This window comes from Roseinatronobacter sp. NSM, assembly GCF_052379845.1.
GTDB lineage: Bacteria > Pseudomonadota > Alphaproteobacteria > Rhodobacterales > Rhodobacteraceae > Roseinatronobacter.
Map to the genome: position 1 here is coordinate 1 of NZ_JBQTCF010000009.1, position 112,068 is coordinate 112,068.

A 112,068-nucleotide genomic window follows, 5' to 3' on the forward strand; every position below is an offset into this window, starting at 1 on the left:
CACGCTGATCCGCTTCGAATTTCATAGGGGCATGCGGGTCACTGCATGCCCCTTTTCCATGTTCGGAGCTGCTGATGAAACGACTATTTGGCTATTTTGAAGCGCGCATAAACGCCTATCCTGACGATGCGCCGCAGCGCCCGCCTGAAACCCTGCCGGGGTTTGTGCTGCATTACGCGCGCGGCGTGTTGCCATGGCTTTTGTTCATGTCGGGCCTGTCGATCACTTTCGCAGCGATCGAGATTATTTTGCTGGGCTATCTGGGCACGCTTGTCAACCGGATGACCGAACTTGGCCCCGAGCGTTTTCTGGCTGAGGAAGGCGCCCGCCTTATGGGCATGGCCGGGCTGCAATTGGCGGTTTTGCCCGTCATTTCGGTGATTGGCGCGTTGGTCATGTATCAGGTCATCATGGGCAATTTTCCCCAGCGTATTCGCTGGTTGGGCCATCGTTGGTTGTTGGGTCAGTCGATGGGGTATTTTCAGGATGAATTCGCAGGCCGCGTGTCCACAAGGCTGATGCAAACGGCATTGGCCGTGCGCGAAGTTACCATGAAGCTGATGGATGTTGCGGTCTATATTCTGGCCTATTTTCTGGGGTCGCTATGGCTTGCGGCCACACAGGACCTGTGGCTGGCGTTGCCATTCCTGATATGGGCGGCGGCTTATGGGGCGCTATTGTCGGTAATTGTGCCGCGTCTGGGGCGTGTGGCGCAACAGCAGGCGGATGCGCGCGCCGACATGACAGGGCGCATTGTCGACAGCTACACCAATATTGCCACGGTCAAGCTGTTCAGTCACAGCGCGCGCGAAGAAACCTATGCGCGCAACGGGCTGGACGGGTTCTTGCAGACGGTCTATCGCCAGATGCGGCTGGTGGCGGTGCAGGATGTGTCGGTCAATTTGCTGAACGCGCTGCTGACGGGTGCGGTGACGGGACTTGGCATCTGGTTGTGGCTGCAAGGGCAGGTGGAACTTGGGGCGCTGGCCGTGGCCATTCCGTTGGCCTTGCGGTTGGGGAACATGTCGCATTGGATCATGTGGGAATTTGCCGCGCTGTTTGAGAACATCGGCACAGTGCGTGACGGGATTGCCACATTTGCCGCAGCCCGGTCGGTGCAGGATGTGCCGGGCGCCACGCCGTTGGTGGTGCGCAAGGCCGAAATCCGGTTTGACCGGCTGACATTCCGCTATGAAGGGGACATGCCCGCAGGGCGCAAGCCTGCGGTCATTGACGCGATGGACCTGACGATTGCCCCGGGCGAGAAGATCGGCTTGGTGGGGCGGTCGGGTGCAGGAAAATCTACCTTGGTCAATCTGTTGCTGCGGTTTTATGATGTGGGGTCGGGGCGCATTTTGATTGACGGGCAGGATATTTCGCAGGTCACGCAGGACAGTTTGCGTGCGGCCATCGGCATGGTCACGCAAGATACGGCGCTGCTGCACCGTTCTGTGCGCGACAATATCGCCTATGGCCGGCCAGAGGCCAGCGACGCCGAAATCTGGCAGGCCGCGCGCATGGCCGAAGCGGACGGGTTTATTGCCGGTCTTGTAGATGCCAAGGGCCGCCGTGGTCTGGATGCGCATGTGGGCGAACGCGGCGTCAAGCTGTCGGGCGGGCAGCGCCAGCGCATAGCGATTGCGCGTGTCGCGCTGAAAGATGCGCCCATCCTGATTCTGGATGAGGCCACCTCGGCGCTGGATTCCGAAGTCGAGGCCGCGATTCAGGGCCAGCTTCACCAGCTGATGCAAGGCAAGACCGTGATTGCGATTGCGCACCGCCTGTCCACGATTGCCGCGATGGACCGGCTTGTGATCATGGATCAGGGGCGGATTGTCGAACAGGGCACCCATGCGCAATTGCTGGACCAGGGCGGGCTGTATGCGCGGCTTTGGGCGCGGCAATCGGGCGGGTTTCTGGTGGATGAAGGGTAGGGGGCTGGCCTTTGGCGGGGGTGCACCATCATCAGTTTGCGGGGGTGGTGCAATTCCCTCTTGATCTTGGGCGGGCGCTGTCATAACCCTGCGCAACGGAATAGGGGTATAGCTCAGTTGGTAGAGCATCGGTCTCCAAAGCCCGAAATAAACTCCATAAAATCAAAGCAGTAGTTTGCTATCTTTATCAGGACATTGCGGGAACGCAATGTGAACCTGATAACCTACCAATTTACACCTCAAACATGAAAAAACCCGGAGCGCGTGCAGGCGCATCCGGGTCGATAGCTTTGGATATGACCGAAGTCAGGCATACAGAATGCCCGAAACTGGCACACCTTGCAAGTCCGGGGGTGGGGCATGCATGAGCGTATCAACCGCTTCGAATGGCTTAAGGCGGTGCTTCGTGACGAAGCTTTGAATATGACGGCCAAAGCAACCGCCAGCGCCCTCGCAGTGCAATTCTGCTGTGATGAAACAGGGCAGATAAATCCAAAGTCCACGACCCTTGCTGACTATCTTGGGGTTTCGCTTGCCAGTGTCAAACGCGCTGTAACTGACCTGATCAAAGCGGGTTGGCTTTACAGATACGATGGCAGAGGAAACCGGAAACACACCAGATACACCCTGATTTCGCCGGTGAATATAACCCCATTCCGCGCACCAAAAGGCGAGCAGAGACGTCGAAAGGCCGATCCGATTTCTGATGATCAGCTTCACGAAACAGAAGCAAAAAGTGGCTCAGTTGCGAGCCTTCAAAGGTTCAAACCCGACCCTTCTAAAGGCTCAAATGCGAGCCTTCAAAGGTTCAGGAATGAGCCTTTCTATATAGAACAATCTTCAGAACAATCTGTTTTCGAACAATCACCACCAACAATCCACAGAGAGGGAAGGGATAGAGATATGCGCATTCAGGCTGGAAGGCCGGTGGTATTCTCACAAGTTGTCCACCACGGAACGGCACAAGAGGCAGACTGGAACAAATGGTTAACCACCCATGAACTTCCTAGCCTGGCAGCAATTGGCCTAAGGATTTCTGACAATGCAGGAACGGGCTGGGATATGCCTTGGAGATATCCACCTTCAGCAAACGACAGACAGCGCACTGAACAGGCTTTGTCCTTCGCTTGGTGGTTGGTCAATCAAGCAAACGCCAAAGCCAAACGTGATATCCCTTCACCGGCAAACCAGATCGATAAGGTGCGCTATGCTGGTGAATAGGACAGCAATGGACCAAAGGCAGTGCGATCAGCAACCGCCGCGTGACATTCTGACCGATCTTTCAATCAGGGTCAGGCGCTTATGCCCAGGCCATCGTGACCCACACAGGTTCCATGAAGAGAAAAGTGCAATAGCCCATGAGCTGGCCATGTTGGCAGCTGGGGCAGAGTAGGAGCTACAGGATGAACAAGGATCAGATGGCGGCGCAGGCGGATGATGTGGCAGTGTTGATCGACAACTATCTTAAGCGTGTTTGCGATGCCAGAGAGATCAAGCCTGAAGTAGCGCTTGCTGGCGCACATGCGCAGATCATAGCCCTGATGGCCATTACACTTGGTGCAAAGGTCACAGCTGAAGAGCTGCGCCGCGCCGCAACCGAGATGGATTTCTTCGCGAATGAAATCACTCTGGCAACCAGTCGAGCAACAGGCCGGGCGTGACCTTATCGGTCTTCAAAGGTACTTCTTGACCGGTGCCGGTTGGGGGTAATTCGCGCCCCGACAATTCAGGCTTTGCAAATAATTACAAGGGGATGAAATGAGAATACTTGAGGAACTGCCGCTTGGCGACACTAAGGCCAGCCGCTTCCGGATTGGCGGCGCTGACCTTTGCGAGCTGCTTGGCATTTCCCCTGCTGCCCTCTCCAAGCTGAAGGAACGCGGCATTGCAAAGCACCATGGACGTGATTCGTATGATCTGGCCGAAACCATTCGCGCCTACGTTTCCCACCTTCGCGAAACTGCCAGCGGCCGAGGCGGTGAAGACCATGTGAACACCCTGACAGCCGAACGCGCACGGCTAGCGAAGGAACAAGCGGACTCTCAGGCAATCAAGAACGCAAAGCTTCGCGGTGAGTTGGTTGACGCTTCAGAGGTTGAACGCACTTGGGGGGACGTCCTGCGCCAGGTCCGCGCGCGCATTATGGCCGTGCCGTCCAGGTTGCGCGCCGATCGACCGGAAATTGACCGGACTGTCATCGATGACATGGACAAGGCCCTACGCACCGCCCTTATGGAGTTGGGTCATGCTGATTGAAGATGTTGCCCGCAATGCCCTGCGCGGACTGATACCGCCGCCACGCCTGCGCCTGTCCGAGTGGATAGAGTCCAACGTAACGCTGCCCGAAGGGGTGAGTGCGCAGCCCGGAAGGGTGCAACTATGGCAGTTTCAGCGAGAGATTGCGGACGCGATTGGCGACCCCGCACTTGAACGTGTGACTTTGGTCAAACCGGTTCGCGTCGGTTTCACAACACTTCTGACCAGTGCAGTTGCAAGCTTTGTGGCGAATGAACCTGCGCCCATACTGTGCCTCTTGCCGACTGAGGCGGATTGCCGTGACTACATGGTAAGTGATGTCGAACCGATATTTGCCGCTTCGCCGGCTGTCGCGAAGGCGCTGGCAGATGACCGCGAAGACAATGACCGAAATACGCTTATGTCCCGCCGCTTTCCGGGTGGCTCGCTGAAGGTGGTCGCAGCGAAGTCCCCGCGCAACCTGCGCCGGCACAATGTCCGTGTATTGTTCATCGATGAAGCTGACGGCATGGAGAACACTTCAGAAGGTTCACCGATCTTGCTGGCAGAGCGACGCACATTGTCATTTCCTGATCGTAAGATCGTCCTGGGATCAACGCCGGTTCACGAAGACACCAGCCATGTGATTCGCGCCTATGCACAAAGTGACGGCCGAATATTTGAAGTTCCTTGCCCTGAATGTGGAACATTTTCCGAGATACTTTGGGATCAAATCATTTGGGATGAAGGACAGCCGGAAACCGCGCGGTGGCAATGCCCTGAATGCCGTTCGGAAATAGTCGAGGGCCACAAGCCCCAGATGGTTGCGCAAGGTCACTGGCGCGCCACTCGCCCGCACGTGAAGGGCCACGCGGGCTTTGCCCTAAATGCCCTGGTTTCGCTTCATACCAATGCATCCTGGGCACGCCTTGCCGCTGAATTTATCACCGCGAAAGATGATCCGACCACCTTGCAAACATTCGTAAACACCATTCTGGGGCAAGGTTGGCGCGGCGAAGGAGAGGAGCTGGATGACGCCAGCCTTGCGGCGCGTGGGGAGGGTTGGAGCCTTGATACACTGCCCGACGAAGTTCTTGTAATCACCGTAGGCGTTGACGTGCAACATGACCGCCTTGAGTTGACCTATGTGGGGTGGTCTGAAGACGGGATTGCCTTTGTTCTTGGTCACAGAGTGATCTGGGGGCAATGGGATGAAGACACAACCTGGTCCGATCTGGACACCGCACTGCGCGAGCGCTTTGCGCATCCGCTGGGTGGCAAGCTGGCTATCGATGCGGTCGCGATCGACGCGGGCGACGGGACCACAATGAACAAAGTTACGGCCTTCGCTACGCCTAGAACAAACCGCCGTGTACTGGCAATCAAAGGCGCGTCAGGGAATCGCCCCTTGATTGAACGTGCCGGTTCCAAAACCAAAACTGGTGCGCGCCTTTGGATTGTGGGTGTCGATACGGCAAAAACCCAGATTTTTGCGCGCCTTTCCCGTGGTTCTTCTATTCGGATGTCAGGTGAGCTACCACGTGTCTGGTATGAACAGGTTGCAAGCGAAAAGGCCGTTTTGCGCTATCGCAGGGGGCAACCTGTCCGGAACTTCGAGCGCATTCCGGGACGCCGCGCCGAAGCCCTTGACTGCCTTGTCTATGCAATTGCTGCGCGTCAGATTGTCAGGCCAGACTGGGAGGTCCGCCGCACAGAACTTTCCCGCCCTGATGCCCCAATGCGGCGCACCGGACCGGTCCTGAAATCGTCATGGATGAAACGCTAAGAGCTTGGCAGGTTGCGCCACGTATTGCCAGTAAAGCAACCCCGTAACTCGGTGAGTGGGAAAACCCCGAGAATGCGCGGCCCAATGACTCCATCGGGCGCGGCGCATAATTCAATACGGTTCTGGCTCGGGATCTTCATAGTATTCGGAGATTGCCTCAGTTCTTGAGGCTTGCTCTTTCAGTTCCTGATTTTCCCTTATTAGGTTTTCAATCAGCCGAGCGGCTCTGAGCAGATTGTCATGCGCGTCCCATGGCGCGTTTCTATCCGGCGCATACAAGCTATCACCAAGCCTAGCTAGAATTTCGGAATTCATTGATCTGTTGTTCGCAAGTGCAGCGGCTTTGATCTGCTCTCGCATTCCATCTGGTAACCTCAGCATAAATTTGGCGCTGTCGCGACCTGCCGAACCCGCCATTGCGCACCCCCTTCATAACTTTCTGTCACCGTGACACTATTTTTCTCTTGACCTCAATAGCGTCACGGTGACTTATAGTGTCACGGTGACTTAGTGGGGCGATTCATGAAAGATAGAAAACCTATGCAGCTTCGTTTGCCGCGAGACCTGAAAGACTGGCTGAAATCCGAGTCCGAACGGAACGGCTCAAGCCAGAATTCCGAGGTAATCCGCGCTCTGCGTTCCGCTATGACCGCAACGCAGAGCGACAATCAAGCCGCCTGAAATCCGGAAAGGAAAACACTATGCCTAGAAAACCCGCCAGCGGGAACGCTACAGAATTGCCTCTAGATCATAAGCCCTGCTACGACAGCGCCCGCGCAATGCATGAGGCCGCACTTGAACAGTTTGCGCGCCCTTCCTTTCAAGCCGTTCCGATGGACATAGGACCGGAACCGGATCCGCATGTTCTTTGGTTGATGCAATGGCGGGATTCTCGCCTTGCTTGGGCTGATCTTTGTGACGTTTTAGGTGAAGATGACGAAGCTACAGAAGCTGTCTACCAGGAGCGTTGGCGGTTGTTTGACCTGATGACAGGAACAAGCCCGACGACCCTTTCGGGAGTTCTTGCGGTAATCTGTGCAATTTATGAGGATGCAAGGGGTGTGGACTGTCTGAATCCGCCCCATGAAATGGCCTTACAAAACCTCATCTTAGCACTTGGTGGGGAGGTGAAACCGCCTGACTCCTGTTGGGTCTTTTCTTCCGGTCAGGCCAAAATCGTGGGGGAAAACACCCAACATTGACTTTCTTTCCCATTTGGTGTTTCAATCCACCAAAGGGGAAGACTCATGCACATCGAATTCAAGTCAACAGAGAAAGATTTTGGGGCAATGGAAATCGCCAAGTATGCGGGCGTGTCTCAGATGAAACAACGCGACTGGCGTCGGCACGGTTACCTTCCACCGGCCGAGCCGGGACGCCGCGCCCGGTATTCGATTTTGGACCTTTGTGTGATTGCCCTGACCAGCATTCAAACCGAGGCCGGTAAAGAATTGGGCGCTGCAAACTGGATAGCGAAAATGAGTGCTGGCGTGGCAAAATCCCAGATTGAGCTTTGTCCACAGGCAGTGGCATTCGAAGGGCTTGAGCTTAACGAAGATCAGAAACGCGCTGCAATGCGCTACGCCGCAGGCTTGTCAGAAGCCGATATTCCGACCCGTTATCTGTTTTTCCCGAACCACTGGGTTTTACCAAGCAGATTGCTTGTCAATTCGGATGAAGCACCCGCGACCTGCTATCACTTCGCAACACTTGCCGAAATGGAAGGGCGTATAGGTCAAGACTGGATATCAGGTCAGATTTTTGACCTGAAGCTATTTGCCGAAAATCTGGCCCAAATGATTGGTGAACCCTTGATTCACTACCATGTTTCAGGGGTCCGGACATGAAGCTGACCCGCCAGGTTGCGCGCGCCGCGCAGCGTGCCCTTAAAGAGCTGATGAAGCGATCAGGGATCGAAGCAGGAGGCCCCGGAAGGCGTTGGGAAGGTGCCTCAACGCTTCATGCGCCTCAAACCCAAACCCTTGCGGCCAGAGGCCCTGCACAAGTGCGCGCAGCGGCACAGTATGTGAACAACCCCTATGGCCAGCGGATTGTTGAAGCTTGGGTTTCCGCTCTTGTTGGAAGCGGGTGGCAGACCAGGTCGCAGCACCCTGACAAACCCACCGCCCGCGACTTGAATGATGAATTCGAGGCCCTTGTAAACCCTGTTTTGCCGATTGCCGCGCGCGCCTTGGTCCGGGATGGCGAAGCGTTCCTGAGAGTCCAGATTACCGAGGAAGCTGGGATCAGACTAAAGGCCATTCCCGCTGAACAAGTCGACCCCACAGTTCACACCGACCTGGGGAACGGCGCGCGCGTCATTGCCGGGATAGAATTTGATCGAGAAGACCAGATTTCCGCATATCATATCTTACCAGAGGCACCCGGGACCCCGTTTGCCGTCTATGGACAGGCAGTCCGGGTTCCCGCCCGCGACGTGATACACATCTTCAATCCAATGTTTCCGGGACAGGTGCGCGGGCTTTCTTGGCTTTCTCCGATCTTGCTGAAGCTGCGCGACCGTGACGAAGCGTCGGATGCACTGTTGATGCAGCTCAAAACCGCATCCCTGATTACCGGCTTCGTAAAAGATCCAAGTGGAAACTTTGCTGGTTTCGAAGGGCAAGAAACCGGTGCGCAATTGAACGTCGCACTTGAACCAGGTGCAATGCGCATTTTGCCGGGGGAGTCAGAGGTCACCTTCAGCACTCCAGGGCAGGGCTTGGCCCAAGCTGTTGAGTTTCTCCGTGCGCAAGACAGGGAAATTGCGGCAGGCGTAGGGCTGACCTTTGAGGGTATGACCGGTGATCTGACCCAAACCAATTATTCAAGTGCGCGGGTTGGCCTTCTGGAATTCCGCCGCCGCGCTGAAATGCTGCAAAAGCACCTGATAGAGCTACAATTCCTACGCCCGTTCTGGCGGCGCTGGATCGAGATTCAAACGCTTTCAGGCACGATAACCGCCCAAGGCGCGGCGCTGGATGATTTCCGCACTGTCAGGTTTATAGCCCCGGGTTGGCAATGGGTTGACCCTAGAAATGAAGTCGATGCCGCGGTTTCCGCGATCGAGGCCGGTTTGAAATCGCGTGAAGAGGTTGTGGCAGGCCGTGGCCGCGACATTGACGAACTGGATGAAGAGATTGCCCGCGACCGGGCCCAGCAAACCCAGAGGAATGCCGCATGACTCTCCATATTCGTAGCCTGACCCCAAGCCCGAACACAGTGGACCTTGAGGCCCGAACCGTTGAAGCGATCGTCAGCACGGGCGCAGACACGCCCCGCCCGGGATTCGTTGAGCGGCTGGACCTGACCGGCGCCGATCTAAGTGGCCTTGTCGGTGCGCCTCTCTTGGACGCACACCAAACGAGATCGACGCGCGATCAGCTTGGAGTGATTGAGGCCGCAGAGCTGCGCGCTGAGGGCCTTTGGATCCGCGCGAAGTTTCGCAGTAACCCCGCCGCGCTCTCTGTTCTGTCTGACATAGCAGATGGCACGCTGCGCGGGCTATCCATTGGCTACACCGTAGCTGAATGGAAAGAGTCGCGTTCAGGCAATCGCCTTGTTCGCACTGCCACCCGATGGAAACCGATTGAGGTTTCCATTGTCCCTGTCCCGGCTGATCCGGGCGCACACTTTCGAGCAGGAAACCAAAACATGCCAGAAGAAATCCAGACCGCGCCCGAGGCGCAAAACCCGCCTCCAGGTGAAGTAATCACCCGAGCCCAGGTCAATGCACAGATCCGCACAATCGCACAGACAGCCGGATTGACGCGCGCTTGGGCAGATCAACAGATTGATGCCGAGGTTACCCCTGATCAGGCCCGTCAGGCGGCCTTTGACGAAATGCAGCGCCGCAGCGCTGAAACCACCACGCGTACAGCGCGCGCAGTGATTGTCACAGACCACACTGACCCCGCCCAAATTGCCACACGGGCAGGGGAAGCCCTTTATGCGCGTTCACACCCCGAGCACCAGATTTCTGAACCTGCCCGCGCTTATGCTGCCATGACAACCATTGACCTTGCGCGTGATTGTCTGCGCCGATCCGGGGTCGCGATGACGGGCATGTCCGCTGATACTGTCATTACCCGCGCATTGCACACGACTTCCGACTTTTCGCTGATCCTTGGTGATGCCGTCGGCCGTGAGCTGCGCCGATCGTATCAGGCTGCGCCCTCTGGTGTGATGCAGGTTGCACGCCAGACTACGGCACGCGATTTTCGCGCAAAACGTGGCCTGATGTTTGGCGATGGGCCTGACTTGGAGAAGGTAAAAGAAGGCGGTGAATTTTCTCACGGCACTATTGAAGAGTCGGGCGAAAGCTACAGCGTCGAAACCTTTGGCCGCATATTTGCCATATCCCGACAAGCGTTGGTGAACGATGATCTGGGGGCATTTATGCAAGTGCCTGCGCGACTCGGCAATGCCGCGCGCCGCTTTGAGGCTGACGCTCTGGTCAAGAAGCTTCTCGACAACCCTGCAATGAGTGATGAGATTGCGGTTTTTCATTCTGACCGTGGCAATATTGATCCACTGACAGCGCCGGGGCTGACAAGCTTGTCTACAGCTCGCACGGCCATGCGGCACCGCAAGGGGCTTGCCGGAGAGCTTATCAATGCAACCCCACGCTTTGTGCTTGTTCCAGCAGAGCTGGAAACAATGGCGGAGCAGGCGCTTGCTGAAATCGCGGCGACGAAGACGGGCGATCATAACCCCTTCGATAACCTGACCCTTGTCGTTGATCCACGCTTGCCCGGAAACCTCTGGTTTGTCGTTGCAGATCCTGCGCTGATCGACGGCCTTGAATACGCCTATCTTGAAGGCGCACCGGGGCCCCAGATCGAGACAAAGCAGGGCTTCGAGGTGGATGGTGTGCAGATGAAAATTCGCCTTGATTTTGGATGTGGCTGGATGGACTGGCGCAGTTGGCAGCGCATTGGCCCAAATGAGCCGCCCGCAGAACCCGAGAGCTGATTGAATGGCCCTGACTAGCACAGAGCTTGAACAAATGCGCGATGCCCTGATTAGGGCACGCGCCAAGGGCACGCGGGAACTACAGATGAATGGCGAACGTGTGCGCTACGGTTCCGATGCCGAAATGGCCGCAGCTATCGCCGATCTGGAAACCCGGCTGCGCGCCGCAAATCGCCCCAGGGCAAACACAATCCGATTTCACAGCTCGAAAGGGTTTTGAGAGATGACAACCCGCCTGCGCCCGATATTGGCTGATGAGAAGACAGCCGCGTCACTGCTTTCAATTAAGCCGAGTGATTTTCGCGCGCTGGTGGACTCGGGACATCTTCCCCCCGCCCGGAGCCTTGGACAGTTTGAGAGATGGGACGTTGATGAATTGGCGCGAATTGCGAGGGGCGAGGCCATTGAGGGCGGGGATTATACATGGTGAAGCAAGGGGTGGTTGAAAGGACAGGCAAGCGCTGGTTGCACGAGCCTAAACCCGGATTGATTTATGTGCGCAAAGGCGGGCGCTACTTAGGTCAAATCACAGCACCGGAAAACACCGAAGACTTTGATCGTCAGTATTGGGAAATACTCTCAGGGAAGCGCTTTGCCGCCAAAACATCATGGTCAGAGCTGATCAAGTCCTATCGACAGTCGTATAGGTGGACAAAGCTTAAGCACGCCACACGCGTGACATATGAGCACGTGCTAGTCTATTTGGAGACCAAGAACGGATCGAAGGATATGACCAGGTTGCAGCGTCGTGATGTTATCGCCGCGCGTGACGCGAACTTGCACCGTCACAAGTTCGCAAATGATATTCCACGGGTTATGTCTGTACTATGCGAACATGCGATCGATATTGGCTGGATCAAGCAGAACCCAGCAAAGGGTGTTCCAAAAATCCCAACCCCTATAGAAAAACAACAACCTCATATTCCATGGCCTGATGTTGCTGTAGAAAAATTCCGTACCGAGGCTTCACCCAGGGCAAGGCTTATTTTCGAGATAGGCGTGGGCAGCGTCCAAAGGCCCGGCGATTGGGTTGGGTTCACTTGGGGCGATTATGACGGAGACAATTTGCGATTGGCTCAGGGAAAGACTGGTACGAAACTTGTCCTTCCATGCACCGAAGCCCTGAAGGAAGCACTTGACGACGCAAAGGCCCGCCTTGGTGCCGCCCCACACCCGAGCAGGCCAATTTTAACAACGCAAAAGGGGCAGAGGCTCACATACAGCGGCCTTAGTCAGGTTATGCGTAAGGAGCGCCGCAGGCTAGGGCTGAGCGCTTTTGATCTGCATGCGCTGAGATACCGAGGAGTGCAGGAGCTTGCTTGGAAGGGCTGCACTGATGAAGAGATAGCCGCCTATTCCGGACACTTCTCGATCGACATGATCCGCAAATACGCAGGCGAGGCGCGTCAGATAATGCGCGCTCGACAGGCAAGGGAGAAACGCAGGTGAACAGAACATGCACAGAACAAAAACCTGATAACTTCGCTGATAACCGCTTGACGGGGGTTTCAAGAAAACCTAATGAACCCAAAGGACAGGGGTATAGCTCAGTTGGTAGAGCATCGGTCTCCAAAACCGAGGGTCGTGGGTTCGAGTCCCTCTGCCCCTGCCATTCCGGCCAAGGCTTGTCAGTGGTGCGTGGTCCATGCGCACTGACAAGTTGGACATCAACATCCATATCGGTGCGCATAAAACCGCCAGCACGCATTTGCAGCGGCTGTTGCTGCGCAATGCTGCGCGGCTGTCAGCAAAGGGATGCGCCTATTTCGGGCCGAACCGACTGCGCCATGACTTGCGGCTGCCGCCGCTTTGTGTGGACCGCCCGGCCAATGCGCGTGTGATTGCCCCTTTGGTGTCAGAGTTGCGCAATGCGGCGGCGCGCGGCCAGAAGCTGGTGGTGTCCGAGGAAAATATTCTGGGCACCACGCGCGCGGATATCATTGCCCGCGCTGACAGGCTTTATCCTGACGCTGACGGGCAGATTGCGCGGTTCCTGCGGCTTGTGGGGGGGCGGAATGCCACGCTATACATGGCGGTGCGCAGCCCATTATCATTTATCAATTCCGCCTATGTCCAGCAAATCAAGGGCGGAAATCTGTGTGATTTTGACGCTTATGTTGCGGGGTTCGACCCTGCCGCGCTGCGCTGGTCGGACTTGGTGGTGCGGCTTCTTGCCTGTGCGGGGGTGGGGCGGCTGGTGGTGTGGCAATTCGAGGAATATTCGCAGGTCCTGCCGCACCTGTTGGATCACCTGCTGGGCGCGCATGCAGCGGCGGGGTTGCGCGTGTCGCCCACACCCCATCAGGTTGGCAGCTCCGCGCGCGCCATTGAACATGCCCGCGCGCGCCTGCAGACCGACCCCACGCTGAACCCCAAGGACGTGGTGACCCAAGCCGAACAGCTTTATCCGAAATCCGCGCAATGGCCCGGCCCGCAAGCTTTTGCACCCGCCGTGATGGCCGCAGGCCAGCAAAGCTACGCGCATGATTTGCAGACCCTTCGCACCATGGCGCGCGTCACCTTTCTGACGCCCGGTGCCGAACGCAAACCGGACACAAGGGCGAATCATGCTTGAAACTGGCGCTTGTGCTGCGTATGTCAGCCCCTAGACAAGAACAGGTGTGCATTCATGGCCAAGACGAACCCTTTTCAGTTCATGCAGCAGGTGCGGGCGGAAACCGCCAAGGTGACCTGGCCCACACGGCGCGAAGTGACCGTGACCACCGTGATGGTGCTGATCATGGCCGCCTTGACAGCCGTGTTTTTCTTTTTGGTGGACCTGACAATTCGAACTGGTTTGTCGGGCCTTCTGGGCATGTTCAATTAATACGCCAATCCGGCCGCCTTTGGTGCGGGCGGGGCTTGAAATGGCGCGCATTGCGCTGTAACAGCGACCACAAGAAAAAGCGCACCGCACTGGTGCGCTGTTTTGTTTGACTCTATGACGGGGCTGCCACGCTGGCACGGTCCGACACCGGCCGAAAGGCCGCCAGAAACAGGAAGAACATCCATGGCCAAGCGCTGGTATTCGGTAAGCGTTCTGTCGAATTTCGAAAAGAAAGTCGCCGAGGCGATCCGCGTTGCAGTGCAAGAAGGCGGTCTGGAGGACATGATCGAAGAAGTTCTGGTTCCGACCGAAGAAGTCATCGAAGTGCGCCGCGGCAAGAAAGTGACCTCTGAACGCCGCTTCATGCCCGGCTATGTGTTGGTGCGCATGGAAATGACGCCCAAAGGCTACCACCTAATCAACTCAATCAACCGCGTGACTGGTTTTCTTGGCGCACAGGGCAAGCCGATGCCCATGCGCGACGAAGAAGTGAATGCCATTCTGAACCGCGTTGAAGAAGGCGAAGCGGCACCGCGCACACTGATCCATTATGAAATTGGCGAACAGGTCAAAGTGACCGATGGCCCGTTTGAGGGATTCGCCGGTCTGGTGGAAGAGGTCGACGAAGGCGCGAATCGTCTGAAGGTGATGGTATCAATTTTTGGCCGGGCAACCCCGGTCGATCTGGAATTCACGCAGGTTTCCAAGGAAATCTGATGTGAATACACGCGTGGAAGGTCGTCAGGCGCGCCTGATCCGGCCGGACCACTAAACCGCAAGAAGCCCCGCGCAGGCGTGCACAGGGCGAGGTGATAAAAGGAGAGGCCAGATGGCCAAGAAGGTTATAGGGCAGCTGAAGCTGCAAATTCCGGCGGGCAAAGCGAACCCGTCACCGCCCGTAGGCCCTGCATTGGGCCAGCGCGGCCTGAACATCATGATGTTCACCAAGGAATTCAACGCCCGCACAGCGGAACTTGAACCCGGCGCGCCGATTCCCACACTGATTACCTATTATCAGGACAAATCCTTCACGCTGGAACTGAAGACGCCACCTGCGTCATGGTATCTGAAGAAGGCAGCGGGCCTGAAGCCCGTGGGCAAGCGCAACCGCGCCAAAGGGTCAGAAGCACCGGGCCGCGTTGTCGCGGGCAGTGTGACCACCAAACAGATTCGTGAAATCGCAGAAGCGAAGATGAAAGACCTGAACGCCAACAGCATTGAAGGCGCAATGGAAATCATCGCCGGTTCCGCGAAGTCGATCGGTATCGAGGTGAAAGGGTAAGTCATGGCTAAACTAGCAAAACGCGTTAAGGCCGCCCGTGAAGCCTTTGTCGGAAAAGAGAACCTGACCGTTGAAGATGCAGTCGCACTGATCAAGGCGAATGCAACAGCGAAATTCGATGAAACCATCGAAGTGGCGATGAACCTGGGTGTTGACCCGCGCCATGCCGACCAGATGGTGCGCGGCGTTGTGACCCTGCCCAACGGCACCGGCAAAACCGTTCGCGTGGCCGTGTTCGCACGCGGCCCCAAAGCCGATGAAGCCAAAGCCGCCGGTGCAGATATTGTCGGCGCAGAGGACCTGATGGAAACCATCCAGTCCGGCAAGATCGAATTCGACCGTTGCATCGCAACCCCTGACATGATGCCCATCGTGGGCCGTCTGGGTAAGATCCTTGGTCCGCGCAACCTGATGCCGAACCCCAAAGTGGGCACGGTTACCATGGATGTGGCGCAGGCGGTGGAAAGCGCGAAGGGTGGTCAGGTCCAGTTCAAAGCGGAGAAAGCCGGGATCATCCATGCGGGTGTTGGAAAAGTGTCCTTTGATGACGCGAAGCTGGCCGAGAATATCCGGGCCTTTGTAGATGCTGTTGCCAAGGCAAAACCAACAGGTGCCAAAGGCGCGTATCTGCGCAAAGTGTCGCTGAGCTCCACCATGGGGCAGGGCGTGTCGGTTGACGTGACCAGCGCGACACAAGGCTGAAACACTCGAATTTATTGAAAAAGGGCGGCTTTGGGCCGCCCTTTTTGCATGCGTTTGGGTGGGGGGAGTGTGTGTCGCTAGCATTGGCGCGATACGCGCTAGCGCGTGCCCGCGTTTATTCGCATTCACGCGACCCACTCTAATCTTATGGTGTCGCATGTCATGTTGCGCAAAACTGGTTCCCACTTTTGCGCGACACGCGCCAAGGGATAAAAGTTTGAGGGGCGTTGCCCCTCTTGGGCCTGTGGCCCAATTCACCCCAGAGTATTTATGGGCAAGATGAAATCACCATCTGCTTAGGGCAGCTTCGTCTGCGTCTTTCGCCGCAACCCAATCTGCGCCCTGATCAGTGATTTCCTTTTTCCAGAACGGGGCGCGCGATTTCAGGTAATCCATCAGGAAATCGGCTGCGGCAAAGGCGTCTGCCCGGTGGCGCGAGGCGGTGGCGACCATCATGATACGTTCGCCCGGGCGCAGCGCCCCGTAGCGATGGATGACAAGGCCCTCTGTGAGGTTCCAGCGGTCCTGGGCGGTTTGTGCGATCCTGGCAATCGCGCGTTCGGTCATGCCTGGGTAATGTTCAATTTCCATCCTGTGCAGGATGCCTGTGTCCGGGGCGCGCACGATCCCGCAAAATGTCACGACGGCGCCGGTATCCTGTCGGCCAGTGGCGAAGTGGCGGCATTCATCGCCAAAATCGAAATCATCTTGCTGCACGCGAATTTGCATTGCCTTAGCCCCCTGTCATGGGCGGAAAGAAGGCCACTTCGCGGGCGCCGGCAAGGGGGGTGTCCATGTCGCACAGATCCTGATCCACGGCCACGCGCACGGCGTCAATGTCGGAGAAGGCCAGCGCATAGCGGTCTTCGCGGGCGCGCAATTCATCGATGAGTGCTGCGACGGTTTCGGCCTGTGTTTCAACGGTCTCTCTGGGGTGGCCAATACGTTCGCGCAGCCATGCGAAATACAGAATTTCAAGTGTCATGCTGTGTCGTCCTTCAGAAATGGAAGCGCCTTGCGCAGATAGTCCCAGCCCGTGATCAGTGTCAGAACCGCCGCAACCCAGATTAGCGCCAGCCCCAATTGCCAGACCAGATTGCCGCTGAAATTGGCCAGATCGACGACATTCAGCCCATCTGTGCCGATATCGGACAAGGTGGCGATCAGGGCGCTGTTCTGGCGCGCAAGGGCACTTTCGCGCACAAATTCCAGCCCCATGGCCAGAAACAGAATGGCGATTGCGGTCATTTGTGCGGTGGTTTTCCATTTCGCAAGGCGCGTGACCTTCAACAGCCCTGCAGAACTGCCCAGAAATTCGCGCAGGCCGGAAACGAACACTTCCCGAAACAGGATCGCGGTTGCAGGCAGGATCAGCCACGCATCCATGCCCGAATACCCGGTGATGACCAGCAGTGCTATAACCACCATGGCCTTGTCGGCAATCGGGTCCAGCATGGCGCCAATGCGGCTTTCTTGTTGCCATGCGCGCGCAAGATAGCCGTCAAAGAAATCAGTTATTGCGGCAAGCGAAAACAAGGCCAATGCAAACCAGTCAGCCCAGGGGCGATGAAAATACAAGAACATGACTGCCACGCCCGGCGCGGCCAGCAGGCGTAGAACAGTCAGAATATTCGGAAGGTTCCAAGGCATGCGCGCGGGTCCAGACGTAGGCGGGCTTTCACTACTCATCTGTTGTATCCTGAAAGCTGGGGGCGGGAAATGCAAGACGCACTTGGCGTTCATCGCAGGCAGTAGCAGCTGTGCCATTGGGGTTGTGGGTGAAATATTGCATGGTTTTTTTGTCCTTCAACACCCCTAAAACCGGTTGCGCGCATCAACTTGTGCAACCGTATCACTTCGGGACAGGGCTATATATAGGCAGCGCCCAGTTTGCCTGCCAGCCATTGTGCGATCAGATGATGGGCAATCGCGCCCTTTCTGGCGGGAATAAGGGTCGTATCCTCGCCCGACCAGGCGCGCAGGACCTGTTCGCGCGTGACCCAGCGCGCGTCCTCCAGTTCATCATCAAGGGTGATGGCGCGTGTGGTGGCGCGCGCCACGGATCCCAGCATCAGCGAGGCGGGGAACGGCCAGGGTTGGGAGGCGACATAGCGAATATCGGTGGTCTGGATGCCGGTTTCTTCATGGACTTCGCGCCGGACCGCGTTTTCCAGCGTCTCTCCGGGTTCCACAAACCCCGCAAGGGCGGAATACATGCCTTCTGGCCATCCCGGAGAGCGACCAAGAAGCAGATCATTTCCATGTGTCACCAGCATGATCACCACAGGGTCGGTGCGGGGAAAATGCTTGGCGCCGCAGGCGGGGCAATGGCGTTCCCACCCGGCCTGTGCGACCTGACTGGCCTGCCCGCAAGACGCGCAAAACCCGTGGCTGCGGTGCCAGTTGAACGTGGCGCGCGCAGTTGCCGCCAAGGCGGCGTCCGGGGCTGTCAGATGGGCCATGCTTTGGCGCAATTCCCCGAAGAACAGCCCTGTTTCGGTGCCGGGGTAATGCTGGATGGTGGTGTCCAGAAACATGGCCATCGCGCTGCGGTCAAGGGCGTCGGGTTCCCAAGTGGAAATATCGGCGGCAAACAGCGGCACATCGTGATGCAGGCCAAGAAACAGATAGGGGGTCGGGGCGTGTTTCAGAACATCCGCCTCTGCGCTGACCCATCCCAGTTCCGTGGCCGGACCTGCACTGCGCAACTGGGGCTTGCCGCGCCACACAGGCAGGATGCGCGCGTGACCTGTGGACAGGAACTGCGCCAGCATGTCGGGGGCGCCGCGCAATTCGGCGGCGCGGCTGTCCCAATGTCCGCGAAACGCCATAAGGGCAGTGGTCATCGTTTTCTCCTGTGTTTGTTTGCCTGTCGCAGCTTTGCGAAGGTGGAACAAGCGGTTTACATCCCGTGAAACAACCTATAGTTGTGAGTTCAATTTGACGCGCGTTAAGTGAAGTTGATCGATGTCATATTATGAGCACAAAACTGTCCGTATTCTTTCCTAAATGCCACGATAGTCAGAGCCGGAATGGGACGTAACGAAAAGCAGGGTGTCATGGGGCAGGAACGGTGGCAATTCGCGCCAATCACCGAAGTGAGCAGCACGGTCGATTTGCGGATCATGGAAACAACTGATCTGCATGTTCATCTGCATCCCTATGATTATTATGCGGATTGTCCCAACCCTGATCTGGGTTTGGTGCGTTTGTCGGAACTGGTTGACCAAGCGCGGACAGAAGTGCCCAATTGCCTGCTGTTTGACAATGGCGATTTTCTGCAAGGAACCCCGGTGGGTGATTTTTTCGCCTATGATCGCGGGTTGAAGGACGGGGATCTGCACCCCGTCATGGCCGCGATGAATGCCATGCGCTATGATGCGATTACGCTTGGCAACCATGAATTCAACTATGGGTTGGATTTTCTGATGAAATCCCTGGCGCAGGCGGAATTTCCGGTTGTGTCCGCCAATATTGCCAAAACCCTTGGGGCTGGGCCGCGCAATGACCTGTGTCTGGTCAAGCCCTACAAGCTGATACGCCGCAAGCTGGTCGACCGTGCCGGGCTGGCGCATGATATTTGCGTGGGGGTCATTGGTGTGGCGCCGCCGCAGATTACCATCTGGGAACGGCTGAATTTGCACAACCGTATCCAGATGCGCGACATGGTGACCTCGGCGGCGGCATGGGTGCCCGAAATGCGCGAGGCGGGCGCCGATCTGGTGGTGATGCTGGCCCATACGGGCATTGGCCCGTTGCGCCATACCGACGGGATGGAAAACGCCGCCATTCCGCTGGCGCGTATTGACGGGGTGGACCTGCTGCTGACCGGGCACAGCCATCAGGTTTTCCCGTCCCGTATTTTTGCCGACATTCCCGGTGTCGATATTGAAAAAGGCACAATAAGCGGAAAACCCACTGTTATGGCAGGTTTTTTCGGGTCACATCTGGGGGTGATCGACCTGCGCATGGTCCGTGAGGGGGGGCGCTGGCGGGTCATCGGATCACGCGTTGAAAACCGCGCCTTGCGCGATGCCTCCATGATGTTTATGCGCCCCGATCGCGGACCGCGCACCCAACCCATGCGCAGCCCCAAAGTGCGAAAGATCGTCGCGCGCGCACATGACATGGTGCTGGAGAATATTCGCCAGCCCATTGGGCGCACCACGGCCCCCATCAACAGTTTTTTCGTGTTTCTGGGCCAAAGTGCGTCCACGGCGCTGGTGGCGGATGCGCAGCGCGCCTTTGTCGCCAGACGGCTTGCAGATGGCCCGTTTGCCGGTTTGCCGGTGCTGTCCTCGGTTTCCCCGTCCAAGGCGGGGGGGCTTGGCGGGCCGCGCAATTACACCAATGTTGCGGCAGGGCCGTTAACGGTGCGGTCACTTGCAGACCTTTACACTTATCCCAACAGGATTGCCGCGCTGAAGCTGACAGGCGCGCAGATTGGCTGTTGGCTGGAACGTAGCGCATCTTGCTTCAACCAACTGCATGACGGGCTGGAGGATGAGATGCTGCTGAACCCCGCCCATCCTGCCTATAACTTCGAAATCATCTATGGGCTGGAATATGACATTGACCTGACCCGCCCTGCACGGTTCGAAGGGGACGGCACCCCCATTGACCTGCGTAACACACGGGTGCGCAACCTGCGCTGGAACGGCCAGCCCATTGTGCCCGACGCAGAATTCATTTTGTGCACCAACAGTTTCCGCGCCCATGGCGCGGGGGGGTTTGCGGGTGCCGCGCCCGAGAATGTGGTGTTTGAGGACCCCGCCATCACACGCGACATTCTGCGCGAATATGTCCGCACCAAGGCCCATCTGGACATTGACCCCCAAGGCCCGTTTCGTTTGCAGTTTCGCACTGGAAAATCCGCCATCCTGCGCACCGGACCTGCCGCCTTCAACCATATGGACGCCATCAGCGCCTTTGAACCTGAAATTATGGGGGTCGACAAAAAAGGGTTTATGCGTGTCCGGGTTCAGCTGTAGCGCCCCCGCCGCAACAGGCGCAGTCCTTGCGGGCGGCAATGCGCATCAGGCGGGTATCGGCATATAATCCGTCATAGATCAGCAACCGCCCTTGCAGGGTTTGCCCCGCGCCGGTCAGGTGTTTGACAGCTTCCAGCGCCATCATGGTGCCCAAAATGCCGGGCAAGGGCGAGACAACGCCCGCTTCCGCACAGGCGGGCGCAAGTCCCGCTGCGGGCCGGTTGGGGAAAACGCATTCGTAACACGGCCCCCCGGATGCAGGGTGATACAGGCTGATCTGCCCCTCCCATTGGGTGATGGCTGCCGAAATCAGCGGCGTGCCCGTCACCACAGCGGCGCGGTTGGCCAGATAGCGGGTGTTGAAATTGTCGGTTCCATCAAGGATCAGGTCATATTCGGCAAACAGGTCTTGCGCGATCGTGTCATCCAGCCGCCGCTTATAGGGGCGCACTGTGATAAACGGGTTCAGCGCTTGCATGGCGGCCTGTGCCGAAAACACCTTCGGGGTGTCGATCATGTCATCGCGGTGGATGACTTGACGCTGCAGGTTGGACCCGTCCACGGTGTCATCGTCAATCACGCCGATTGTGCCAATGCCGGACGCGGCCAGATACAGCAGCGCAGGCGACCCCAGCCCCCCCGCACCGATGACCAGCACGCGCGCGTCCTTCAGCTTCTTCTGGCCGGTGCCGCCGATTTCGCGCAACACAATGTGACGGGCATAGCGGTTCAGCTCCGCCTCTCGGAACGGGGTGTTTGACGGCGCGGTGGCGGGCGTGGTGTCTGTGGCGCGGCGGCGCAACCGCCCAAGACCCGCGCCATAGACCAGCGCCAGCGCCCCCAGACCGCCCAGCACCAGCCACGGTTGCACGCTGCCCCCCGTGGCAGCGCGCAAGGCGGCCGTCGGGGGCAGCACAAGCTGCGCGATCACCACCGCAACGTAAAGCAAGCCGATCATCCACAGCCTTGCGCGCACAGGCGCTTTCATCACCCATCCCACTGCCCAAAGCGTGGCCATAAGAAATAGCACCAGTCCCATTTACGCCCCTTGCCTGTCGGGTTTTACGCGGTCCCTGTTGATCCGAACCCGCCTTCTGCGCGATCTGTGGCATCCAGTTGGTCTGTCAAGGCAATGCGCGCCTGCACCACCGGCGCAATGACGATCTGGGCAATGCGCATACCATGTTCGATTGTGAATGCCTCTGACCCCAGATTGATCATGATCACCCCGATGGGCCCGCGATAGTCGCTGTCTATCGTTCCCGGCGCATTGACCAGCGCCAGCCCATGCTTCAGCGCCAGCCCCGACCGCGCGCGAATTTGCAATTCAAAGCCCGTTGGCACCGCACAGGCCAGCCCCGTGGGAACCAGTGCGCGCGCCATGGGCTTCAGCGTCACCCCTGCAGCACGCAGCGATGGGGGGAAATTGGCGCGGATATCCGCCCCCGCCGCCCCGGCTGTGGCATATTCGGGCAGGGCTATGGTGGTGTCGCTGTCGGGCAGGTGCCGGAAACTCAGGGTCAGGGTCATGTCAGGGCCTTTGCAATGCGGTCTGCCAGTTGGCGCGCGACGTCGGTTTTGGGCATGCGGGGCCAGTCCTCGACCCCGTGCGCAGTCACCAGATGCACCGAATTTTCCGCGCCCCCCATGATACCCGTGCCGGGCGACACGTCATTGGCCACAATCCAGTCGCAGCCCTTGCGCGCGCGTTTGGTGGTGGCATTGGCCACCACGTTTTCGGTTTCGGCGGCGAATCCAACAACCAGATTCGGGCGCAGGTCATGGAATGACACGGTTTTCAGAATGTCGGGATTTTCAGAAAACCTAATTTCTGGCGTGCCTTGTGCGGTTTTCTTCATCTTTTGCATGAAGGTGTTTTCCGCCCGCCAATCTGCCACTGCTGCTGCCATGACCGCGGCATCCACAGGCAAGGCCGTCTGGACCGCCTGCAGCATTTCGCGCGCCGATTCTACCGCGACCACCTGAACGCCGGGGGGGGGCGGCACGCTGGCCGGGCCGGTGACAAACACCACATCCGCCCCCAGATCGCGCAGGGCGGCGGCGATGGCCGTGCCTTGCGCCCCCGAAGACCGGTTGGCGATGTAGCGCACAGGGTCAATGGGTTCATGCGTGGGACCTGATGTGACCAGCACGCGTTTTCCCGCCAAGGGTTTGGGCGCAAATCCGGCCGCGATGGCGTCCATAATGGCACCCGGTTCGGCCATGCGCCCCGGCCCGAATTCGCCACAGGCCATATCGCCGCTGTCCGGCCCCACAACGCCCACCCCGTCGGCGCGCAATTGCGCCAGATTGCGCCGGGTTGCCGCATGGTCCCACATGCGCAGATTCATCGCAGGCGCAATCAGAACCGGCTTGTCAGTCGCCAGCAACAGCGTTGTGGCCAGATCATCGGCATGACCGCCCGCCATTTTGGCCATCATATCAGCAGTGGCCGGGGCCACGACCAGCAGATCAGCGGCGCGCGACAGCTGGATATGCCCCATTTCAGTTTCATCCTTCAGGTCGAACAGGTCCTGATACACCCGTTCCCCTGCAAGCGCCGCAACGGACAGGGGCGTGACAAATTCCGCGCCTGCCCGTGTCAGAACCGGCGTGACATGCGCGCCTGCGCGGCGCAGCTTGCGGATAAGGTCCAGCGATTTGTAAGCGGCAATCCCGCCGCCAATAATCAGGGTCACATGTTTACCCGCCAGCATTTTCGCCTCCGCCTTGCGATACCGGTGCATTTGCACCAGTCCTACGCGGTTGTTCCCGGAAGCAAAAGCCCCTTGCTACTGAAACGCGGCGCAAGGGTCGGGGCGGGGGTGTGGGGCGGTGACGATATGGACATCATGGGGCGGGGCGTGCGTTGCAGTTTCGAACTGGCCGACCGCCAGAATGTCCAGCGCCGGTTCGGCCCGTGCAAGAAGCGCGGGCGCGCCCCAATCCGTGCGGGTATGGCCGGTGCCCGCAATGACCACCACAGGGCCGCCGGTTGCGCGGTATGCGTCAAGCGCCGCTGCGGCCAGCATGGCATCGCGCAGGCGTTGTATGTCCACCATCGCGGGCAGCAAGCTGTCGGGCAGGGCGTCGCAATGCGCACGCGCCTGCAACGCTTCGCGCGTGGTCTGCTGGTCATCGGGCAGGGGCCTGTCCAACCCAAAACGCGCGCCATCCCCGCCAAAGACCTGAAGCAGCGGTTGCCCCATCGCGGCGCGCGCGGCATCGCGCGGCAGACCAGCGCCGAAAATTGCGGCCTGCGGGGCGGCGGTAAATAACGGGTAATACATGGCAAAATCTGGCCACCCGGAAGTGTCCCAGTCCAAAGCCGCCTGAAGGGCTGTCTGATCCTTGCGCAAATCCGGTGTCACCCGTGCGGCCTGCGCTTCGGTGAGCATTTCGAACACCAGTGCGGCGGGGCGAATAGCCGTTATTCCGTCGGACTGGTTTTGGTGGTGCAGCGGGTTGTCATGCACCTCGCCCAGGAACACGATATCGGCCCGTGGCAGGTCGCGCAGGTTTTCAAGCGCGGAGGGCTGCGCCATGACTGGCGCAACCACAAGACCTGCCGCAAGGATGTACCTTTTCATGTCAGGAAGTGAAGCACTTCGCGCGACTGGGTTTCAAGGGCTTTGCGCATTTTCTTGAACGCGGCCGATTCAAGCTGGCGGATGCGTTCCTTGGACAGGCCCATTTCCTGCCCCAGCGATTCAAGCGTGCGCGGATCAGGGCGCAGTTTGCGTTCGCGCAAAATGAACCTTTCGCGTTCGGTCAGCGTTTGCATGGCGGCCAGCAGCCATTCACGCAATTGCGCCGTGTCATGCGCAAGCTCGACCCCGATGCTGGCCTGTTCGCTGTCATCTTCCAGAACATCAATCCATTCGCGCCCGTCTTCATCGCTGGATTGGGTGGCGTTCAGCGAATAGTCCGACCCCGAAAGCCGCCCTTCCATCATTTCTACATCATGCAACGGCACCCCCACTTCCCGAGAGATCAGTTCGCGCAACTGGTGCGGGTCCAGCTGCTCGCCGCGCGACTGGGCTTCGCGTTCAAATTTGGCCTGCACCCGGCGCAGGTTGAAAAACAGTGATTTCTGACTGGATGTGGACCCGGTGCGCACCATGGACCAGTTGCGCATCACATAATCCTGAATGCTGGCCTTGATCCACCACACGGCATAAGTTGAAAAGCGCACGCCGCGGTCAGGGTCGAACTTGTCGGCCGCCTTCATCAGGCCAAGGCCCGCTTCCTGAATAAGGTCATTCATCGGTGCGCCATAGCGGCGGAACCGCGCGGCCATAGAAATGGCCAGCCGCATATAGGCCGTGATAAGGCGGTGCAGGGCCGCTTCGTCGCGGTGGTCGCGCCAGGCATAGGCCAGTTGCAATTCGGTCTCAGCGTCCAGAAGTTCGGCCTTCATGGCCTGACGGGACATTGTGCGATCATCTGAATAGTCCAGCGCCATGTCTACCCCCTGTTGGTTCTGATCTATGCTTGTCTTACGTTGCGAAGCTACATCTGGTTCACTTCTTTAGTCACGAATGCGTGATGATCAGCGTTAACCAATCCTAAACACCTAAACGTTAACCATGAATTCGGGTGGCGTCGGGTGTAGCGATGGTGGCACGGGCATTTACAGTTGCGTTTGAAGGGATCGAGGCCCGTCTGGTCGAGGTGCAATGCGCCGTCTCGCCGGGGTTGCCATCGTTCCAGATTGTGGGCCTGCCCGACAAGGCCGTATCGGAAGCCCGCGAAAGGGTGCGCGCGGCGCTGTCGGCCTTGTCGGTTGCCCTGCCGTCTAAGCGGATTACCATCAACCTGTCGCCTGCGGACCTGCCCAAGGAAGGGTCGCATTTCGACCTGCCCATCGCCATGGCCCTGTTGGCCGCGCTGGACATCATCCCGCGCGAGGATGTGGCCGACACTGTGGCGCTTGGGGAATTGTCGCTTGACGGGGCCTTGGTTGCGGTTCTGGGGGCCTTGCCTGCCGCGATGGCCGCAGCCGAAGGGGGCCATACCCTGTTTTGCCCCGCCGCCTGTGGCCCGGAAGCCGCATGGGTTGATGCAACGCGCGTATTTGCCCCCGCAACGCTGGCGCAGGTTATCCGCCATTTCTCAGGACAAGCCCCCCTGACGCCCGCCAAACCCGGCGAGGTTGTGCGCGATCACGGACAGCGCGACCTGTTCGATGTGAAAGGGCAGGAACGCGCCAAGCGTGCGCTGGAAATTGCAGCCGCGGGGCGGCACCATATGCTTATGGTGGGCACACCGGGGTCGGGCAAGTCCATGTTGGCCGCCCGTCTGCCCGGTATCCTGCCGCCCCTTTCCCCGGCTGAGGCGCTGGAGACATCAATGATCCAGTCCATTGCGGGGTTGTTGGAACAGGGCGGCATTTCGCGCACGCGCCCGTTTCGTGAACCCCATCATACGGCGTCAGTCGCTGCCATTGTCGGCGGGGGCAAAGGGGCGAAACCGGGCGAAATATCACTGGCCCATAACGGGGTGTTGTTTCTGGACGAATTGCCGGAATTCCCGCGTATGGTTCTGGAAACCCTGCGCCAACCCATTGAAACCGGCGAAGTGGTGGTGGCACGCGCGAATGCGCATATCCGCTATCCCTGCCGGTTTCTTCTGGTGGCAGCGGCCAACCCCTGCAAATGCGGGTATATGTCCGAACCTGCGCGGGCCTGCGCGCGCGCGCCCGGCTGCGGTGACGACTATATGGGCCGCATTTCAGGCCCGCTGATGGACCGGTTCGACCTGCGCGTTGAAGTGCCGCCTGTGTCCTATAGCGATTTGGACCTGCCGCCGTCCGGCGACAGTTCGGCCATCGTTGCAGCGCGCGTTGCACAGGCGCGGGCACGGCAGGCCGCGCGTTTTGCCGCCTATGACGGGATGCGCGTGAATGCGGATATGGAAGGCACGCTTCTGGAAGAGATGGCGCGCCCTGACACGGAAGGCCGCGCCTTGCTGCGGCATGCTGCGGACCGTTTCGGGTTGACGGCGCGCGCCTATCACCGGCTGTTGCGCGTGGCGCGCACCATTGCCGACCTTGAGGGGGCCGACACTGTGCGCGCGCCCCACATGGCCGAGGCGATCAGCTATCGTGTGATGGGCGCGGCGGAAGTTGTTGGTGTATGAAGTCCGCACAATCGCGCAGGGCCTTGCGCGCCTCGGGCAACCAGCCATGGAAATACTGCCACACATGGGGCAGATTGCCCCATTCCTGCACAGTGACAGTGCCCCCGAAGCTGCGCAGATGCGTGGCCATGCGCAGGCTGTCATCGCGCAGGATTTCGCGCCGTGCCACCTGAATCAACACAGGCGGCGCCTTTGTGAAGGACCCAAACAGCGGCGAGATGCGCGGGTCGGATGCCTCGGCCCCTTGCAGGACCCGCTGGCGCAGCTGTTCCAGCCGCTGCACCGGCAACAATATCTCGCTGGCGGCATTGGTGCGGATGGACACGCCCGACAATGTCAGGTCCGTGAAGGGTGAAAACGCAAACACGCAGGCCGGACGTGGCGCGCGGGTGCTGCACAGATGGGCCAGCAGCGCCAGCGCCAGCCCGCCCCCCGCAGAATCGCCGCCCAGCACAATGCGCGCCGGGTCGTGGCCGCGCGCAACAAGGGCCTGCCACACCGCCAGCGCATCGTCAAAGGCCGCTGGAAACGGGTGTTCGGGGGCCAGACGGTAGTCGGGCAGGCAGGTTTCATACCCTGTCTTGCGCGTCAGAAAAGCCGCGAGCGCCGCATGGGTGCGCGGGCTGCCCATGACATAGCCGCCCCCGTGGAAATACAGCACCACAGGGTCGGTGGTTGCGGGCCGCGCGCTCCATAGCGCGGGCACTTGCCCCAACTGGTCGGGCACAAAGCCCGTCCAGGGCCGCCCGCGGGCATTCAGCCACGCGCCACGTTCAAACCAGCGCCGCGCGGCAATGCTGTCGGGCTGGCGCGCCAGTGACCGGCGCGCGGCATGGCGCAGGAAGACACGCAGCGCCTTGAGCTGCCAGCTCATGGGGCGCGTTTGCCCTCAATGGCCAGCCAGATCAGTTCGGCCCCGTTCGTGCCGTCAAACCGTTCCAGTTCCTGCAGGCCAGTGGGCGAGGTGACGTTGATTTCAGTCAGGTAATCGCCGATCACGTCAATGCCCACGAAAATCTGTCCCTTTTCGCGCAGCAGCGGGCCAATGGCCGCACAGATTTCGTGGTCACGCTGTGTCAGCGCCACTTTTTCCGGGCGTCCGCCCACATGCATGTTGGACCGCGTTTCCCCATCGGCGGGCACCCGGTTGATGGCCCCGATCGGCGCGCCGTCAACCAAAATGATGCGCTTGTCGCCCTTCGCCACTGCAGGCAGGTATTTTTGCACGATCAGCGGTTCCCGGCTGATGCCGGTGAACAATTCATGCAGCGATGCAAGATTGCGGTCATTGGGGTCCAGCCGGAACACCCCGGCCCCCCCGTTGCCATAAAGCGGCTTGAGGATGACATCACCATGCGCGGCCTTGAAATCGCGGATGCTGGCCAGATCGCGCGCAATCATCGTGGGGGGCGTCAGGTCGGGGAATTGCAGCACCAGCAGTTTTTCGGGGTAGTTTCGCACCCAGAACGGGTCATTGACCACCAGCGTTGACGGGTGGATCATGTCGAGCAGATGCGTTGTCGTGATATAGCCCATATCAAACGGGGGGTCTTGTCGCAGCCACACGACATCAACATTTGCCAGATCCAGCAGTTCTGCCGCCCCCTTGGTCACATGCGCGCCGCTGACTGCCTGAACCGTAATGGGGTGGGCCAGTGCGTGAACGCGCCCTTCGCGGAAAACCAGCTTGTCGGGCGTGTAGTAGAATAGTTCATGCCCGCGCGCCTGTGCTTCCAGCGCAATGCGGAATGTGCTGTCAGCCGTGATATTGACCGCCTCGATCGGGTCCATTTGAAAAGCCACGCGTAACGACACGCCATCCCCCTGTTGCAACTTCGGCCCCAATGGCCCTTCGGGGCCATAGATGGCCCAAGGCGCGCTGTGATGCAAGCGATGCCGCGCTTATGCGCGCCGTCATTGTCGGGTGGCTTGCCCCGCAGGGGCGGCATTCCGCACGCCCCGGTGGCGCCGTTTTGCGCCCGTCGTCATGCGCACAGCGCGTTTTCCAGTCGCGCCACCTGTCCCGTGGCATTGACAACCGCCACATCAAACCGTGACGGCGTCAGTTGTCCTTGTGCGCAGGTTCCAAGATATTGTGCAGCTGTCATGAACAGACGTTCAATCTGGCTTGCGCCGATCCGCGCCGCCGCCCCCTCGAAGCTGCGGCTTTTCTTGACCTCGATGAAGACAACTTCCGCATCGCGGGACATGACAAGGTCCAATTCGCCCCGTTGGCCCCGCCAGCGCCGCGCCAGCAAGTGGTAGCCCGCATCCAGATACGCGCGCATCACGCAGTCTTCTGCGGCAAGCCCTGCATGGTAATTGCGTTTTGCCTGTGTCATTGTGCCTTCCCCTTGGCCAGTGCCGCCTGATAAACGACCCTGCGTTGCAGCCCCAGATCCGCAGTCACCCGCGCCACCGCTTCCTTCAGTGTCATTTCACCAAGCGCCTTTGTCAGGGCTGCGTCCAGATCATCAGCTGATGCCGTGACAGCCGCCCCGCGGTCAATCACCAACGCGATTTCCCCTTTTAGCGTGCGCGCTGCCAGTTCTGACACCATTTCGCCCAGCGTCATGCGCAGCACCTCCTGATGTTTTTTGGTCATCTCGCGGCATAAGGCCGCTTGTCGGTCCTTTCCCATAACCTCGCATAATTCATTTAAGAATCGATGAATGCGCTTTGGGGATTCATAAAATATCAGTGTTGCCGGAATGGCTGCCGCTTCGGTCAACACTTGTTGGCGCGCGCTGGCTTGCGCGGGTGCGAAGCCCATGAAACAAAAACGGTCGCTGGGCAGTCCTGCCAGCGTCAGCGCGGCCAGCACCGCAGAGGGGCCGGGCGCGCTGTGCAGAGCGTGGCCCTGTGCGACCACTTCTCGCGCCAGTTGAAAGCCTGGATCGGCCACCAGCGGGGTGCCGGCCTCGGATGCATAGACGATTGATTTGCCTGCCTCCAGCGCTGCGATGATGCGCGGGCGCATGGCTGCGCCATTATGGTCATGATAGGCCAAAACAGGGCGGCCATTGGCTGGAATCCCATGAATTTCCATAAGCTTGCGCAGCGATCTTGTATCTTCTGCGGCCAGCATGTCCGCCCCTGCCAGCAGGTCCAGTGCGTGCAGCGTGATGTCGCGCGCCGCCCCGATGGGCGTTGCGATCAGGTGCAGTCCGGGCGGAACGGGACGCGCATGGCGCGCCGCATGCGCGTTCAGGGGGGGCGTTGTCGCGTTGTCGTCCGGGGTATGGTCGGGGCTGGGCATTAACAGGTATTTCATCCTTGGGTGGCATAACCGCGCTGTAAGCGGCTGGGGTCGTTTACTTCATGGTTGCACTTGCTTAGTGTGTGGCGCAAGCAAAGTCGATGCAAGCGGGGAGTGGTCTTTGATGCGAAACCTTCTTTCAGGGAATTCCGGCTGGTCTGGCCCAAGGCGCGGCTTTCTGGCAGCGGCTGCGGCGTTGGTGCTGGTCGCCTGTGACATGCCCGCAGGCCCGCTTGCAGGCGGGCCAAGCGTTGACACGCGCCGTCCGGTTACAGTTGCGCTATTGGTGCCCGGCGGCACTGGCGATGAGGGGCGACAGGTCCTTGCGCAAAGTCTTGAGAACGCGGCGCGCCTTGCAGTTGCAGACCTTCAGGGGGCGCAGATCGATTTGCGCGTGTACCAGACTGGTGGCAATGCTGATCGCGCCGCGCAGGTGGCCAGGCAAGCGGTCACTGATGGGGCGGGTATCATCATCGGCCCGCTTTTTGCTGATTCGGCAACGGCGGTGGGGCGTGCTGTGGCCGGGTCGGGCGTGAATGTTCTGAGTTTTTCCAACAATCCCGCTGCGGCAGGGCAAAATGTGTTCCTGCTTGGCCCGACATTTGAAAACACTGCCACACGGCTGATGTCCTATGCCGCCGCGCAGGGCAAGGGCCGCGTCATGCTGATCTCGGAACAGAACCTGTCCGGTCAGGTGGCAGAGGCCGCGGTGCGCGCAGCGGCTGCGCGCAGTGACGCCAGCCTTGTGGCCACGCAATCCTATGCGTTTTCGCAACAAGGGGTGGTTGATGCGCTGCCGCGCATTGCGTCTGCGGCGCGGTCCTCGGGGGCGCAGACAGTGTTGATGACGGCAGGTTCCGAAGGGGCCTTGCCCATGCTGGCAGAACTGTTGCCGCAAAACGGACTGTCGCGCGAGAATTTCCAGTATATGGGCTTGACGCGGTGGGACATTCCGCCTGCAACGCTGCAGTTGCGCGGCATTCAGGGGGGGTGGTTCACGCTGCCAGACCCGGCATTGAGCAGCCGGTTTGACGCGCGCTATGCCGCCGCCTATGGCGATGCGCCCCATCCCGTGGCCAGCCTTGCCTATGATGGTATTGCCGCTGTCGGTGCCTTGTTGCGCCAAGGCGGCGCCGATGCGCTAAGCGCGGCGCGGCTGACACAGGGTCAGGGGTTTGTCGGGGTCAGCGGGGTGTTCCGCCTGCGGCCCGATGGTATGAATGAACGCGGCCTTGCCATTGCCGAAGTGCGCGAGCAGGGCACGGTCATCATCAGCCCCGCGCCGCGCAGCTTTGGCGGGGTCGGGTTCTGAGCGACACACAAACCACCAAGGGGCCGCAAGTGCCAGACCAGACCACTGTTGCGCCGCTGCCCGCCGCAGAGGGCTTGCGCAAATTTCCGACGGCGCAAATCCTCGACACCGCAGCGCTGGGCGCGCGCATTGATGCCGCGCTCGCGCAGTGCGACGCGTCAGATCCGCGCGCGCGCCGGTCCGCCATTGTCGCCCAAATCCGTCCGGCGCTGCGCGACAGTGCCGCGCAATTGCAGCAAATGTTCACGCATCATCCGCGCGATGCGCGCGATTTCGTGTCGGTGAATTCATGGCTGACCGACCAGATACTGACACTGGTTTTGCGGCTGGTCCAGGAACAGGTGCACCCCAATTTCAACCCGTCCGAGGGGGAGAGGATCGCGGTGTTGGCCGTGGGCGGCTATGGTCGCGCGGAAATGGCGCCGCATTCTGATATAGACCTGCTGTTTCTGGTGCCCTGGAAGGTGACGGGCTGGGTTGAACAGGTCATTGAATCAACCCTGTATATCTTGTGGGATTTGCGGCTGAAGGTGGGCCATGCCAGCCGCACTGTGGATGAATGCCTGCGCTTGGGCAAGGAGGATGTGACGATCCGCACAGCCCTTCTTGAACACCGTTTCCTGTTTGGCAACGCCCCCCTTGCGCAAACCTTGCGCACACGTCTGTGGACGGAACTTTTTGCGCGCACCCATGCCGATTTTGTTGAAGCCAAGCTTGCCGAACGCGCGGATCGCCACGCCAAGATCGGCAATATGCGCTACATGCTGGAACCCAATGTGAAAGAAGGCAAGGGGGGCTTGCGCGACCTGCAAACCCTGTATTGGATTGCAAAATATATTCACGAGGTGGACCAGGCGCAGGAACTGGTCGCGCTGGGGTTTTTTCGTCCGGAAGAATATGATGCGTTTCGCGGGGCGGAAACCTTTCTTTGGGCGGTTCGGTGCCATATGCACCACCTGTCGGGGCGCGCAGTGGAACAGCTGACCTTCGATTTGCAAGTGGGGGTGGCCGAACTTATGGGCTATCAGGACCATGGCGGGCGGCGCGGGGTAGAACATTTCATGCAGGATTATTTCCGCCACGCCACCCGCGTGGGGGAATTGACGCGCATTTTCCTGACCGAACTGGAAGCGCGCCATGTCAAGCGCGAACCGCTGTTGCGCAATTTCCTGAACCGCCGGAAGAAAATGCGCTTTGGTCTGCGTGTGGTGCAAAACCGGCTGGATGTGGAAAACCCGCAGGATTTTCTGGCCGATCCGCTGAACCTGTTGCGCATTTTTGAAGAAGCGCTGGTCACGGGCCATCTGTTGCATCCCAACGCCATGCGCCTTCTGGCCGCCAATCTGCACCTGATTGGCACCGACACCCGCGAAAGCCCCGAGGCGCAGAAGATTTTCATGCGCCTGATGCTGAACCACGGCAACCCCGAACGGGCCCTGCGGCGCATGAATGAACTGGGCGTTCTGGGGGCGTTTTTACCAGAGTTTGAGGCCATCGTGGCGATGATGCAATTCAATGTGTATCATCATTACACGGTGGACGAACACACCATTCAGGTGATCAGCACGCTTGCGCAGATCGAACGTGGTGAATTGATTGAAGAACTGCCTGTTGCCTCCCGCATATTGAAGGAAGGGGTGAACCGCAAGGTTTTGTATGTGGCCTTGTTGTTGCATGATATCGGCAAGGGCCGGCCAGACGACCATTCGGTTCTGGGTGCGCAGATCGCGCGCAAGGTTGCCCCGCGCCTTGGGTTGAAAAAGGTGGAATGCGAAACAGTGGAATGGTTGGTGCGCTATCATCTGCTGATGGCCGATACTGCCCAGAAACGCGACATTTCGGACCCGCGCACTGTGCGCGATTTCGCCAAGCTGGTGAAAACCCGCGAACGGCTGGACCTGCTGACTGTGCTGACAGTGTGCGACATTCGCGGGGTGGGGCCGGGGACGTGGAACAACTGGAAGGCGATGTTGCTGCGCCAGCTTTACCGCGAAACGGCGAATGCGCTGGAAAATGGTCTGGAAGAACTGAACCGCGAGAACCGCTCGGACGAGGCCAAGCGCGCCTTGCGCAGCGCGCTGGAGGATTGGCCGCGCGCGGAATTGCGCCATGAGGTGGGCCGCCATTACGACCCCTATTGGCAGGGGTTGCCAACACCCACGCATGTGGTTTTTGCGCATATGCTGCGCGACATTCAGCCTGATGCGATCAGCATTGACCTGCACCCCGAACCTGAACGCGATGCCACGCGCGCGTGTTTCGTGCTGTCCGACCATCCCGGCATTTTTTCGCGTTTTGCGGGCGCATTGGCGCTGGTGGGGGCCAATATCGTGGATGCGCGCACTTATACCACCAAGGATGGCTACGCCACAGCGGCCTTCTGGATACAGGATGCCGAAGGCCACCCCTATGAGGCCGACCGCCTGCCGCGCCTGCGCAAGATGATTGAACGCACTTTCGCAGGCGAGGTGGTGGCCGCGCGCGAACTGGCGGGGCGCGACAAGGTGAAGAAACGTGACCGTGCCTTTCGGGTGCCAACCCATATCAGTTTTGACAATGAAGGGTCGGAAATCTACACCATCATCGAAGTGGATACCCGCGACCGCCCCGGCTTGCTGCATGATCTGACGCGCACCCTTGCGGATGCCAATATCACCATTGCCAGCGCGGTGATTGCCACATTCGGGGTGCAGGTGGTTGATACCTTCTATGTCAAGGACATGTTCGGGTTGAAGCTGCATACGAAATCCCGTCAGGAAGCGCTGGAACGCAAGCTGCGCGCGGCAATTGCGGCCGGTGCGGAACGGGCGGCGGGCTGATGGCGCGCAGCCGTCTGGTGGCAGGGTTCCTGACTGTGGGATCGTGGACATTGCTGAGCCGCGTGTTCGGTTTTCTGCGCGATGTGATGATTGCGGCCTATCTGGGGGCCGGGCCGGTAACAGATGCGTTTTTCGCGGCCTTTTCATTGCCCAATATGTTCCGCCGCTTCTTTGCCGAAGGGGCGTTCAATTTCGCCTTCGTGCCGATTTTCGCCAAGAAGCACGAAGCGGGCGAAGATGCCGAAAGCTTCGCGCGGGATGCGTTTTGGGGCATGGCGGCAGTGTTGTTGGTGTTTTCAACCCTTGCTGTCATTGTGATGCCCTTCCTGATTTGGGGCATGGTGGCGGGGTTCGCGCAGGATGAACGCTTCGATATGGCCGTGCTGTTCGGGCGCATTGCGTTTCCCTATATCTTCTTCATCTCGCTGACGGCGTTATTGTCGGGAATGCTCAATGCCGTGGGGCGCTTCACGGCGGCGGCGGCAGCACCGGTGCTGTTGAATGTGGTGTTTGTTCTGGCACTGCTGCTGGCGGACCGGGCCGGGTGGAATATGGGCCTGACGCTGTCATGGTCCGTGCCGGTCGCGGGGGGGGTGCAGCTTGCGCTTTTGTGGGTTGCGGTGCGGCGCGCGGGGTTTGCCATGCGGTTTCGTCGCCCGCGCCTGACGCCGGACCTGAAACGGCTGGCCATTATCGCGGCCCCTGCGGTTCTGGCCGGTGGTGTCGTGCAGATCAACCTGATTGTGGGGCGGCAGGTGGCCAGCTTCACCGAAAATGCGGTCACATGGCTGTTCATGGCGGACAGGCTGTATCAACTGCCGCTGGGGGTTGTGGGCATTGCGGTAGGGGTGGTGTTGTTGCCCGAACTGTCGCGCCGTCTGCGCGCGGGCGATGAGGGGGCGGGCCAGCACAGTTTCAACCGGGGCCTGGAATTTTCGCTGTTCCTGACCTTGCCTTCGGCAGTGGCGCTGGTGGTGATTGCCGCGCCCATTGTCTCGGTGCTGTTCGGGCGCGGGGCCTGGACAGCCGCAGATACGGATGCCACCGCACTGGCACTGGCAGTCTATGCGCTGGGACTTCCGGCCTTTGTGCTGCAAAAGGTGCTGCAGCCCCTGTATTATGCGCGCCATGACACAAGACGCCCGTTTCGTTACGCAGTGGTGTCGATGGTGGTGAACGCACTTGTGGCGATCGGGCTGATGCCCTTTGTTGGGTTCGTTGCAGCGGCGCTGGCGACAAGTGTTGCGGCCTGGGTGATGGTCTGGCAACTGTGGCGCGGGTCGCGCAGCATGGGGCGCGCCGCGCAGCTTGATGCGCAGATGAAGGCGCGGATCTGGCGCATTGTGCTTGCATCGGTGATCATGGGGGGGGTGCTGCACGGGTTGCATCTGGTGATGTCGCCGTTTCTGGTGCAATCGGGGCTGCGTTATGTGGCGCTTCTGGCCATGGTCGCGGGGGGCAGCGGCGCTTATTTCGCAATTGGCCAGATGACAGGCGCGTTCAACCTGCGCGACATCCGCGCGTCCTTGCGCCGGTCATCGCCGTCGTAACCGCATAAGCAAACCGGGGCGCAGCGCCCTTGCCAACGCGAATGCAGTGACGCAGGCCACGATATCGGCGATCCAGTCCATTCCGCCCATCATGACGGCCAGCGCCAGACGGGCCAGCAACAAGACCAATGGCAGCGCCAGCGCCACCAGAAGCGCTTGCCTGTGCGGGGCAATGCCACACGCCAGCGCCGCATAGAGCCCGGCCAGCGCGAATATGATCGGATAGCCCCCGATCAGCCACGCGCCCGCATCGCCCACCATGCCAAAGGCCGCCCCACCCGCGGCCTGAGCGACCGCCAGCACCAGCAAAACCCGCCCCGACCCCAACCTGTCGGCGCAATATTTCCCCAATGCCGCAGTTATCACCACCACCAGAAGCGCCTGAACCGGCCCCATATGCACAAACCCGAACAGAAGGTAGCGCAGCATATGGCGCGCGGGGGCCTGCCCGCTGTCTATCATCCAGTCCTGCAATGCGGGGTTCACGCCCGCAAACGCCAGCGCTTGCGCGCGCCACCCTGCAGCGCCTGCCGCGTTGACCAGACCATGCGCGCCCGCCCATAGCACCAGTTCCACCGCGCTGATGGCCAGAACCAGCAGCCATACCGCCCATGGCAGTGGCGCGATGGCTGATGTGGGGGCAGGGGCCGTATCCATTATGCGCGCCTTGGTTGACCTTCACGAAGGTGAAGGCTAATCCAAGCGCATTCACTTTTCCAGCATGGAGCCATCACATGTCCGACGCCCCGGCCAAAGTTTTTCCCAAGCGGGTATTTTCCGGGATCCAGCCATCGGGCGGGTTGACGCTGGGCAATTATCTGGGCGCGCTCAAACGCTTTGCCGTGGCCCAGAATGAAGGCACGCAGACAATCTATTGCATTGTCGATCTGCATGCGATGACGGTCTGGCAAGACCCTGAAAAGCTGCGCCATGCCACGCGCGAACTGGCGGCGGGGTTCATTGCGTCCGGTATTGACCCGGCACGGTCTGTGCTGTTCAACCAAAGTCAGGTGCCCGCGCATGCGGAACTGGCCTGGATTTTCAACTGTGTCGCGCGCATGGGGTGGTTGCGGCGGATGACCCAGTTCAAGGACAAGGCCGGCAAGCATGCCGAAGAAGCCAGCGTGGGCTTGTTCGCCTATCCCAGTCTGATGGCGGCTGACATCATGGCCTATCATGCCACCCATGTTCCTGTGGGCGAGGATCAGAAACAGCATCTGGAACTGACCCGCGACATTGCCATCAAGTTCAACCATGATTACGGGGTTGATTTCTTTCCCATTGTTGAACCGGTCATCGAAGGGGCGGCCACCCGCGTGATGTCCTTGCGTGATGGCACGAAGAAAATGTCGAAATCCGACCCGTCCGACCAGTCGCGCATCAACCTGACCGATGACGCTGACGCCATTGCCGCGAAATTCCGCAAGGCGCGCACGGACCCCGAACCCCTGCCAGAGACGCTGGAAGGGCTGGACGGGCGCGCCGAGGCCCGCAATCTGGTCAATATCTACGCAGCCCTTGACGACATTTCCCCTGCGCAGGTTCTGGCCCAATTTGGCGGGCAGGGATTTGGTGTGTTCAAACCTGCATTGGCCGATCTGGCCGTGGCCAAGCTGTCGCCCATCAATGCCGAAATGGCGCGCCTTATGCAGGACGTGGCCGAGATTGACCGCATTCTGGGCAACGGGGCCGATCGTGCGCATGCCATCGCAGAACCCATTCTGGACCAGACCCGCGAGATTGTGGGGCTGATCCGGTCGCGCGGGCGGTAGCGCGGACCAGAGAAATACAAGGCTGGTTGAAGCTGGCCTGAAGGGGACGTTGGCGCTTGGACATAGCCCGCGCTGTCGGCGGGCCGGGGTCTGCTGATCCGGCGTTTTAGGGGTGCAGTTTATCCAAGCGGAATATTCCTGACATTATACGCTTGGCGCGACATCAGATCATCGGCAGGCCGCGGGACGGCCCGCCGATGGCGCGGGCCACCTGCGGCCTTTGCTCCGCGCCTTGGGGCATTCCCAGTGTCCGCAAAAGGCCATACCCCCGCCATCCCCTGCAGCGTTCAACCTTCTGCCGTCATCTACTCAGTCCGGTCCCGTATGCCTATACAAAACAAAAAGCCCGCCAGTTTGGCGGGCTTTTGCGTTCTGGCCCCAAGGCAAGATCAGATCACACGGACCTGTGTGCCGATCTTGACCAGTTCAAAAAGGTTCTCAACATGCGGGTTGAGCATGCCAAAACACCCGTTTGACGCCCGACGCCCGATCTTGGCGGGGTTGTCGATGCCGTGGATGCGGTAATACTGCCAGCTTAGGTTCATGGCACGCGTGCCCAACGGGTTGGTCGGATCGTCCCCTTCGACGCGGGCAGGCAGAGAAGGATCGCGTTCGCGCATGTTGGGGGTGGGAATCCATGTGGGTTCAAACCGCTTCAGCGTCACTTCGGTATAGCCGCGGCGGGTGAAATCCTCGGTCATGGGAACAGAACAGGGATGGGCCAGATAGATGCTTTCATCTTCCGACCAGAAGTGCAATGCCCGCGAATAGGTGTCACACAGGATTGCACCGTTGCGCAGGTTCTGGAAATGGTCGCGCCAATGATGGTTGCGAAAGCCCATCACATTGCGGCGGGCGGTGCGAACATTCGATTCCGCCTCAAACTCCGGTTGGGTCTGGGCGCGCAGCACTGACGGCATGGCCAAGGTGCCAAACGCGAAGGCGCCCGCTGTTGACAAAACGCTGCGGCGGGTCAGGGGGGATGTCGTCATGTCGGGCCTCTTTGGACATATTCAATATTTGAAAATGATATGGCGCAAAACGGATGCATAAATCAAGTCACGAGGCTGTGCGCGGCCCTGCGCCGTGGCGCAAATACCAGCACTAATTGCGGTCCTGGAACAGCGCCGCGTCCCACGCCACCTTGCCCCCGCGCGCAGTCTCGCCTAAACCCGTGTGGAAAACCCAACCCCCAGTGAGGCCCCCGATGCGCCTGAGCCGCTATTTCCTGCCTGTCCTGAAAGAAACCCCGTCCGAGGCGCAGATCGTCAGCCACCGTCTGATGTTGCGCGCGGGCATGATCAAGCAGGCTTCTGCGGGCATCTATTCCTGGTTGCCACTGGGGTTCAAGGTGCTGCGCCGGATTGAGCAGATTGTGCATGACGAACAGATCCGCGCAGGCCATATCCCGATGCTGATGCCCACGCTGCAATCGGCCGATCTGTGGCGTGAAAGCGGGCGGTATGATGATTACGGCGAAGAGATGCTGCGCATCAAGGACCGCCACGGCCGCGACATGTTGTATGGCCCGACCAATGAGGAACTGATCACCGATATTTTCCGCGCCCATGTGAACAGCTACAAGGACCTGCCGCTGACGCTGTATCATATCCAGTGGAAATTCCGCGATGAAATCCGTCCGCGTTTCGGGGTCATGCGCGGGCGCGAATTCCTGATGAAGGATGGCTATAATTTTGACTTGGACAAGGATGCGGCGCTGCATGCCTATAACCGCCATCTTGTCAGCTATCTGCGCAGCTATGAGCGCATGGGTCTGCAAGCCATCCCGATGCGCGCCGATGGCGGGCCGATTGGCGGCGATTACACGCATGAATTCCTTGTGCTGGCCGAAACGGGCGAGTCAGAGGTGTTTTATGACAGCGAAATCACCGATCTGAAATTCGGGGATCGGGTGGTGGATTATGACTCTGTGCCCGCATGTCAGGCGGTGCTGGAAGAATTCACCAGCCGCTATGCGCGCACCGATGAAACCCATGACGCCGCACTGTTTGACGCGCAGGTGCCGGAAGCGCGCCGCCGGAGTGCGCGCGGCATTGAAGTGGGGCAGATCTTCTATTTCGGCACCAAATATTCCGATGCCATGGGCGCAACTGTTGTTGGCCCTGATGGGGCGCGCACGCCTGTGCATATGGGCAGCCACGGCATTGGCGTGTCGCGCCTGCTGGGCGCGATTATTGAGGCCAACCATGATGAGCGCGGCATCATCTGGCCCGAAGGGGTGACGCCATTTCATGCGGCCATTGTGAACCTGAAGCAGGGCGACGCGGATGCAGATGCGGCCTGTGACAGCCTGTACAAGGCGCTTGTCGCACGCGGGCTGGAGCCGCTTTATGATGACAGGTCGGAACGTGCGGGCGCAAAATTTGCGACAATGGACCTGATTGGCCTGCCATGGCGGCTGACAGTCGGGCCGCGCGGGTTGGCCAAGGGCGTGGTGGAACTGACCAGCCGCCGCACGGGCGAGGCCGAGGAACTGACACCGGAGGCCGCTATAGACCGGCTGGCGCAGATTTACGCGGCGCATATGTGAGAGGGGGGCGCGCGCGGCGGGGGCATCGAGCCCCCTTCGCGCGCATGGGCCGCAGCCCAAACCCGCCCCAAGGGGGCCATGCCCCCTTGGGTAACCCCGCCCCCCGCCCGCCATGTCCGCGTCAATGCGCGATGATGGCACAGCGAGCCTGCACGGGTGCACAGCCTACCCGATTGACCACATAAGTCATACGGGTAGCCTGCAGCCCAAATGGAGGGATGCATGACCCGAACTGATTTGACCCGGCGCGACGGCCTGCCTGACGCCTTGCGGATATTGCTGGAGCAATACCCGCGCGATATGTGGCAAACCCACCGCAATTTCGACGGCTTGACCCGTTTCTGGCTGGAGCGCCACATGATGTTCCGGCAGGCGTTGGGGCAGTGGCAGGCTGACACGCGCGCCTTTTTGGACAAGGGGCGCGATGCGCGCGCGCATGGCCAGCAAACCGCGCGTCTGGGCGGGTTCCTGATCAATGAATTGCATGGCCACCACCATATCGAGGATGCGCATTATTTTCCCGCCCTGTCCGCCGCGGAACCGCGCCTTGTCAAAGGGTTCGAATTGCTGGATTCCGATCACCACGCGCTGGACAGCGAGCTGGCCGCACTGACCGATGCGGCCAATACGCATTTGCGCGCCCTTGGGGACAAGTCCGCCGACACACGCGCCAATGCTGCACGCATGCTGGCGCAGTTGGACGGGTTTGAACGTTTCCTGAACCGCCATCTGCTGGATGAGGAAGAACTGGTCGTGCCCGTCATCCTGCACCATGCGCCACGGTTGTGACATGCGGCCTGCGCGGTGCAATGTCACCGGGATGTGAGGGCGCACTGCTTTGGGCTTGACGTTGCGCGGCAATCCTATGAGGTTGCCAAAAATTCGCAGCAGGACGCCGCATGACCGGACATACCGCCCCCTTCGCCCCGTTTGAATGGATGATTGCCTGGCGCTATTTGCGCGCGCGCCGCGCGGAAGGCGGCGTCAGTGCCATGACCGTCATTTCCTTTCTTGGCATCATGCTGGCGGTCTTTGCGCTGATTGCCACGCTGTCGGTGCGATCAGGCTTTCGGGCGGAATTTGTCGACACCATTCTGGGGGCCAATGCGCATGTGACGGTCTATTCATCGGTGCATGTGGACGATTCCGGCCGCACCAGCCGTGTGATTGATGACTATCAGGACATGGCCGAACGCATTGCCGCTGTGCGCGGTGTCACCCGCGTGGCGCCGCTGATCAAGGGGCAGGTCATGGTGTCCGCGCATGGGCGCAATACCGGGGTCGAGGTGTTTGGCATTGCCCATGATGATCTGCGCACCATTCCGCGCGTGGCCGATCCTGAACAGGCGCTTGGCGATATTGAACGTTTTGGCGAAGGCGTGGCCATCGGGTCGGGGGTGGCGCGGGAACTGAACGTGGCGCTTGGCGATACGGTGCGCGTCATCTCGCCTGACGGGGTGCGCACGGCCTTTGGCACCAGTCCGCGCATATCGGCCTATGAGGTGGTCTATATCTTCACGGCCGGGCGCTATGATATTGACCGCACGCGGCTGTATATGCCCTTTGACGAGGCGCAGATCTATTTCAACCGCGACGGTGTGGCGGATGAACTGGAAGTGATGGTCGCCAATCCCGACCAGATTGACAGCCTGCGTCTGGACCTGCTGCGCGCGGGCGGCGAGCGGGTCATGCTGTGGACATGGCGTGACAGCGCAGGGTCGTTCCTGCGCGCGCTGGATGTCGAGGATAATGTGATGTTCGTGATCCTGTCCATTCTGGTGCTGATTGCGGCGATGAATATCATTTCGGGGCTGATCATGCTGGTCAAGAACAAGGGCCGCGATATTGGCATTCTGCGCACCATGGGCCTGTCAGAAGGGTCGGTGCTGCGGGTGTTTTTCATTTGCGGGGCGTCGGTGGGCGTGCTGGGCACGGCGGCGGGGGTGGTGCTGGGCTGTCTGTTTGCCATCTATATAGATACGATTTTCAGCTTCGTGAACTATGTTGCCGGTGGCGGGGTCTGGGACCCGTCCATTCGCGGCATCTACGCGTTGCCCGCACAATTGCGGCTGGAAGATGTGCTAAAGGCCGTGGGGCTGTCGCTGTCGCTGTCGTTCATTGTCACCATTTTCCCTGCGCGCCGCGCCGCACGCATGAACCCGGTTGAGGCATTGCGCTATGAATGATCAGGCCCTGTCGCTGCGCGACATCACCAAGACTTATAACGCGGGCCGGCCCAATGAAGTGGCTGTGTTGCGTGGCGCGTCGCTGTCGCTGGACCGGGGCGAGGTGGTGGCGCTGGTCGCGCCATCGGGGGCGGGGAAATCCACGCTGCTGCATATCGCGGGCCTGCTGGACACGCCCGACACGGGCGCTGTGGTCATCAATGGGGCCGATATGACACGGCTGGGTGATCATGCCCGCACAGCTGCGCGGCGCGGGCAGGTGGGGTTCATCTATCAGTTTCACCATCTGCTGCCGGAATTTTCGGCGCTGGAAAACATTGTCTTGCCGCAACTGGCCAATGGTGTGCCCAAAGCACAGGCCCATGCCCGCGCGCGTGACCTGCTGGAGCGTGTGGGCGTGGGGCCGCGCGCCGCGCACCGCCCCGCAGCCCTGTCGGGGGGGGAACAGCAGCGCGTCGCGTTCTGCCGCGCGCTGGCCAATGAACCCAGCCTGTTGCTGGCGGATGAACCGACCGGCAATCTGGACCCCGAAACATCCGATCAGGTGTTCGGCGCATTGATGGACCTTGTGCGCGATACGGGGCTTTCGGCGCTGATCGCCACCCATAACATGGAGCTTGCCGCCCGCATGGACCGCGTGGTGCGGCTGGATGCGGGCGAAGTCGTCACGCCCTGACCTGCGCTTTCGCCCCGCGTCTTATCCCAAACAGTGCGGAGCCAAGGCCGCAGGCCGCCGCGCTATCGGCGGGCCGTCCCGCGGCCTGCCGATTTGGCCAGCGTCACACCAAGCTTTTGATCTTGGAGTATGCCGCCTGCATAAACTGTATTCCTCCAACGTGGGACCGGCAGACCCCGGCCCGCCGATGGCGCGGGCTTTGACCCCCTGTGGCCGCTGTTACCCCGGCAGTTTGTCGCGCAGAAACGACAGCGCGAGGGACAGCCCGTCATGGGCGATGCCGTGGCCGGTGCCTTTGGACACATGCGCATAGGTTTCAAACCCTGCCGCCGTCAGTGCGTCTGCGGCGTCGGACAGCGATTGCGGGGGCACAACTTCGTCCTGATCGCCATGCACCAGCAGGACGGGCGGGTGCGACAGCGCGTCATCGGCCAGATGTTCGGGCTGCATCAACCGCCCCGAGAACCCCACGATCCCCGCCAGCGCATCTTTGCGGCGCGGGGCCACATGCAGGCTGATCATCGTGCCTTGGGAAAACCCCACCAGCGCCAGCGCGCGCGGCTCCAGCCCCTCATCAGCCAGCACCTGATCGATAAAGGCGTCCAGATCGTTCGCGGCCGCCTGCAGCCCTGTCAGGGCTGCTTCCTCGGTCGATCCGTCCAGCCAAGGGATGGGGAACCACTGAAACCCCATCGGGTTTCCGGTGCAGCGTTCGGGCGCGTTGGGCGCATAAAAGGCCGTGTGGGGCATATGGGGCGCCAGCGGGTCGGCCAGCCCCAGCAGGTCCGCGCCATCCGCGCCATAGCCATGCACGAAAATCACGGCAGATTTCGCCTGCCCTTTGGGGGCGCCCTTGCGGGCAGATGTCAGAATACGGGTCATAAAATGCCTTCCCTGTCGGTTTCCACACGGTAATACGCCCACAGCAGCCCCGCTGCAACTGTGCGCCATGGCGACCATGCCTGCGCCATGGTGCGCAAGGCGCCTTCGCGCGGGCGGTCGGGCAGGGCGAACAGGCGGCGCGCGGATTCCTGCAAGGCCAGATCGGCAGGGGCAAACACATCGGCGCGCCCAAGGCTGAACATGGCGTATATCTCGGCGGTCCAGCGGCCAATGCCCGGCACCTCGACCAGAATGCGGGTCACCTCGGGGTCGGGCAGGGTGCGCAGGGCGTCAAAATCAATGCCTGCGGCGGCCAGCGCGCGGGCATAGCGCATTTTCTGCCCCGACAGGCCCGGCGCGCGCAAGGTTGCGTCATCGGCAGCCAGAACGGCGGTGGGGGTGGTCAGGCCCGCATCCACCATCCGGCCCCAGATGGCGCGCGCGGCATGGGTGCTGACCTGCTGGCTGACAATTGCGGACAGCAATTGTGCAAACCCGTCATCACGCCTGCGCAGGGGGGGCGTGCCGGTCAGCGCCAGCGCATGGGCAAAGCGCGGCTCGGCTGCGGCCAGCCATTCGGCCCCTTCTTGCATGCAGCCCTCAGATGTCAGAATACGCCCGACCATCAGCACGCCCTGCGCGACAAACTGGTGCACATGTAAAATTCCCCTTTTCCTTGGCACAGTGATTGGCTAATCCTGCGCGTATGACAGATATGATTGCAACCCATGATGATGCCCGCGCCAAGCGCAATGTAATCGTGCTTGTGGCCGCGCAGGCGGTTGTGGGTGCACAGCTTCCGGTGATTTTCATCATTGGCGGGCTGGCGGGGCAGATGCTGGCCCCCAACCCGTGTTGGGCCACATTGCCGATTTCGCTGATTGTGTTGGGGTCCATGCTGACGGCCACACCACTGTCGGGGTTCATGCAGGCTTACGGGCGGCGCGCGGGGTTCTGGCTGGCCTGCGGGGCGGGGGCCGCGGGTGCGGCCATCGGGGCCTATGCGCTGATGCTGGGCAGTTTCACGCTTTTCCTGCTGGGGTCGCTGCTGACGGGCGTGTATATGTCCGCCAACGGGTTTTACCGCTTTGCGGCCACTGACACCGCCAGCCCAGAATTCCGCCCGAAGGCCATTTCCTATGTCATGGCGGGGGGGCTTTTGTCGGCTGTGTTCGGCCCGCAACTGGTGTCCTTCACCGCCGAGGCGATGCCGGTGCCCTTTCTGGCCACATATCTGGGCGTTATCTTGCTGAACCTTGCAGGGATGGCACTGCTAAGCTTGCTGGATATTCCGACCCCTGCAAAGCCGGACCTGAGCCTGCCGCAGGGCCGGACGCGGCGCGAAATGCTGCAAACCCCTGTCATTGCAGTGGCCATCATTTGCGGGACAGTGGCCTATGCGTTGATGAATCTTGTCATGACATCCACGCCGCTGGCGGTGGTGGGTTGCGGGTTTGACACGTCAGATGCGGCCAATATCGTGTCGGCGCATGTGCTGGCCATGTATGCGCCATCGTTCTTTACGGGTCATCTGATTGCGAGATTCGGGGCGCGCAACATCGTGGGGCTGGGGCTGGTCATCCTTGCGGGTGCGGGCGCAGTTGCCATGTCGGGTGTCCAGCTGGAGCAGTTCTACATCGCGTTGATCTTGTTGGGCGTGGGCTGGAATTTCGGCTTTATCGGTGCCACATCCATGTTGACGGCATCCTATTCGGTGGAAGAACGCGGTCGGGTTCAGGGCCTGAACGACATGATCGTTTTTGGCGGTGTGTTTCTGGCGTCGCTAAGTTCGGGGTCGTTGATGAACTGTTCGGGCGGGACAACGGAAACCGGCTGGCAGTTGGTGAATATGGCGATGCTGCCGTTTCTGGTGCTGGCAGGCGGGGCGTTGATCTGGCTGGCAATGCGCCCTGCACAGGCCGGGACGCGCTGACGCTTGGGGCCTGCCGGTGCTGGCAGCGCGTGCCCCCGCCATTTCTGCAAGAGCTGAGTCGTCCTTGCAACACCGCGCGCCAGCGTTTCCCGGCCTGTGTTGACTTTGCCTGCCGATATGCAGATTCTGCCCCCAACCCGCGCAAAAGACGCGATTTTCTGAGTGAGGCAGATTATGAGCAATTTCATTCCCCGCGCGGCCCTGTTTGGGTCGGCGCTGTTTGTCGCGGCATGTAGTGGTGGGGGCAGCGGTGGCGGTGGTGGTGGCGCGCCTGCCGTGACGCGCAACTTTACCAGTGTGTTAAGCCAAGGTGTCGGGTCGCAAGACGCGTCACGCGTTTTTGTCAGCTTGCGCGACACGGGCGAAGTGCAATTCCAGTTTGAAGACGGCTTTCTGAAAGATGCGATCGTCATTTGCGAAGACTATTCTGGCGCAAGTTGTCGTGTGACGGGCGGGCCAGCGGGCACATTGGAAACTGGCACATTGGAAGGGCGCATGGCGGGCGAATATGCCTATGCAGGCAGTTTGCGGCTGGATCATGCGGTGGACGGGCAGATTTCGCAATCCTATCATCGTATCTATCATTCTGCGCCCGGCAGTGTGGCCACACGCCCTGCCTTGGTGCAGGGGGTGCAGGATTATCGCGGGCATTTCATGGCCGGTGCCATTGTGGACGGGCAGGGGGGCATTGCCGAAGGGGGCATTGCAATGACGGTCAATTTTGACAGCGGGGTGCTGTCGGGCAGTATGAGCGGCACCTTGCGCGACACCACCACAGACGTGCGCGCAGGCTTCAACAATGTGACCATCGACCGCCAGACCGGCCAGTTTGCCACGACAGATGCAAGCACCTTCACCTTCAACAGCCAATTGGCGGGCGGCAGTGCGCAGGGGGCTTTTTACGGACCGCAAGCCGATGAAGTGGCGGGCACATTCGACATTGGGGTGAATGAAACCAACGGCATGAGCGGGATTTTCCTGGGTTGTCGTGGGCTGCAGGACAGCTGCGTTTCCCATGGGGATTGATGCGTGACAGGCCGGCGGTTGCGGGCGTGCGGGCGGGAAATTGCGGCGCGCGCGGCCGGTGCACCATTGAAGGCCGCCCCAATTCAGTGCAAGACAGCGCCATGCTGTCCTATCAACATATCTACCATGCCGGAAATCTGGCGGATGTTCAGAAACACGCGCTTCTGGCGTGGGTGCTGGCCTATATGACGGCCAAGGACAAACCGCTAAGTTATATCGAAACGCATGCGGGGCGGGGGTTGTATGCGCTCGATGCGCCCGAAGCGCTGAAAACCGACGAAGCTGCGGCGGGGATTGCGCGCATGCAGGCGCGTTTCGCCCCCGACCATCCCTATAGTGTTGCGCTGAACGCCATTCGGGCGCAGCACGGGCGCGCGGCCTATCCCGGATCGCCGTTGATTGCCGCCAGCCTGCTGCGCGCGCAAGACAGCCTGACCCTGGCGGAACTGCACCCGCGCGAATTTGCGGCGCTGCGCATGCATATGGCAGGGTCGGGCGCGCATCTGCGCCATGAAGACGGTCTGGATATGGCGCTGTCGATTTGCCCGCCCACGCCGCGGCGCGGGGTGCTGATGATTGACCCGTCATACGAGGTGAAGGACGATTACGCCCGCCTGCCCAAGCTGCTGGGCGATCTGCGGCGCAAGTGGAATGTGGGTGTGCTGATGCTGTGGTATCCGGTGCTTCAGGCCGGGCTTCATGGGCCGATGCTGGCACGCATCGCGCAAGACCACGCCGATGCAGCCGTGTTTGAGATTGGCTTTCCACCAATGCGCGCGGGCCACCGCATGGTTGGCGCGGGCTTGGTGGTGCTGAACCCGCCATGGGGCATGACAGACGAAGCGCAGCGCATAAAGGCCCTGTTGGCGCAGGAATAACGGGATTTGCACGCCACTGACGGCCAAAAGCGGCAAAACGCGACTTGTTTTGCCATCAGGGGCCATTCCGCGCTTGCGTAAACGCGTTGCTGGCGCTAGGAAACGCGCAATCAAGAAGGCCAAAGGTCACATTCTGAACGGGCAGGGTCGGGCGCAAGCCGCGACCCTTTGTGTTTGTTGCATGTTCAGATGCGGCCTTGAAGCGGTCTTCATGATCCCAGTCCAAAGACCGGCGGAGTCAACCGTCAGGCCAGAAACATGATGAAAAAGGAACCATATCTGAATGTGCGCTAAAGCAACCATGGAAGAATTCGAGGCAATGCTCGCCGAAAGCCTCGAGATGGACACCCCTGCCGAAGGCAGTGTTGTCACCGGCCGTGTGATCGCCATCGAGGCAGGTCAGGCCATTATCGACGTAGGCTACAAGATGGAAGGCCGCGTCGAACTGAAAGAATTTGCAAGCCCCGGTGAAGCCCCGCAAGTGGCCGTTGGCGATGATGTCGAAGTCTACCTTGAGCGTGTCGAAAACGCCCGCGGTGAAGCCGTCATCAGCCGGGAGAAAGCCCGCCGCGAAGCCGCCTGGGACCGTCTGGAAAAAGCCTATGCCGACCAGGACCGCGTCGAAGGCGCGATCTTCGGGCGCGTCAAGGGTGGTTTCACTGTCGATCTGGGCGGCGCTGTGGCGTTCCTGCCCGGCTCTCAGGTCGATGTGCGCCCCGTGCGCGATGCTGGCCCGCTGATGGGCCTGAAGCAGCCGTTCCAGATTCTGAAAATGGACCGTCGCCGTGGCAATATCGTCGTGTCGCGTCGCGCCATTCTGGAAGAAAGCCGCGCCGAACAGCGCGCCGAAGTCATCGCCAAACTGGCCGAAGGCCAGATTGCAGATGGTGTGGTCAAGAACATCACCGAATATGGTGCGTTTGTTGATCTGGGCGGCGTTGACGGTCTGCTGCACGTCACTGACATGGCATGGCGCCGCGTCAACCACCCGTCCGAAGTTGTCACCATTGGTGAAACGATCAAGGTGCAGGTCATCAAGATCAACAAGGACACCCACCGCATCAGCCTTGGTATCAAGCAGCTGCAAGCCGATCCATGGGATTCGGTTGGCGCGAAATACCCGCTGGGGTCCGTGCATCAGGGCCGCGTGACCAACATTACCGATTACGGCGCATTCGTTGAGCTGGAAGCCGGTGTTGAAGGTCTGGTTCACGTGTCCGAAATGTCCTGGACCAAGAAAAACGTGCATCCCGGCAAGATCGTTTCGACCAGCCAGGAAGTTGACGTCATGGTTCTGGAAATCGACGGCGACAAGCGCCGCGTGTCGCTGGGCCTGAAACAGACGCTGCGCAACCCGTGGGAAGTGTTCGCCGAGACCCACCCCGCCGGCACCCAGATTGAAGGTGAAATCAAGAATATCACCGAATTCGGTCTGTTTGTTGGTCTGGAAGGCGACATTGACGGCATGGTTCACCTGTCTGACATCAGCTGGGACCAGCGCGGCGAAGAAGCCATTCAGGACTACCGCAAGGGTGACACGGTTCAGGCCGTCGTGGCTGATGTCGATGTCGAGAAAGAGCGTATTTCCCTGTCCATCAAGGCCATGGAAAACGACAGCTTCACTGATGCGGTCGAAGGTGTGAAGCGCGGCTCGATCCTGACTTGCACAGTCAGCGCCATCGAGGAAGGCGGGATTGAAGTTGAATTCAACAACATGAAATCCTTTATCCGTCGCTCGGATCTGGCCCTTGAGCGTGCAGACCAGCGCCCCGAGCGCTTTCAGGTTGGCGACAAGGTTGATGCGCGCGTCACATCTGTGGACAGCAAGACCCGCCGCATTGGCCTGTCGATCAAAGCGCGCGAGATTGCCGAAGAGAAAGAAGCCGTCGAACAATACGGATCTTCTGATGCAGGCGCATCGCTGGGCGACATTCTGGGCGCAGCCCTGAAGGACCGCAGCTAAGTCCTGGCAGTACCGACACTTACAATTGAAAAGGCCCCGAAGAAATTCGGGGCCTTTTTGCTGTATCAGGGCGCGCGCGTTTCAGCCGCTGCGGCGCAGGCCATGGCGGTAATCATGCGCGCGCCAGTTTGCACGCGACAGCCATTGCGCTTCTGGCTGGCGCGCGGCCAGATCGTCGCTGATCTCCACCTCATCAAAACCGGAACGGCGGGCCATGGCGTATTGGTCCGCGATCACATGCCCTTGCGCGCGCAACCGCCCCGTAAACCCCATGCGCCGCAACCGCGCCGCAAGGGTAAAGCCGCGCCCGTCACTGAAGGCGGGAAACTGAATGCGCACGGGGTGCTGGCGGGCCACGGCCCAGCTTAGCGCGCTGTCATCGGCATCAGGGGGCAGGTCCGTCCATGGCCCGTTGAATGTGTCGGGGCTGAACCCCGTATCGGTGACGATGATTGTCATGATGCCTGCCTTCTTACAACGCGCCCGTTTGCGATATGAATTCCGCATTCCACCTTGTCCTGACCGCGCCAGCGCCCTGCGCGCGGGTCCTCGCCTGTGGCCACGGGGGCCGTGCAGGGCGCGCAGCCGATGGACAGATAGCCTTGCGCCACCAGCGGATGACGCGGCAGTCCGAAACGGTCCATATAGGCCGCCAGATCAGCACGGCCCCATGCCGCAAGCGGATTGATTTTCAGATGCGTGTCATCGCGTTCAAACATCTGCAAATGGCTGCGCGTTGACGCCTGAAACTGCTTGCGGCCCGTGATCCAGCCATCAAACCCCTGCAGGGCCTGTTCCAATGGCCGCGATTTGCGCAAGGCGCAGCATGCGTCGGGGTCCGCGCGGTGCAGCAGGTTGTCGGGGTCGCGCTGGAACAGGTCGGCGCGGTCCGCTGTGATGATGCGCAGATCACGCAGGTTCAGCCGCGCCGCAAGGTCGCGCTGATAGGCCAGCGTTTCGGGAAACAGCATCAGGGAATCGATGAACAGCACCGGGGTATCGGGCGCAATTTGCGACACCATATGCAGCAACACCGCCGATTCCGCCCCGAAGCTGGACACCAGCGCCACGCGTCCCAGCGCACCCGACAGGCCAAAGCGCAACCCCGCTTCGGCGCTGTGATCAAACCGTGTGTTCAATGCGGTCAGGTCATGCAGCATCGACCTGCTCCGTGTGATAAAGCGCGGCCTTGAACGGGTCCGCGCCCAACCTGCGATACGCCTGCAGAAAGGTTTCCGCGCGGTCGTGGCGCAGGGCCAGATAGGCGCGCAAAATCCGTTCAATCGCAGGCACGATCTGGTCATAGGCAAAGCCCGGCCCGGTGCGCGTGCCGATCATCGCGTCTTCGGTCCCGTCCCCGCCCAGGGTGATCTGGTAGTTTTCCACGCCTGCGCGGTCCAGCCCCAGAATGCCGATATGGCCGACATGGTGGTGCCCACAGGCATTGATGCAGCCCGAAATCTTGATCTTCAGCGGGCCAATGTCATGTTCCAGCTTCAGCGCATCGACATGTTGCGTGATTTCCTGCGCCACGGGAATGGACCGCGCTGTGGCAAGGGCGCAGTAATCCATGCCCGGGCAGGCGATGATATCAGATGCAAGACCCACATTCGCTGTGGCCAGCCCCGCACTGCGCAACTGCGCATGCAGCGCGGGCAGGTCAGCAAGCGCGACATGGGGCAGAACAAGGTTCTGTTCATGGCTGACACGGATTTCACCCTGACCGTAGCGGTCAGCCAGATCGGCAATCAGGGTCATCTGCGCATCTGTGGCGTCGCCCGGTGTGCCGCCATGGGGTTTCAGGCTGATGGTGACAATGCTGTAGCCCGCCATGCGGTGCGGGTGCAGGTTCGTGTCAGACCATGCGCGAAACACCCCGTCGCTGCGGCGCGCAGCGTGATAGGGGGCGTCATCGCGGGGGGGCAGGTCTGGCGCGGCGAACTGGCGTTTCAGCTGTGCAAGATGCTGCGCCGTCGCGCCCGCATCGAATTGCGGGGCGATTTGCGCAAACTGTGCTTCCACCAGATCGCGCACCTTCTCCAGCCCGTTTTCATGCACGGTAATCTTGATGCGGGCCTTGTATTTATTGTCGCGCCGCCCCAGCAGGTTATAGGTGCCCACAATCGCTTCCAGATAGGGCAGCAAATCGGCCACGGGCAGGAAATCGCGGATCACCTTGCCAATCATCGGCGTGCGCCCAAGGCCGCCGCCCACGATGACCTCGAACCCGGTCTGTCCGTCGCGGTGCAGCATCCGCAGCCCGATATCATGCGCCTTGGTCACAGCGCGGTCATTCGGGCTGCCGGTGATGGCGATTTTGAACTTGCGGGGCAGGAACTGGAATTCGGGGTGGTCCGTGGACCATTGCCGGATCAGTTCGGCATAGGGGCGGGGGTCCTCAATCTCATCCGCGGCGGCGGCGGCAAACTGGTCGGATGTGACATTGCGGATGGTGTTGCCCGATGTCTGGATGGCATGCAGCCCCACTTGCGCCAGCGCATCCAGAATATCGGGCACATCCTTCAGGCGCGGCCAGTTATACTGGATGTTCTGGCGCGTGGTGAAATGGCCATAGCCCTTGTCCCAGCGCGTGGCAATCATGGCAAGCTGGCGCAACTGCGCCGAATTCAGCGTGCCATAAGGGATAGCCACGCGCAGCATATAGGCGTGAAGCTGCAGATACAGCCCGTTCATCAGCCGCAGGGGGCGGAATTCTTCCTCGGTCAGGCTGCCGTCAATGCGGCGGTCCACCTGTTCGCGGAACTGGCGGTTGCGTTCGGTAATGAAGGCGCGGTCAAATTCATCATACTGATACATGATGCTTATCCTTGCGATTGCTTGCCATGGGCATAGTTGGACGGGCCACGACGGCGGAAATCCTCGCGGAAATGCGCAGGTTCAATGCCAGCGGTGCCAAGGCGCATATCCGCCAGATAACAGCCCACAACCTGATCATGACGCTGGCTTGCGTGGTGCAGTGCGTCTTGTGCCTGTGCGGGGTCGCTGAACACTTTTGCGTTTTGCAAGTCCCGCGTCCAGCCGTCCGTGGCGTCCAGCCAGACGACATCGCCTTCCAACAAGGCATTGGCGGTTATAACTTTTACAACGGGGTTTTTTGACATGTCAGGCCCTCGCTTCCAGCAGGTCAGGCAGCATATTGGCCGCGCGCGCAGGTGTCAGGCCCAGCAACATGACCACAGGACCCCGTAGCGCCTGCACAGTTTGCGCCAGCCTGTCCAACCTGCACGGCGTGACGGACTGAATGGGCTGCGAGGCATTCTCGACCAATGTAACCGGCGTGGCGGCATCTGCGCCCTGCATCAGCAACCGCCCCTGTATGACACGGGCCGCGCGTTTGCCCATATAGATGGCGGCGACACTGCCGGGGCGGGCAAGTGCGGCCCAGTCCAGATCGGCGATACCATCCTTGTCATGGGCGGTCAGGATATGCAGGTCGGTGTTGCGCCCGCGCCGTGTCAGGCTGCGCCCGATTGTGGCGGCGGCGGCGCTGGCGGCGGTAATGCCGGGCGTTACCCCCCAGTCAATGCCAGCTGCATCCAGTGCCTCGGTTTCTTCGTCAAGGCGGGCAAAAATTGCGGCATCGCCCCCTTTCAGGCGCACGACATGCGCGCCCTCGCGGGCATGCTCAACCATAAGGGCGTTGATCTGGTCCTGCGGGGTGGACGGGCCGAACCCTTCCTTGCCCACAGCAATGAACACCGCTTCGCGCCGCGCAAGTTCCAGAATGGCCGGGGTCACCAGACGGTCATGAATGACCACATCCGCGCGGTCCAGCAAGCGGCGCGCGCGCAAAGTCATCAATTCAGGGTCGCCGGGGCCAGCGCCCACCAGGTCCACACGGCCCATCCGGTCATGGTGCGCAAGGTGCCGGTCGCGCAGGGCAAACAGCGCGTCTTGCAGGCGTTGGTCGTCAGGGTGCGCCATCAGGTCCGGTCCGGCCTGCAGATAATACTCTGCCCAGAAATCGCGCCGCGCGCGGCCACGGGGCAGGACGTCCGCATGGGGGCGAAACGCCTTGCCTGCCTGCGCAAGCTGGCCCAACGCGGCGGGCAAGCGGTCTTCCATATCTTTCTTGATGGCGCGCGCCAGCACAGGGGCAGCCCCTTCGGTGCCAATCGCCACCACAACGGGGTCGCGGTCCACCATGGCGGGGGTGATGAAATCGCTTCCTTCCAGATTGTCCACGATATTGACCAAGGCCCCGACCGAGCGCCCAAGCGCGGCATTCGCGGTGTCCAGCGTATCATCTTCTGTGGCGCTGTAGACCAGCCGCATTCCGGCCAGATCCTGCGCTTGCGGCGCGCGGCGGATCAGGCTGTGGCCATGTGCGTGCACTGCTTGCGCCAGTTCGGGTTCGGGTGCGGGCGCGAACACTGTGATCCGCGCCTGCGTCTTGAACAACAGACGCAACTTGGCAAGGGCCGCTTCGCCATTGCCAATGACGGCGATATTTGCCTGCGCGGTATCTAGGAAGATTGGAAAATGCTGCATGACTCGCCTCTTGTTTTCGAGGTAACTTAGAACAAAATTCCGCATTTAAGGCAATTCTCCAAAGAGAATAAGAACGTTGTGGCAAATGTGCGAAAATGGCGGAAATTTGTTCTGCGGCTGTGGTGGGTTTGCGAATGGATGATTTGGCTTGCGGCCCAAAAGCGGAACCTTGTTGGTCCAGCCCATGGCGCTTTGCCCGGCAGCCGGCCTGAAAAGGCAGCCCAGACGCCCCTTGTCCAAGCGCCAGCGCGTGGTGCGCAAAACTGGGAGCCGGTTCTGCGGGCAATAGTCCACCGTCACAAAGGGCGCGGGGATTGCCAAAGGCAACGCATTTCAGAGGGCGATCATTCCCTTTTGCAGCGGCGCGTTGCTGTGGATAACAGGGCGTATATAGCAAAAAGGCCGATGCAAACCCGCATCAGCCCCGCCTGATTTCTGCCTGTGTCAGCGGCCCCCGATGACGGGGTGTTACCGCCCCCAAGTGCGGGTTGCGCCGCAATCGAAATGCACGAAATTGGAACCGGAATACCGCCCGACCCCGCCCGCGCGGCAGGCTTCGGCTGCTTGCGCAATCTGGGACACAGACCGCGATTGCAACCGCACATCTGCAGCCTGCCCCTTCAGATGCAAGGAGTTCTGCGCCACATTGCGTGACCGCGCGCGCAGCATCGCGTTCGTTTGCGGGGACCGATAGCCGGATAACAGCATATAGGGTTCGTTCACGCCCAACAAGTTATGCGCAGCGGCCAGAAAATCGACAGTGCGCGTGTCAATGCTGTGCACGGCATTATTGCGCCAGTCGCGGAAGAAATGGTTAATCTCGGACAGGGATTCGGGAATATAGGATCCGTCAATCCAGTAGATCAGATTGATACGTTCACCGGTGCGCCCGGAATAGAATTGTAGCTTCCGAATATCGCCTGCGCCGCGTGCATAGGCGGTAACACCGGGGAAAAACGGGGCAGCTGAAATGGCCGTGGCCGCAAACGCCCCTAGAATAGACCGGCGCGTAAGCCCGCTGGATTTGTTTTCACACATCTGAACGGCTGTCCCTTTTCCTGTCCTGACGGTCATTTTTTTATATGGCAATGTGTGCCATGGCGGGCGCAAGATTGATTTTCTTAAGTCGGTATCACGCATGCCATACATCGCCGTTGTCCAGTATGTTGCACATTCGTGCGCGCAACCCAAGGAAAGATCGGCGCATGGTTCCGCGTAGCTGCGCAACTAAGCGGAAAATTGCCCACCACAGGGGCGCGCCTGATGGCACAGGCATATGATCTGGCAACATTCTTGTTGCGCATTGGGGGCGTCTCATTGGGGGATCACTATCTGAATTTGTTGAAAGAAACCTTAAAGCAACACTCGGAAGGGGCGCGCGCCGTCCTCTCAGGCTTGTGAGTGGACGTGATCGGCGGTATTTTGCCAATCTTGTGATCACTGCTTTTTGATTCCCCCGCCCTGCAGGAGGTGCGTTTTGTTGTTCAGGAATGTCGTTTCTAAGATCAATTCCGGTTTTGTGGTGTTTGGCCTTGTGTGTGTGTTGGGAACGGGCGGGGCTGTGCCGGCCCATGCGCAACAATTTCCGGCATTCCGTCAAGCCTTGGCTGAAGGCGCATCCTTTGACAGTGGCGTGTCGGCATTTTATCGCGCGCGCGATTTTGCGCCCCTGTGGACAGGGGCGGAGCATGCTGATCGGCGCGCGGCGCTTGTCAATGCCCTGTCGCGTGCCGCCGATCATGGCTTGCCTGCGGCGCGCTATGACCTTGACGGGCTGCTGGCCGCGTTCGAGGCCGTGCAAAGCGAGCGTGACCGCGCGCTGCTGGAAGCGCGCATAACCCGTGTATTTCTAAGCTTCGCTACCGACCTGAGCAGTGGTGTGCTGGACCCGCGCCGCATTGACCGCAATATTGTGCGCGAATTGCCCCGCCCTGACCCCGAAACCCTGCTGCGCGACTTCGCGCAGGCGCAACCCGCGACATTCATGCGCAATCTTGCCCCGAGGGCCCCCGAATATGCGCGGCTTTTCCGTGCCAGAATGCAGCTGGAACAGACCATTCAAAACGGGGGGTGGGGGCCGCGCGTTCCCGAGGTGCGCTTTACACCCGGCACATCAAGCGATGCGGTCATCGCGCTGCGCAACAGGCTGATTGCGATGGGCTATCTGGGGCGTTCGGCATCCGCCAGCTATGATGCGGCGTTGCAAACTGCAGTGCTGAATTTTCAGGTCAACCATGGTATCGAAGCTGACGGAATTGCAGGCACGGCCACCATTCGCGCCCTCAATGTCAGCGCGCAGGACCGTCTGGCTGCCGTGAACGTCGCCATGGAGCGAGAGCGGTGGTTGAACATTCCGCGCGGGGACCGGCATATCTGGGTGAACCTTACGGATTTCAACGCCCAGATCGTGGATTACGATCAGGTCACATTCCAGACGCGCGCCGTTGTGGGCGCGCAGGCCGGTGACCGGCAAACGCCGGAATTTTCGCACCGCATGACCTATCTGGAAATCAACCCCGACTGGACATTGCCACGGTCCATTCTTGCGCGGTCCTATTGGGGGGCGTTGGCGTCTGGCGGGGCGCGCCATCTGGAGGTTGTGGACGCACAGGGGCGCGTTGTGCCACGTTCGGCCATAAATTTCGGGCGCTACACGCCTGCCAATTTCCCGTTCAATGTGCGCCAGCCACCGGGGCCGACAAATGCGCTTGGCGAAGTGAAGTTCATGTTCCCGAACCCTTATGCGATTTATTTGCATGACACGCCCGAACGGCATTTGTTCAACACCACCGTGCGCACGCATTCATCGGGCTGTGTGCGGCTGAATGACCCACGGGATTTCGCTTATGAACTGCTGTCGCGCCAGAGCGAGGACCCGCGCGGTTTGTATCATTCCGTCCTGAACTCGGGCCAGCAGACACGGGTTTTTCTGGACGACCCTGTGCAGATCCATCTGGTTTATCGCACGGCCTTTACCAATGCGCGCGGGGAGCTGAATTTCCGCGAGGACATGTATGGGCGTGATGCCCGCATTCATGAGGCGCTGAAGAACGCCGGGGCGGTCAGCAGCGGAATCCGCAGCTGATACCGCACGCGCCGGACCATCCCCGGCGCGGCCTCGACCCGAAGACGCCCTGACCCACAGCGATTTGAGTTGCCCTCTGTTGCGAAACTGTTACATTCTGCGACGATATGGAACGCACCTGCCATGAGACGGAGTGTTCCCGATGGGACTGGAATACATGCAGACGACGACTGAAACTGCCCGGCGCGTGATTGATATCATCGCACAGCAAGCAATGGTTGACACATCCGAGGTGGGCATGGACATGGCCCTGAGTGACCTTGGGCTTGATAGTCTTGGTCTGGTCGAATGTATCTTCGGAATAGAGGAGGCATTCGACATATCGGTGCCGTTCAATGCCAACGCGCCCGACCAAACCGGGTTCGATATTTCCACGGTTGGCGCGATCATCCTGGAAGTTGAAAAGCTGATCGCCAGAAAAGCCGCATGAGGCGCGTTGTCATAACCGGCGCTGGCACTGTGAATGCGCTGGCCAATGACAGCATGGGCACTTTCACCGCGCTGCAACGCGGTCTGTGCGGCATTGGCCCGCTGACATGCCGCGATGTGGACCGCCTGACGGTGCAGGTGGGCGCTGAAATTCGCGGCTTTGACCCCGAACAGCATTTCGCGCGAAATACCTTGCCGTTGCTGGACCGTTTCACCCAGATCGCGCTTGTGTCCGCGCGCGAAGCTGTGGCGCAATCGGGGCTGTCCTTTGATGGTGCGCTGGGGCTGCGCGCCGGGGTCATCATGGGAACGGCCGGGGGCGGCAACCTGACGGTGGATGACAATTACCGCACTGTCTATGCCGAGGGGAAGAACCGTGTTCATCCCTTCGTGGTGCCGCGCCTGATGCATAATGCGGCCACGTCCCATATTTCGATGGAATTCGGGCTGAAGGGGCCAGCCTTTACTGTGTCCACGGCCTGCGCATCGGCCAATCATGCGATGGGGCAGGCGTTCCAGATAGTGCGCTGCGGGATGGCGGATGTCATGCTGACGGGCGGATCGGAAGCGATGCTGGGCTTTGGCGGCATAAAGGCATGGGAAGGGCTGCGCGTCATGGCGCGCGACACCTGCCGCCCCTTTTCGCGCGACCGCACAGGGATGATTCAAGGCGAAGGCGGCGCGGTCTTCGTGTTCGAGGAATGGACGCATGCCCGCGCGCGCGGTGCGCCCATACTGGCCGAAGTGGCAGGGTTCGGCCTAAGTGCCGATGCCGGTGACATTGTTATGCCCGATGTGGACGGGCCAGTGCGCGCCATGCGCGCCGCCCTGTCCGACGCCGGGGTTGCGGCGCAGGATGTGGGCTATGTGAATGCCCATGGCACAGGCACAGCCGCGAATGACCGCGTGGAATCGCAGGCGCTGCGCGCGGTGATGGGGGCGCATCTGGACAAGCTGCCGGTGTCGTCCACAAAATCCATGCATGGCCACCTTATTGGCGGGACCAGCGCGGTCGAACTTCTGGCCTGCCTGATGGCGCTGAAGGATGGCGTCATTGCGCCCACAATCAACCACACCGAATTTGACCCCGATTGCGTGCCGGACCCGGTCCCCAATGAGGCACGCGGCGCCAGCGTTGACATTGTGATGAGCAATGCCTTCGCGTTTGGTGGCCTGAATGCGGTGCTTGTTTTGCGCGCTGCGCCCTGACCCCGTCAGGGGTGGGGGGGGGCTGTGTCATCATCCGGCGACGTGTCCACCATGCGTTGCGCCGTGTCGCGCAGTTCGTTCAGAAGATCCAGAAGCATGTCCAGCCGTTCCGGTCCGAACGCTTTTGCCAAACGCGTGTAGTCGGGTTCTGATTCCTGCAAAACCTGTTCAAACAACGCGCGTCCCGTTTCGGTCAGGGCGACCATATGTCTGCGCGCGTCGGCACACTCAACCTGACGGATCAAACCCCGCTGCGTCATCGCGCGGAAAATGCGCGTCAGCGAGGGCGGCAGAATGACACAGCGTTCGGAAAGTGTGCGTGCATCAAGCGCGTCCGCTTCAGCCAAGGCGCGCAAGACCCGCCATTGCGGCATTGTCAGATCATGGCCATCAATGAAGGGTTTGAACAACCGGGTTGTTGCCTCTCTGGTGCGCAGCAGCGCAATGGGCAAGGATTTCTCGAATTTGTGCAGCGCGCGCTTGGGTGTCTGGGTCATTACTCCGCCTGTCCGTATTTTCGACACAGTATCAAGACCTGACGATATTTCAAAATGAAAATTATTTCGCAGTTGCGGCAAAATGGCGCCTGCGCCAGTTCCGGTTTTCCTGTTCGCGTGGTTGCGTCAGGGGTTGCGCCTGCAGGCGCGATTGGGCATCACCGCGCAACTGTGAACCAGTCCAGAACAGGGACAGACCATGACCGACCTTTCAAATGATGCCTATAATGTCACTGCCGATGAATTGCGCCAGTTTATCGAACGCTACGAACATCTGGATGCGGAAAAGAAGGACATTGCGGACCAGCAAAAGGAAGTGATGGCCGAAGCCAAGGGCCGCGGCTATGACACCAAAGTTCTGCGCAAGATCATTGCGATGCGCAAACGCAAGCCTGATGAAATTGCCGAAGAAGAAGCGGTGCTGGATTTGTATAAGGCAGCGCTTGGCATGGTCTGACCGCGCGGCGCGGCGGCGGGTTTGCTTATGTCGCGCAAACACGCGCATGGCAGCGGTGAAATTTGGCACAATGACGCGTTGGAACCTGGCCTGCGCCGGATTTGGGCGCGGGCCAAATGCGCAGGTCAGGGTTCGATAACGGTGACGCCATCCAGCCCTGCAAGGGTCATGATGTCATCCTCATACAGGGCCGAGAGCAGATCAACTTTCTCCTCGGTCCAGCCGGTGATGCTGACATCGACTTCCATTTTCGATTCGTCGCAGAATTTGTCCAGAAACGCGCTGATCACGCGCTGGCGGTGCATGTCATCCACGGGGGGGGCCGCGTTCAGATAGGTTTCCAGCTTCTGGGCCCCGCCGGGCACCATGACTTCATCGAACCAGTCAAAGCTGTGTTTCAGCGGCGTATCAGGGTCATACCCGCCCACGTCCCGAAGCAGTTTATGCCAGATAAAGGGCGTGTCCTCATCCGACCAGACAGTGATCTGCGCCTCGGGCCACGCGTCCCTGAGGGTGTGCAGCAACCTTGACCAGCGCAATTCTTCTGGTTTCAGCGATTTCAGGATTTTCTCGGCCTGACCGCGTTTCAACCGCCCCAGCAACGCAGGCAAGAAAGAGGCCGGGTTGCGTATTGCCAAAAACAGCCGCACATCATGGCCGCTGAAGCATGTGCGCAGGGCCTGCAGCCGCTGTGCCGCCGCCGGATAGAAATAAGCAGTGCGCACCGCGCCACCCTGCCATGCCAACAAATCGGGGGCAGACAGGACCAGCCGGGTGGGGTTTTCCAAGTCCAGAATGGTATCCATGACCATTTGCCCCGTGTCATCTTCAAGCGCCGCACCCGGTTCGGACGCAGCAAGCTGAAGCAGCAGCTCACGGTATTTTGCCTGCTTGGGAACTTCGATTCCCTGACCCGCCAGCAGGTCACGATTCTTGATCAGACACCGAAGCAATCTGCCTTCATCCGTCAGGTGCGCGCCCAAGTGTAACGCAATATCCATTTACAAAACCCCCTGTTCGTTCAACAGCTTTGCTTAAAATTATGTCAGATTTTAGCCACTTATAAGACGAAAATCGTAAGTCCCCCTGCAGGAACCGGAAAGTGTTGTTTTCTGCACTGATACATGAAAATCAGTGTTGAGTAATGCGGCGTTTGGAAATATTAGGGGCGCAGGTAGCCGGCTTAGCTCAGTTGGTAGAGCAGTGGTTTTGTAAACCGAAGGTCGGGGGTTCGAGTCCCTCAGCCGGCACCATTTATAATTGCTGCCGTCATCCATACGGCAGATAAGTTTGTTTTAGCCCAATATCTATAAACGCTGCTTCACTCAAAAGTGGAAATTGGTGGACTATTTATGACCAGAATTACCAAAGCCGTGTTTCCTGTTGCCGGCCTCGGAACCCGTTTTTTGCCCGCAACCAAGGCAATGCCAAAGGAACTTTTGCCGATCATCGACAAGCCGATTGTTCAATACGCCGTGGAAGAGGCCGTTGCGGCGGGCATAACAGAGCTAATTTTTGTGACCGGACGAAACAAGCGCGCCGTGGGGGACCATTTCGACGCGAATCTTGAACTGGAAAACCAGCTTCTTGAGGCGGGCAAAACCGAAATGCGCGACATGGTGCGCAATATCGTCCCCGAGGGTGTGTCCTGCCTGTTCGTGCGCCAACCCGCCCCGCTTGGGCTTGGGCATGCTGTTTTATGTGCGGCCCCTGCAGTTGGCAACGCGCCGTTTGCGGTTCTTCTGGCCGATGATTTCATGAAAGGGGCGTTGCTGCCAACCGAGGCGCTGATCCGCGCCTATGGGGCGAAGGCGCAGACATTGCTGTCAGTGGGGCAGGTTGCCCCCGAGGATGTTTCCAAATTCGGCATTTTGCGACCGGGCAAGGAAAATGACGACGGCACCCTGAGTGTTGAGGGGCTGGTTGAAAAACCAAAGCGTGAAGACGCGCCGTCAAATCTGGCATCCTATGGGCGCTATGTGTTCCAGCCTGAAGTGTTTGACATTCTGCGCGGGTTGAAGCCGGGCGCAGGCGGGGAAATCCAGTTGGCGGATGCAATCGATATTCTGGCGGCACAGGGCAAGGTTTCAGCCATTGTGAACCAGTCGCAGCGCTTTGATTGCGGGTCAAAGCACGGCTATCTTCAGGCCATCATGGATGTCGCGCTGGATGACCCCAAATATCGGGACTTCATGCTTGCGCTGATGCGCGAAAAGCTGGGTCTGGCATCGCAGTGACCTGCATGGCAGGGACGGGGGGCCAGTGACGGGGGGGCACCCCATCGTATAGCGGCACCTGCAGCCAAGCGCGCTGCAGGTGCCGCTGTCATTTTGAATGACCCGCACGACAGAACTGCCGCCTATTGCGCCGTATTGGCACGTTGGCGTTCCCACATCGCGGTATACTGGCCATTGCGCGGCAGCAAGTCGTCATGGGTGCCAGTTTCCACAATCTGCCCGTTATCAAGCACGACAATCAGGTCTGCATCCACAACCGTTGACAGGCGGTGTGCAATTGTAATGACGGTGCGCCCCTGTCCCATTTGGCGCAAACTGTCCTGAATGCTGCGTTCTGTCTGTGTGTCCAGTGCAGATGTGGCTTCATCCAGCAGCAGAATGGGCGGGTTTTTCAGCAAGGTGCGGGCAATGCCCACGCGCTGCTTCTCGCCGCCAGACAGTTTCAGGCCGCGTTCGCCCACTGCGGTGTCATAGCCTTCGGGCAGGGAACAGATGAAGTCATGAATGCGCGCGGCGCGCGCGGCGTCCTCAACCTCCTCGCGGGTGGCCCCGTCGCGGCCATAGGCAATGTTATAGGCAATGGAATCGTTGAACAGGACTGTATCCTGCGGGACAACGCCAATCGCATTGTGCAGGCTGGATTGGGTGACCGCGCGCAGGTCCTGCCCGTCAATAAGAACCGCCCCGCCGGTGACGTCATAAAACCGGAACAGCAAACGGCCGATCGTGGATTTGCCCGACCCCGAAGGCCCGATAATCGCAACTGTCTGGCCCGCGCGCACTGTCAGGTCAATTCCCTTCAGGATGGGGCGCGCGGCATCATATCCGAACTGCACATTGTCAAACCGGATTTCCCCGCCATCAACCTGCAGGGGGCGGGCGTCGGGGGCGTCGGTCACATCGGGGGGCTGGTCCAGCAGGTCGAACATTTCGGCCATGTCGACAAGCGCTTGCCGGATTTCGCGGTAGACTGTTCCCAGAAAGTTCAGGGGCATGGTAATCTGGATCATATAGGCATTGACCAGAACGAAATCCCCAACAGTCAACGCGCCATTCTGCACGCCCATGGCGGCCATCACCATGACCACGACAAGGCCCGTCGTGATAAGAAAAGCCTGACCGAAATTCAGAAACGCCAGCGAATAGTTTGTGGCGACAGCGGCGGTTTCATATTGCGCCATGGCGCTGTCATAGCGCCGGGCTTCCATGCCTTCTGCGTTGAAATACTTGACTGTTTCGAAATTCAGCAAGCTGTCAATCGCCTTCTGGTTGGCGTCGGTGTCCTGACGGTTCATCTCGCGGCGCTGTTTCACGCGCCATTCGGTGATCCGAAAGGTGAACCACACATATAGCGAAATCGTCGCCACCACCGCGACCAGATACCAGACATCGAACATCAGAAAGAAAATTACCGCGATCATCAGCAACTGCAAGATCAACGGAAAAATCGAAAACAGCAGGAAACGCAGCAGGAATTCAACGCCTTTCACACCCCGTTCGATAATGCGGCTTAGCCCGCCTGTTTTGCGGGTGATATGGTAGCGCAGCGAGAGCTTGTGAATATGCTCGAATGTTTCAAGCGCCAGCTTGCGCAGCGCCCGCTGGCCCACGCGGGTAAACAGCACATTGCGCAATTCCTGAAACACGATTTCCATCAATCGCGCCATCCCGTAGGCAATTGTCAGCCCCACAGCGCCAAGCGCCAGCATCCATGCCGCCCCTTCGCCTGCCAGGGCATCAACCGCCGCCTTGTAGAAGAACGGTGTGCCAACGGCGACCAGCTTGGCAATCACCAGCATGACCAGCGCCAGCACGATGCGGCGTTTCACCCATGTTTCCCCATGGGGCCACAAATAAGGAAGGACGCGACGAATTATGCGCAGCCCGCTGGATGGTGGTTTGGTCTGCGTCTGTGTGTCGGGTTGGCCGGACACCCGCGCCTGAGAGGGTCGTGACATGATGTGCCTTCAGTTTCCAATGGCCGCACTCTAGTCAGCCCGGCGCGGATTGACCAGTTGGGTTGTGACGGCAGCGGCAGGGGGGGGCGGGGGTTACCCTTCGGGCGGGGGCACCATGAACACTTGCCCCGGGAAAATCAGGTTCGGGTTGCGAATCTGGTCTCGGTTGGCGTCGAAAATGCGCATATACCGCCGCCCGTCCCCGAATCTGGCTTCGGACATCGCCCAAAGCGTGTTGCCCGGTTGCACAATAAGCGCCTGTGGCCCAGTGCCGTCGCGGGCAATCTGCGGTGTGACACGTTCAAAGGGGATTTCAGCGCGCGAAATGACCTGCGCGGCCTCGTCCAGTTCATCGACCCGCAACCTGTAGACGCCGCGTTCTATGCCTGCAAGCTGTGCTTGCCAATTGCCATCGGCGCCAGCCCTTGTGCGAATGATGGGCTGGTTGTCCAGATAGACCTGAATTTCAGACCCGGCCGAACGGCTGCGCCCGCCAAGGGCAACTTCGCCTTCAGCGTCGTAAACGACGCTTTCCACGGACACGTTAGCTTCTTGCCCAGCCTGCGGCAGGCGCGCTGCATCGCCCAGAACCTGCACACTGCCATCAGACCGCATAAGAACCGCCATCGGCCCGGCCTGCGGGCGGTTCTGGTCGTGCATGGTTTCGGGGCGGGGGGGGACGTCTTGTGGTTCGGATGTGGCGATGGGGGGGGGCGCAAATTCGGATGCAGCCGCGCCGCCATCAACCTGCGGGCGCGCAGGCGGGCTCAGGCCGGGAAACAACGGGTCCGTCTGAACCTGTGCGGCCATTTGAACGGGATAGCTGGTTCCGTCCGTGTCGCGCTGCCCCACCAGAAGTTCGCTGCGCGGGGCAAGCATCAGGGTATCTTGCGACCTGATGCGGTGCCCGCTGGGCAAGCGGACTTCCAGCTCAAGGACGCGCGGAACGGCGCTGGGGCGCAAATCGAACATCATCACAAATTCGCCTGCAGGGCTGCTTATGGTTTGTGTGATCTGTTCTTCATCAATCAAGGCCGCCACCTGAGTTGTCGCAGGGGCCTTGCCCGCAATCAGGATATCCCCCAGATCAGTGACCCGCACCAGATCGAATTTCGGGGCGGCATCGGTCACCTGATCGGCGATGGCCAGCCGCAGGTCCGCTTCGGGGGCGACCCCCGGTTCGGCCAGTGCTGCAGGTTCTGTGACATTGCCAAGGCGCGGGGGCATGAGGGCGGGTTCGTCCGTGTCGGGGGGGAATATCAGGACATACGCCAAGGACGCAGCCCCCGCGACCGCAATGGACCCCACGGCCCATTGTGCCAAGGTATCTTTGGGCAGATATTTCAGCATGACGTGATCCTTTGGGCATGAATGAAGCTGCAGCTTGCACCACACGCCGCCTTTACCTTGCGCCAGCATAACAAGCAGGGTATCCGAGAGCAAAAGAAAACCGACACAAGGTCTTGTTGTAATGCCAGTTTTACCACTTTCTGTCTGCGTCTTTTGCGGCGCGCGCGCGGGCGCTGACCCCGCCTTTGTGCAAGCCGGGCGCGATATGGGCCAGTTGATTGCGCAGCGCGGCTGGCGGCTGGTTTACGGCGCGGGTGACATTGGCATCATGGGCGAGGTGGCGCGCGCCGCGCAAGCGGGCGGTGCGCCGACATTTGGTGTTATTCCCACCCATCTGATGCAGGCCGAACAGGGCAGGATGTCGCTGTCAAGCCTGGTGGTCACCGAAACCATGCATGAACGCAAGAAGGTGATGTTCACCAACTCAGATGCGATTGTGGTGCTGCCGGGCGGGGCCGGGTCGTTGGATGAATTCTTCGAAGTGCTGACATGGCGGCAACTGGGATTGCACAAGAAGCCTATCATACTGCTGAATACAAACGGATACTGGACCCCCTTGGCGGCCCTGATCGATCATGTGATCGATCAACGCTTTGCCGAGCCCAGTATTCGAAGCTTTTTCCAACTGGTTGACACAGTTGACGATGCCGGCCGTGCATTGGACGGGTATTTCCACAGCCTGCCTGCCTGAACCACCTGTCGGCTATTCTGCCGCAACGCGCCTCTGCTTCAGCATGGGGGCCAGATAGCGGCCTGTATGGCTGGCATCAACTTTTGCAACCTGCTCGGGCGTGCCTGTGGCCACAACTTGCCCGCCGCCATCGCCCCCCTCTGGCCCGATATCAATAATCCAGTCAGCAGTTTTTACCACATCCAGATTATGTTCAATCACCACAACCGTGTTGCCCTGATCCACCAGTTCATGCAGCACTTCCAGCAATTTGCGCACATCTTCGAAATGCAGGCCGGTTGTCGGTTCATCCAGAATATACAGGGTGCGCCCTGTGGACCGGCGCGACAGTTCCTTGGCCAGCTTCACGCGCTGTGCTTCGCCCCCTGACAGGGTGGTGGCCTGCTGGCCGACCTTGATATAGCCCAAGCCCACGCGCATGAGCGCATCCATCTTGTCGCGGATGGACGGAACTGCCTGAAAGAAGCCTTGCGCTTCTTCTACTGTCATATCAAGAACGCCCGCTATACTTTTGCCTTTGAACAGAATTTCCAACGTTTCACGGTTATAGCGCGCGCCTTTGCAGGTTTCGCATGTCACATAGACATCGGGCAGGAAGTTCATTTCGATCTTCAGCACCCCATCGCCTTGGCAGGCTTCGCAGCGCCCGCCCTTCACGTTGAAGGAAAACCGCCCCGGTTTGTACCCGCGCGCCTTGGATTCCGGCAAACCCGCAAACCAGTCGCGGATCGGCCCGAAGGCGCCCGTATAGGTGGCAGGGTTGGACCGCGGCGTGCGCCCGATGGGGCGCTGGTCAATGTCGATTACCTTGTCCAGATGCTCCAACCCCTTGATGGTTTCGCAAGGGGCCGGTGTTTGCCGCGCCCCGTTCAGACGCATGCTGGCTGTTTTGAACAGGGTTTCAATGGTCAGCGTGGATTTTCCGCCCCCCGAAACCCCCGTCACGCAGACAAATTTTCCCAGTGGGAAATCCACCGTCACATCATGCAGGTTGTTTCCACTGGCCTTGACCACTTTCAGCTTCTTGCCATTGCCCTTGCGCCGCGTTTTGGGCACGGTGATTTGCCGCGCCCCTGTCAGGTATTGCCCTGTCACGCTGGCCGGGTCGGCCATGATCTGTTCGGGCGTGCCCTGCGCCACCACACGCCCGCCATGCACCCCGGCACCGGGGCCGAAATCCAGCACATGATCGGCGGTGCGGATGGCTTCTTCATCATGCTCCACGACAATGACAGTATTGCCCTGATCGCGCAGGTTGCGCAGCGTGACCAGCAGCCTGTCATTGTCGCGCTGGTGCAACCCGATACTGGGTTCATCCAGCACATACAGCACGCCCGTCAAACCACTGCCAATCTGGCTGGCCAGCCGGATGCGCTGGCTTTCGCCGCCCGAAAGCGTGCCCGCATGCCGCCCCAATGTCAGGTAATCCAACCCCACATTCACCAGAAAACCAAGACGTTCGCGTATTTCCTTCAGGATGGCGCGGGCGATTTCGTTCTTTTGTTTGGTTAAGTGCTCTGGCACAGCCTGCACCCAGTCCAGCGCTTCCTTGATGGCCATCTGGGTAACTTGCCCGACATGCAAACCGCCAATCTTGACGGCCAGCGCTTCGGGTTTCAGGCGGTAGCCCCCGCAGACCCCGCAATCGCGGTGGTTCTGGTATTGTTCGAACTCTTCTCGGATCCAGTTGCTGTCGGTTTCGCGGTAACGGCGCTCCATGTTGGGAACAACACCTTCAAAGGCGCGCGTGACATTATAGACACGCCCCCCTTCGTCATAACGGAAGGGCAATTCTTCGCCATTGGACCCATATAACAAAACCTGCTTCACATGGGCGGGCAAATCCTTCCAAGGGGATTTGGCGTCAAATTCATAATGTTTCGCCAGTGATTCGATGGTTTGCAGAAAATAGGGGGATTTGCCCTTGCGCCATGGTGCAATTGCCCCGTCATACAATCTCAGTGCATGGTCCGGCACGACAAGGCGTTCGTCAAAAAACAGTTCCACCCCCAACCCGTCACAGGCAGGGCACGCGCCCGTCGGTGCGTTGAACGAAAACAGACGCGGTTCAATTTCCGATATTGTGAAGCCGCTGACAGGACAGGCGAATTTTTCCGAAAATGTCATGCGCGCGCCGTCTTCACGCGCTTCTTCCAGAACTGCAATTCCCTCTGCCAGATCAAGGGCTGTGCGCAAACTGTCGGCCAGCCGCGTTTCCATGCCTTCGCGCACCACCAGACGGTCCACCACCACATCAATGTCATGGCGGAATTTCTTGTCCAGCGTGGGCGGTTCGTCCAGGTCGTAAAACTGCCCGTCAACCTTGACCCGCTGGAAGCCCTGCTTGCGCAGTGCCAGAAACTCCTTGCGGTATTCCCCCTTGCGGTCGCGCACGATGGGGGCCAGCAAATAGGCGCGCGTGCCGTCTTCCATGGCCAGGATGCGGTCGACCATGTCCTGAACCTGCTGCGCCTCAATGGGCAGACCGGTTTCGGGGCTGTAGGGGGTGCCGGCGCGCGCAAAGAGCAGGCGCATATAATCATAAATCTCGGTGACGGTTCCGACAGTGGAGCGCGGGTTCTTGCTGGTGGTTTTCTGTTCAATGGAAATTGCAGGCGACAGGCCGGAAATATGGTCCATATCCGGTTTTTGCATCATGTCCAGAAACTGGCGTGCATAGGCAGACAGGCTTTCGACATAGCGCCGCTGCCCTTCGGCATAGATGGTATCAAAAGCCAGCGACGATTTCCCCGACCCTGAAAGACCCGTGATAACCACGAGCTGATCGCGCGGAATATCCACGTCAATGTTTTTCAGGTTATGTTCGCGCGCACCGCGCACTTCGATAAATTTCTGCTCGGCCATGTGCATCCCCAACCGTGTCTAGCGCCAACATAGACCTGTGGTGGACGAAGGCCAAGTATAATTACAGAACGTTAAGGGAACATGGCAGGAATCGCCATCGTCTGGGGCGTAGTGGCAAGGGGGATGAAGTGGACTGTTAAATTTTTGATTTAATTTTAAAAAGAAGAATTTGAACAGTTAGAACCGTTTTAAGTCCTTTATGCGACCTTGTCTGTGCCCGAGGTGCTCAGAAGGGTGGGCAGAGCGCCGTTTTCAAGGACTTAAACATGTTTGACTCAGCTTTGTGGGGGGCTGAACAAACCCGTATTCGAACGACAGTGAACATCTGTCGGGGTTTGTTGACTGTGGCACATACCAGTGCCGCAAGACTGCTTGCTTTTGTGGCAACAGTGGCTTTTTGTACGACCTTTATTGCGGTTGGCGACGCGCAAGCGCGGGTGCGCTTTCCCAGTCCGGCGGGGCAGGATGACATCATGCGCTACCTGATTCCCGCGCAAATGGCGCCAATGCGCATCACGCTGGATCGTGGCGGCGAATTGCCGACCTATATGCGCAAGGTGGAACAGGCGCGCATGACCGGCCAGCCAATCCAGATTGCCGGACAATGCATGTCGGCATGCACGCTTTTTCTGGGAACCGACAATGTTTGCGTCACCCGGTCTGCGCGCCTTGGCTTTCATGGCCCGTCCAACAGGGGCGTCGCTCTAAGCCCGGTGCTTTTTGAATTGTGGTCGCAATATATGGCGGACCATTACCCGGAACCGATCCGCACATGGTATCTGCAAGAAGCGCGCCACAGCATTGGGCCAATGGCGTTCGTGTCGGGGCGGGAATTGATCCGGCTTGGCATTCCTGAATGCACGACGGCGTGACAAAAGGGGCAGGGGGTGACCCTGCCTAAACCGTCACAACGCAAAAAGGCCATGTTTTAAAACATGGCCTTTTGACTATTCACTTAACACGGGTGCGCGCGATCAGTTCGGTGATGCGGCTGTCGGTGCTGCTGGCGCTTCAGCTGTTGGCGCTTCTGTGGTTGGTGCTGGTGCGACACCGCCAACTGCCACAGACCCCGTTGTTGTGCCGGTAGAAACCGACGCCGCAGTTGTGGTCACTTCGGCAACAACTTCGGCGGGCAGGGACGATGCCTGAACGGTCGCGGTAACTTGCTGTGCGACGGCGGCGCGCGCTGCCGCAGGCATGGAGGTGTTTGCAACCGACAATACTTCGGCTGTCATGGCACGCACGGCTGCAACGTTACCGCTGCGCACCGCGTTCGAGGTTGCAGCGGCAAGCGCCGTCTGAACTGCCGCGACCTGCGCGGGCGGAACAGGTGCGACGCCCAATGCGGCGCGCAATGTGCGCAACGCGGCAACACAATCGCCCGAGGAGCCAGTGTTGCAAGCTGATTCTACGATTTGCGCCAGATCGGCCACCTGTGCGGATGCCGTCACGGGTGCTGAAACGGCAAATGCGGTTCCCAAGAGGACTGAATATGTAAACTTTCGCATAACTTTGCTCCTTATAAAGCTTTGGTTAGGGAATACACCACAGAGCCCGAGTGTGCAATCGCTTTTGGCCCTGCAATTGTGGCCTACTGCGCGGTAGGGCTATAAATTGCCCGTCTCCTGCCGGATGATTAAAAAAAAGTCGAAATACGCCCAACATATCGCAATATATACACCAAGACGTGATCATATGCTGCTCAAACAGGCGCCAGTTGCCTTGACTTGCGGATTTCTGCGCGCCAAGTGTGCGGCTCATTCTACGTTTCGGCGGTTCGGCTTAGGCTACAAAATTGCGTGAACATTCCCACGCCACGCGTTTGTCATTTAAAACAAGAAAGGGTGTGCTGTTGGTTCGAGTTTCGTTCGCAGTGTTGTTGGTGATCCTTACGATTTGGGCCGTATATCATGCGCGCACGGAATTTGTGGCAAGTCAGGAAAGGCAAATGTCGCAGGCGGCTTTTGCCGTCAGGCTTATGAATCAAAGTGACGAAGCGCCCGTCACACTTGCCCGCGCGGGCGCAGCGCTTAGCCAGCGCGAACAGATGACCATGTGTTTTGACAGCCAGATTTACGGGGTTTACAGCGCGCTGCCCGCCGCAACGCGCCAGTCCATGGCGGAAATTTGCCTTGAACGGGCAGAAGAGATCCTGCGTATGGCGCCCACGCGGTCGGTGGCGCATCTGGCTGCGGCTGTGTCCCGGTGGCGTCTGGGGGCAAGTGACACCGCAATTGACGCGTTGCAACGCGCGCAAGACACCGCACGCTTTGAGGGATGGCTGTCTTCGCGGCGGTTGCAGTTTGCGCTTGAAATGGCCTTCGACGACGGGGCCACACCCGAAGCGCAAGACGCCATTCTTGCCATTGCCGCGTCGGAATTCGAAACTTTGTTAAGTTCGGGGCCTTTGACGGATGATCTGGTTGAAATATACCAGTCCCAGCCGCGTGCCAGAGAATGGTTCATCCAGACTCTGGAAACCCTGCCGGCCCAACAGCAACAACGGTTCATAGTTCGGCTTCGTGCCGCTGGTTAAGGTAATGGTTCTGTCCGGGGAAATGCGCGATGATTGATTTTGAAAAACGGCGGTCCACCGCATCCCAGCGCGTTGCCCATCGTGCGCAAGCGGCCAGGCAGGAAGACAGCCTGACCATGGAATTCGAGGAAATCGCCCTGCAGCATTCCAACGGGGACCGTGCAGTGAACGGCCCCGCAGGCCGGCGCGTCAACGACATTGCGGGTTGGGCGTTGCTTGTTTTTCTGGCGCTTGCGCCCATTCCGCTGGCATCGGCGCGGCCGGTATTCTGGTTGGCATGGTCTGTTTTGCTGTTTGTGACACTTGCGTGTTACATGGTTGCCATGCAGATTGCGGAACCCGGGCGCAAAGTAGCAGTGTTGCAGGTCTGGCCGTTGCTTGTGGCTGCCGCGCTGTTGCCAGTCGCGGGGCTTGTGCAATATTTCGTTGCCATGTCCGGGGCGCGCACTGAATTTGCGGGCCATGTCGTGCCCTTGGGCAGTATCGCGCCTGAATCAACCCTGATTGCCGTGATCCGCCTGTTGGGGGTGTTGGCGCTTTTTATTCTTGCCTATGAGGTGTCGACACGCGCGCAGCGCGTCTCCCGCATGGCGTGGGGTTTGTTTACGATTATTCTGGCGCATGGAATCTGGGCGATTATCGCCCTGATTTTTCTGGATGATTTCGTTATCTGGGGCGAAAAATTCGCCTATGAAGGGGTGGCTACGGGCACATTCGTGAACCGCAATTCCTTTGCAACCTTCATGGGGATGGGGCTTGTGGCCGGGGTCTGCCTGATCATGGAACGCGCACACCGCCCGCATGTTCGCCACCCCAGCGGCAGCACATGGCTAAGCGAAGCGAATATCGAACTGGCCGCGCTATGGGGGGCGGTCGCAATCATGGCCCTTGCGCTGGTGTTAACCCAGTCGCGGATGGGCGTTTTTGCCGGTTTTGTGGCGGCGTGGTGCGGTTATGTTGTGATGAGCCTGAAATACCATGCAAGCATTTCGCGGGTGCTGCTGCGCGGGGCGGCGTTACCGCTGGCCGGCGGGGTGGTGTTCCTGACCAGTTTCCAGTCCGGTGTGCTTGAACGCGGTGTTCTGGTCACCACTGCGTCGGATGTGCGCACTGACTTGTATGTGCAGGTTCTTGCGATGATCCGCGAAGCGCCGCTTTGGGGGACCGGGCTGGACAGTTTCGCCTCGGCCTATGAGTTGGTGCATCGTCCGCCAGTGTCCAGCGCGCTGATTTGGGACCTGGCGCATTCCACCTATCTGACATGGTGGCAGGAAGCAGGGCTTATCCTTGGAAGCCTGCCCATCATTATTCTATGTGCCGCTGCGGTCAGTCTTGTAAGGACAATCCGGCGGCGGCGCACGAATTATGTGGCCCCCGCCATTGGCCTTGGCGCAATCGTTCTGGTGGCGCTGCATTCTCTTGTGGATTTCAGCATGGAAATTCAGGCCAATGCGATGGTGTTCACGGTTATTCTGGGCATGGCGCTGGGGCGTTTGCGCCGGAAAGAAGACAGGTCCTGATGGCGGGATTTCTGAAGGGGGTGTTCGGATCACGGCGCAGCGCCGTGAGCCGTGATATCCGCAAGGATGCAGGGGCAGGGGCGGCGCCGCGGATTTTGGCGCTACGTCAGATGCCCGCCGCTGTCTACGCGATTGGTGACGCGCATGGATGCAATGCGCTGTATCGCAAGTTGGAACAAGACATTGTAAATGACGCCGAAAGCGCCGGGATCACAGGCCCGAAGCTGATTGTTGTGCTGGGGGATTTCGTTGATCGCGGGCCAGATAGCGCGGGGTTGCTGCGCCATCTTCTGGACCCGCCCCCCCGCAATTTCCAGCGTATGGTGTTGCGCGGCAACCATGAAGACATGATGCTGGCCTTCTTGCAAGATCCCGCCCCCGCGCGCCAGTGGTTGCAATTTGGCGGCACTGAAACGCTGGTGTCCTATGGCATGCATCCTGACCCTGAACATGGATTTGCGCGGCCTGTGCGGCATTTGAAACAAATGCTGGATGCCACGATCCCCGCCGCGCACAGGGCGTTCCTGACGAACCTGCCCTATGGCCTGTCGGTGGGGGATTATTTCCTGTGCCATGCAGGCATCGACCCGGCCCGCAGCCTTGAACAGCAGCGCCCCGAGGATTTGCTTTGGGGTGGGGGGGACAAAATCGATGCCGCCACAGGCCCATTGCCTGTGGTGGTGCATGGTCATGTCATCACTGAAGATGTCCTTTTGACCTCAAAACGCATAAACGTTGATACGGGTGCCTATCAAAGTGGCAAATTGTCTGCCGTGCGGCTGGTTGCGGGTATGCGGCCAATTGTGCTTTCCGTCACGGGCATTCCTGTTTAGAGAGTGAGTGCAAAGAAATTCATTGAGGCCAGACGACATGAAGACGGTTCGCGAAAGCCAGTTTGAGAAGATGGAAGTTGAAGATACGATTGATTTGCGCGCGATCATTTCCATGTTGCGCCGACGTTTGAAAATTATCCTTTTATCTGTTGCCATTATTATGAGTGTGGCCTTCATCTACCTGGCGCAGACAACGCCACTTTATACGTCGCGGGCGCTGGTTTTGGTGGATACGGCACAAAAGAACCTGTTGCAGCCCGGCTCGGAAGGGGCGCAGAACGCGTCGCTGGCATCGTCAATCATCGAAAGCGAGGTTGAGCTTCTGCGCTCCGATACGGTGCTGTTGGAATTGGTCTCGGCCAGCGGGTTGATGCAGGATGCTGAATTTGGCCCGTCGCTGTCGTTGACCGACAAAGTGCGGCAGGCCGTGGGAATGGGCGTCACAGAACGTTCTGGCGAGGCGCTTTTGAACGCCACTTTGTCCAAGCTGCGAACGGCAGTAACAGTTCGGCGGCGCGGGCTTACGAACCTTATCGAAGTGTCCATCACATCCGCGAATCCGCAGCGCGCGGCGGATTTGGCCAACACATTGGTCGAGGTATATATAGACCTTCAGGTGGCCGCGAAATCCGAAGGATACCTAAGTGCGACATCGGTTCTTAGCCGTCAGATGGACACTGCCGAAGCGGCGCTTGCGCGGTCCGATCAGGCGCTGGCCGACTTCATTGATACCAATATTGACGCGCTGGAACGCGAAAGCGGGTCTGCATCGGTCGCGCGCCTGCGCCAGCGGCTGGAAGACCTGAACACCAGTCGACTGGAAGCACAAACCCAGGTTGAGGCCAGCACGATCGCGCTGGAACGGCAGGATTGGTCCACCCTTGCCGCCCAATTGGAGGCCGAGGGGCTAAGCGCGCTGGAAACGCAGCGTCAGGCCCTTGCCAGACGACTGGGCGAGGTCGAGGATGGAAGCGCCGTAGCTGTCAACCTGCGTTTGAGTCTGGACAATCTGGAACGCCAGCTGGAACAACAGGGGCGGCTCGCTGTCGCATCGCTGCAAGAGGAAACACAAAGTTTCCAGCGCGACGCCGAAGATGTGCGCGAAAACATCCGGCGCGAATTGCTGGGCGGCGAACTTTCGGCTGAAACATTGTCGCGCATTTACGGGTTGCAACAAGAAGCGTCCATCGCCCAACGCCAGTATAACAATCTACTGAACCGTATCCGCGAACTGGAAACTCAGGCGATGGTGCAGATTGCCGACTCGCGCATGGCATCCGCGGCCATTGCGCCGAACCGCAAATCCTTTCCGAACACACGCCTTGTGCTGGCAGCGGCTTTCGTGGTGTCGCTGGGGCTGGGGGTTGGCCTTGCCTTCCTTAGCGAATTCTATTTCGGCGGGGTCAATTCGTCCACGCAACTGGCAAATGTAACCGGGGCGCGCGTGGGCGCCGTGGTGCCCAGAATATCGCAATCTGGCGACCAGCTGTCGGTTGCTGATATTATTGCAGAAGCGCCCATGTCACAATTTCCCGAAGCGATGCGCCGCTTGCGGGCAAATATCGAACGATTTTCCCCTGAACCCAAACGCGGTGTTCCCGTCATCATGGTCACATCCGCGGTTCCCGCCGAAGGGAAATCCGTTCTGGCATTGTCACTGGCACGCACATTCGCGGCAGCGGGTAAGCGCACATTGCTGATCGATGCGGATATGCGCAAGCCATCGATGCACAAATTGACCGGGGTGGAATTGTCATCGGGGCTGTATGAATTCCTTGTCTCTGGTCAGGAAAATGAATCCGCCGCCGACTGCTATGATTTCGACCCGCGCAGTGATGTGGGCATCATCTTTGGCCGCGAACGGTCCGGCCAGCCAACGGATCAATTGGTTCAGTCAGAAGCATTCCGTGCTGTCATTGAAGATGGGTGCAAGCGTTTTGACGTGGTTATCATCGACACGCCGCCGCTTATTCCGGTGGTGGACGCGCGCTATATCGCCATGCAATCAGATTGCGCGATTTTCTGTGTGCGTGCAGGTGAAACAAGCCAGTCTGATGTGCGTTTTGCGCATGAACAGCTGGTTGACTACATCAGCGAGGAGGCCGCCGTGCTGGCTGTGCTGAACTTCCATGTCGGTCAGGAAAGCGACACGCGCTATTCGGGCTATTATTACTAGAGTAGGTTGCTCAAAAGTGGGAACCGGTTTTGAGCTTCTAGAACCCGCGAAATCAATAAGTTAGAGTATGTGGCGAGAATGCGAATGAACGCGACATACGCTAAGCGCAGTATGTGGTCTTTCAAAAGCAGGGGGTGCGCGTGGCGTGCCCCCTGTTTGCATTCCTGCGTGCTGCGCAGCAGCGCCCCCTTGGTTTTCGTATGAAACCCTGCGAGCACAAAGGGTTGGATTGCGCTGCGCGACTGCCAGCAAACCCGGCCACAGGCCACCAGGGCCGCGAACGGGGGCTGGTTTGTGTGGGTCTGGTGCAGTCCATAAATTACTTGTAAAGTTTTTCTGATTAGGGTCGGGGAAAGGTGTTTAGTCTCACGGATCAAGATGCGTATTGTCATTGTTGAAGATCATCCCATGATCCTGCAGGTGCTGACAGCCGCTCTTGCTGCGATTGCCGAGTATACTGTCGAAGGGCACAGTTCCGCTGCGGCCGGTATAGCGGCCTGTCGCAACGGGGCCGATCTGGCGATTTTTGATTATCGCCTGCCCGATATGACGGGCACAGATGCTGTCATGGCCCTGCGCAACGATGCGCTGACGCGGCATTTGCCCATCATCATGATCACCGGCGACAATGACGCGCGCACGCGGCTGGAAGCCATCAAGGCAGGCGCCACCGACTTTTTGCAAAAGCCTGTTAATATTGACGAATTTCGCCTGCGTGTGCGCAACCTTCTGGCGTTGCATGATGCACAGAAAACATCTGAGGAACGCGAAAAGCTGTTGGAAACCGTTATTTCGGCAGCAGGTGCATGTATTGCGGTTGCCGATGCGCGCAGTCCCGAAACACCGATTCTGTTCGCCAGTGATGCATTGGCAAAATTCACCGGGCGCCACAGCCATGACCTTATTGGCAAGGACCCGCTGCAGTTCCTGCAAGAAGATACGGGCTCCCCGGTGCTGCGCGATATTGAAGCGGCCATTACGGCGCGCCAGTCTGGAAGTTGCAGTATCGAACTGAAACGGCCCGACGGGGCGCGGTCATGGACGCAGGTGACCTTGCGGCCTGTGCCGGATGCCGGCAAGCAGGCGCGCTTTTTGGTGATCACGTTAAGCGATATCTCGGATATGGTCGAAATTCGCGCCGCGCATGACAAGCTTGCCGCAAGGATGAGCGATATCGCGCGCATCAGTGGTGCGTGGTTTTTCGAAATTGATGCGACCTGCCGTTTGTCTTACGTCTCCGAGGCGATGGCGACCGCCCTTGGGGCCTCCGCGGATTTGGTTCAGGGAATACATGTTGATCGGCTTGGGGGCCGGTTTGCATCGCCTGCCCGCAAGGACCAGCCGCTAAGCACGCTTTTTGGCGCATCGTTTCATGCGGTTGAAAATGAATTGCTGACCTTCCGCCTGCGTGACGGCCAAGTGCGCGCAGTGCAGGTCAGTATTGTGCCGTTCAAAGATGCAGAAGGGCAGTTTGCGGGCTATCGTGGCTATGCTGGCGATGTCAGTGACATTGCACAGGCGCGCGACGCCGCTGCACGGGCCAGCCGGGCAAAATCAGCGTTTCTGGCCACAATGAGTCATGAAATGCGCACCCCCCTGACAGCCATTATGGGCATGTCGGAATTGTTGATGCGCGACTGCACCGATCCCGACCAGCACGTCAATCTGGGCATGATTACCGACGCCGCGATGAACCTGTCTGATGTGCTGGGGAACCTGCTGGATGTTGCGATCATGGAAAGCGGCACGCTTGGGTTGAACACTGCAGAGTTTGATCCAGTGTTGGCCTTGGACCGCGCAATGCGCATTCATCGTCAGGACGCGTTGGCCAAAGGGCTGTCATTTGACTGCCGCGTTGACGGGGCCGCGCGCGGGGTGCGGCTGGGCGATGGGGCGCGCGTGCGCCAGATAATCCATCATTTGCTATCCAATGCCGTCAAGTTCACGCCGCAGGGGTCGGTTTGCGTTGTTCTGGATTTGCACAGGGTTGACGCGCTGACGCTGACTGTGACGGATACCGGAATAGGCATGCGCCCCGAGGAACTGGAAGCAGCGTTTCAACCCTTCCTGCAGGCCGATGACGGCATTGCCCGCCGCTATGGCGGCAGTGGCCTGGGGCTAAGCATTGCGCGCTGGTTAAGCAACGCCATGAACGGCAGTTTGCAGCTGGACTCGCAGATCGGCAAAGGAAGCACGGCCACACTGACCCTGCCATTGCCGCAAACAGGCACCACCCACCCCGAAGAAGGGGACATCGACCTGAATGGGCACCATGTGCTTGTTGCCGATGACAACCGGGCCAACCGGAAAATTCTGGATGTGATCCTGCGCAAAATGGGGGCTGACGTGACATTATGCGCCGATGGTCAGGAAGCGATCGGCCTGTGGAAAACGCAACCCTTTGACCTGCTTTTGCTGGATATCAACATGCCGGAGGTTGCGGGAACAGATGTCATGCGCAATGTGCGAGAGGCCGAAGCACAGCGCGCCGCCCCCCCCGTGCCAGCCCTTGCTGTGACCGCGAATGCCATGCCCGATCAGGTGGCGCATTACCTGGAAGTCGGGTTTGACGGATGCGTGGGAAAACCGTTTACGCGCGCCGCCCTTACAACAGCCTTGCGGCATGTCCTTCATCACAGTTAGCGGGGCGCAACACAGCAAAAAATGAACCTGATTCAGTCGTGGTTAAGATTTTCATGCCACAGATCATGGAAATCTGTCATTGCGCAAGGACGCAAACAGGTTTTAGATATTATGGATACGAGGATAGGCAAATGACCGGATTTTTACGTTTTTTCATCCCTTTTGCGGTGGCTCTGTCGACAAGTGTTGCGACAGCCCAGCAACTGGATCAGCCGCAAGATACTGTTATTCTGAGTGTCTCTGGCGAAGTGTCGGTGACCAATGCCGATGGGGCCGCACAGTTCGATCTGGCCATGCTTGATGCGCTTGACCAGCATGTGACCGATGTTGAAACCCCGTGGCATGATGGCGCGCAGCAATTCAGTGGCCCGCGCATTATTGACCTGTTGAACGCCGTGGGCGCCACCGGGTCGGAGCTGCGCTTCGTGGCGATTAACGATTATGCCGCGAATATGCCTTGGGCAGATACCGAGTCTTTTGACGTGATTCTGGCGACACGGCAGAACGGAAATACAATGTCAGTGCGTGACAAGGGGCCGTTATTTGTGATCTATCCGTTCAACCAGAACCCCGAATTGCGCAACGAAGTGTATTACGGGCGCTCGGTCTGGCAGGTGAAAGAGATCCAGGTGCTTCCGTGAAATTCCCGCGACGCCATCGCGCAAGCTTCTGGCGAGATCGTGTTGGCGTCGTTTTCCTGAGTATTGTTGCGCTTCTTTCCGTGCTTGCCGCAGGGATGCTGTTTTCGCGTCTTCTGGACACAGAGCGAGAGATGGACTCCATTGTGCGTGAAGATGCGATGTGGGCCGTCTTTCAGTCAGACAGGCATTTGCGGGCGCTGGAAAACCTGGCTTTCGTAATTGTTGAGACAGGCGACCCAAAATATCATGATCGCTTCGTGCATAATTACGACATCCTGTATAGTCGTGTCAGCTTGCTTGGTGGCGGCACTTTTGTTCTGGACCTGAGCGGAGATGGCGACCTGTCCCGGCGTGTCAGCGAATTTAACAGCTACATTCGGGATATGGCGTCGCGCATCGATGCGCTGTCGCCGGCATCGCAGGACTATCTTCCCGCGATTTCGCTGATTGCCGATGAACTTCAGGATCTGGCGCAATTGTCAAATGACCTTGTTCTTGGGGCAAATTCTGCGATCAACGCCATGCGCGTGGAAGACCGAAGTTTGCGGCGCGAAATACAAGATCAGCTTGCGTTGCTGGCACTGGTTTTGATTGTCGCATTCCTGGGTATTTTTACATTGCTGATGACGCAGTTGCGGCGGATCGGCAAATCAAACCGGCATATGGCCCTGTTGCAGGAACGTAGCCGCAGGCAAGCCCTGCGCGCACAAGCCGCCAGCCGCGCGAAATCAGCGTTCCTTGCCACCATGAGCCATGAGATCCGCACACCTTTGAATGGAATTATCGGTTCGGCGGATCTGCTGTCGCTGGCTGCCATGCCCGCGCAACATACCCGACGCCTGGACACGATCCGGGCGTCGGCTGCGCTGTTGCGTGACCTTATCGATGGCATACTGGATTTCTCCAAGCTGGAATCGGGTGCTTCAGATGGGCGCGTGGCCGAACTGGACCTTGATGAGTTGGGCGACCTTATGACACGGGCCTTCGCGGATCAGGCGCAAGAGGCAGGCCTTAGCTTAACTGTGGACATGCCATCTGGCCGAATTGTGACCAATGACGCCCGCTTGCGGCAGGTCATGATAAACCTGATCGGCAATGCAATCAAATTCACGCCCAAAGGCTGCGTTCGCTTGCGGGGCATGTTGCAGGGCGACACAGTCTTGCGCATCGAGGTTGAAGATGACGGGATCGGCATTGCAGAAGAAGACATGCCGCGCCTGTTTCGGGAATTCAGCCAGTTGGATGGCTCGTTCTCGCGCAAATATGGCGGCAGCGGGCTGGGGCTGGCGATTTGCAAGCGCATTATCGACGGCATGAATGGCAGGATCGGGGTCCAAAGCAAGCTGGGCAAGGGAAGCTTGTTCTGGTTCGAAATACCCGTTCAAAAAAGCAGTTCAACGCAGGGGGAACAGCCCGAATTGGACGATGCCGTCGGCCCGTCGCGCCCCCCGAAAGTGCTTCATGTTCTTGTCGTGGAGGATAATGAAGTTAACTTGGATGTCATGAAGGGAATTCTTGCACATCTGGGACATCAGTGTTCCGAGGCGCGAAACGGCCAGGACGCAGTTGCCTTCTTGCAGAATTTCGTTCCCGATATTGTGCTGATGGACATGCAGATGCCTGTCATGGACGGCGTTGATGCGACGCGCCGCATTCGCGCGATGGGCCTGACTGTGCCTATTGTTGGCGTAACGGCGAATGCGTTTTCCGAGGATCGTGAAGCCTGCCTTGCCGCAGGAATGGACGCATTTGTGCCCAAGCCCGTGACAAGCGCTGTCCTTGAAAAGGTGCTGACGCAGTTTCCCGCCACTGGCCACACGTCCCCGCCAGCGCCCGTGGCACTGTTGCAGGACACACAGCCGCCGGTTGAGGAGGACGGAGAAGTTGAGAACCCCCAGCTGGATGACCTTGTTGCCGCGTTGGGTGCGGAACTGGTGGCGTCGCTGGTGGATCGGTTTGAAGCCGATATTGCCACTTTGGAAGCTGACCTTGGCGCGGCCATCACGTCCGGCGATACGACAGCGCAGGACAATGTGCTGCACACGTTCAAGGGTGCGGCCCTGACGCTGGGGATGATGGCATCGGGTGCATTCGCGCAGGAGATGCGCGCCAGACTGCCCTTGGCCACCTCAGAGCTGGAGGTGCTGTCGTCGTTGGCCCATCAGGATGTCGCGCGGACACGCCATGTGCTGAATCGCCCAGAGGTTGCATGAGCGCGCGTGAATCGCATAACTGGCTGAAGGCCATCTCTGATTTCTTGCAGCTGGTCCGCGCCGAGAACGGCGACGACATGCGCAGTATTGGCGAACTTCTGGCGCAGTTGGGCAGCGCGATCGACGCACAATGTTGCGCTTTGCTCAGTTTGCAAGATGAAAATGTCATTTGCATAGCGACCTCTGAAGCAGGGTGTCTGCCCGATCTTGCGGGTTTGGACGGGTCAATGCTTTGGGCGGGGGCGGCGGCGCCTGACGGTATTTTCCCTTTCAGCATTCGTGGCATTCAAGACGCTGTGAAACCGCTTGCGCTGGTGGTGTGCAAAACTGCCCCCTGTGCCTTGGATGACGAAGATGTGGCGAAAGTGCAAGATGTGGTGGCGCTGCTGGACATGACTTGCGCGCGACAGGCAGAGATGCGGCGCAGCAAGGTGTTGTCATCGCTGAAGGATGCGGCGGTGCTGGATAATCTGGCGGTGCAATCGTGGGATACTGGCGCCCGCGACCAGCTGGGGGCCGCGTTGCATAAACTGACACAGGCACAGGCGCTAAGCGTTGAACTGATTGACGACCTGCTGGCCGCAACGCCCGAACATCTTGACAGTGTGATTGACACCGCCTTGATGCGGATGGGGCAGTTTTGCGGCTGTGACCGGACATATGTATTTCAGGAAACCGGTGTGAACCTGATTTCCAATATATATGAATGGTGTGCCGAGGGGATAGAGCCTGTTAAAGACTTGCTGCAGGATGTGCCCGCCGAGGTGGCGGACCCATGGTGGCAGGGGTTCCGCACCGATGGGCATGTCTATATCCCGGATATCCTGGCCCTGCCAGAGGGGGCGGCGCTGCGCCAGACCTTGGAGGAACAAGGAATCAAATCGCTTCTGGCGGTTCCATTACAGCATCAGGGGCGGGTTGTCGGCTTTGTGGGCTATGATGCCGTGCGCCAGAAGCGGTCCTTCCTGTTGGGGGAGATTCACCTTATCAAATCGGTCGCAAATATGATTGCGACACTGCTGATACGGCGCAAAACGGATACTGAGGTCGAGGAGGCGCGCCGCCAAAAAGAGGTGGAGCGCGAGAAACTGCGCGCGACGCTAAGTGTTTTGCCTGACGTTTTGCTGGAATTCGATCAGAATTTGCGGGTTACCGGGTTTCATGTCAATAACCGAATGAACCTGCCTATTACGCTCGACAGTCTTGTGGGCAGCCCCCTGCAAGCCTATTTCCCCGCACATGTCGGCGCCTTGGCCGAGCAAATACGCAAGGATCTTGAAACAGCGGACCTTGCCACCGGCTATCAGTGTTCACTGGAGATGGGGGGCAAGCAATACTGGTATTCAGTATCCGCGGCCCGCCGACCGCCCGATGTTAAGGGCAAAAACGGCGGATATATTGCCGTGGTCCGCGATATTACGGAATCGCATCTGCAACGCATCGAGATTGAACGCTTGGGCCAGATTGCGATGAACAGCACCAATTTGATCATCATCACAGATGCGCAGGGGCTGATTGAATGGGTCAATCCTGCATTTGAGCGGCGGACAGGCTATGGGTTGCACGAAATATTGGGCCGCAAACCCGGTGAATTCCTGCAATCCCCGTTAACTGACCGCAACACAATTGCGAAGATCCGCAAGGCAATTGCGGCAGAATGCGCGATTACCTGCGAAATTCTGAACAGGACAAAATCAGGCGAACTTTATTGGATTGAAATTGCGATACAGCCAATCTTTGGCGAGTCGGGTGATTTGACGGGGTTCATGTCCGTCCAGACCGACCTGACCGAACACCGCATTCATGCGCGCAATCTGGAACTGGCCCTGAAGGCCGAACAAGCCGCCCGCGCACAGCTGCGCAGTGCAGTCAGCATCATGCAAGATGCGTTTATTCAATATGACGCCGATCAGAAAATGGTGCTATGCAATGACAGGTATCGTGACCTGTTTTCCGAACTGCGCCCGGTGCTTGTCCCCGGCAACAGTCTGTCCGAGATACTGGCCGCCGGGGTTGAATGTGGCTGCTTTGCGCAAGATGTCGCGGACCCGCAAGCGTGGATTTCCGCACAATTGCAGGGCTTTCACCTGAAATACACGGAATCCAATGTGCAAAACCGCGCCGGGCGCTGGTATCGTCAAATTCAGCAACCTACCCCTGATGGGGGGCGTATTGCTATTTTGTCCGACATCACGGACCTGAAGGATGCCGAACAACGCGCCCTGTCCGACCGCGCCCGCGCGATGGATGCATCGCGCGACGGTATTGCGCTACTTACAGAGGATGGCATTGTGACCTATGCCAACGGTGCCGCGGCGCAGATTTTTCAGCAATCGGCACCCGATCTGGTTTTGGGCCATTTCTGGCGCGACATGATTCAGGGCAAACCCGGCGAACCGCTGGACAAAGTGGCAATTCCCGCCTTCGCCCGGCAGGGGTTTTGGAAAGGTCAGGCGCTTGCCAAACGGCAGGACGGCACCTTGTGCGATGTGGAAATTTCGGCCACGCGCAGCAGCGATGGCGGCATCTTGTGCATCTTGCAAGACATTACGGAAAAACTGCATATCGAGGCCGAGCAGGAACGCTTGCGCGAGGAACTGGCCCTTGCGCGCCGCCGCGAGGAGGTTGGACAGATCGCGGCGGGATTGACGCATGATTTCAACAATCTTCTGGCGGCCATTTCAGGGGCGGCCAGCCTGATTGAGGAAACCGGCGCAGGTGACAGCAGGGCGCTTGCGGAAAACATCGGCTCTGCGGTGGAACAGGCTTCGGGCTTGGTGCGCCGGATGATGGCACTTGGCAAGAAGAAGCTGGAAAAGGACCTTGTTGATTTGTCCATTCCAGTGCGCGATGCAGTTGACTTGGTGCGTGCTGGGTTGCGCCCGCCGGTTCAGTTGCAATTGTCCCTGCCGCCCCGTCCGGTAATGTGTCTGGCCGATCAGACAGCCGTGATGCAAACTGTTCTGAACTTGTGCATCAACGCGCGCGATGCTGTGGCCAGTCAGGATGCGCAAGACCCCCCCGGCCTGATCACCGTGTGCATCAGCGACCCCGAACCCGGGGACGCCGGCAGGGTGTTTGACATTGGCGGCTGGCAGGACAGGTTGGAGTATGTCAGGATTACAGTGTCTGACAACGGGCCGGGCATGGATGCCAAAACGCGGGAAAATATCTTCACGCCCTATTTCTCGACCAAGGGGGAACGCGGCACAGGGCTGGGTTTGCCCATTGTGGTTGGGGCCGTGCGCGACCATGGCGGGGCATTGGCCGTTGAAACCGCGCCGGGGCAGGGGACTGTCTTTACAATCTTGTGGCCGCTTGCCAAACCAGATGACCTGCGCGAACCCATTGCGAAAAGGGGGCATCTGCATGGTTTCTCGTTTCTTGTTGTCGGCACGGACCCCCCGAACCTGCGCGAATTGACCGGACTTCTGGAACGTGCGGGCGGGCTGGCCGTGCCCTGCGACAGGGCGGAAGACGCAGAGGAATTTCTGACTGCAGAATTGGATGGCTGGGATATGGTCTTGCTGGACAGTGCGATGGGGCATTGCGCGATGGACAAGGTTATCGCAGTTGCACGACGGGTCCGCGCCGACCTGCCGGTTGTTGTGCTGCGTGCCCATCCTGAGGCAGCGGATGAAATTTCCAATGCAAGCCTTGTTTTGGACATGCCGCGAAATAAGTCGGAGATAACGTTGGATATTTTGCATTTGTTGAAGAAATAGACAATGCTGATACGGAAATCGATATGTGCGGGCAGTGCGTCATGGCGCAGGAACGCCGTCTACCGGTTAAAATGGCATTGCTTGGGGGTGGTATGCGTATTCTGATTGCCGATGATCATGACTTGTTGCGTGATACGCTGGTTATGTTCCTGTCCAGCGCAGGGGATATGACCGTGGACGGTGCAAACAGCTATGCCCAAGCGCTGGATATGATGGAGAAGGTGGACCCCTACGACCTGCTGCTTCTGGACTACCGCATGCCGGGAATGAACGGGCTGACCGGACTGAAGGACGCATTGGAACACAAGCGCGCGAAGCATGTTGCGCTGATGTCCGGCGATGCGCCAAGGGCCGTCATTGAAGAGGCCCTGAATGCCGGTGCGTCCGGATTCGTCCCCAAAACGCTGCCTGCAAAATCCTTGCGCAATGCGGTGGCGTTCATGTTGATGGGCGAAACATATATGCCCGCCGGTTTCCTGCAGGATGTCGAAGGCCGCGCCGATCCGGTGTTGCGCGATCTTAGCCGCCGGGAGGCACAGGTTCTGCGGGGGTTGTGTGATGGCAAGTCAAACAAGGAAATAGGGCAGGATCTGTCAATTTCCGAAGCAACGGTGAAGTTGCATGTCAAGACGATTTACCGCCATCTTGGTGTTGCCAACAGAACGCAGGCGGCCATGATCGCGCGTGATCTTGGGTTCAGTTGAACGCTTGCAGCCGCAAACAGGGATCTGTCCGCATCGACCAGTCGCGCATTTTTGGTGAAATAACCACCCCACGCAGATGTGTCAGCGCGCGCCGCAGAACCGCGACACGCGCCTGAGTTATGTTGGCAATCCTCTTGGCCGCAAGGCCCATGGCCGAAACCTGAAGCGGTTTTGAAGCGCCAGCCGGGGAAACAAGGTGTCGTTTACGCAGACAATGCATAATCATCCTGCACCGAGGTGTCGGAAGGGTCCTTCATCATATAGCCGCGCCCCCAGACTGTCTGGATGGGGCAATTTCCGTCCAGCGCATCGCACAGTTTTTTGCGCAGCTTGCAGATAAACACGTCAATGATCTTGATGCTGGGTTCGTCAACGCCGCCGTAAAGCTGGCTCATCAGCATGTCCTTGCTTAGGGTTCTGCCTTTGCGCAGGGCCAGTGTCTCAAGGATGTCATATTCCTTGCTGGTCAGCGTCAGAAGCTTGCCTTGGGCGGATGCGGTGCGCGCATCCAGATCGATGACCAGATCGCCAATGGTGACCTTGGTGTTGATATGCCCGTTTGTGCGGCGCACCACGGCCAGAATTCTGGCGCTAAGTTCGTCAATTTTGAACGGCTTGGTGATATAATCGTCAGCGCCTGCGCCAAGCGCGGCAACCTTCGTGGAAATTTCCAGGTCGCCCGACAAAATCAAGATCGGATAGGTCAACCCCTTGCGACGGGCTTCTCGCAGGATATCCAGCCCGGATTCCTGTTTCAGGCGCAGGTCCAGAAGCACTGCATCAAAAGGATAAAGCGTCATCATTTCCAACGCCGATCGGCCGTCAGATACGATTGTTGCGTTGAATTTCTTTTGCCCCAACAATGCAGCAATCGTCTGGGCCATCAATCCGTCGTCTTCTACGATAAGGACTTTCACGTTAAATCTCCGTTCAGCGGTTCATCTTCTCTTAACTGTGCCGCATTGTTCAAATTTTCTCAAAAGGAAAGGCGGATAAAAAATGTGTTGAAACTGTGGCGCATGTATCCGTTTGACCCACCACTTACCCGAAAGGATAGGCATTTGGGGCAAGATGATGATATGCCTCATAATTAAGGCGGAATTGCGCCTTTTTTCGACCAGTTTTATGCCATATTCAGGCCACAATTGGGCGTGACTTCAGAAATCAATAATGAGAAACGAATCAATATAACGTGACAAAACTGCCTTGCGGATAGGGCGCAACTGTGACGTCGGGCCGTGCAAAACATGGCAGCTTGCGGCCATTGTTGTGAACAACACTTGCGCCACGCACGGCACCGGTGCCACAGAACACCTGCACGCCGCGCGCATGTTCAGGCCCCAAAGGGGCAGCGCGTGATCAATCCTCGCGCAATGCGCCGGTCACAGGGTCAATTTTCAGGTCGATTTTACTGCCGTCGCGGGCGTAAAGTTCCACCTCCCAATATCCGTCATCATCCCATTCGATTTCATCAATCCACGCAATGTCAAAACGGTGTTCCAGTTCGGTCACGATTTCTGACAAGGGCAGTGCTTGGGCAGGGGGCTGGCGGTCCGCCAGTGCGGGGGCCGCGCTTACTGCAAGGGCGACGGGGAAAATATATCGAAATTTCATGCATCATTCCTGTCTTGTACCGTAAAGCAGGTATGAATAGCGGGTGGTTTTTCAAGCACCCGCGCTGTTCACAGTTGCGCGCGCGCGACTTTCCGCGCGCCTGTGGGCAGGTCCGCGTCAGGCCCCTTAACCCGCCGCCAAATCAGGCACCAAAGTTTGTGCATCATGAAAGATATAGCGCGTGGTTTGCTGATATTGGTCATGGGGCCGCAATATTGCCAAGGGGAAGCGTGGCTGGTTGGGGCTGTCCGGCCATGCCTGCGCTTCCAGCGCAACACCGGCGAACCGCCCATAACGGCGCTGCCCCAGCCCGGTCAGGCCAGTGACAGGAAATTGTGACGCTGTATAGACCTGAAGGCCGGGTTCTGTGCTGTCCATGCGCATGGACAGTCCGGTGGCCCTGCTGCGCAGCAAGGCCACGGGGCGCAGAGGCGCTTTCGTCATGGACAGGCAAAAATTGTGGTCCAGCGCCTGCCCCTTCAGGTCGCGCGCAGTGCGGTAGTCGAAGGCAGTGTTTGCGACAGGTTCGATTTTGCCTGTGGGGATCAGCGTGTCATCCACCGGCAAGTAATGATCAGCGCGAATTTGCAAGCTGTGCTGCGCAAGGCTGCCCGTGTCATCAAGAATGAAATACCCGTGATGGGCAAAGCTGCACGGGGTGGCCTTGTCGGTGGTGGCCTGAATGCATATCTGCAATGTGCCCGTGGCGGGCAGCGAGAGTGTGGCAACAACACGCAGGTTGCCGGGGAAGCCCATCTCGCCATCAGGCATATGAAGCTGAAGCGTCACACTATCGGTGCTGTGCGCGGTAATGTCCCAAAGCCGCTGGGAACTGCCCACAGGCCCGCCATGCAATGCGTGCCCACCCGCGCAATTTGGGCCAATCCGGTAGCGGTGCCCGTCAAGCTCGAATGTCGCGCCGGCAATTCGGTTGGCAAAACGTCCGACAATGGCCCCGAAGAACCGCATCTGGTCCAGATAGGGGGCGGCGGTATCGGCCCCAAGGACAAGCGGATGGTCGCTACCGGCCATGCGCAAATCCTGCACGATGGCGCCAAGGGTCAGCACCTGCGCCACCATGCCACCGCCGCGCAAGGTCACTTGTTCTATGACTTGGCCATCGGGCATTGTGCCAAAGGGGCGGCGCGCGCAGTCAGTCATCATAAGGTCCCGCCATGGGTGTTTCCTTGTCAGATAAATGTGAACATGACAGATACATATGCAAGTTCCGCAGCTCTGCCCCGCCGCCCTCGCCAATAGTTTGCAGGGGCGCTACGGATGGCGAAAAGCATAAGTCCCAAGCTTGAAGGTATCAATCAAGAAAGCGAAATTCTGCAATCGCTTCGGGCGGGGGCGGTCGACTATTGCACCAGCGCCAGTCCGACCCCGCCAAATGCAGCCATGACCACCACGGCCCAAGGCGGCGCTTTCCACACCATCAGCGCGATGAAACAGACAAGTGCCAGTGTGAAATCGCGCATGTCCCCAATGGCATTGGTGAAAACCGGCGTATATAAGGCCGCGCCCAATATGCCCACGACAGCGGCATTCGCGCCTTGCATCAGCGATTGCGCGCGCGCCATGGCGCGGAACCTGTCCCAAAACGGCATGACGCCGATCAACAGCAAAAAACCTGGCAAGAAGATCGCCCCAAGCGCGAGCGCCGCACCTGTCACACCGTTTGGCGCTGGCCCCAGAACGGCCCCCAGATAGGCCGCGAAGGTAAACAGCGGCCCCGGCACCGCCTGCGCCGCACCATATCCGGCAAGGAACGCATCGGGCGTGACCCAGCCGGGTTGCACAATTTCAGCCTGCAACAGAGGCAACACCACATGCCCGCCGCCAAATACCAGCGCGCCCGCGCGGTAGAAGGCGTCGATCACCGCCAACGCGTGGCTTTGGCTGGCAAGCAGCGGCAACAGCACAAGCCCGGCAAGGAACGTGGCCAGCGCGGCCATTGCCGCGCCGCGCGACACGGGCATCATGACATGGCCGCCAACAGGGGTGCCCGTTCCCCGCCCAAGTGCCAGCCCGCAAACCCCGCCCAGAACAATCGCCCCGACCATACCAACGGCCCCCGGCACGAAGGCCAGCACGCCCACAGCCCCCACGGCAATGGCCGCGCGTTCGCGGTCCGGGCACAGGGCCTTTGCCATGCCCCAGACCGCTTGCGCAATGATGGCGACTGCGACAATTTTCAACCCATGCAACGCACCCGTTCCCACTGGCCCCGCAATGCTGGCCGCACTTGTTGCAAAGACCAGCAGCACCAATGCCGAGGGCAGCGTGAAGGCCACAAACGCCGCCAGCGCCCCCAGCCAGCCTGCGCGCATCATACCAAGGGCGAAGCCCACCTGTGATGATGCCGGGCCGGGCAAGAACTGGCACAGCGCGACCAGATCGGCATAGGCGCGGTCATCCAGCCAGCGCCGCCGTGTGACCAGTTCGTCGCGGAAATAGCCCAGATGCGCGATGGGGCCGCCAAAACTGGTCAGACCCAGTTTGAAGAAGGCGGCAAAAACCTCTTTGGGGGTGCCTTGTGGGGGGCCTTTGGGGGTCATGGGGGGAATGTCCGCCAAGTTGGGGCATGAGACCCGGCGCATGCGGTCCTGTGTGCGGGCGTGGCCCGTGTGGGTTTAGAACGCTACTGGATAAACCATGCTTTGCAGGCCGCGTCAACGCAGCGGCGCGGGGTTGTGCTGGACCTTTAGGCAGCTTGTGATGCGACAATCACGCATGCAGTCATTCTTGCCCTGTTGTGCCGGGCTATTGGTCGGAGTGAGAGGATTCGAACCTCCGGCCCCTGCCTCCCGAAGACAGTGCTCTACCAAGCTGAGCTACACTCCGAACCGATAGGGCGGCATATACGACTGGTCAGCGCTTTTGGCAAGAGGGGGGCGCGCGGGAAAGTGGCTGCATTTGCGGGCGTGCCCAAGGGCTTTCCAAGGCACAGGTTTTTGCCTATGAAAGGGTTTGAAAACATTAGATGCGACAGGCATATGCAGCTTATCACAACGACGACGGCGCTTGCCGAATTCTGCGCAGCCGCGCGTTTGGCCCCCTATGTAACGGTCGATACCGAGTTTCTGCGAGAGCGCACCTATTATGCACAGCTGTGTCTGTTGCAAATGGCGCTGCCGGGGGCCGATGGTCCGACATCCGGCCCCGCCGTTTTGGTGGACCCTTTGGCGCAGGGCCTGTCGCTGGAACCGTTTTACGAGTTGCTGCGCGATGAAAGCACCATCAAGGTGTTGCATGCGGCGCGGCAGGACCTTGAGATATTCTATGTGGACGGGGGCGTGCTGCCCAAACCGTTGTTTGACACGCAGGTGGCGGCAATGGTGTGTGGGTTCGGGGATCAGGCAGGGTATGAAACGCTGGTGCGCAAGCTGGCAAAAGCGCAGGTCGACAAGACCTCGCGCTTCACCGACTGGTCGCGCCGCCCGCTTTCGGATGCGCAATTGAAATACGCGCTTGCCGATGTCACCCATCTGCGCGTGGTCTATGAGAAGCTGGCGGCCAAATTGCAGGCGACTGGCCGCGCCCCATGGGTGGCAGAAGAATTACAAACCCTGTCAGACCCTGAAACCTATATCCAGCGCCCGCAAGAGGCATGGATGCGTGTGCGCACCCGCAACGATTCCGGTCGGTTTCTGGCAATTGTGCGCGAATTGGCCAGTTTCCGCGAATCCTATGCGCAGGGGCGCAATGTTCCGCGGTCGCGTGTGTTCAAGGATGATGCGCTTTTGGAACTGGCCTCTGTCAAGCCTGCGGGGCCTGATGACCTTGGGCGCACGCGGCTGTTGCTGCGCGAGGCGCGCAAGGGTGATATTGCCAAGGGCATTCTGGAGGCCGTCGCACGGGGCATGGCCTGTGCGCCCGAAGATATGCCCAAGGCCCCCGCCATGCGCGAGAATATGCAAGTGAACCCCGCGCTGGCTGATTTGCTGCGCGTCTTGCTGAAGGCCAAGGCCGACAGCACGGATGTGGCGGCAAAACTTATTGCCTCGGCCTCTGATCTGGATGCGCTGGCTGCAGGGTTTCGGGATATCCCGGCGCTGGCAGGGTGGCGCGCGGAAGTGTTTGGCACAGCGGCGCTGCGCTTGTGCAATGGGGATGTCGGGCTGGTTGTCAAAGGCGACAAGGTCGAGGTATTCGACCTTTAGTGCATGTTGCTCAAAATCAGTTCCCGGTTTTGAGCAACATGGTTTAGCGCCTGATCTCGCGCTGGTTCTGGGCGCCGCGCACAACGATGCGCTGCACACCTTCCAGACGGCGGTTGGAAATCTTCACGCCTGCGGTGACGGTGCGTGATGCATCTGTGCCTGCCACGCGGGTGGCGGACATGGGGCTTGCCAGAACGAATTCATAGATCAAGGCACCGTTGACAGGGCGTTCGTCATTGATGGCGCGCAATTCGGCGTCCCACCACCCTTGGGTTGCAGTCATCCCCGTGGCATGCACCACTGCCCCTTCCGGCGTGCGCAGAACTTCCAGTTCGGTGACTGCAGGCACAAGTGCGCGCCGGTCCACCGTTCCGCCCCATCCGGTCGCGGGAACAAGGGTTTCTGTGGATTGACCACCGAACCAGTTGCGCGGGTTCAGCCGCGATTCGCGCATAGTTCCGCATGCTGACAGGGCCAGTACCAAAACAAGCGACGCGATAAGAGGCTTTTTCATGACTGTCCTTTTCACATAACTGTGCTGCGCAGGGCTTGTTTACGGGTTAGCCTAATTCCTGCGCGTTGAAAAGTGCCCGTGATGCGATGCGGCGCGCAGGGCAGGGGGGCGGGCCAAATATCTGGCGTATCGGGCTGGACCTTGGCACGCTTGCGCCTTAGGTCTGGGGCAGTCCCAGACAAGAGGCCATGCATGGCGAACCCGGCTTTCGAAGATATTGCGGAAACATTCGATTTTCTGGACGAGTGGGAAGACCGCTATCGCCATGTGATCGAGCTTGGCCGTGCGATGCCGCCCCTTGACGATGCGCTGAAAACCCCTGCAACCCGTGTGGAAGGATGCGCAAGCCAGGTCTGGATTCAGCCGGTGGTGGACGGCGACGGGCCGGATGCGCGGTTCGATTTCATGGGCGACAGTGACGCCATGATCGTGCGCGGCCTGATTGCGGTGTTGCACGCGCTCTATGCAGGCCAGACGGTGGGGGATGTGCTGAAAATCGATGCGCAGGCCGAACTTGCCCGGTTGGGGCTGGATGAACACTTGTCATCGCAACGCTCCAACGGGGTGCGCGCGATGGTCGGGCGCATTCGCGCGGTCGCCACGGAAGTGGCGGGCGGATGATGGCCGATCCTGTTTTGCTGGCGCAGCTGACTGCGCTGCTGGTTGTGATTGGCGCCTTTGCCGGTGTGGTTGCGGGCTTGCTGGGCGTGGGGGGCGGTATCGTTCTGGTGCCTGCGTTTTTCTACTTGTTCACCGCGCTGGGCTATGGGGGCGCACAGGTGATGCAAGTGTGTCTGGCGACATCACTTGCAACGATCATTGTGACCTCGGCGCGGTCGGTGCAAAGCCATAACAAACGTGGCGCTGTGGAATGGCCCATTTTGCGCGGCTGGGCGCTGGGCATTGGTATTGGTGCGGTTATCGGCGTTTTGACGGCCGCGATGCTGCGGTCGGTGGTGTTGCAGGGCATTTTCGGTATTCTTGGGGTGCTGATCGGGTTGTGGCTGGCCTTCGGGCGGGCGGATTTCAAACTGGCGGACACATTGCCACAGGGGCCGTTGAAAGCGGTGCTGTCCAGCGCCATCGGGTTTTTGTCAGTGCTGATGGGCATTGGCGGCGGTTCATTCGGGGTGCCGTTGATGACACTCTACGGGGTGCCCATTCACCGCGCTGTGGCCACGGCTGCGGGGTTTGGCATGCTGATTGCCGTGCCGTCAGTGCTGTCATTTCTGTTTGTGCCAATCGCGGATGCACCGCCCCTGACCATTGGCGCGGTCAACTTGCCGGCCTTCACCATTGTCGTGATCATGACGACAATGACCGCCCCCCTGGGCGCGCGGCTTGCCCATGCGATGGACCCCAAACCGTTGAAACGGGTTTTTGCGGTATTTATCATCCTGATGGCGCTGAACATGCTGCGCAAGGCGTTGGGCTGGTAAGAAACGCAAGCGCGGGGGGCTGTCTGCCCCCCATCGCGGCCCTGTGCGGGCCGCGCCCCCCGAGAGTATTTCCGGCAAGATGAATATGCCCCCGCTTGCGCAACAGGCGTGATTGCGGCATGTCTGGCACATAAGTGACCAAGGAGAGTTTGATGAGCCGCGCATTCGTTTTTCCGGGGCAGGGTGCCCAGACCATTGGCATGGGCCAGTCGCTGGCGGCTGCCTATCCGGCCGCGATGGCCGTGTTTGAGGAAGTGGATGAGGCGCTGGGCGAAAAGCTGTCCAGCCTGATCTGGGAGGGGGATAGTGCCGAGCTGACCCTGACTGCGAACGCCCAACCTGCGCTGATGGCCACATCGCTTGCAGCATTGCGCGCGATGGAGGCGGAAGGGGTTGCCATGACCGATGCGGCCTTTGTGGCGGGGCATTCGCTGGGGGAATATTCCGCACTTGCTGCCAGCGGGGCGTTGACCATTGCTGATGCGGCCCGTTTGTTGCGCATTCGCGGGCAAGCCATGCAGGCGGCGGTTCCGGTGGGCGAAGGGGCGATGGCGGCCCTTCTGGGGCTGGATTTTGCCGCTGTTGCAGATGTGGCCGCGCAAGCTGCGCAGGGGCAGGTTTGTCAGGCCGCCAATGACAATGACCCTGCACAGGTGGTTGTGTCGGGGCATAGGGCGGCTGTGGAACGTGCTGTTGAAATTGCCAAGGAGCGCGGCGCACGGCGCGCGATGTTGTTGCCGGTTTCCGCGCCGTTTCATTGCGCCTTGATGCAGCCCGCTGCTGAACGCATGGCGCAGGCGCTGGCTGACGTGAGGTTCAAGGCTCCTGCCGTGCCGCTGGTCGCCAATATCCGTGCAGAAGCGGTCAGCGACCCTGAGGAGATTCGCGCGCTGTTGATTGAACAGGTTACGGGGTCCGTGCGCTGGCGTGAATCGGTGGCGTGGATGGCCGCACAGGGCGTGACGGAGTTTTGGGAAATCGGGGCCGGCAAGGCGCTTTCGGGGATGATCAAGCGTATTGCGAAAGGCGCGCAGACGCGCAATTTTGGCACGGCTGAGGATGTGCGCGCACTTGCGGAGCCTCGCTGAGGGATTGGCGCAGGTCGCGTCGGTGCACTTCAACGCGACCTGTGCCATGCTTTTGCGCTGCTTTCACGGGGCGGGGGCGTTCAATGGCATGCGCCCACACCCCATTCTGAACCCGGCGCAGTCGTCTGTTGAGCACGCGCAAAACCGGCGCGTAGGTTTGCGCACCATGCTGTAGTGCCCCCGATGGCCGGTGTCAGGGAATGATGCGCGCATAGCGCACACCGGCAAGGGATGCGCCCGCCAGCATGCCCGATTGGCCAAACACCACTGCGATGACGGGGGCAAATTGCGTTGTGGTTTCCGCCCCCATTGACCCCCCTTGTGACGGCGTGGCATAGCGCAGATCGGCGCTTGCGGCCCATCCTTCGGACATGCGAAAATCCTGCAGGGCCTGTTCGGTCATGAAAAACAGCGCATGTGCATATTGCTGCGCGCCCAGCTGAAACCCGACGCTGGCGCGCGTGGCGGAATAATAATCCACGGTGATGTCATCAATCCGCAAGGCCCCGCGCCCATAGGACCCGCCCACGAACAGGCCCGCTTCGGTGATGACAGGAATATACAAAATACCGCGTGCATTCTGGAACAATTCGTTCAGGGACGGGTAGGTGTTGCGCAAGAAGTCGCGTGCCGTGTCAACGCGCGCATCCAGTATGTCGGCCCCTTGTCCCCCGATCGGGTTGCCGCAGGCCGCAAGCAAGGCGGTTGCGCCAGTGCCAAGCATCAGGTTTCGGCGCGATAGCTGCATCATGGTTGTGTTTACCCTCTGTTCTGGCCCGTATTCGGGCTGCCTCTGACTACATGGTTGGCCCATGCGTATTTATCGCGCTTATGATACGGGGAATGCGCGCGCTTGTCATCTGTTTGAAGGCGGTGTCATAGTGTTGCGCGCAGTCTTGCCGGTGCCGGTCATCTGACGGGTGGGTTATTGCGCCAACAGTTGCGCCAGGCGCGGCGCAAAATAGGTCAGCACCCCGTCACAGCCCGCGCGCTTGAATGCCATCAGGCTTTCGAACATCGCTTTATCCCCGTCCAGCCAGCCATTCTGCGCCGCCGCCATCAACATGGCGTATTCACCCGAGACCTGATAGGCGAAAGTCGGCTGGCCGAACTGGTCCTTGACCGCGCGGCAAATATCCAGATAGGGCATGCCGGGCTTGACCATCACCATATCTGCGCCTTCATCCAGATCGCGCGCAACGCAGCGCAGGGCCTCTTCGCGGTTGGCAGGGTTGATCTGATAGGTGGCCTTGTCCCCGACCAGCCGCCCCGACGCGCCCACTGCATCGCGGAACGGCCCGTAAAATGCACTGGCGAATTTTGCCGCATAGGACAGGATGGCCACATGCTTGTGGCCCTGTGCCTCCAATGCCGTGCGCAGTGCCCCGATGCGCCCGTCCATCATGTCTGACGGCCCGAGGATATCTGCGCCCGCTTCTGCCTGGGCCAGCCCCATCTTGACCAGCGCCGCGACAGTTTCATCATTCAGGATTTCGCCATTCACCACCAGCCCGTCATGCCCGTTCGCATTATACGGGTCCAGCGCGATATCGGTCATGACCATCAAATCGGGAAATTCCGCCTTGAGCATGCGGATCGCACGATTGGTCAGGTTTTCGGGGTTCCACGCTTCCTCGCAGGTTTCCGTGCGCAAGGATGGGTCGGTATAGGGAAACAGGCAAATCGCTGGAATCCCAAGCGCCTGCGCCTTTTCTGCGGCGGGCAAAAGCCGGTCAAGCGACATGCGGCTGACACCGGGCAAAGAGGCGATCGGCTCGTCCATTGCAGTGCCATCGCGGATAAACGCAGGCCAGATCAGGTCCTTGGTGGTCAGGCCATGTTCCTGCACCATTTCACGCAAAGCACGGGTGCGGCGCAGGCGACGCATGCGGGTGACAGGAATTTGGGCTGATGACATGGGACGGGCCTTTCTGTTGACATAGGAATGTGTTGGCATGTCGAACACAAAAAAGGAAGCCCCGCCGGGCACCACCACTGCGTTGATGCGCCGCGCAGGTCAGGTTGTGGCTTCGCGTTGATCCCCGCGACCGACCATGCCACAGGCGCCTGCGTGAAATGCGTGTTGGATATTTGTTTGCAATCCCGCCACCCGGCGCGAAAGCTCCACCACCCCGAAACCATTTAAGTCATTGGTTTTGAAGGTGGTGGGCGACCCTGGAATCGAACCAGGCGTGGGTCTCCCCGGCGGAGTTACAGTCCGCTGCCGCACCTTGCAGCTCGTCGCCCTAATGTGGCGCTTCGATACCGAAGGGCCGAAGCAGCGTCAAGGGTCGAAACTGCAAGATTGCGCAGTTTATTTGTGTCCATGCTTTGGGGGGTTGATCCCGCGCGCGCGGCTGCGCATGGTCAGGAATGATTCACCTGTGATATGCGACCAAACTGGGGGCAAGGCATGAAGAAACCCGATTGGGTTATCGACAAGGAGAAGGCGCGGCGCGCGGCGCGGGCAGAAACGCTTTGGTTGTTTGGCCTGCATGCTGTGCGCGATGCACTGATGAACCCGATGCGCGAAAAACTGCGCCTTGTCGTGACATTGAACGCCGCCCAGAAACTGGAAGATGCGATTGCCGCCAGCGGGCTGACGCCTGAGATGTCGGATGCCCGCAAATTTGCCGCCCCGATCAGCGCAGACTCTGTTCATCAGGGTGCCGCACTGGAGGTTCGGCCATTGGACTGGGGAACGAGTGCGCAGCGCTGCGCGCCTGTGGACGGGGCCGGTCTGGTGGTGATTCTGGACCGCGTCAGCGACCCGCATAATGTGGGTGCGATTTTGCGGTCTGCCGAAGTGTTCGGCGCGCGTGCGGTGATTGCCACCCAGCGCCATGCCGCCCCCGAAACCGGCGCATTGGCCAAAACCGCCAGCGGCGCGCTGGAACGCCAGCCCTATTTACGGGTGCGCAATCTGGCCGAGGAAATGGAAAGCCTGAAGGACATGGGCTATATCCTCATTGGTCTGGATGGCGACGGGCCATTGACGCTTGGGCAAACACTGGCAGCGGTGCCGCCCGGGCCGGTGGGGCTGGTTCTGGGGGCCGAAGGGCCGGGGCTGCGCGACAAAACGCGCGAAACCTGTGATTACATCGCGCGTATTCCGGCGGCGGCGGATTTCGGGTCATTGAATGTGTCCAATGCGGCCGCTGTGGGGCTGTATGCCGCCAGTCTGGCGCAACCGGCCATAGTGACATGAAGGGGGCGGTGCTGGCGCTTCTGGCATTTTCGGCGCTGGCATCCTGTGCGTCGATCAGCCGGGAGGAATGCTTACAGGGCGACTGGGCCGCCATCGGGCTGCGCGACGGGGTGGCGGGCGAACGCGCCGACGCGCAATTTGACCGGCATGTGCGCCAATGCGCAAAAGTGGACGTGTCCCCGCAGCGCAGCGAATGGCAGCGCGGCTATGACCAGGGCTTGCAGCGGTTCTGCACGCCCTTGTCGGGACTGGCACAGGGGCAGGGCGGGCGCATCAACCGCAACCTGTGCCCCACAGCCTTGGCGGCAGGGTTTGACCAAGGCCATGCGCTTGGCCTGAGGGAGCATGCCCAACGCGCGCGGGTGCAGAATGTTCTGAATGAAATGAGCAGCTTGCGCGACAGAAATCATGTGATTGTTGCGGAATTGGCGGCGGGTGACAATGCGGGTCTGCGTGCCGAATTGAACAATAACCAGTCTGAATTGCTGCGTCTGCAACTGGACCTTGGGTTTGAACGCGTCGCCCTGTCGCGACTGGAGAGCGAGGTCAGGGCCTTCCGCGCGCTGTTTAGCGCAGGCTAAGCATGCCACGCTCGCCCATGGCGACGCGGCGCAAAACCGCAGGATACAGGCGGTGTTCCATGGGCAGGACGCGTGCGGCCAATGTTTCGGGCGTGTCACCCGGCAGCACCGGGACACGCGCCTGACCCAGAATCGGCCCGTCATCCAGTGCGGCGGTCACTTCATGCACCGTGCATCCCGCTTCGGTGTCGCCTGCGGCAATGGCGCGCGCATGGGTGTTCAACCCTTTGTATTTGGGCAACAGCGACGGGTGGATATTCAGCATCCGCCCTTCGAACCGCGCCACGAATTCAGGGGTCAGCACGCGCATGAACCCAGCCAAGGCGACAATATCGGGCTGTGCGTCCAGCAGCGGGCGCAGCAGCGCGTCTTCGAATGCGGCGCGGTCACGGCCGAAGGGGCGGTGGTCCATGGCGGCTGTTGGAATTCCCATGTCCTGCGCCTTGGTCAGGCCCGTGGCCGCAGGATCATTGGACAAAACCAGACAGGGGCGCGCGGGATGGTCGCCTTGCATGGAGTGCGCAAGCGCCACCATATTGGACCCGGACCCCGAAATCAGGATCGCAACGCGCAAACTCATACAAGGTGTCCGCTATAGCGGATTGCGTCCTCTTCGGTGACATGTCCGATACGCGATACGGTTTCGCCCGATTGCGTCAGCAATTCTGACAGCGCATCAGCACGCTCGGCCGCGACCACCAGCACCATGCCGATACCCGCATTGAAGGTTTTCAGCATCTCGGCCTGTTCCAGCCCGCCTGCCTGTGCCAGCCAGCCGAAAACCGGGGGCAGGGTCCATGTGCCCAGATCAATATCTGCGCCCAATCCTTCGGGCAGGACGCGCGGCAGGTTTTCGGTCAGGCCGCCACCCGTGATATGGGCCAGCGCATGCACCCCGCCCGCCCGGATCGCTGCCAATGCGGGTTTGACATACAGCCGCGTGGGCGCCAGCAGTTCCGCGCCCATGGTGCCAGTCCCGAAGGGGGCGGCGCTGTCCCAGTTCAGGCCAGCGTGGTCCACCACTTTGCGCACCAGGCTGTAGCCATTGGAATGCACGCCATCCGAGGCAAGCCCCAGCAGCACATCGCCCGCGCCCACCCCTGCGGGCAAGTCCGCCCCGCGTTCCATGGCCCCCACGGCAAAACCGGCCAGATCGAAATCCTTGGCATCATACATGCCGGGCATTTCTGCGGTTTCCCCACCAATCAGCGCGCAGCCCGACGCCTGGCAGCCTGTCGCAATGCCGGTAATGATTCGCGTGGCATCTGCGACATCCAGCTTGCCGGTGGCGAAATAATCCAGAAAGAACAGCGGTTCCGCGCCCTGACACACCAGATCGTTGACACACATGGCGACCAGATCAATCCCGATCGTGTCCAGATGGCCGGTGTCAATGGCGATGCGCAGCTTGGTTCCCACCCCGTCCGTGGCGGCCACCAGCACAGGGTCCTGATACCCCGCAGCTTTCAGGTCAAACAACGCGCCAAACCCCCCAAGGCCGGACATGACGCCCGCGCGCGCCGTGGCTTTTGCCGCGGGCTTGATGGCCTCGACCAATGCATTGCCTGCGTCAATATCGACACCCGCCTGGGCATAGCTTAGCCCGTTCTTTCCTTCTGACATGATCGCAGCCCTTCGCAGCAAGACATATGCTGCGCGCGATACCCGATTGCGCGCGTCAGGGCAACCGATCCAATGTGCAACAGGGTGCTTGACCAGCGCGCGCATTGTGCGTAGCAACACGCGCAGGCGGGCCTGTAGCTCAATTGGTTAGAGCAGAGCGCTCATAACGCTTTGGTTGGGGGTTCGAGTCCCTCCGGGCCTACCACGCCTTATTCCCCCCCCCTCGCTGTGACGTGGTGCCCGACGTCTTTGGCGCGTCGTCGCATTATGGACTGCCGCGTTAAGATCGAATGCTGTGCGTTTTAAGATGGGATGCCGCACATTGGCCTGCAAAGCGCGCTGTTTCAAGGCAGTTGGTCTGAATTGCTGGCATATGCGCATTTACAGGCTTGACCGATTTACGATTATCGGCGCAAACTTGCCGACAGTGAAAGGCTGTCATGGCTGAACACAATATCCCCCTGACAAACGGGGGACAGACCGCCGCCAAGGCGGCGACAACAGAGAGGTAAACATGAAGAAATCCGTATTCCTCGGCACTTTTGCCGCGACGTCGCTTATTGCGGGCCTTGCGCATGCGCAATCCACGCTGGAAACAGTGCAATCCCGCGGGGAGTTGAACTGCGGTGTTTCCACCGGGCTTGCAGGGTTTTCGGCCCCTGATGGCAATGGTGTATGGCAAGGTTTCGATGTGGACTATTGCCGCGCTGTGGCCGCAGCCGTCCTGAATGACCCGATGGCGGTGAATTTTGTTCCCACAACAGGGCAAACCCGTTTTTCGGCGCTGGCCTCTGGCGAAGTGGACATTCTGGCCCGCAACACCACATGGACCTTCTCGCGCGATGTTGACCTGAACTTCACCTTCGTCGGGACCAACTACTATGATGGTCAGGGCTTCATGGTCACGCGCGAACTGGGTGTCAGTTCAGCGCTGGAACTGGACGGTGCGACTGTGTGCATCCAAACCGGCACCACGACCGAGTTGAACCTTGCGGATTACTTCCGCGTCAATGGCATGGCCTATGAACCGGTGCCGATTGAAACCAACGCAGAAGCGCAGCAGCAATACCTTGCGGGTGCATGTGACGTTTACACCACCGATGTGTCCGGTCTGGCCGCAACGCGGGCGTCGTTTGCGAACCCGGCTGACCATGTCATCTTGCCGGAAGTCATTTCCAAAGAACCGCTTGGGCCAGCAGTGCGCCACGGTGATGACCAGTGGGCCGATATCACCCGCTGGACATTGTTTGCCCTGATCGCAGCCGAAGAACTGGGTGTGACCTCGGCCAATATCGATGAAATGAAGGCTGGCACGGACAATCCCGAAATCAACCGTCTGTTGGGTGCCGAAGGGGATCTGGGCGCGATGTTCGGTCTGGACAGCGAATGGGCCGTTCGCGCAATTGCGGCGGCTGGCAACTATGGCGAGATTTTCTCGGCCACGATCGGCGAGCAGACGCCCATCGGTCTGGCGCGTGGTCTGAACGCACAGTGGACACAAGGCGGCCTGCTCTACGCACCGCCCTTCCGCTAACAGGATATGAAACGCGCGCCCCTGTGGCGCGCGTTTTTTTATCGCCAATCCGTATTGTTTACTGAGCATGCTTTGGCCGCGCGATACGTCGCTGCCAAGGTCAGGAGTATATCATGTCCATCTCCGATGATGTGCGCAGCGCGACATCTGCCCCCAAACGGGCCTTCAGACTCAGCATGCTGTTGTATGACCAGCGCTACCGTTCCATCACAATTCAGGTGTTCTTCCTGTTCGCGCTGATGCTGGGGGCGGCGTGGCTGATTGATAACACTGTCAATAACCTGCGCGCGTTGGGGCGGGATTTCAGCTTCGCGTTTCTGAATGCGCCTGCAGGATATGACATAAACCAGCGCCCGATCGAGTATTCCAGCCAGATGACCCATGGACGCGCGGCTTTGGTGGGTTTTTTGAACACCATCATCCTTGCAGTCATGGCCTGCGCCCTTGCAACGGTTCTGGGGGTGATTGCGGGTGTGTTGCGGCTGTCCAATAACTGGATCGTCGGGCGTTTGATGACCGTCTATATTGAAGTGTTCCGCAACATCCCCACGCTGCTGTGGATCCTGATTTTCGGCGCCATCATGACCGAGGCCATGCCCGCACCAAGTGCGTTTCGCGGCGATGACCCCGCCGCCAGCATGCTATTTTCTGAATCTGTCGCAATTACCAATCGCGGCGTTTACATCCCTTCAATCCAGTTTCTGCGCGATCTGGGGGATTTGCAGCTTGGCCCCGTTGCCCCATCGTTGAACTGGCTGCTGATTCTGGTGGTGCTGATTGCGGGGGTCTATGCCAACAAACGGCTGATCGCACATGCAACGGCTGTGCAAAATGCCACCGGCATTCGTCCGAAAACATGGTGGAAAAGCATTCTTGTTCTGCTGGGGCCGGTTGTTGTTATCTTCATGGCACTTGGCGCGCATCTTGAATACCCCGAACTGCGCGGGTTCAATTTCGCCGGTGGAACATATTTGCGCAATTCGCTGATTGCGATGTGGCTGGGCCTTGGCATCTATACAGGCGCTTTCGTCGCGGAAAACGTGCGCGCGGGCATTCTGGCAATTTCCAAGGGCCAGACCGAAGCGGCCTTCGCGTTGGGAATGCAGCCGGGAAAAACCATGCGCCTTGTGATTTTGCCGCAAGCGCTGCGCGTGATCATCCCGCCGCTGATTTCGCAATACCTGAACATCACCAAGAACACCTCTTTGGGGCTGGCAGTGGGGTATATGGATTTGCGGTCCACCTTGGGCGGCATCACCATCAACCAGACCGGACGAGAGTTGGAGGGCATGCTGTTGATGATGCTGATCTATCTGGCCATCAGCCTGACCATTTCAGGGGCGATGAATGTTTATAATTCCCGTGTCAAACTGAAGGAGCGATAGTCATGAGCGACACCCACGCACAGACCGTCGCCTATGTGCGCCAAAGCATGTTGCCTGAAAAACCGGCCCCCATCGCGCAAAAAGGTGCAGTCAAATGGCTGCGTGAAAACCTGTTTTCGGGCTGGTTGAACAGCCTTCTGACCGTGTTTTCGCTGCTGGCAATCTGGTATATGCTCTCGGCTATCGGGCCGTGGTTGCTCAATACCGTGTGGAATGCGCAATCCCTGCGCGAATGCCGCGAGGTTCTGGACGGGACCAGCGGGGCGTGCTTTGCCGTCATCCGCGACAGGTGGCACCAGTTGCTGTTCGGCTTCTACCCGCCGCAGCATTACTGGCGGCCAGTGCTGTCGCTGGTGCTGTTGTTTGTTGCATTGGCCCCTGTGCTGTTCAGCCAGTTGCCGCGCAAATTATTGGGTTTTTCGGCGCTATATCCGTTTGTGGCCTATCAGCTGCTATGGGGCGGGTCGGTCTGGCTGCCCATCTCGGTGATTTTGGGCTTTGTGTTGGGCTATGTTGCCTTTCGCCTGTTGGCCAAATTTGCACCGCTTCTTGCAATTACCGGGGCAATTCTGGTGCCGGTATTGTGGTGGGTGCTGTTTGCAGGGGGCTTCACGGCTGCGATGACGTCGGTTGCGCCGATCGGGCTGGAATTCGTGCGCTCTGACAGGTTTGGCGGGTTCCTGATTTCGCTGGTCATCGGGGTTACCGGCATTTCGCTGTCGCTGCCCATTGGTATTTTGCTGGCTTTGGGCCGCCAGTCCGACATGGTGTTTCTGAAATCCGTCTGTGTGATGGTGATTGAATTCATCCGGGGTGTGCCGCTTATTACACTTCTGTTCACCGCCTCGTTGCTGCTGAACTATTTTCTGCCGCCGGGCACGGCCTTTGACCTGATCTTGCGCGTGATCATCATGGTGACGCTGTTTGCATCCGCCTATATGGCCGAGGTTATTCGCGGTGGCCTTGCTGCCCTGCCAAAGGGCCAATACGAGGCCGCAGACGCGCTGGGGCTGGATTACTGGAAGGCGCAGCGCCTGATCATCATGCCGCAGGCGCTGAAAATCTCGATCCCCGGAATCGTCAATACGTTTATCGGCCTGTTCAAGGACACGACGCTGGTTGTCTTTATCGGGTTGCTGGACCCCATCGGCCTGTCCAATGCCATTCGTGCCGATACGAACTGGAACGGCATCTATTGGGAATTGTTCATCTTCATCGGGGCTTTGTTCTTCATCTTCTGCTTCGGCATGTCGCGCTATTCCATGTATCTGGAACGCAAGCTGAAAACGGATCACAGGTAAAAGGGGTCGCATCATGACCGAAACAAAAATTGAAATCCCGGTGGATCGTGAAATCAACGCCAGCCAGATGCAAATCAGCGACGAGGTGGCGATTCAGATCACCGGCATGAACAAATGGTATGGCACGTTTCATGTGCTGCGCGACATTGACATGACCGTCAACCGTGGCGAACGGATTGTCATTTGCGGGCCGTCCGGGTCGGGCAAGTCAACGCTGATCCGCTGCATCAACCGGCTGGAGGAACATCAGGCCGGGCAGATCATCGTTGATGGCACCGAACTGACCGGCGACCTGAAGAATATCGACAAGGTGCGTTCCGAGGTCGGCATGGTGTTTCAGCATTTCAACCTGTTTCCCCATCTGACGATTCTGGAAAACTGCACCCTTGCGCCGATTTGGGTGCGCAAGACCCCCAAGCGCGAGGCCGAGGAAATTGCCATGCATTTTCTGGAGAAGGTCAAAATTCCCGAACAGGCGCTGAAATATCCCGGCCAGTTGTCGGGCGGCCAGCAACAGCGCGTTGCCATTGCGCGGTCGCTGTGCATGAAACCCCGGATCATGCTGTTTGACGAACCCACATCCGCGCTGGACCCGGAAATGATCAAGGAAGTTCTGGACACCATGATCGCGCTTGCCGAAGAAGGCATGACCATGTTGTGCGTGACCCATGAGATGGGCTTTGCGCAAGCGGTGGCAAACCGCGTTATCTTCATGGACCAGGGGCAGATTGTGGAACAGAACGAACCGCGGGAGTTTTTCAACAACCCCAAATCAGACAGGACCAAGCTGTTCCTAAGCCAAATTCTGGGGCATTGACGCTGCAGAAAGTCCAAGGGAACGGGGGCCTGGATGGCCCCCGTTTCTATTTGGTCAGGATCAGTTTTCCCGCGCGGGTAATGCGCAGTTGATAGGTCTTGCCATCCAGAACAATCTGGGCAAGTGCGCCGCCGCGTGTCAGGGAATAGACGTCATGGACAGGCGGCGTCTGGGTTGGTTGCGGGTCAAAACGGGTTATCGCATTCATGCGCGGGGCCTTTCTGGTCTGTTTGGTTCGGCACGTTTGCTGACCTGTGGGCTGGCTGTTGCCTTAATAGATGACAAAAATACTTGGCTTTGTCAAATCCCGATTAATACTATCGGAAAAGGGTTTTTCTGATGTGATGGCCAGTGTTGCGCTTGCAACCAGACGGGTTTTCAGCACAACTGCGCCCCTGTATCTTTGAATCGGGGCAGGGGGCCTGTCGATGCTGAGGGTGGCCATAAACGGGTTTGGGCGCATCGGGCGCACAGTGGTGCGGGCCTGGCTGCAAGGCGGCTGGCCGAATATCCAGATTGTTGCGGTCAATGATATCGCCAGCGCCGCCGATTGCGCCTATCTGTTCGAATATGATTCGGTTTTCGGGCCGTTTGCGGGGGGGGTCGCCTTGCAAGACGGGCAGCTGATTGTTGCCGGGCGCAGCTTGCGCCTGACCCATGCTGCCGACCTGTCCGATGTTGATTTGTCAGATGTCGATCTGGTGATGGAATGCACAGGCCATGCTGACACGGTGGATGTGGCCCGCAGGGGGCTTCGCGCGGGCGCGCGCCGCGTTCTTGTCTCCGGCCCGTCCAGTGCAGCTCAGGTCACGGTGGTTCTGGGGGCAAATGACAGCGTGCTGACGCCTGACCATACCCTGATTTCAAACGCATCTTGCACCACCAATGCGCTGGCCCCCCTTGCCAAATTGCTGGATGACCATTGGGGCATTCAGACCGGGTTCATGACCACTGTGCATTGCTACACTGGCAGCCAGCCCAGTGTTGACGCCCCGCGCGGGGACCCGGCACGCTCGCGCGCGGCCGCGCTGTCCATGGTGCCCACAACCACCAGCGCGCAGCGTCTTGTTGAACATGTGTTGCCGCAATTGACGGGCCGGTTGCTGGGGGCGGCGGTGCGCGTGCCCACAGCGTCCGTTTCGGCGGTGGATTTGTCGGTCATGCTGGCGCGTCCGGCCACGCTGGCGCAGGTGAATGATGTGTTGCGCGGTGCGGGCGGTGTCATCGGCTGGACCGAAAAGCCGCTTGTTTCCACAGACTTGCGCGCCCGCCCCGAAAGCGTGATCATGGCGCTGCCTGAAACCCAGATGACCCATGGCGGCATGCTGCGTGTTTTTGGCTGGTATGACAATGAATGGGGGTTTTCATGCCGCATGCTGGACATGGCCAAACGGATTTCACTGCTATAGCTGCGATTTCGGTTGCATTTTCAGCGCGAATCCCGCAAAATAATTGCGCGACGTTACCACTATCGACCACTGTTCTCCGACCTCGGCCACAGTCACTTCGATCTTGCACTGACTGAGCCGGGCTGCCGCATGTCGTGGGCAGCATACTTACCAGGAGACATCACCATGGCCAATGGCACAGTGAAATGGTTCAACGCCACCAAAGGTTACGGTTTCATCCAGCCTGAAGGCGGGGCAAAAGACATTTTTGTTCACATCTCGGCTGTTGAGCGTGCAGGTCTGCGCGGTCTGGAAGATGGTCAGAAAGTGACCTTCGATCTGGAAAAAAGCCGCGATGGCCGTGAATCTGCTTCGAATTTGGCGCTGGCATAAGCCACAGCTGCCAAATTTTAGGCATAAGATTTGAAAAACCGCCCATTTATTGGGCGGTTTTTGTTTTTTCACCTGAAAATTCCCTTGAATCGGGGCGATTGGTGGCAATTCGGGGCGATGCGCCACATGTTGAATACCATGCAGATGAACCAAAAATACAGCGACCCTGTTGCGCAATGCGACATGGTGCTGGCCACCGATCTGGATGGCACATTTCTGGGCGGGTCGGCGGCAGCGCGCAAAACCTTGTATGACTGGCTGCGCGCCCATGCCCCGCATACCCGCCTTATCTTCGTTACCGGGCGCGACCCTGATTTCATCAGCGCGCTATGTGCAAATGGTGAAATCCCCGCACCTGAATATGTGATTGGCGATGTTGGCACGACGATCGCGCGGTTCAGCGACGGGCGCGTGCATCCGCTTGATGATCTGGAAGCGCCCATTGCCGATGCGTGGCGCGACCATGGCAACACCGTCAGGGACCGGCTGCGCGGCATTAGCGGGCTAAGGTTGCAGACCGCGCCGTTCCGCTACCGGCTGTCTTATGAATATGGCGCAGGGTTCGACCCTGACAGCCTTGAGGTGTTACACGGGCTGGAAGTGGATATCCTGATCTCGCATGGGTGTTTTGTGGATATCCTGCCCAAAGGCGTCAGCAAAGGGCCGTCCTTGCTGCGGCTGATTGCACATCTGGGCTTGCCTGCCGACAAGGTTCTGGTGGCCGGCGATACGCTGAACGACCTGTCCATGTTTCAAACTGGCCTGCATGGTGCCGTTGTCGGCGGCGCAGAGGCAGAACTGCTGGCCGCGACCCGCAGCCTGCCGCGCGCGCGCCACTGCGCCGAACACGGGGCTGGCGGCATTCTGGAAGCGATTGCCGCCTTCAGCCTGCACCCCACCCCCCCAAAGGTGACTTCATGAAATCCGATCTTGTCATTGTCTATCATCGTCAACCTTATGAAGAAGTGGTTGAAGGCGGCATAACCCGCTACCGTGAAAATTCCAGCCCCAACGGTATTGTGCCCACCTTGAAGGGGTTTTTGGGCACAGCGCAACGCGGCGCGTGGGTCGCATGGAAGGAATGCGCGGATACATCCGCCCCCGGTTTCGACCCGGTGATCGAAATTTCGGACAGTTTCGGCACCTATACGGTCAGTCGGCTTCCGTTGACCAAAGAACAGGTCCGCAGCTTTTATCATGTCACCTCGAAAGAGGCATTCTGGCCCATCCTGCACGGGTTCAAGGAACGCTATAATTACGATCCCGTGGATTGGCCCACATTCCGGTCGGTCAACTGGGCCTTTGCGGAAGCGGCGGCAGAACAGGCCACAGATGACGCGGTGATCTGGATACATGACTATAATCTTTGGCTTGTGCCGGGGTATTTGCGCCAGCTGAAGCCTGATGCGACAATCTGCTTTTTCCACCACACGCCGTTTCCGGGGCCGGACATGTTCAATGTTCTGCCATGGCGGGGCGAAATTATCGACAGTTTGCTGGCCTGCGATTCCGTGGGCTTCCATATTCCGCGCTATGCGCAGAACTTCGCCGCAGTGGTGCGCAGCCTGAAGGCCGCGCGACTGGTCGAAGAAGCCGAAACCCCGCCGCGCATGCTGGCCACCGGCGGCGCATTAAACGACAGGCTTATTCCGCTGGAGCTGGATTTGGGCGGCAAACGCACGCGCATTCACACCAACCCGGTGGGCGTGAATTTTGACCATATCGAGACCCTTGCCGCACGGCCTGACCTGCGCACCCGTGTTGACGAAATTCGCGCTGATCTGGGCGATTGTAAACTGGTTTTGTCCGTGTCGCGCACGGATTATACCAAGGGCAATATCCAGCAACTTGAAGCGTTTGACCGCTTGCTGCAGCGCCGCCGTGACTTGCATGGCAAGGTGCGGCTGATGCTTGTCTCCGTGGGCGCAAACCGCAACATGACCGCCTATGCGGAGGTGCAGGAACAAATTGAATCCCTGACCGGGCGTATCAACGGCACTTATGGCAGTTTCGACTGGCAGCCGGTGTCGCTGATTTCGCGCGCCATACCGTTGGAACAGCTGGTGGCCTATTACGCGGCTGCAGATGTGACATCCATTACCCCGCTGGCAGATGGGCTGAATCTGGTCGCCTCGGAATTTTGCGCTGCGCGCGATGCGCAGCGACCCGGTGCCTTGGTGCTGTCGGAATTTGCGGGCTGCGCGGTGTTGCTGGACGGGGCCATTCCGGTGAACCCGTTTTCAGCAGCGTCCATGGATAGCGGGCTGGAACAAGCCCTTGCCATGACCGAGGACGAAGCCAAAGCGCGCATGCACGCATTGCGCAAATCCGCGAAAGCGTGGGATATCGGCACATGGACGCAGCGCGAAATCGCCCATTTCAAAAGCTTGCGGATCACGCGCAGCGCGGGTAAAGCGACACCAAGTGCCGCGTGATGCGGCATTTATGACCAGACCTGCCGCGAGAGGCGGATTATTGCAGATACGATGAAATTTTCATCAAATTCTTGCATGCAGTTGCGTGCTTCCATGCTATAGCAGGGCTGGCGCCAGGGGTGGGGCCATAACCTTTTTGATACTGGTCGTGCCGCATTCATCATGTCCTGTTCCTTTCTCGCGCATATGACCGACGCCGCGGCTTTGGCGGTTCTGGATTCGGAGCAGTCAGTCACGGACCTTCCCGCAGTTTTGGCGCGCCAATGGCCGGCAGCACCGGCGCTTGAAATGGTGCTGGCAATTTCATCGGCCTGCGATGCGATTGAAGGAATGTATCAGCTGCAAGGGGAAGGCGCCGCGCGTGTTCAGCAGGCATGGCGCATTGCCGCACTTGTGGGCGCGCAGGTCTATGCAGCGCAAAAACTGGGCCAGCCCCATGACACCGCCGCAGATTTGCTGGCGTTCTGGAACCGGTGACCCTGACGCTGTGGCGCGCTTTTGATGGACTTCACCATAATATCTGCAAACGCGGTGCGCGCTGATCGCGCGCCGCGTTTGTTAGACATAAGTCGTTTTGGATGTCAGGCTTTGGTGCCGGTTTTCGCTTCATATTCAGCGGCTTCTGCCAGCCATTCGGCCGCATAATCCACGTCCTGCCATTCCTTGAACCAAGGGCCGCCGCGCGTGTGATGCACTGCTTGCGGATACCCTTGCGCGGGTTTGTCATACCAGCCTTCCAGCCAGTTCCAGCCCGTGGGCAATGCGCCGATTTCATCATCCTGCGCCCATTGCATGCGGTGAAGATAGGCCCCGCTTTCGCGGTTCACCAGCTCGGGTGTCAGCTGTTTGGTGGACGGATGGCCACAATTCATCAGCATGAAGGACGACCAGTTCTTGCGCGGATAGGCCGATTGCGGAACCCCGTCCATTTTGGTGGTTTCCTTGGGCTTGTAGTCATGCTGAACACACAGGACCGCATATTTCGGGTCCATATACTCTTGCAATTCCGCAACATCGCCAAAGAACAGGAAATCGCAATCCACGAATATGGCCCAGCCGTCATAGCCTGCCAGATGCGGCACAAGGAACCGCGAATAGGTGAATTCGGTTGACGCCAGCGGGTCTATCTCGCGGGTATACAGGCCTTGCTCTACCAGATCATCCAGCTTGATGGGAACCACCTCGACAGGGATAGAGGCGTGCTTCTCAAGCGACTGTTTGGCGACCTGATAGGCGATATCCTCTCTCGAATCCCAGCCGATATAGACGCGAAGTTTATCCATGGACATAATCCCCTTACATGTGCGCGCGTTGGGCTGTGTGTATCAACTTCGCCCAAGCGGGAAAACCCGAAATTCGCGGGCGGTTAGCGGGGGGGCGCCAGCATGCGCAAAATCGACGACAGCGCCTTGTCCAAGGGTTGCATGTTTTGCTCCTGCACGCGGTGCGCCCCGGCCAGGAACGGCGCGCGAAATTCAGGGGATTGCGCGTCACAAACCGCCTGCGCCATTTGCGCGGGGTCTGCCACTTCCAGCGCGCCGCCTTCGGCGTGCAGCCGGTCATAGGCTTCGCGGAAATTGGCCACAGTCGGGCCATGCACGATCATGCAATCCAGCGCTACCGCTTCAAACGGGTTCTTGCCGCCCAGTATTCGGTCAGGCAGCGGAAGCGACTGCCCGGTATAGGCCACGGGCGCCAAGCGATACCACAGCCCCATTTCGCCAATGCTGTCCGCGATATACACTTGCGTCCGGGGGGTGATCGCATCGCCGTTTGACCGGCGCGCAACGCGGTCCGCGCCAAAACGTTCCCGCGCCATGGCCTGCGTTTTGTCGGCGTCGCGCATCTGGCGCGGGGCAATGATCATCAGCATGTCGGGCAGCTGTTCACAGGCCAGTGTATGCGCGTCAAAAAGCTGGTCTTCCTCGGTTGCGCGGGTGGATGCGGCCAGCCAGCGGGGGCGCGCACCCATGGCTGAATCCAGTTTCTCGCGTTCGGCGGGCACATCCGGCAAGGGGTCTGATGCGGCTTTCAGAACACCTGTGACCTGAAGCTTGTCCATCGGTGCGCCCAGATCCCGGAACAGCTCATGCGAGGCGCTGTCCTGCACATGGATGTCGTCAAACAGGTTCATCAGCCAGCCATTGGCCGCAGGGGCACGGCGCCTGCGCCTGTAGCGGCGCGGGGTGACATGGGTGTTCAGCAAGATCATGGGACAGCCGCGCGCCTTGGCGGCCATCAGGATGCGTGGCCACAGATCGGCTTCCGCTATGGCGGTCAGGTCGGGGCGCCAATGGTCCATGAAACGGCGCACGGCGGCGGGGGTGTCCACGGGCATGTATTGATGGATCACGCCATCTGGCAGGGCGCGTTTTTCCAGCGCCTGCGCCGAGGCCTGCGTGATGGTTGTCAGAAGGATGGTCACATCCGGGCGTTGCGCGCGCAAGCGCGCAATCAGTGTCAGCAGCGCCACGGATTCGCCCACGCTGACACCATGCATCCAGATCAGCGGCCCGTCCGGGCGGGGTTGGCTGGCATGGCCCCATTTTTCCGCCAGCCGCGCGCTGTCTTCCTTGCCCTGTTTGGCGCGCGACCGCAGCGCCAGCGCCCAAAGTGGCGGCG

At 59.4% G+C, this 112,068-nt stretch carries 104 protein-coding genes and 5 tRNA genes (1 of these 109 only partly in view); 65 read left to right on the plus strand and 44 right to left on the minus strand.

What is annotated here, in order from left to right:
- Positions 1 to 74: 74 nt before the first annotated feature.
- The 5 genes from ACTZWY_RS06525 (at position 75) to ACTZWY_RS06545 (ending at position 5,955) form a co-directional block, all read left to right on the plus strand.
- On the plus strand, positions 75 to 1,934 hold the full coding sequence (locus ACTZWY_RS06525) for an ABC transporter ATP-binding protein (protein WP_444789892.1): 1,860 nt from the start codon (positions 75 to 77) through the stop codon (positions 1,932 to 1,934).
- 360 nt (positions 1,935 to 2,294) lie between these two features.
- Positions 2,295 to 3,155: a MarR family transcriptional regulator gene (locus ACTZWY_RS06530; RefSeq protein WP_444789893.1), complete on the plus strand. Its 861-nt coding sequence runs from the start codon at positions 2,295 to 2,297 to the stop codon at positions 3,153 to 3,155.
- Positions 3,156 to 3,337: 182 nt separating this feature from the next.
- Positions 3,338 to 3,595, plus strand: coding sequence for a hypothetical protein (locus ACTZWY_RS06535; RefSeq protein WP_444789894.1), 258 nt, complete (start codon positions 3,338 to 3,340; stop codon positions 3,593 to 3,595).
- Positions 3,596 to 3,692: 97 nt separating this feature from the next.
- Positions 3,693 to 4,190 (plus strand): DNA packaging protein, encoded by a 498-nt coding sequence (locus tag ACTZWY_RS06540; protein WP_444789895.1) that lies wholly within the window; start codon positions 3,693 to 3,695, stop codon positions 4,188 to 4,190.
- Positions 4,180 to 5,955 carry a phage terminase large subunit family protein gene (locus tag ACTZWY_RS06545; RefSeq protein ID WP_444789896.1) on the plus strand — a complete coding sequence of 592 codons (1,776 nt, stop codon included), beginning with the start codon at positions 4,180 to 4,182 and terminating at the stop codon, positions 5,953 to 5,955. The genes ACTZWY_RS06540 and ACTZWY_RS06545 overlap by 11 nt, the downstream gene beginning before the upstream one ends.
- 111 nt (positions 5,956 to 6,066) lie before the next feature.
- On the opposite strand, the gene ACTZWY_RS06550 is transcribed toward ACTZWY_RS06545, so the two are convergent.
- Entirely contained in the window at positions 6,067 to 6,372 is a 306-nt protein-coding gene (locus tag ACTZWY_RS06550) for an Arc family DNA-binding protein (RefSeq protein WP_444789897.1), read from the minus strand.
- A 123-nt stretch (positions 6,373 to 6,495) separates the two neighbouring features.
- On the opposite strand from ACTZWY_RS06550, the gene ACTZWY_RS06555 reads away from it, so the two are divergent.
- The 13 genes from ACTZWY_RS06555 (at position 6,496) to rplA (ending at position 15,740) form a co-directional block, all read left to right on the plus strand.
- Positions 6,496 to 6,636, plus strand: coding sequence for an Arc family DNA-binding protein (locus tag ACTZWY_RS06555; RefSeq protein ID WP_444789999.1), 141 nt, complete (start codon positions 6,496 to 6,498; stop codon positions 6,634 to 6,636).
- A gap of 20 nt (positions 6,637 to 6,656) precedes the next feature.
- A complete protein-coding gene (locus ACTZWY_RS06560; protein ID WP_444789898.1) occupies positions 6,657 to 7,157 on the plus strand; it encodes a hypothetical protein in 501 nt (166 codons plus the stop codon).
- Between the two features lie 45 nt (positions 7,158 to 7,202).
- Entirely contained in the window at positions 7,203 to 7,802 is a 600-nt protein-coding gene (locus ACTZWY_RS06565) for a hypothetical protein (RefSeq protein ID WP_444789899.1), read from the plus strand.
- Positions 7,799 to 9,139, plus strand: a complete 1,341-nt coding sequence (locus ACTZWY_RS06570; protein ID WP_444789900.1) for a phage portal protein — start codon at positions 7,799 to 7,801, stop codon at positions 9,137 to 9,139. Before ACTZWY_RS06565 ends, ACTZWY_RS06570 begins: the two co-directional genes overlap by 4 nt.
- Positions 9,136 to 10,929, plus strand: coding sequence for a prohead protease/major capsid protein fusion protein (locus ACTZWY_RS06575; protein WP_444789901.1), 1,794 nt, complete (start codon positions 9,136 to 9,138; stop codon positions 10,927 to 10,929). The genes ACTZWY_RS06570 and ACTZWY_RS06575 overlap by 4 nt, the downstream gene beginning before the upstream one ends.
- 4 nt (positions 10,930 to 10,933) lie before the next feature.
- A complete protein-coding gene (locus tag ACTZWY_RS06580) occupies positions 10,934 to 11,149 on the plus strand; it encodes a phage head-tail joining protein (RefSeq protein WP_444789902.1) in 216 nt (71 codons plus the stop codon).
- Between the two features lie 203 nt (positions 11,150 to 11,352).
- On the plus strand, positions 11,353 to 12,378 hold the full coding sequence (locus tag ACTZWY_RS06585; protein WP_444789903.1) for a site-specific integrase: 1,026 nt from the start codon (positions 11,353 to 11,355) through the stop codon (positions 12,376 to 12,378).
- Positions 12,379 to 12,465: 87 nt separating this feature from the next.
- Positions 12,466 to 12,541: transfer RNA gene (locus ACTZWY_RS06590), tRNA-Trp, on the plus strand.
- Between the two features lie 33 nt (positions 12,542 to 12,574).
- Complete coding sequence (locus tag ACTZWY_RS06595; protein WP_444789904.1) at positions 12,575 to 13,504, plus strand: hypothetical protein; 930 nt, start codon at positions 12,575 to 12,577, stop codon at positions 13,502 to 13,504.
- 54 nt (positions 13,505 to 13,558) lie between these two features.
- Positions 13,559 to 13,756, plus strand: coding sequence for a preprotein translocase subunit SecE (gene secE, locus ACTZWY_RS06600; protein WP_274351221.1), 198 nt, complete (start codon positions 13,559 to 13,561; stop codon positions 13,754 to 13,756).
- 183 nt (positions 13,757 to 13,939) lie between these two features.
- Complete coding sequence (gene nusG / locus ACTZWY_RS06605) at positions 13,940 to 14,473, plus strand: transcription termination/antitermination protein NusG (protein ID WP_444789905.1); 534 nt, start codon at positions 13,940 to 13,942, stop codon at positions 14,471 to 14,473.
- A gap of 112 nt (positions 14,474 to 14,585) precedes the next feature.
- Positions 14,586 to 15,038 carry a 50S ribosomal protein L11 gene (rplK, locus tag ACTZWY_RS06610; RefSeq protein ID WP_444789906.1) on the plus strand — a complete coding sequence of 151 codons (453 nt, stop codon included), beginning with the start codon at positions 14,586 to 14,588 and terminating at the stop codon, positions 15,036 to 15,038.
- Positions 15,039 to 15,041: 3 nt separating this feature from the next.
- On the plus strand, positions 15,042 to 15,740 hold the full coding sequence (gene rplA, locus ACTZWY_RS06615; RefSeq protein WP_444789907.1) for a 50S ribosomal protein L1: 699 nt from the start codon (positions 15,042 to 15,044) through the stop codon (positions 15,738 to 15,740).
- Between the two features lie 285 nt (positions 15,741 to 16,025).
- Here the strand turns inward: rplA and ACTZWY_RS06620 are convergent, their stop codons facing one another.
- From ACTZWY_RS06620 to nudC, 4 genes are all read right to left on the minus strand, one after another.
- On the minus strand, positions 16,026 to 16,469 hold the full coding sequence (locus ACTZWY_RS06620) for a molybdenum cofactor biosynthesis protein MoaE (RefSeq protein WP_444789908.1): 444 nt from the start codon (positions 16,467 to 16,469) through the stop codon (positions 16,026 to 16,028).
- A gap of 4 nt (positions 16,470 to 16,473) precedes the next feature.
- Positions 16,474 to 16,725 (minus strand): molybdopterin converting factor subunit 1, encoded by a 252-nt coding sequence (moaD, locus tag ACTZWY_RS06625; RefSeq protein WP_444789909.1) that lies wholly within the window; start codon positions 16,723 to 16,725, stop codon positions 16,474 to 16,476.
- A complete protein-coding gene (gene pgsA / locus ACTZWY_RS06630; RefSeq protein ID WP_444789910.1) occupies positions 16,722 to 17,390 on the minus strand; it encodes a CDP-diacylglycerol--glycerol-3-phosphate 3-phosphatidyltransferase in 669 nt (222 codons plus the stop codon). Before pgsA ends, moaD begins: the two co-directional genes overlap by 4 nt.
- Before the next feature lie 218 nt (positions 17,391 to 17,608).
- Entirely contained in the window at positions 17,609 to 18,586 is a 978-nt protein-coding gene (gene nudC, locus ACTZWY_RS06635) for an NAD(+) diphosphatase (RefSeq protein ID WP_444789911.1), read from the minus strand.
- Positions 18,587 to 18,772: 186 nt separating this feature from the next.
- On the opposite strand from nudC, the gene ACTZWY_RS06640 reads away from it, so the two are divergent.
- Positions 18,773 to 20,731 (plus strand): bifunctional 2',3'-cyclic-nucleotide 2'-phosphodiesterase/3'-nucleotidase, encoded by a 1,959-nt coding sequence (locus ACTZWY_RS06640; RefSeq protein WP_444789912.1) that lies wholly within the window; start codon positions 18,773 to 18,775, stop codon positions 20,729 to 20,731.
- On the opposite strand, the gene ACTZWY_RS06645 is transcribed toward ACTZWY_RS06640, so the two are convergent.
- The 5 genes from ACTZWY_RS06645 to ACTZWY_RS06665 all read right to left on the minus strand — a co-directional run bounded on the left by ACTZWY_RS06645 (position 20,706) and on the right by ACTZWY_RS06665 (position 25,196).
- Positions 20,706 to 21,770, minus strand: coding sequence for a HesA/MoeB/ThiF family protein (locus ACTZWY_RS06645; RefSeq protein ID WP_444789913.1), 1,065 nt, complete (start codon positions 21,768 to 21,770; stop codon positions 20,706 to 20,708). The two genes, ACTZWY_RS06640 and ACTZWY_RS06645, sit on opposite strands and share 26 nt — an antisense overlap.
- Before the next feature lie 23 nt (positions 21,771 to 21,793).
- Positions 21,794 to 22,261: a dUTP diphosphatase gene (gene dut, locus ACTZWY_RS06650; RefSeq protein WP_444789914.1), complete on the minus strand. Its 468-nt coding sequence runs from the start codon at positions 22,259 to 22,261 to the stop codon at positions 21,794 to 21,796.
- The gene (gene coaBC / locus ACTZWY_RS06655) at positions 22,258 to 23,448 is read right to left on the minus strand and encodes a bifunctional phosphopantothenoylcysteine decarboxylase/phosphopantothenate--cysteine ligase CoaBC (RefSeq protein WP_444789915.1); all 1,191 of its coding nucleotides are present in this window, start codon (positions 23,446 to 23,448) and stop codon (positions 22,258 to 22,260) included. Before coaBC ends, dut begins: the two co-directional genes overlap by 4 nt.
- A 75-nt stretch (positions 23,449 to 23,523) precedes the next feature.
- Positions 23,524 to 24,321 carry a ChaN family lipoprotein gene (locus ACTZWY_RS06660; protein WP_444789916.1) on the minus strand — a complete coding sequence of 266 codons (798 nt, stop codon included), beginning with the start codon at positions 24,319 to 24,321 and terminating at the stop codon, positions 23,524 to 23,526.
- Positions 24,318 to 25,196 carry an RNA polymerase factor sigma-32 gene (locus ACTZWY_RS06665; RefSeq protein ID WP_444789917.1) on the minus strand — a complete coding sequence of 293 codons (879 nt, stop codon included), beginning with the start codon at positions 25,194 to 25,196 and terminating at the stop codon, positions 24,318 to 24,320. The genes ACTZWY_RS06660 and ACTZWY_RS06665 overlap by 4 nt, the downstream gene beginning before the upstream one ends.
- 152 nt (positions 25,197 to 25,348) lie before the next feature.
- On the opposite strand from ACTZWY_RS06665, the gene ACTZWY_RS06670 reads away from it, so the two are divergent.
- Complete coding sequence (locus ACTZWY_RS06670) at positions 25,349 to 26,872, plus strand: YifB family Mg chelatase-like AAA ATPase (RefSeq protein WP_444789918.1); 1,524 nt, start codon at positions 25,349 to 25,351, stop codon at positions 26,870 to 26,872.
- On the opposite strand, the gene ACTZWY_RS06675 is transcribed toward ACTZWY_RS06670, so the two are convergent.
- From ACTZWY_RS06675 to rsmI, 4 genes are all read right to left on the minus strand, one after another.
- On the minus strand, positions 26,829 to 27,746 hold the full coding sequence (locus ACTZWY_RS06675) for an alpha/beta hydrolase (RefSeq protein ID WP_444789919.1): 918 nt from the start codon (positions 27,744 to 27,746) through the stop codon (positions 26,829 to 26,831). The genes ACTZWY_RS06670 and ACTZWY_RS06675 overlap by 44 nt on opposite strands.
- The gene (gene gshB / locus ACTZWY_RS06680) at positions 27,743 to 28,687 is read right to left on the minus strand and encodes a glutathione synthase (RefSeq protein ID WP_444789920.1); all 945 of its coding nucleotides are present in this window, start codon (positions 28,685 to 28,687) and stop codon (positions 27,743 to 27,745) included. The genes ACTZWY_RS06675 and gshB overlap by 4 nt, the downstream gene beginning before the upstream one ends.
- Before the next feature lie 170 nt (positions 28,688 to 28,857).
- Positions 28,858 to 29,214, minus strand: coding sequence for a YraN family protein (locus ACTZWY_RS06685; protein ID WP_444789921.1), 357 nt, complete (start codon positions 29,212 to 29,214; stop codon positions 28,858 to 28,860).
- Complete coding sequence (gene rsmI, locus ACTZWY_RS06690; RefSeq protein ID WP_444789922.1) at positions 29,211 to 30,146, minus strand: 16S rRNA (cytidine(1402)-2'-O)-methyltransferase; 936 nt, start codon at positions 30,144 to 30,146, stop codon at positions 29,211 to 29,213. The genes ACTZWY_RS06685 and rsmI overlap by 4 nt, the downstream gene beginning before the upstream one ends.
- 109 nt (positions 30,147 to 30,255) lie before the next feature.
- Here rsmI and ACTZWY_RS06695 point away from each other — a divergent pair, with 109 nt between their 5' ends.
- From ACTZWY_RS06695 to murJ, 3 genes are read left to right on the plus strand one after another with little or no spacing between them, the layout of a single operon-like run.
- The gene (locus ACTZWY_RS06695; RefSeq protein WP_444789923.1) at positions 30,256 to 31,443 is read left to right on the plus strand and encodes a penicillin-binding protein activator; all 1,188 of its coding nucleotides are present in this window, start codon (positions 30,256 to 30,258) and stop codon (positions 31,441 to 31,443) included.
- A gap of 29 nt (positions 31,444 to 31,472) precedes the next feature.
- Positions 31,473 to 34,262 (plus strand): [protein-PII] uridylyltransferase, encoded by a 2,790-nt coding sequence (locus ACTZWY_RS06700; protein WP_444789924.1) that lies wholly within the window; start codon positions 31,473 to 31,475, stop codon positions 34,260 to 34,262.
- Positions 34,262 to 35,812: a murein biosynthesis integral membrane protein MurJ gene (gene murJ, locus ACTZWY_RS06705; RefSeq protein WP_444789925.1), complete on the plus strand. Its 1,551-nt coding sequence runs from the start codon at positions 34,262 to 34,264 to the stop codon at positions 35,810 to 35,812. The genes ACTZWY_RS06700 and murJ overlap by 1 nt, the downstream gene beginning before the upstream one ends.
- Here murJ and ACTZWY_RS06710 read toward each other — a convergent pair.
- Entirely contained in the window at positions 35,798 to 36,469 is a 672-nt protein-coding gene (locus ACTZWY_RS06710; RefSeq protein ID WP_444789926.1) for a rhomboid family intramembrane serine protease, read from the minus strand. The two genes, murJ and ACTZWY_RS06710, sit on opposite strands and share 15 nt — an antisense overlap.
- Positions 36,470 to 36,546: 77 nt before the next feature.
- On the opposite strand from ACTZWY_RS06710, the gene trpS reads away from it, so the two are divergent.
- On the plus strand, positions 36,547 to 37,584 hold the full coding sequence (gene trpS / locus ACTZWY_RS06715; protein WP_444789927.1) for a tryptophan--tRNA ligase: 1,038 nt from the start codon (positions 36,547 to 36,549) through the stop codon (positions 37,582 to 37,584).
- A gap of 389 nt (positions 37,585 to 37,973) precedes the next feature.
- On the opposite strand, the gene ACTZWY_RS06720 is transcribed toward trpS, so the two are convergent.
- Positions 37,974 to 38,576, minus strand: a complete 603-nt coding sequence (locus ACTZWY_RS06720) for a L,D-transpeptidase (RefSeq protein WP_444789928.1) — start codon at positions 38,574 to 38,576, stop codon at positions 37,974 to 37,976.
- 215 nt (positions 38,577 to 38,791) lie between these two features.
- Here ACTZWY_RS06720 and proS point away from each other — a divergent pair, with 215 nt between their 5' ends.
- From proS to ACTZWY_RS06740, 4 genes are all read left to right on the plus strand, one after another.
- Positions 38,792 to 40,135 (plus strand): proline--tRNA ligase, encoded by a 1,344-nt coding sequence (proS, locus tag ACTZWY_RS06725; RefSeq protein ID WP_444789929.1) that lies wholly within the window; start codon positions 38,792 to 38,794, stop codon positions 40,133 to 40,135.
- 222 nt (positions 40,136 to 40,357) lie between these two features.
- Complete coding sequence (locus ACTZWY_RS06730) at positions 40,358 to 40,924, plus strand: hemerythrin domain-containing protein (RefSeq protein WP_444789930.1); 567 nt, start codon at positions 40,358 to 40,360, stop codon at positions 40,922 to 40,924.
- A 110-nt stretch (positions 40,925 to 41,034) separates the two neighbouring features.
- A complete protein-coding gene (locus ACTZWY_RS06735; protein WP_444789931.1) occupies positions 41,035 to 42,321 on the plus strand; it encodes a lipoprotein-releasing ABC transporter permease subunit in 1,287 nt (428 codons plus the stop codon).
- The gene (locus ACTZWY_RS06740) at positions 42,314 to 42,997 is read left to right on the plus strand and encodes an ABC transporter ATP-binding protein (RefSeq protein WP_444789932.1); all 684 of its coding nucleotides are present in this window, start codon (positions 42,314 to 42,316) and stop codon (positions 42,995 to 42,997) included. Before ACTZWY_RS06735 ends, ACTZWY_RS06740 begins: the two co-directional genes overlap by 8 nt.
- 219 nt (positions 42,998 to 43,216) lie before the next feature.
- Here ACTZWY_RS06740 and ACTZWY_RS06745 read toward each other — a convergent pair whose 3' ends face one another.
- Entirely contained in the window at positions 43,217 to 43,879 is a 663-nt protein-coding gene (locus ACTZWY_RS06745) for an alpha/beta hydrolase (protein WP_444789933.1), read from the minus strand.
- Positions 43,876 to 44,508: a DNA-3-methyladenine glycosylase family protein gene (locus ACTZWY_RS06750; protein ID WP_444790000.1), complete on the minus strand. Its 633-nt coding sequence runs from the start codon at positions 44,506 to 44,508 to the stop codon at positions 43,876 to 43,878. The genes ACTZWY_RS06745 and ACTZWY_RS06750 overlap by 4 nt, the downstream gene beginning before the upstream one ends.
- Before the next feature lie 77 nt (positions 44,509 to 44,585).
- Here ACTZWY_RS06750 and ACTZWY_RS06755 point away from each other — a divergent pair, with 77 nt between their 5' ends.
- From ACTZWY_RS06755 to rpsA, 4 genes are all read left to right on the plus strand, one after another.
- Positions 44,586 to 45,812 (plus strand): MFS transporter, encoded by a 1,227-nt coding sequence (locus tag ACTZWY_RS06755; RefSeq protein ID WP_444789934.1) that lies wholly within the window; start codon positions 44,586 to 44,588, stop codon positions 45,810 to 45,812.
- Between the two features lie 174 nt (positions 45,813 to 45,986).
- Positions 45,987 to 46,838: a transferrin-binding protein-like solute binding protein gene (locus tag ACTZWY_RS06760; RefSeq protein ID WP_444789935.1), complete on the plus strand. Its 852-nt coding sequence runs from the start codon at positions 45,987 to 45,989 to the stop codon at positions 46,836 to 46,838.
- Positions 46,839 to 46,939: 101 nt separating this feature from the next.
- The gene (gene rlmJ, locus ACTZWY_RS06765; protein ID WP_444790001.1) at positions 46,940 to 47,716 is read left to right on the plus strand and encodes a 23S rRNA (adenine(2030)-N(6))-methyltransferase RlmJ; all 777 of its coding nucleotides are present in this window, start codon (positions 46,940 to 46,942) and stop codon (positions 47,714 to 47,716) included.
- A 283-nt stretch (positions 47,717 to 47,999) separates the two neighbouring features.
- Positions 48,000 to 49,679: a 30S ribosomal protein S1 gene (rpsA, locus tag ACTZWY_RS06770; RefSeq protein WP_444789936.1), complete on the plus strand. Its 1,680-nt coding sequence runs from the start codon at positions 48,000 to 48,002 to the stop codon at positions 49,677 to 49,679.
- Positions 49,680 to 49,760: 81 nt separating this feature from the next.
- Here rpsA and ACTZWY_RS06775 read toward each other — a convergent pair whose 3' ends face one another.
- The 6 genes from ACTZWY_RS06775 to ACTZWY_RS06800 form a co-directional block, all read right to left on the minus strand.
- Positions 49,761 to 50,138, minus strand: coding sequence for a DUF934 domain-containing protein (locus tag ACTZWY_RS06775; protein WP_444789937.1), 378 nt, complete (start codon positions 50,136 to 50,138; stop codon positions 49,761 to 49,763).
- Positions 50,135 to 50,839, minus strand: a complete 705-nt coding sequence (locus tag ACTZWY_RS06780; protein WP_444789938.1) for a phosphoadenylyl-sulfate reductase — start codon at positions 50,837 to 50,839, stop codon at positions 50,135 to 50,137. Before ACTZWY_RS06780 ends, ACTZWY_RS06775 begins: the two co-directional genes overlap by 4 nt.
- Positions 50,829 to 52,496 carry a nitrite/sulfite reductase gene (locus tag ACTZWY_RS06785; protein WP_444789939.1) on the minus strand — a complete coding sequence of 556 codons (1,668 nt, stop codon included), beginning with the start codon at positions 52,494 to 52,496 and terminating at the stop codon, positions 50,829 to 50,831. Before ACTZWY_RS06785 ends, ACTZWY_RS06780 begins: the two co-directional genes overlap by 11 nt.
- Positions 52,497 to 52,501: 5 nt before the next feature.
- A complete protein-coding gene (locus tag ACTZWY_RS06790) occupies positions 52,502 to 52,801 on the minus strand; it encodes a DUF2849 domain-containing protein (protein WP_444789940.1) in 300 nt (99 codons plus the stop codon).
- Between the two features lies 1 nt (position 52,802).
- Positions 52,803 to 54,191, minus strand: a complete 1,389-nt coding sequence (gene cysG, locus ACTZWY_RS06795) for a siroheme synthase CysG (RefSeq protein WP_444789941.1) — start codon at positions 54,189 to 54,191, stop codon at positions 52,803 to 52,805.
- A gap of 468 nt (positions 54,192 to 54,659) precedes the next feature.
- Positions 54,660 to 55,229 (minus strand): YcbK family protein, encoded by a 570-nt coding sequence (locus tag ACTZWY_RS06800; RefSeq protein WP_444789942.1) that lies wholly within the window; start codon positions 55,227 to 55,229, stop codon positions 54,660 to 54,662.
- Between the two features lie 439 nt (positions 55,230 to 55,668).
- Here ACTZWY_RS06800 and ACTZWY_RS06805 point away from each other — a divergent pair, with 439 nt between their 5' ends.
- From ACTZWY_RS06805 to ACTZWY_RS06815, 3 genes are all read left to right on the plus strand, one after another.
- The gene (locus ACTZWY_RS06805) at positions 55,669 to 57,276 is read left to right on the plus strand and encodes a L,D-transpeptidase family protein (RefSeq protein WP_444789943.1); all 1,608 of its coding nucleotides are present in this window, start codon (positions 55,669 to 55,671) and stop codon (positions 57,274 to 57,276) included.
- 157 nt (positions 57,277 to 57,433) lie between these two features.
- Entirely contained in the window at positions 57,434 to 57,706 is a 273-nt protein-coding gene (locus tag ACTZWY_RS06810) for an acyl carrier protein (protein ID WP_444789944.1), read from the plus strand.
- Complete coding sequence (locus ACTZWY_RS06815; protein ID WP_444789945.1) at positions 57,703 to 58,914, plus strand: beta-ketoacyl-[acyl-carrier-protein] synthase family protein; 1,212 nt, start codon at positions 57,703 to 57,705, stop codon at positions 58,912 to 58,914. Before ACTZWY_RS06810 ends, ACTZWY_RS06815 begins: the two co-directional genes overlap by 4 nt.
- A 5-nt stretch (positions 58,915 to 58,919) precedes the next feature.
- Here ACTZWY_RS06815 and hpaR read toward each other — a convergent pair whose 3' ends face one another.
- Complete coding sequence (gene hpaR / locus ACTZWY_RS06820; protein ID WP_444789946.1) at positions 58,920 to 59,411, minus strand: homoprotocatechuate degradation operon regulator HpaR; 492 nt, start codon at positions 59,409 to 59,411, stop codon at positions 58,920 to 58,922.
- A 199-nt stretch (positions 59,412 to 59,610) separates the two neighbouring features.
- Between hpaR and ACTZWY_RS06825 the strand changes: the two genes are divergently transcribed.
- A complete protein-coding gene (locus tag ACTZWY_RS06825; protein ID WP_444789947.1) occupies positions 59,611 to 59,868 on the plus strand; it encodes a DUF2312 domain-containing protein in 258 nt (85 codons plus the stop codon).
- Positions 59,869 to 59,993: 125 nt separating this feature from the next.
- Here the strand turns inward: ACTZWY_RS06825 and ACTZWY_RS06830 are convergent, their stop codons facing one another.
- Positions 59,994 to 60,869 carry a hypothetical protein gene (locus ACTZWY_RS06830; protein ID WP_444789948.1) on the minus strand — a complete coding sequence of 292 codons (876 nt, stop codon included), beginning with the start codon at positions 60,867 to 60,869 and terminating at the stop codon, positions 59,994 to 59,996.
- A gap of 176 nt (positions 60,870 to 61,045) precedes the next feature.
- Here ACTZWY_RS06830 and ACTZWY_RS06835 point away from each other — a divergent pair.
- Positions 61,046 to 61,121, plus strand: a tRNA-Thr gene (locus ACTZWY_RS06835).
- A gap of 99 nt (positions 61,122 to 61,220) precedes the next feature.
- A complete protein-coding gene (gene galU / locus ACTZWY_RS06840) occupies positions 61,221 to 62,105 on the plus strand; it encodes a UTP--glucose-1-phosphate uridylyltransferase GalU (protein ID WP_444789949.1) in 885 nt (294 codons plus the stop codon).
- A gap of 122 nt (positions 62,106 to 62,227) precedes the next feature.
- Here the strand turns inward: galU and ACTZWY_RS06845 are convergent, their stop codons facing one another.
- Together ACTZWY_RS06845 and ACTZWY_RS06850 are read right to left on the minus strand one after the other, a co-directional pair.
- A complete protein-coding gene (locus ACTZWY_RS06845; protein WP_444789950.1) occupies positions 62,228 to 64,063 on the minus strand; it encodes an ABCB family ABC transporter ATP-binding protein/permease in 1,836 nt (611 codons plus the stop codon).
- 93 nt (positions 64,064 to 64,156) lie between these two features.
- On the minus strand, positions 64,157 to 65,413 hold the full coding sequence (locus ACTZWY_RS06850; RefSeq protein ID WP_444789951.1) for a LysM peptidoglycan-binding domain-containing protein: 1,257 nt from the start codon (positions 65,411 to 65,413) through the stop codon (positions 64,157 to 64,159).
- Between the two features lie 121 nt (positions 65,414 to 65,534).
- Between ACTZWY_RS06850 and ACTZWY_RS06855 the strand changes: the two genes are divergently transcribed.
- Complete coding sequence (locus ACTZWY_RS06855; RefSeq protein ID WP_444789952.1) at positions 65,535 to 66,104, plus strand: LOG family protein; 570 nt, start codon at positions 65,535 to 65,537, stop codon at positions 66,102 to 66,104.
- Positions 66,105 to 66,116: 12 nt separating this feature from the next.
- Here the strand turns inward: ACTZWY_RS06855 and uvrA are convergent, their stop codons facing one another.
- Positions 66,117 to 68,969, minus strand: a complete 2,853-nt coding sequence (uvrA, locus tag ACTZWY_RS06860) for an excinuclease ABC subunit UvrA (protein ID WP_444789953.1) — start codon at positions 68,967 to 68,969, stop codon at positions 66,117 to 66,119.
- A gap of 473 nt (positions 68,970 to 69,442) precedes the next feature.
- Here uvrA and ACTZWY_RS06865 point away from each other — a divergent pair, with 473 nt between their 5' ends.
- On the plus strand, positions 69,443 to 69,841 hold the full coding sequence (locus ACTZWY_RS06865) for a hypothetical protein (protein WP_444789954.1): 399 nt from the start codon (positions 69,443 to 69,445) through the stop codon (positions 69,839 to 69,841).
- A 102-nt stretch (positions 69,842 to 69,943) separates the two neighbouring features.
- Here ACTZWY_RS06865 and ACTZWY_RS06870 read toward each other — a convergent pair whose 3' ends face one another.
- Positions 69,944 to 70,477: a hypothetical protein gene (locus tag ACTZWY_RS06870; RefSeq protein ID WP_444789955.1), complete on the minus strand. Its 534-nt coding sequence runs from the start codon at positions 70,475 to 70,477 to the stop codon at positions 69,944 to 69,946.
- Positions 70,478 to 70,917: 440 nt separating this feature from the next.
- Here ACTZWY_RS06870 and ACTZWY_RS06875 point away from each other — a divergent pair, with 440 nt between their 5' ends.
- The 9 genes from ACTZWY_RS06875 (at position 70,918) to ACTZWY_RS06915 (ending at position 85,960) form a co-directional block, all read left to right on the plus strand.
- A complete protein-coding gene (locus ACTZWY_RS06875; protein ID WP_444789956.1) occupies positions 70,918 to 71,505 on the plus strand; it encodes a hypothetical protein in 588 nt (195 codons plus the stop codon).
- Between the two features lie 29 nt (positions 71,506 to 71,534).
- Complete coding sequence (locus tag ACTZWY_RS06880; protein WP_444789957.1) at positions 71,535 to 73,025, plus strand: O-antigen ligase family protein; 1,491 nt, start codon at positions 71,535 to 71,537, stop codon at positions 73,023 to 73,025.
- Positions 73,025 to 73,858: a metallophosphoesterase family protein gene (locus tag ACTZWY_RS06885; RefSeq protein WP_444789958.1), complete on the plus strand. Its 834-nt coding sequence runs from the start codon at positions 73,025 to 73,027 to the stop codon at positions 73,856 to 73,858. The genes ACTZWY_RS06880 and ACTZWY_RS06885 overlap by 1 nt, the downstream gene beginning before the upstream one ends.
- Positions 73,859 to 73,895: 37 nt before the next feature.
- On the plus strand, positions 73,896 to 76,034 hold the full coding sequence (locus ACTZWY_RS06890; RefSeq protein WP_444789959.1) for a GumC family protein: 2,139 nt from the start codon (positions 73,896 to 73,898) through the stop codon (positions 76,032 to 76,034).
- A 378-nt stretch (positions 76,035 to 76,412) separates the two neighbouring features.
- The gene (locus ACTZWY_RS06895; protein WP_444789960.1) at positions 76,413 to 78,677 is read left to right on the plus strand and encodes a response regulator; all 2,265 of its coding nucleotides are present in this window, start codon (positions 76,413 to 76,415) and stop codon (positions 78,675 to 78,677) included.
- A 131-nt stretch (positions 78,678 to 78,808) separates the two neighbouring features.
- The gene (locus ACTZWY_RS06900; protein ID WP_444789961.1) at positions 78,809 to 79,318 is read left to right on the plus strand and encodes a hypothetical protein; all 510 of its coding nucleotides are present in this window, start codon (positions 78,809 to 78,811) and stop codon (positions 79,316 to 79,318) included.
- The gene (locus tag ACTZWY_RS06905) at positions 79,315 to 81,531 is read left to right on the plus strand and encodes an ATP-binding protein (RefSeq protein WP_444789962.1); all 2,217 of its coding nucleotides are present in this window, start codon (positions 79,315 to 79,317) and stop codon (positions 81,529 to 81,531) included. The genes ACTZWY_RS06900 and ACTZWY_RS06905 overlap by 4 nt, the downstream gene beginning before the upstream one ends.
- Positions 81,528 to 85,256: a PAS domain-containing protein gene (locus ACTZWY_RS06910; RefSeq protein ID WP_444789963.1), complete on the plus strand. Its 3,729-nt coding sequence runs from the start codon at positions 81,528 to 81,530 to the stop codon at positions 85,254 to 85,256. The genes ACTZWY_RS06905 and ACTZWY_RS06910 overlap by 4 nt, the downstream gene beginning before the upstream one ends.
- 92 nt (positions 85,257 to 85,348) lie before the next feature.
- Positions 85,349 to 85,960: a response regulator transcription factor gene (locus ACTZWY_RS06915; RefSeq protein WP_444789964.1), complete on the plus strand. Its 612-nt coding sequence runs from the start codon at positions 85,349 to 85,351 to the stop codon at positions 85,958 to 85,960.
- Between the two features lie 203 nt (positions 85,961 to 86,163).
- Here the strand turns inward: ACTZWY_RS06915 and ACTZWY_RS06920 are convergent, their stop codons facing one another.
- From ACTZWY_RS06920 to ACTZWY_RS06940, 5 genes are all read right to left on the minus strand, one after another.
- The gene (locus tag ACTZWY_RS06920) at positions 86,164 to 86,877 is read right to left on the minus strand and encodes a response regulator transcription factor (protein ID WP_444789965.1); all 714 of its coding nucleotides are present in this window, start codon (positions 86,875 to 86,877) and stop codon (positions 86,164 to 86,166) included.
- A 442-nt stretch (positions 86,878 to 87,319) separates the two neighbouring features.
- Positions 87,320 to 87,574: a PepSY domain-containing protein gene (locus ACTZWY_RS06925; RefSeq protein ID WP_444789966.1), complete on the minus strand. Its 255-nt coding sequence runs from the start codon at positions 87,572 to 87,574 to the stop codon at positions 87,320 to 87,322.
- 126 nt (positions 87,575 to 87,700) lie between these two features.
- A complete protein-coding gene (locus ACTZWY_RS06930; RefSeq protein WP_444789967.1) occupies positions 87,701 to 88,738 on the minus strand; it encodes an aldose epimerase family protein in 1,038 nt (345 codons plus the stop codon).
- A gap of 197 nt (positions 88,739 to 88,935) precedes the next feature.
- The gene (gene chrA / locus ACTZWY_RS06935; RefSeq protein ID WP_444789968.1) at positions 88,936 to 90,135 is read right to left on the minus strand and encodes a chromate efflux transporter; all 1,200 of its coding nucleotides are present in this window, start codon (positions 90,133 to 90,135) and stop codon (positions 88,936 to 88,938) included.
- 209 nt (positions 90,136 to 90,344) lie between these two features.
- A tRNA-Pro gene (locus ACTZWY_RS06940) sits at positions 90,345 to 90,421 on the minus strand.
- 152 nt (positions 90,422 to 90,573) lie between these two features.
- On the opposite strand from ACTZWY_RS06940, the gene rnd reads away from it, so the two are divergent.
- Positions 90,574 to 91,740, plus strand: coding sequence for a ribonuclease D (gene rnd, locus ACTZWY_RS06945; protein WP_444789969.1), 1,167 nt, complete (start codon positions 90,574 to 90,576; stop codon positions 91,738 to 91,740).
- A 43-nt stretch (positions 91,741 to 91,783) separates the two neighbouring features.
- On the opposite strand, the gene ACTZWY_RS06950 is transcribed toward rnd, so the two are convergent.
- Positions 91,784 to 92,254, minus strand: a complete 471-nt coding sequence (locus tag ACTZWY_RS06950) for a hypothetical protein (RefSeq protein ID WP_444789970.1) — start codon at positions 92,252 to 92,254, stop codon at positions 91,784 to 91,786.
- 192 nt (positions 92,255 to 92,446) lie between these two features.
- Between ACTZWY_RS06950 and ACTZWY_RS06955 the strand changes: the two genes are divergently transcribed.
- The 3 genes from ACTZWY_RS06955 to fabD all read left to right on the plus strand — a co-directional run bounded on the left by ACTZWY_RS06955 (position 92,447) and on the right by fabD (position 94,781).
- Complete coding sequence (locus ACTZWY_RS06955) at positions 92,447 to 92,875, plus strand: SufE family protein (protein WP_444789971.1); 429 nt, start codon at positions 92,447 to 92,449, stop codon at positions 92,873 to 92,875.
- Positions 92,875 to 93,693, plus strand: coding sequence for a sulfite exporter TauE/SafE family protein (locus tag ACTZWY_RS06960; RefSeq protein ID WP_444789972.1), 819 nt, complete (start codon positions 92,875 to 92,877; stop codon positions 93,691 to 93,693). The genes ACTZWY_RS06955 and ACTZWY_RS06960 overlap by 1 nt, the downstream gene beginning before the upstream one ends.
- A gap of 152 nt (positions 93,694 to 93,845) precedes the next feature.
- The gene (fabD, locus tag ACTZWY_RS06965; RefSeq protein ID WP_444789973.1) at positions 93,846 to 94,781 is read left to right on the plus strand and encodes an ACP S-malonyltransferase; all 936 of its coding nucleotides are present in this window, start codon (positions 93,846 to 93,848) and stop codon (positions 94,779 to 94,781) included.
- 193 nt (positions 94,782 to 94,974) lie between these two features.
- On the opposite strand, the gene ACTZWY_RS06970 is transcribed toward fabD, so the two are convergent.
- The 3 genes from ACTZWY_RS06970 to ACTZWY_RS06980 all read right to left on the minus strand — a co-directional run bounded on the left by ACTZWY_RS06970 (position 94,975) and on the right by ACTZWY_RS06980 (position 97,028).
- Positions 94,975 to 95,532, minus strand: coding sequence for a YSC84-related protein (locus ACTZWY_RS06970; RefSeq protein ID WP_444789974.1), 558 nt, complete (start codon positions 95,530 to 95,532; stop codon positions 94,975 to 94,977).
- Positions 95,533 to 95,706: 174 nt separating this feature from the next.
- Positions 95,707 to 96,699 (minus strand): porphobilinogen synthase, encoded by a 993-nt coding sequence (gene hemB / locus ACTZWY_RS06975; RefSeq protein WP_444789975.1) that lies wholly within the window; start codon positions 96,697 to 96,699, stop codon positions 95,707 to 95,709.
- Positions 96,700 to 96,944: 245 nt separating this feature from the next.
- A tRNA-Tyr gene (locus ACTZWY_RS06980) sits at positions 96,945 to 97,028 on the minus strand.
- 166 nt (positions 97,029 to 97,194) lie between these two features.
- On the opposite strand from ACTZWY_RS06980, the gene rlmB reads away from it, so the two are divergent.
- Positions 97,195 to 97,989, plus strand: a complete 795-nt coding sequence (rlmB, locus tag ACTZWY_RS06985) for a 23S rRNA (guanosine(2251)-2'-O)-methyltransferase RlmB (RefSeq protein ID WP_444789976.1) — start codon at positions 97,195 to 97,197, stop codon at positions 97,987 to 97,989.
- Positions 97,986 to 98,570: a DUF2799 domain-containing protein gene (locus ACTZWY_RS06990; protein ID WP_444789977.1), complete on the plus strand. Its 585-nt coding sequence runs from the start codon at positions 97,986 to 97,988 to the stop codon at positions 98,568 to 98,570. The genes rlmB and ACTZWY_RS06990 overlap by 4 nt, the downstream gene beginning before the upstream one ends.
- Here the strand turns inward: ACTZWY_RS06990 and purN are convergent.
- Together purN and purM are read right to left on the minus strand one after the other, a co-directional pair.
- A complete protein-coding gene (gene purN / locus ACTZWY_RS06995; RefSeq protein WP_444789978.1) occupies positions 98,557 to 99,150 on the minus strand; it encodes a phosphoribosylglycinamide formyltransferase in 594 nt (197 codons plus the stop codon). The genes ACTZWY_RS06990 and purN overlap by 14 nt on opposite strands.
- Positions 99,147 to 100,193, minus strand: a complete 1,047-nt coding sequence (purM, locus tag ACTZWY_RS07000) for a phosphoribosylformylglycinamidine cyclo-ligase (RefSeq protein ID WP_444789979.1) — start codon at positions 100,191 to 100,193, stop codon at positions 99,147 to 99,149. The genes purN and purM overlap by 4 nt, the downstream gene beginning before the upstream one ends.
- A 128-nt stretch (positions 100,194 to 100,321) precedes the next feature.
- Between purM and ACTZWY_RS07005 the strand changes: the two genes are divergently transcribed.
- The 5 genes from ACTZWY_RS07005 to ACTZWY_RS07025 all read left to right on the plus strand — a co-directional run bounded on the left by ACTZWY_RS07005 (position 100,322) and on the right by ACTZWY_RS07025 (position 105,230).
- Positions 100,322 to 100,398: transfer RNA gene (locus ACTZWY_RS07005), tRNA-Ile, on the plus strand.
- A 309-nt stretch (positions 100,399 to 100,707) separates the two neighbouring features.
- Complete coding sequence (locus tag ACTZWY_RS07010; protein ID WP_444789980.1) at positions 100,708 to 101,727, plus strand: amino acid ABC transporter substrate-binding protein; 1,020 nt, start codon at positions 100,708 to 100,710, stop codon at positions 101,725 to 101,727.
- A 131-nt stretch (positions 101,728 to 101,858) separates the two neighbouring features.
- Positions 101,859 to 103,112, plus strand: a complete 1,254-nt coding sequence (locus tag ACTZWY_RS07015) for an amino acid ABC transporter permease (protein WP_444790002.1) — start codon at positions 101,859 to 101,861, stop codon at positions 103,110 to 103,112.
- 2 nt (positions 103,113 to 103,114) lie between these two features.
- Positions 103,115 to 104,413: an amino acid ABC transporter permease gene (locus tag ACTZWY_RS07020; protein ID WP_444789981.1), complete on the plus strand. Its 1,299-nt coding sequence runs from the start codon at positions 103,115 to 103,117 to the stop codon at positions 104,411 to 104,413.
- 13 nt (positions 104,414 to 104,426) lie between these two features.
- Positions 104,427 to 105,230, plus strand: a complete 804-nt coding sequence (locus ACTZWY_RS07025; protein WP_444789982.1) for an amino acid ABC transporter ATP-binding protein — start codon at positions 104,427 to 104,429, stop codon at positions 105,228 to 105,230.
- A gap of 46 nt (positions 105,231 to 105,276) precedes the next feature.
- Here the strand turns inward: ACTZWY_RS07025 and hemP are convergent, their stop codons facing one another.
- Positions 105,277 to 105,438, minus strand: coding sequence for a hemin uptake protein HemP (gene hemP, locus ACTZWY_RS07030; RefSeq protein ID WP_444789983.1), 162 nt, complete (start codon positions 105,436 to 105,438; stop codon positions 105,277 to 105,279).
- Positions 105,439 to 105,658: 220 nt separating this feature from the next.
- On the opposite strand from hemP, the gene ACTZWY_RS07035 reads away from it, so the two are divergent.
- The 5 genes from ACTZWY_RS07035 (at position 105,659) to ACTZWY_RS07055 (ending at position 109,923) form a co-directional block, all read left to right on the plus strand.
- On the plus strand, positions 105,659 to 106,639 hold the full coding sequence (locus tag ACTZWY_RS07035; RefSeq protein ID WP_444789984.1) for a type I glyceraldehyde-3-phosphate dehydrogenase: 981 nt from the start codon (positions 105,659 to 105,661) through the stop codon (positions 106,637 to 106,639).
- A gap of 165 nt (positions 106,640 to 106,804) precedes the next feature.
- The gene (locus ACTZWY_RS07040; protein WP_277803547.1) at positions 106,805 to 107,011 is read left to right on the plus strand and encodes a cold-shock protein; all 207 of its coding nucleotides are present in this window, start codon (positions 106,805 to 106,807) and stop codon (positions 107,009 to 107,011) included.
- 126 nt (positions 107,012 to 107,137) lie between these two features.
- Positions 107,138 to 107,932 carry an HAD family hydrolase gene (locus ACTZWY_RS07045; protein ID WP_444789985.1) on the plus strand — a complete coding sequence of 265 codons (795 nt, stop codon included), beginning with the start codon at positions 107,138 to 107,140 and terminating at the stop codon, positions 107,930 to 107,932.
- Positions 107,929 to 109,446, plus strand: a complete 1,518-nt coding sequence (gene ggpS, locus ACTZWY_RS07050; RefSeq protein ID WP_444789986.1) for a glucosylglycerol-phosphate synthase — start codon at positions 107,929 to 107,931, stop codon at positions 109,444 to 109,446. The genes ACTZWY_RS07045 and ggpS overlap by 4 nt, the downstream gene beginning before the upstream one ends.
- Positions 109,447 to 109,608: 162 nt before the next feature.
- Complete coding sequence (locus ACTZWY_RS07055; RefSeq protein ID WP_444789987.1) at positions 109,609 to 109,923, plus strand: hypothetical protein; 315 nt, start codon at positions 109,609 to 109,611, stop codon at positions 109,921 to 109,923.
- Positions 109,924 to 110,027: 104 nt separating this feature from the next.
- On the opposite strand, the gene ACTZWY_RS07060 is transcribed toward ACTZWY_RS07055, so the two are convergent.
- Both ACTZWY_RS07060 and ACTZWY_RS07065 read right to left on the minus strand, forming a co-directional pair.
- The gene (locus ACTZWY_RS07060) at positions 110,028 to 110,729 is read right to left on the minus strand and encodes a hypothetical protein (RefSeq protein ID WP_444789988.1); all 702 of its coding nucleotides are present in this window, start codon (positions 110,727 to 110,729) and stop codon (positions 110,028 to 110,030) included.
- 83 nt (positions 110,730 to 110,812) lie between these two features.
- On the minus strand, positions 110,813 to 112,068 hold the 3' portion of the coding sequence (locus ACTZWY_RS07065; protein WP_444789989.1) for a 3-deoxy-D-manno-octulosonic acid transferase. The gene runs 49 nt beyond the window's last position; only the last 1,256 of its 1,305 coding nucleotides appear in the window; the start codon falls outside the window, past its right edge; the stop codon is at positions 110,813 to 110,815.

Excerpts from the sequence above, each read along its gene's own strand:
- ACTZWY_RS06525 (WP_444789892.1), top strand. The coding sequence starts at position 75 with ATGAAACGACTATTTGGCTATTTTGAAGCGCGCATAAACGCCTATCCT.
- ACTZWY_RS06530 (WP_444789893.1), top strand. The coding sequence starts at position 2,295 with ATGCATGAGCGTATCAACCGCTTCGAATGGCTTAAGGCGGTGCTTCGT.
- ACTZWY_RS06535 (WP_444789894.1), top strand. The coding sequence starts at position 3,338 with ATGAACAAGGATCAGATGGCGGCGCAGGCGGATGATGTGGCAGTGTTG.
- ACTZWY_RS06540 (WP_444789895.1), top strand. The coding sequence starts at position 3,693 with ATGAGAATACTTGAGGAACTGCCGCTTGGCGACACTAAGGCCAGCCGC.
- ACTZWY_RS06545 (WP_444789896.1), top strand. The coding sequence starts at position 4,180 with ATGCTGATTGAAGATGTTGCCCGCAATGCCCTGCGCGGACTGATACCG.
- ACTZWY_RS06550 (WP_444789897.1), bottom strand. The coding sequence starts at position 6,372 with ATGGCGGGTTCGGCAGGTCGCGACAGCGCCAAATTTATGCTGAGGTTA.
- ACTZWY_RS06555 (WP_444789999.1), top strand. The coding sequence starts at position 6,496 with ATGCAGCTTCGTTTGCCGCGAGACCTGAAAGACTGGCTGAAATCCGAG.
- ACTZWY_RS06560 (WP_444789898.1), top strand. The coding sequence starts at position 6,657 with ATGCCTAGAAAACCCGCCAGCGGGAACGCTACAGAATTGCCTCTAGAT.
- ACTZWY_RS06565 (WP_444789899.1), top strand. The coding sequence starts at position 7,203 with ATGCACATCGAATTCAAGTCAACAGAGAAAGATTTTGGGGCAATGGAA.
- ACTZWY_RS06570 (WP_444789900.1), top strand. The coding sequence starts at position 7,799 with ATGAAGCTGACCCGCCAGGTTGCGCGCGCCGCGCAGCGTGCCCTTAAA.
- ACTZWY_RS06575 (WP_444789901.1), top strand. The coding sequence starts at position 9,136 with ATGACTCTCCATATTCGTAGCCTGACCCCAAGCCCGAACACAGTGGAC.
- ACTZWY_RS06580 (WP_444789902.1), top strand. The coding sequence starts at position 10,934 with ATGGCCCTGACTAGCACAGAGCTTGAACAAATGCGCGATGCCCTGATT.
- ACTZWY_RS06585 (WP_444789903.1), top strand. The coding sequence starts at position 11,353 with ATGGTGAAGCAAGGGGTGGTTGAAAGGACAGGCAAGCGCTGGTTGCAC.
- ACTZWY_RS06595 (WP_444789904.1), top strand. The coding sequence starts at position 12,575 with ATGCGCACTGACAAGTTGGACATCAACATCCATATCGGTGCGCATAAA.
- secE (WP_274351221.1), top strand. The coding sequence starts at position 13,559 with ATGGCCAAGACGAACCCTTTTCAGTTCATGCAGCAGGTGCGGGCGGAA.
- nusG (WP_444789905.1), top strand. The coding sequence starts at position 13,940 with ATGGCCAAGCGCTGGTATTCGGTAAGCGTTCTGTCGAATTTCGAAAAG.
- rplK (WP_444789906.1), top strand. The coding sequence starts at position 14,586 with ATGGCCAAGAAGGTTATAGGGCAGCTGAAGCTGCAAATTCCGGCGGGC.
- rplA (WP_444789907.1), top strand. The coding sequence starts at position 15,042 with ATGGCTAAACTAGCAAAACGCGTTAAGGCCGCCCGTGAAGCCTTTGTC.
- ACTZWY_RS06620 (WP_444789908.1), bottom strand. The coding sequence starts at position 16,469 with ATGCAAATTCGCGTGCAGCAAGATGATTTCGATTTTGGCGATGAATGC.
- moaD (WP_444789909.1), bottom strand. The coding sequence starts at position 16,725 with ATGACACTTGAAATTCTGTATTTCGCATGGCTGCGCGAACGTATTGGC.
- pgsA (WP_444789910.1), bottom strand. The coding sequence starts at position 17,390 with ATGCCTTGGAACCTTCCGAATATTCTGACTGTTCTACGCCTGCTGGCC.
- nudC (WP_444789911.1), bottom strand. The coding sequence starts at position 18,586 with ATGACCACTGCCCTTATGGCGTTTCGCGGACATTGGGACAGCCGCGCC.
- ACTZWY_RS06640 (WP_444789912.1), top strand. The coding sequence starts at position 18,773 with ATGGGACGTAACGAAAAGCAGGGTGTCATGGGGCAGGAACGGTGGCAA.
- ACTZWY_RS06645 (WP_444789913.1), bottom strand. The coding sequence starts at position 21,770 with ATGGGACTGGTGCTATTTCTTATGGCCACGCTTTGGGCAGTGGGATGG.
- dut (WP_444789914.1), bottom strand. The coding sequence starts at position 22,261 with ATGACCCTGACCCTGAGTTTCCGGCACCTGCCCGACAGCGACACCACC.
- coaBC (WP_444789915.1), bottom strand. The coding sequence starts at position 23,448 with ATGCTGGCGGGTAAACATGTGACCCTGATTATTGGCGGCGGGATTGCC.
- ACTZWY_RS06660 (WP_444789916.1), bottom strand. The coding sequence starts at position 24,321 with ATGAAAAGGTACATCCTTGCGGCAGGTCTTGTGGTTGCGCCAGTCATG.
- ACTZWY_RS06665 (WP_444789917.1), bottom strand. The coding sequence starts at position 25,196 with ATGGCGCTGGACTATTCAGATGATCGCACAATGTCCCGTCAGGCCATG.
- ACTZWY_RS06670 (WP_444789918.1), top strand. The coding sequence starts at position 25,349 with ATGGTGGCACGGGCATTTACAGTTGCGTTTGAAGGGATCGAGGCCCGT.
- ACTZWY_RS06675 (WP_444789919.1), bottom strand. The coding sequence starts at position 27,746 with ATGAGCTGGCAGCTCAAGGCGCTGCGTGTCTTCCTGCGCCATGCCGCG.
- ACTZWY_RS06685 (WP_444789921.1), bottom strand. The coding sequence starts at position 29,214 with ATGACACAGGCAAAACGCAATTACCATGCAGGGCTTGCCGCAGAAGAC.
- rsmI (WP_444789922.1), bottom strand. The coding sequence starts at position 30,146 with ATGAAATACCTGTTAATGCCCAGCCCCGACCATACCCCGGACGACAAC.
- ACTZWY_RS06695 (WP_444789923.1), top strand. The coding sequence starts at position 30,256 with ATGCGAAACCTTCTTTCAGGGAATTCCGGCTGGTCTGGCCCAAGGCGC.
- murJ (WP_444789925.1), top strand. The coding sequence starts at position 34,262 with ATGGCGCGCAGCCGTCTGGTGGCAGGGTTCCTGACTGTGGGATCGTGG.
- ACTZWY_RS06710 (WP_444789926.1), bottom strand. The coding sequence starts at position 36,469 with ATGGATACGGCCCCTGCCCCCACATCAGCCATCGCGCCACTGCCATGG.
- trpS (WP_444789927.1), top strand. The coding sequence starts at position 36,547 with ATGTCCGACGCCCCGGCCAAAGTTTTTCCCAAGCGGGTATTTTCCGGG.
- ACTZWY_RS06720 (WP_444789928.1), bottom strand. The coding sequence starts at position 38,576 with ATGACGACATCCCCCCTGACCCGCCGCAGCGTTTTGTCAACAGCGGGC.
- proS (WP_444789929.1), top strand. The coding sequence starts at position 38,792 with ATGCGCCTGAGCCGCTATTTCCTGCCTGTCCTGAAAGAAACCCCGTCC.
- ACTZWY_RS06730 (WP_444789930.1), top strand. The coding sequence starts at position 40,358 with ATGACCCGAACTGATTTGACCCGGCGCGACGGCCTGCCTGACGCCTTG.
- ACTZWY_RS06735 (WP_444789931.1), top strand. The coding sequence starts at position 41,035 with ATGACCGGACATACCGCCCCCTTCGCCCCGTTTGAATGGATGATTGCC.
- ACTZWY_RS06740 (WP_444789932.1), top strand. The coding sequence starts at position 42,314 with ATGAATGATCAGGCCCTGTCGCTGCGCGACATCACCAAGACTTATAAC.
- ACTZWY_RS06745 (WP_444789933.1), bottom strand. The coding sequence starts at position 43,879 with ATGACCCGTATTCTGACATCTGCCCGCAAGGGCGCCCCCAAAGGGCAG.
- ACTZWY_RS06755 (WP_444789934.1), top strand. The coding sequence starts at position 44,586 with ATGACAGATATGATTGCAACCCATGATGATGCCCGCGCCAAGCGCAAT.
- ACTZWY_RS06760 (WP_444789935.1), top strand. The coding sequence starts at position 45,987 with ATGAGCAATTTCATTCCCCGCGCGGCCCTGTTTGGGTCGGCGCTGTTT.
- rlmJ (WP_444790001.1), top strand. The coding sequence starts at position 46,940 with ATGCTGTCCTATCAACATATCTACCATGCCGGAAATCTGGCGGATGTT.
- rpsA (WP_444789936.1), top strand. The coding sequence starts at position 48,000 with ATGTGCGCTAAAGCAACCATGGAAGAATTCGAGGCAATGCTCGCCGAA.
- ACTZWY_RS06775 (WP_444789937.1), bottom strand. The coding sequence starts at position 50,138 with ATGACAATCATCGTCACCGATACGGGGTTCAGCCCCGACACATTCAAC.
- ACTZWY_RS06780 (WP_444789938.1), bottom strand. The coding sequence starts at position 50,839 with ATGCTGCATGACCTGACCGCATTGAACACACGGTTTGATCACAGCGCC.
- ACTZWY_RS06785 (WP_444789939.1), bottom strand. The coding sequence starts at position 52,496 with ATGTATCAGTATGATGAATTTGACCGCGCCTTCATTACCGAACGCAAC.
- ACTZWY_RS06790 (WP_444789940.1), bottom strand. The coding sequence starts at position 52,801 with ATGTCAAAAAACCCCGTTGTAAAAGTTATAACCGCCAATGCCTTGTTG.
- cysG (WP_444789941.1), bottom strand. The coding sequence starts at position 54,191 with ATGCAGCATTTTCCAATCTTCCTAGATACCGCGCAGGCAAATATCGCC.
- ACTZWY_RS06800 (WP_444789942.1), bottom strand. The coding sequence starts at position 55,229 with ATGTGTGAAAACAAATCCAGCGGGCTTACGCGCCGGTCTATTCTAGGG.
- ACTZWY_RS06810 (WP_444789944.1), top strand. The coding sequence starts at position 57,434 with ATGCAGACGACGACTGAAACTGCCCGGCGCGTGATTGATATCATCGCA.
- ACTZWY_RS06815 (WP_444789945.1), top strand. The coding sequence starts at position 57,703 with ATGAGGCGCGTTGTCATAACCGGCGCTGGCACTGTGAATGCGCTGGCC.
- hpaR (WP_444789946.1), bottom strand. The coding sequence starts at position 59,411 with ATGACCCAGACACCCAAGCGCGCGCTGCACAAATTCGAGAAATCCTTG.
- ACTZWY_RS06825 (WP_444789947.1), top strand. The coding sequence starts at position 59,611 with ATGACCGACCTTTCAAATGATGCCTATAATGTCACTGCCGATGAATTG.
- ACTZWY_RS06830 (WP_444789948.1), bottom strand. The coding sequence starts at position 60,869 with ATGGATATTGCGTTACACTTGGGCGCGCACCTGACGGATGAAGGCAGA.
- galU (WP_444789949.1), top strand. The coding sequence starts at position 61,221 with ATGACCAGAATTACCAAAGCCGTGTTTCCTGTTGCCGGCCTCGGAACC.
- ACTZWY_RS06845 (WP_444789950.1), bottom strand. The coding sequence starts at position 64,063 with ATGTCACGACCCTCTCAGGCGCGGGTGTCCGGCCAACCCGACACACAG.
- ACTZWY_RS06850 (WP_444789951.1), bottom strand. The coding sequence starts at position 65,413 with ATGCTGAAATATCTGCCCAAAGATACCTTGGCACAATGGGCCGTGGGG.
- ACTZWY_RS06855 (WP_444789952.1), top strand. The coding sequence starts at position 65,535 with ATGCCAGTTTTACCACTTTCTGTCTGCGTCTTTTGCGGCGCGCGCGCG.
- uvrA (WP_444789953.1), bottom strand. The coding sequence starts at position 68,969 with ATGGCCGAGCAGAAATTTATCGAAGTGCGCGGTGCGCGCGAACATAAC.
- ACTZWY_RS06865 (WP_444789954.1), top strand. The coding sequence starts at position 69,443 with ATGCGCTACCTGATTCCCGCGCAAATGGCGCCAATGCGCATCACGCTG.
- ACTZWY_RS06870 (WP_444789955.1), bottom strand. The coding sequence starts at position 70,477 with ATGCGAAAGTTTACATATTCAGTCCTCTTGGGAACCGCATTTGCCGTT.
- ACTZWY_RS06875 (WP_444789956.1), top strand. The coding sequence starts at position 70,918 with ATGTCGCAGGCGGCTTTTGCCGTCAGGCTTATGAATCAAAGTGACGAA.
- ACTZWY_RS06880 (WP_444789957.1), top strand. The coding sequence starts at position 71,535 with ATGATTGATTTTGAAAAACGGCGGTCCACCGCATCCCAGCGCGTTGCC.
- ACTZWY_RS06885 (WP_444789958.1), top strand. The coding sequence starts at position 73,025 with ATGGCGGGATTTCTGAAGGGGGTGTTCGGATCACGGCGCAGCGCCGTG.
- ACTZWY_RS06890 (WP_444789959.1), top strand. The coding sequence starts at position 73,896 with ATGAAGACGGTTCGCGAAAGCCAGTTTGAGAAGATGGAAGTTGAAGAT.
- ACTZWY_RS06895 (WP_444789960.1), top strand. The coding sequence starts at position 76,413 with ATGCGTATTGTCATTGTTGAAGATCATCCCATGATCCTGCAGGTGCTG.
- ACTZWY_RS06900 (WP_444789961.1), top strand. The coding sequence starts at position 78,809 with ATGACCGGATTTTTACGTTTTTTCATCCCTTTTGCGGTGGCTCTGTCG.
- ACTZWY_RS06910 (WP_444789963.1), top strand. The coding sequence starts at position 81,528 with ATGAGCGCGCGTGAATCGCATAACTGGCTGAAGGCCATCTCTGATTTC.
- ACTZWY_RS06915 (WP_444789964.1), top strand. The coding sequence starts at position 85,349 with ATGCGTATTCTGATTGCCGATGATCATGACTTGTTGCGTGATACGCTG.
- ACTZWY_RS06925 (WP_444789966.1), bottom strand. The coding sequence starts at position 87,574 with ATGAAATTTCGATATATTTTCCCCGTCGCCCTTGCAGTAAGCGCGGCC.
- ACTZWY_RS06930 (WP_444789967.1), bottom strand. The coding sequence starts at position 88,738 with ATGATGACTGACTGCGCGCGCCGCCCCTTTGGCACAATGCCCGATGGC.
- chrA (WP_444789968.1), bottom strand. The coding sequence starts at position 90,135 with ATGACCCCCAAAGGCCCCCCACAAGGCACCCCCAAAGAGGTTTTTGCC.
- rnd (WP_444789969.1), top strand. The coding sequence starts at position 90,574 with ATGCAGCTTATCACAACGACGACGGCGCTTGCCGAATTCTGCGCAGCC.
- ACTZWY_RS06950 (WP_444789970.1), bottom strand. The coding sequence starts at position 92,254 with ATGAAAAAGCCTCTTATCGCGTCGCTTGTTTTGGTACTGGCCCTGTCA.
- ACTZWY_RS06955 (WP_444789971.1), top strand. The coding sequence starts at position 92,447 with ATGGCGAACCCGGCTTTCGAAGATATTGCGGAAACATTCGATTTTCTG.
- ACTZWY_RS06960 (WP_444789972.1), top strand. The coding sequence starts at position 92,875 with ATGGCCGATCCTGTTTTGCTGGCGCAGCTGACTGCGCTGCTGGTTGTG.
- fabD (WP_444789973.1), top strand. The coding sequence starts at position 93,846 with ATGAGCCGCGCATTCGTTTTTCCGGGGCAGGGTGCCCAGACCATTGGC.
- ACTZWY_RS06970 (WP_444789974.1), bottom strand. The coding sequence starts at position 95,532 with ATGATGCAGCTATCGCGCCGAAACCTGATGCTTGGCACTGGCGCAACC.
- hemB (WP_444789975.1), bottom strand. The coding sequence starts at position 96,699 with ATGTCATCAGCCCAAATTCCTGTCACCCGCATGCGTCGCCTGCGCCGC.
- rlmB (WP_444789976.1), top strand. The coding sequence starts at position 97,195 with ATGAAGAAACCCGATTGGGTTATCGACAAGGAGAAGGCGCGGCGCGCG.
- ACTZWY_RS06990 (WP_444789977.1), top strand. The coding sequence starts at position 97,986 with ATGAAGGGGGCGGTGCTGGCGCTTCTGGCATTTTCGGCGCTGGCATCC.
- purN (WP_444789978.1), bottom strand. The coding sequence starts at position 99,150 with ATGAGTTTGCGCGTTGCGATCCTGATTTCGGGGTCCGGGTCCAATATG.
- purM (WP_444789979.1), bottom strand. The coding sequence starts at position 100,193 with ATGTCAGAAGGAAAGAACGGGCTAAGCTATGCCCAGGCGGGTGTCGAT.
- ACTZWY_RS07010 (WP_444789980.1), top strand. The coding sequence starts at position 100,708 with ATGAAGAAATCCGTATTCCTCGGCACTTTTGCCGCGACGTCGCTTATT.
- ACTZWY_RS07020 (WP_444789981.1), top strand. The coding sequence starts at position 103,115 with ATGAGCGACACCCACGCACAGACCGTCGCCTATGTGCGCCAAAGCATG.
- ACTZWY_RS07025 (WP_444789982.1), top strand. The coding sequence starts at position 104,427 with ATGACCGAAACAAAAATTGAAATCCCGGTGGATCGTGAAATCAACGCC.
- hemP (WP_444789983.1), bottom strand. The coding sequence starts at position 105,438 with ATGAATGCGATAACCCGTTTTGACCCGCAACCAACCCAGACGCCGCCT.
- ACTZWY_RS07035 (WP_444789984.1), top strand. The coding sequence starts at position 105,659 with ATGCTGAGGGTGGCCATAAACGGGTTTGGGCGCATCGGGCGCACAGTG.
- ACTZWY_RS07040 (WP_277803547.1), top strand. The coding sequence starts at position 106,805 with ATGGCCAATGGCACAGTGAAATGGTTCAACGCCACCAAAGGTTACGGT.
- ACTZWY_RS07045 (WP_444789985.1), top strand. The coding sequence starts at position 107,138 with ATGTTGAATACCATGCAGATGAACCAAAAATACAGCGACCCTGTTGCG.
- ggpS (WP_444789986.1), top strand. The coding sequence starts at position 107,929 with ATGAAATCCGATCTTGTCATTGTCTATCATCGTCAACCTTATGAAGAA.
- ACTZWY_RS07055 (WP_444789987.1), top strand. The coding sequence starts at position 109,609 with ATGTCCTGTTCCTTTCTCGCGCATATGACCGACGCCGCGGCTTTGGCG.
- ACTZWY_RS07060 (WP_444789988.1), bottom strand. The coding sequence starts at position 110,729 with ATGGATAAACTTCGCGTCTATATCGGCTGGGATTCGAGAGAGGATATC.